At 62.7% G+C, this 107,297-nt stretch carries 129 protein-coding genes and 2 tRNA genes (2 of these 131 cut by a window edge); 44 read left to right on the forward strand and 87 right to left on the reverse strand.

Translation table 11 applies throughout. The features are described from left to right. The 5 genes from yidC to D6201_RS07860 form a co-directional block, all read right to left on the reverse strand. Window positions 1-115, reverse strand: partial view of a membrane protein insertase YidC gene (yidC, locus tag D6201_RS07840; RefSeq protein WP_120048286.1) — the 5' end (the start) only. It extends 1,658 nt beyond the left edge of the window; the window shows 115 of its 1,773 coding nt (coding positions 1-115); its start codon is at window positions 113-115; the stop codon falls past the left edge of the window. Window positions 116-163: 48 nt separating this feature from the next. Next, a complete protein-coding gene (yidD, locus tag D6201_RS07845) occupies window positions 164-373 on the reverse strand; it encodes a membrane protein insertion efficiency factor YidD (RefSeq protein ID WP_120048287.1) in 210 nt (69 codons plus the stop codon). After that, window positions 370-741, reverse strand: a complete 372-nt coding sequence (rnpA, locus tag D6201_RS07850; protein ID WP_120048288.1) for a ribonuclease P protein component — start codon at window positions 739-741, stop codon at window positions 370-372. Before rnpA ends, yidD begins: the two co-directional genes overlap by 4 nt. A gap of 328 nt (window positions 742-1,069) precedes the next feature. Next, complete coding sequence (gene rpmH, locus D6201_RS07855) at window positions 1,070-1,204, reverse strand: 50S ribosomal protein L34 (protein ID WP_120048289.1); 135 nt, start codon at window positions 1,202-1,204, stop codon at window positions 1,070-1,072. Window positions 1,205-1,275: 71 nt separating this feature from the next. Next, window positions 1,276-2,004: an alpha/beta hydrolase gene (locus D6201_RS07860; protein ID WP_193725692.1), complete on the reverse strand. Its 729-nt coding sequence runs from the start codon at window positions 2,002-2,004 to the stop codon at window positions 1,276-1,278. Window positions 2,005-2,129: 125 nt separating this feature from the next. Here D6201_RS07860 and D6201_RS07865 point away from each other — a divergent pair, with 125 nt between their 5' ends. After that, the gene (locus D6201_RS07865; protein WP_120048290.1) at window positions 2,130-3,626 is read left to right on the forward strand and encodes a YifB family Mg chelatase-like AAA ATPase; all 1,497 of its coding nucleotides are present in this window, start codon (window positions 2,130-2,132) and stop codon (window positions 3,624-3,626) included. A 322-nt stretch (window positions 3,627-3,948) separates the two neighbouring features. Further along, a complete protein-coding gene (locus D6201_RS12935; RefSeq protein ID WP_165853519.1) occupies window positions 3,949-4,125 on the forward strand; it encodes a hypothetical protein in 177 nt (58 codons plus the stop codon). Window positions 4,126-4,158: 33 nt separating this feature from the next. Here the strand turns inward: D6201_RS12935 and D6201_RS07875 are convergent, their stop codons facing one another. Together D6201_RS07875 and D6201_RS07880 are read right to left on the reverse strand one after the other, a co-directional pair. Then, the gene (locus D6201_RS07875; RefSeq protein ID WP_120048292.1) at window positions 4,159-4,464 is read right to left on the reverse strand and encodes a hypothetical protein; all 306 of its coding nucleotides are present in this window, start codon (window positions 4,462-4,464) and stop codon (window positions 4,159-4,161) included. Next, complete coding sequence (locus D6201_RS07880) at window positions 4,461-4,925, reverse strand: winged helix-turn-helix transcriptional regulator (RefSeq protein ID WP_422664695.1); 465 nt, start codon at window positions 4,923-4,925, stop codon at window positions 4,461-4,463. Before D6201_RS07880 ends, D6201_RS07875 begins: the two co-directional genes overlap by 4 nt. A gap of 163 nt (window positions 4,926-5,088) precedes the next feature. Here D6201_RS07880 and D6201_RS07885 point away from each other — a divergent pair, with 163 nt between their 5' ends. Then, window positions 5,089-5,391, forward strand: a complete 303-nt coding sequence (locus tag D6201_RS07885) for a DUF8200 family protein (protein ID WP_120048294.1) — start codon at window positions 5,089-5,091, stop codon at window positions 5,389-5,391. Between the two features lie 75 nt (window positions 5,392-5,466). Here D6201_RS07885 and D6201_RS07890 read toward each other — a convergent pair whose 3' ends face one another. The 3 genes from D6201_RS07890 to galE form a co-directional block, all read right to left on the reverse strand. Beyond that, window positions 5,467-6,090 carry an HAD family hydrolase gene (locus D6201_RS07890; protein ID WP_120048295.1) on the reverse strand — a complete coding sequence of 208 codons (624 nt, stop codon included), beginning with the start codon at window positions 6,088-6,090 and terminating at the stop codon, window positions 5,467-5,469. 73 nt (window positions 6,091-6,163) lie between these two features. After that, a complete protein-coding gene (gene ykgO / locus D6201_RS07895; protein ID WP_007165381.1) occupies window positions 6,164-6,289 on the reverse strand; it encodes a type B 50S ribosomal protein L36 in 126 nt (41 codons plus the stop codon). Window positions 6,290-6,377: 88 nt separating this feature from the next. Further along, a complete protein-coding gene (galE, locus tag D6201_RS07900) occupies window positions 6,378-7,385 on the reverse strand; it encodes a UDP-glucose 4-epimerase GalE (protein WP_120048296.1) in 1,008 nt (335 codons plus the stop codon). Between the two features lie 82 nt (window positions 7,386-7,467). On the opposite strand from galE, the gene D6201_RS07905 reads away from it, so the two are divergent. Beyond that, on the forward strand, window positions 7,468-8,073 hold the full coding sequence (locus D6201_RS07905) for a DUF4136 domain-containing protein (RefSeq protein WP_120048297.1): 606 nt from the start codon (window positions 7,468-7,470) through the stop codon (window positions 8,071-8,073). Further along, window positions 8,070-9,215, forward strand: a complete 1,146-nt coding sequence (locus D6201_RS07910; RefSeq protein ID WP_120048298.1) for a M14 family metallopeptidase — start codon at window positions 8,070-8,072, stop codon at window positions 9,213-9,215. The genes D6201_RS07905 and D6201_RS07910 overlap by 4 nt, the downstream gene beginning before the upstream one ends. A gap of 7 nt (window positions 9,216-9,222) precedes the next feature. On the opposite strand, the gene D6201_RS07915 is transcribed toward D6201_RS07910, so the two are convergent. Together D6201_RS07915 and D6201_RS07920 are read right to left on the reverse strand one after the other, a co-directional pair. Then, on the reverse strand, window positions 9,223-9,921 hold the full coding sequence (locus D6201_RS07915; RefSeq protein ID WP_120048299.1) for a glycoside hydrolase family 25 protein: 699 nt from the start codon (window positions 9,919-9,921) through the stop codon (window positions 9,223-9,225). Window positions 9,922-9,955: 34 nt separating this feature from the next. Next, window positions 9,956-10,447 carry a UPF0262 family protein gene (locus tag D6201_RS07920; protein ID WP_120048300.1) on the reverse strand — a complete coding sequence of 164 codons (492 nt, stop codon included), beginning with the start codon at window positions 10,445-10,447 and terminating at the stop codon, window positions 9,956-9,958. A gap of 150 nt (window positions 10,448-10,597) precedes the next feature. Here D6201_RS07920 and D6201_RS07925 point away from each other — a divergent pair, with 150 nt between their 5' ends. The 3 genes from D6201_RS07925 (at window position 10,598) to D6201_RS07935 (ending at window position 13,600) form a co-directional block, all read left to right on the forward strand. Further along, window positions 10,598-12,115, forward strand: a complete 1,518-nt coding sequence (locus tag D6201_RS07925) for a replicative DNA helicase (protein ID WP_120049290.1) — start codon at window positions 10,598-10,600, stop codon at window positions 12,113-12,115. Between the two features lie 137 nt (window positions 12,116-12,252). Beyond that, the gene (locus D6201_RS07930; protein WP_120048301.1) at window positions 12,253-12,972 is read left to right on the forward strand and encodes a hypothetical protein; all 720 of its coding nucleotides are present in this window, start codon (window positions 12,253-12,255) and stop codon (window positions 12,970-12,972) included. Window positions 12,973-13,141: 169 nt separating this feature from the next. Next, window positions 13,142-13,600 carry a hypothetical protein gene (locus tag D6201_RS07935; protein WP_133303973.1) on the forward strand — a complete coding sequence of 153 codons (459 nt, stop codon included), beginning with the start codon at window positions 13,142-13,144 and terminating at the stop codon, window positions 13,598-13,600. 47 nt (window positions 13,601-13,647) lie between these two features. Here the strand turns inward: D6201_RS07935 and D6201_RS07940 are convergent, their stop codons facing one another. Continuing rightward, a complete protein-coding gene (locus D6201_RS07940; protein WP_120048303.1) occupies window positions 13,648-14,838 on the reverse strand; it encodes a phospholipase D-like domain-containing protein in 1,191 nt (396 codons plus the stop codon). Window positions 14,839-14,940: 102 nt separating this feature from the next. On the opposite strand from D6201_RS07940, the gene rpoZ reads away from it, so the two are divergent. Further along, window positions 14,941-15,285, forward strand: coding sequence for a DNA-directed RNA polymerase subunit omega (gene rpoZ / locus D6201_RS07945; protein WP_120048304.1), 345 nt, complete (start codon window positions 14,941-14,943; stop codon window positions 15,283-15,285). A 56-nt stretch (window positions 15,286-15,341) separates the two neighbouring features. Here the strand turns inward: rpoZ and D6201_RS07950 are convergent, their stop codons facing one another. Then, window positions 15,342-16,139 (reverse strand): sterol desaturase family protein, encoded by a 798-nt coding sequence (locus D6201_RS07950; RefSeq protein WP_120048305.1) that lies wholly within the window; start codon window positions 16,137-16,139, stop codon window positions 15,342-15,344. A gap of 106 nt (window positions 16,140-16,245) precedes the next feature. Between D6201_RS07950 and D6201_RS07955 the strand changes: the two genes are divergently transcribed. Beyond that, complete coding sequence (locus D6201_RS07955; protein WP_120048306.1) at window positions 16,246-17,313, forward strand: DUF3667 domain-containing protein; 1,068 nt, start codon at window positions 16,246-16,248, stop codon at window positions 17,311-17,313. Here D6201_RS07955 and D6201_RS07960 read toward each other — a convergent pair. From D6201_RS07960 to ftsH, 3 genes are all read right to left on the reverse strand, one after another. Next, on the reverse strand, window positions 17,310-17,543 hold the full coding sequence (locus D6201_RS07960; RefSeq protein WP_120048307.1) for a DUF3072 domain-containing protein: 234 nt from the start codon (window positions 17,541-17,543) through the stop codon (window positions 17,310-17,312). The two genes, D6201_RS07955 and D6201_RS07960, sit on opposite strands and share 4 nt — an antisense overlap. A gap of 61 nt (window positions 17,544-17,604) precedes the next feature. Then, a complete protein-coding gene (locus D6201_RS07965; protein ID WP_242447481.1) occupies window positions 17,605-17,886 on the reverse strand; it encodes a hypothetical protein in 282 nt (93 codons plus the stop codon). Window positions 17,887-18,006: 120 nt separating this feature from the next. Further along, window positions 18,007-19,956: an ATP-dependent zinc metalloprotease FtsH gene (gene ftsH / locus D6201_RS07970; RefSeq protein ID WP_120048308.1), complete on the reverse strand. Its 1,950-nt coding sequence runs from the start codon at window positions 19,954-19,956 to the stop codon at window positions 18,007-18,009. A 337-nt stretch (window positions 19,957-20,293) separates the two neighbouring features. Here ftsH and D6201_RS07975 point away from each other — a divergent pair, with 337 nt between their 5' ends. From D6201_RS07975 to D6201_RS07995, 5 genes are read left to right on the forward strand one after another with little or no spacing between them, the layout of a single operon-like run. Next, complete coding sequence (locus D6201_RS07975; protein WP_133303974.1) at window positions 20,294-20,476, forward strand: hypothetical protein; 183 nt, start codon at window positions 20,294-20,296, stop codon at window positions 20,474-20,476. Continuing rightward, window positions 20,473-21,060: a hypothetical protein gene (locus D6201_RS07980; protein ID WP_120048310.1), complete on the forward strand. Its 588-nt coding sequence runs from the start codon at window positions 20,473-20,475 to the stop codon at window positions 21,058-21,060. Before D6201_RS07975 ends, D6201_RS07980 begins: the two co-directional genes overlap by 4 nt. Next, complete coding sequence (locus D6201_RS07985; RefSeq protein WP_120048311.1) at window positions 21,057-21,488, forward strand: hypothetical protein; 432 nt, start codon at window positions 21,057-21,059, stop codon at window positions 21,486-21,488. Before D6201_RS07980 ends, D6201_RS07985 begins: the two co-directional genes overlap by 4 nt. Beyond that, window positions 21,485-21,697, forward strand: a complete 213-nt coding sequence (locus D6201_RS07990; RefSeq protein WP_120049292.1) for a helix-turn-helix transcriptional regulator — start codon at window positions 21,485-21,487, stop codon at window positions 21,695-21,697. The genes D6201_RS07985 and D6201_RS07990 overlap by 4 nt, the downstream gene beginning before the upstream one ends. A gap of 19 nt (window positions 21,698-21,716) precedes the next feature. Then, window positions 21,717-22,634 (forward strand): alpha/beta fold hydrolase, encoded by a 918-nt coding sequence (locus D6201_RS07995; protein WP_120048312.1) that lies wholly within the window; start codon window positions 21,717-21,719, stop codon window positions 22,632-22,634. Here D6201_RS07995 and D6201_RS08000 read toward each other — a convergent pair. Beyond that, entirely contained in the window at window positions 22,631-23,623 is a 993-nt protein-coding gene (locus tag D6201_RS08000; RefSeq protein ID WP_120048313.1) for a hypothetical protein, read from the reverse strand. The genes D6201_RS07995 and D6201_RS08000 overlap by 4 nt on opposite strands. Window positions 23,624-23,735: 112 nt before the next feature. On the opposite strand from D6201_RS08000, the gene D6201_RS08005 reads away from it, so the two are divergent. After that, entirely contained in the window at window positions 23,736-24,539 is an 804-nt protein-coding gene (locus D6201_RS08005) for a class I mannose-6-phosphate isomerase (RefSeq protein ID WP_120049293.1), read from the forward strand. 4 nt (window positions 24,540-24,543) lie between these two features. On the opposite strand, the gene gdhA is transcribed toward D6201_RS08005, so the two are convergent. The 3 genes from gdhA to D6201_RS08020 form a co-directional block, all read right to left on the reverse strand. Beyond that, on the reverse strand, window positions 24,544-25,896 hold the full coding sequence (gene gdhA / locus D6201_RS08010) for an NADP-specific glutamate dehydrogenase (protein WP_242447482.1): 1,353 nt from the start codon (window positions 25,894-25,896) through the stop codon (window positions 24,544-24,546). A 65-nt stretch (window positions 25,897-25,961) separates the two neighbouring features. After that, on the reverse strand, window positions 25,962-26,831 hold the full coding sequence (gene mmsB, locus D6201_RS08015) for a 3-hydroxyisobutyrate dehydrogenase (protein ID WP_120048314.1): 870 nt from the start codon (window positions 26,829-26,831) through the stop codon (window positions 25,962-25,964). A gap of 40 nt (window positions 26,832-26,871) precedes the next feature. Further along, window positions 26,872-27,870 (reverse strand): helix-turn-helix transcriptional regulator, encoded by a 999-nt coding sequence (locus D6201_RS08020; protein ID WP_120048315.1) that lies wholly within the window; start codon window positions 27,868-27,870, stop codon window positions 26,872-26,874. A 66-nt stretch (window positions 27,871-27,936) separates the two neighbouring features. On the opposite strand from D6201_RS08020, the gene cysD reads away from it, so the two are divergent. The 3 genes from cysD to D6201_RS08035 are packed head-to-tail and all read left to right on the forward strand — an operon-like array spanning window position 27,937 to window position 31,504. Continuing rightward, window positions 27,937-28,851 (forward strand): sulfate adenylyltransferase subunit CysD, encoded by a 915-nt coding sequence (cysD, locus tag D6201_RS08025; protein WP_120048316.1) that lies wholly within the window; start codon window positions 27,937-27,939, stop codon window positions 28,849-28,851. Then, complete coding sequence (gene cysN / locus D6201_RS08030; RefSeq protein ID WP_120048317.1) at window positions 28,851-30,767, forward strand: sulfate adenylyltransferase subunit CysN; 1,917 nt, start codon at window positions 28,851-28,853, stop codon at window positions 30,765-30,767. The genes cysD and cysN overlap by 1 nt, the downstream gene beginning before the upstream one ends. Before the next feature lie 5 nt (window positions 30,768-30,772). Further along, window positions 30,773-31,504: a 3'(2'),5'-bisphosphate nucleotidase CysQ gene (locus D6201_RS08035; protein ID WP_120049295.1), complete on the forward strand. Its 732-nt coding sequence runs from the start codon at window positions 30,773-30,775 to the stop codon at window positions 31,502-31,504. Window positions 31,505-31,508: 4 nt separating this feature from the next. On the opposite strand, the gene D6201_RS08040 is transcribed toward D6201_RS08035, so the two are convergent. The 3 genes from D6201_RS08040 to imm45 form a co-directional block, all read right to left on the reverse strand. After that, window positions 31,509-32,513, reverse strand: a complete 1,005-nt coding sequence (locus D6201_RS08040) for a LacI family DNA-binding transcriptional regulator (protein ID WP_120048318.1) — start codon at window positions 32,511-32,513, stop codon at window positions 31,509-31,511. 255 nt (window positions 32,514-32,768) lie between these two features. Beyond that, the gene (locus D6201_RS08045; RefSeq protein ID WP_120048319.1) at window positions 32,769-33,179 is read right to left on the reverse strand and encodes a hypothetical protein; all 411 of its coding nucleotides are present in this window, start codon (window positions 33,177-33,179) and stop codon (window positions 32,769-32,771) included. 92 nt (window positions 33,180-33,271) lie between these two features. Next, entirely contained in the window at window positions 33,272-33,676 is a 405-nt protein-coding gene (gene imm45, locus D6201_RS08050; RefSeq protein WP_120048320.1) for an Imm45 family immunity protein, read from the reverse strand. A 752-nt stretch (window positions 33,677-34,428) separates the two neighbouring features. Here imm45 and D6201_RS08055 point away from each other — a divergent pair. Then, window positions 34,429-35,097: a recombinase family protein gene (locus D6201_RS08055; RefSeq protein WP_120048321.1), complete on the forward strand. Its 669-nt coding sequence runs from the start codon at window positions 34,429-34,431 to the stop codon at window positions 35,095-35,097. Between the two features lie 37 nt (window positions 35,098-35,134). Here the strand turns inward: D6201_RS08055 and D6201_RS08060 are convergent, their stop codons facing one another. The 5 genes from D6201_RS08060 to D6201_RS08080 form a co-directional block, all read right to left on the reverse strand. Next, window positions 35,135-38,272 carry a type I restriction endonuclease subunit R gene (locus tag D6201_RS08060; RefSeq protein WP_120048322.1) on the reverse strand — a complete coding sequence of 1,046 codons (3,138 nt, stop codon included), beginning with the start codon at window positions 38,270-38,272 and terminating at the stop codon, window positions 35,135-35,137. Further along, window positions 38,272-39,276, reverse strand: a complete 1,005-nt coding sequence (locus tag D6201_RS08065) for a DUF4268 domain-containing protein (protein ID WP_120048323.1) — start codon at window positions 39,274-39,276, stop codon at window positions 38,272-38,274. Before D6201_RS08065 ends, D6201_RS08060 begins: the two co-directional genes overlap by 1 nt. Further along, window positions 39,273-40,484: a restriction endonuclease subunit S gene (locus D6201_RS08070; protein ID WP_120048324.1), complete on the reverse strand. Its 1,212-nt coding sequence runs from the start codon at window positions 40,482-40,484 to the stop codon at window positions 39,273-39,275. The genes D6201_RS08065 and D6201_RS08070 overlap by 4 nt, the downstream gene beginning before the upstream one ends. Next, a complete protein-coding gene (locus D6201_RS08075) occupies window positions 40,481-42,040 on the reverse strand; it encodes a type I restriction-modification system subunit M (RefSeq protein WP_120049296.1) in 1,560 nt (519 codons plus the stop codon). The genes D6201_RS08070 and D6201_RS08075 overlap by 4 nt, the downstream gene beginning before the upstream one ends. Before the next feature lie 478 nt (window positions 42,041-42,518). Further along, complete coding sequence (locus D6201_RS08080; protein WP_120048325.1) at window positions 42,519-42,938, reverse strand: hypothetical protein; 420 nt, start codon at window positions 42,936-42,938, stop codon at window positions 42,519-42,521. Window positions 42,939-43,007: 69 nt separating this feature from the next. Here D6201_RS08080 and D6201_RS13170 point away from each other — a divergent pair, with 69 nt between their 5' ends. Next, window positions 43,008-43,253 carry a helix-turn-helix domain-containing protein gene (locus tag D6201_RS13170; protein WP_120048326.1) on the forward strand — a complete coding sequence of 82 codons (246 nt, stop codon included), beginning with the start codon at window positions 43,008-43,010 and terminating at the stop codon, window positions 43,251-43,253. Here the strand turns inward: D6201_RS13170 and D6201_RS08090 are convergent. After that, window positions 43,239-44,678 (reverse strand): DUF6538 domain-containing protein, encoded by a 1,440-nt coding sequence (locus D6201_RS08090; RefSeq protein WP_120048327.1) that lies wholly within the window; start codon window positions 44,676-44,678, stop codon window positions 43,239-43,241. The two genes, D6201_RS13170 and D6201_RS08090, sit on opposite strands and share 15 nt — an antisense overlap. Window positions 44,679-44,768: 90 nt before the next feature. Next, a tRNA-Leu gene (locus D6201_RS08095) sits at window positions 44,769-44,855 on the reverse strand. Between the two features lie 225 nt (window positions 44,856-45,080). Between D6201_RS08095 and D6201_RS08100 the strand changes: the two genes are divergently transcribed. The 3 genes from D6201_RS08100 to D6201_RS08110 all read left to right on the forward strand — a co-directional run bounded on the left by D6201_RS08100 (window position 45,081) and on the right by D6201_RS08110 (window position 47,065). Continuing rightward, window positions 45,081-46,040 (forward strand): complex I NDUFA9 subunit family protein, encoded by a 960-nt coding sequence (locus D6201_RS08100; RefSeq protein WP_120048328.1) that lies wholly within the window; start codon window positions 45,081-45,083, stop codon window positions 46,038-46,040. Between the two features lie 133 nt (window positions 46,041-46,173). After that, window positions 46,174-46,827: a fructose-6-phosphate aldolase gene (fsa, locus tag D6201_RS08105; protein WP_120048329.1), complete on the forward strand. Its 654-nt coding sequence runs from the start codon at window positions 46,174-46,176 to the stop codon at window positions 46,825-46,827. Window positions 46,828-46,882: 55 nt separating this feature from the next. Further along, window positions 46,883-47,065 carry a hypothetical protein gene (locus D6201_RS08110; RefSeq protein ID WP_120048330.1) on the forward strand — a complete coding sequence of 61 codons (183 nt, stop codon included), beginning with the start codon at window positions 46,883-46,885 and terminating at the stop codon, window positions 47,063-47,065. Here the strand turns inward: D6201_RS08110 and D6201_RS08115 are convergent. The 5 genes from D6201_RS08115 to D6201_RS08135 all read right to left on the reverse strand — a co-directional run bounded on the left by D6201_RS08115 (window position 47,062) and on the right by D6201_RS08135 (window position 52,451). Next, the gene (locus D6201_RS08115; protein WP_120049297.1) at window positions 47,062-48,678 is read right to left on the reverse strand and encodes an AMP-binding protein; all 1,617 of its coding nucleotides are present in this window, start codon (window positions 48,676-48,678) and stop codon (window positions 47,062-47,064) included. The two genes, D6201_RS08110 and D6201_RS08115, sit on opposite strands and share 4 nt — an antisense overlap. A gap of 78 nt (window positions 48,679-48,756) precedes the next feature. Next, window positions 48,757-50,328 carry a L,D-transpeptidase family protein gene (locus D6201_RS08120; protein WP_120048331.1) on the reverse strand — a complete coding sequence of 524 codons (1,572 nt, stop codon included), beginning with the start codon at window positions 50,326-50,328 and terminating at the stop codon, window positions 48,757-48,759. Window positions 50,329-50,331: 3 nt separating this feature from the next. Continuing rightward, the gene (locus tag D6201_RS08125; protein ID WP_120048332.1) at window positions 50,332-50,601 is read right to left on the reverse strand and encodes a hypothetical protein; all 270 of its coding nucleotides are present in this window, start codon (window positions 50,599-50,601) and stop codon (window positions 50,332-50,334) included. Between the two features lie 207 nt (window positions 50,602-50,808). Next, window positions 50,809-51,252, reverse strand: coding sequence for a DUF4168 domain-containing protein (locus D6201_RS08130; protein WP_120048333.1), 444 nt, complete (start codon window positions 51,250-51,252; stop codon window positions 50,809-50,811). A 221-nt stretch (window positions 51,253-51,473) separates the two neighbouring features. Then, entirely contained in the window at window positions 51,474-52,451 is a 978-nt protein-coding gene (locus D6201_RS08135) for a dienelactone hydrolase family protein (protein ID WP_242447483.1), read from the reverse strand. Between the two features lie 146 nt (window positions 52,452-52,597). Here D6201_RS08135 and D6201_RS08140 point away from each other — a divergent pair, with 146 nt between their 5' ends. Next, complete coding sequence (locus D6201_RS08140; RefSeq protein ID WP_133303975.1) at window positions 52,598-53,212, forward strand: TonB family protein; 615 nt, start codon at window positions 52,598-52,600, stop codon at window positions 53,210-53,212. 58 nt (window positions 53,213-53,270) lie between these two features. Here the strand turns inward: D6201_RS08140 and D6201_RS08145 are convergent, their stop codons facing one another. Genes D6201_RS08145 through D6201_RS08155 form a run of 3 tightly spaced genes read right to left on the reverse strand, consistent with a single transcriptional unit; the run spans window position 53,271 to window position 56,766 of the window. After that, a complete protein-coding gene (locus D6201_RS08145) occupies window positions 53,271-54,290 on the reverse strand; it encodes an NAD(P)H-dependent flavin oxidoreductase (protein WP_120048335.1) in 1,020 nt (339 codons plus the stop codon). 11 nt (window positions 54,291-54,301) lie between these two features. After that, window positions 54,302-55,489 carry a formate-dependent phosphoribosylglycinamide formyltransferase gene (gene purT / locus D6201_RS08150; protein ID WP_120048336.1) on the reverse strand — a complete coding sequence of 396 codons (1,188 nt, stop codon included), beginning with the start codon at window positions 55,487-55,489 and terminating at the stop codon, window positions 54,302-54,304. Then, window positions 55,486-56,766 (reverse strand): aspartate kinase, encoded by a 1,281-nt coding sequence (locus tag D6201_RS08155; RefSeq protein ID WP_120048337.1) that lies wholly within the window; start codon window positions 56,764-56,766, stop codon window positions 55,486-55,488. The genes purT and D6201_RS08155 overlap by 4 nt, the downstream gene beginning before the upstream one ends. Window positions 56,767-56,819: 53 nt before the next feature. On the opposite strand from D6201_RS08155, the gene ubiG reads away from it, so the two are divergent. Beyond that, on the forward strand, window positions 56,820-57,581 hold the full coding sequence (gene ubiG, locus D6201_RS08160; protein WP_120048338.1) for a bifunctional 2-polyprenyl-6-hydroxyphenol methylase/3-demethylubiquinol 3-O-methyltransferase UbiG: 762 nt from the start codon (window positions 56,820-56,822) through the stop codon (window positions 57,579-57,581). Here ubiG and D6201_RS08165 read toward each other — a convergent pair. The 9 genes from D6201_RS08165 to D6201_RS08205 all read right to left on the reverse strand — a co-directional run bounded on the left by D6201_RS08165 (window position 57,550) and on the right by D6201_RS08205 (window position 62,479). Further along, complete coding sequence (locus tag D6201_RS08165) at window positions 57,550-58,584, reverse strand: glycerophosphodiester phosphodiesterase (RefSeq protein ID WP_120048339.1); 1,035 nt, start codon at window positions 58,582-58,584, stop codon at window positions 57,550-57,552. The two genes, ubiG and D6201_RS08165, sit on opposite strands and share 32 nt — an antisense overlap. A 53-nt stretch (window positions 58,585-58,637) precedes the next feature. Beyond that, a complete protein-coding gene (locus D6201_RS08170) occupies window positions 58,638-58,991 on the reverse strand; it encodes an arsenate reductase (protein WP_120048340.1) in 354 nt (117 codons plus the stop codon). Between the two features lie 350 nt (window positions 58,992-59,341). Next, complete coding sequence (locus D6201_RS08175) at window positions 59,342-59,677, reverse strand: hypothetical protein (protein WP_120048341.1); 336 nt, start codon at window positions 59,675-59,677, stop codon at window positions 59,342-59,344. A gap of 93 nt (window positions 59,678-59,770) precedes the next feature. Then, entirely contained in the window at window positions 59,771-60,235 is a 465-nt protein-coding gene (ruvC, locus tag D6201_RS08180) for a crossover junction endodeoxyribonuclease RuvC (RefSeq protein WP_120048342.1), read from the reverse strand. Window positions 60,236-60,359: 124 nt separating this feature from the next. Further along, complete coding sequence (locus D6201_RS08185) at window positions 60,360-61,106, reverse strand: YebC/PmpR family DNA-binding transcriptional regulator (protein WP_120048343.1); 747 nt, start codon at window positions 61,104-61,106, stop codon at window positions 60,360-60,362. Window positions 61,107-61,166: 60 nt separating this feature from the next. Continuing rightward, window positions 61,167-61,514 carry a heavy metal-binding domain-containing protein gene (locus tag D6201_RS08190; RefSeq protein ID WP_120048344.1) on the reverse strand — a complete coding sequence of 116 codons (348 nt, stop codon included), beginning with the start codon at window positions 61,512-61,514 and terminating at the stop codon, window positions 61,167-61,169. An 11-nt stretch (window positions 61,515-61,525) separates the two neighbouring features. After that, the gene (locus D6201_RS08195; protein ID WP_133303976.1) at window positions 61,526-61,738 is read right to left on the reverse strand and encodes a hypothetical protein; all 213 of its coding nucleotides are present in this window, start codon (window positions 61,736-61,738) and stop codon (window positions 61,526-61,528) included. A gap of 67 nt (window positions 61,739-61,805) precedes the next feature. Further along, window positions 61,806-62,066 (reverse strand): DUF2312 domain-containing protein, encoded by a 261-nt coding sequence (locus tag D6201_RS08200; protein WP_120049299.1) that lies wholly within the window; start codon window positions 62,064-62,066, stop codon window positions 61,806-61,808. 95 nt (window positions 62,067-62,161) lie between these two features. Continuing rightward, entirely contained in the window at window positions 62,162-62,479 is a 318-nt protein-coding gene (locus D6201_RS08205; RefSeq protein WP_120048346.1) for a DUF1244 domain-containing protein, read from the reverse strand. A 48-nt stretch (window positions 62,480-62,527) separates the two neighbouring features. Here D6201_RS08205 and pyk point away from each other — a divergent pair, with 48 nt between their 5' ends. Further along, window positions 62,528-63,994 (forward strand): pyruvate kinase, encoded by a 1,467-nt coding sequence (gene pyk / locus D6201_RS08210; protein ID WP_120048347.1) that lies wholly within the window; start codon window positions 62,528-62,530, stop codon window positions 63,992-63,994. Between the two features lie 6 nt (window positions 63,995-64,000). Here pyk and D6201_RS08215 read toward each other — a convergent pair whose 3' ends face one another. Both D6201_RS08215 and D6201_RS08220 read right to left on the reverse strand, forming a co-directional pair. Then, entirely contained in the window at window positions 64,001-64,492 is a 492-nt protein-coding gene (locus D6201_RS08215) for a hypothetical protein (protein ID WP_120048348.1), read from the reverse strand. 61 nt (window positions 64,493-64,553) lie between these two features. Next, window positions 64,554-64,628 (reverse strand) — tRNA-Gly (locus tag D6201_RS08220). A 188-nt stretch (window positions 64,629-64,816) separates the two neighbouring features. Between D6201_RS08220 and D6201_RS08225 the strand changes: the two genes are divergently transcribed. Both D6201_RS08225 and D6201_RS08230 read left to right on the forward strand, forming a co-directional pair. Further along, window positions 64,817-65,755, forward strand: a complete 939-nt coding sequence (locus D6201_RS08225; protein WP_120048349.1) for a tetratricopeptide repeat protein — start codon at window positions 64,817-64,819, stop codon at window positions 65,753-65,755. Continuing rightward, window positions 65,752-66,366 (forward strand): LON peptidase substrate-binding domain-containing protein, encoded by a 615-nt coding sequence (locus tag D6201_RS08230; RefSeq protein ID WP_120048350.1) that lies wholly within the window; start codon window positions 65,752-65,754, stop codon window positions 66,364-66,366. The genes D6201_RS08225 and D6201_RS08230 overlap by 4 nt, the downstream gene beginning before the upstream one ends. Window positions 66,367-66,627: 261 nt before the next feature. On the opposite strand, the gene D6201_RS08235 is transcribed toward D6201_RS08230, so the two are convergent. The 4 genes from D6201_RS08235 to argB form a co-directional block, all read right to left on the reverse strand. Then, window positions 66,628-67,251, reverse strand: a complete 624-nt coding sequence (locus D6201_RS08235) for a MarC family protein (RefSeq protein ID WP_120048351.1) — start codon at window positions 67,249-67,251, stop codon at window positions 66,628-66,630. A 3-nt stretch (window positions 67,252-67,254) separates the two neighbouring features. Then, on the reverse strand, window positions 67,255-68,025 hold the full coding sequence (locus tag D6201_RS08240) for a hypothetical protein (RefSeq protein ID WP_120048352.1): 771 nt from the start codon (window positions 68,023-68,025) through the stop codon (window positions 67,255-67,257). A 59-nt stretch (window positions 68,026-68,084) separates the two neighbouring features. Further along, window positions 68,085-68,330, reverse strand: a complete 246-nt coding sequence (locus D6201_RS08245) for a YggT family protein (RefSeq protein ID WP_120049300.1) — start codon at window positions 68,328-68,330, stop codon at window positions 68,085-68,087. A gap of 82 nt (window positions 68,331-68,412) precedes the next feature. Further along, window positions 68,413-69,312, reverse strand: a complete 900-nt coding sequence (gene argB / locus D6201_RS08250) for an acetylglutamate kinase (RefSeq protein WP_120048353.1) — start codon at window positions 69,310-69,312, stop codon at window positions 68,413-68,415. 157 nt (window positions 69,313-69,469) lie between these two features. Between argB and D6201_RS12940 the strand changes: the two genes are divergently transcribed. Genes D6201_RS12940 through D6201_RS08260 form a run of 3 tightly spaced genes read left to right on the forward strand, consistent with a single transcriptional unit; the run spans window position 69,470 to window position 70,967 of the window. Continuing rightward, window positions 69,470-69,625 carry a hypothetical protein gene (locus D6201_RS12940; protein ID WP_165853520.1) on the forward strand — a complete coding sequence of 52 codons (156 nt, stop codon included), beginning with the start codon at window positions 69,470-69,472 and terminating at the stop codon, window positions 69,623-69,625. A 47-nt stretch (window positions 69,626-69,672) separates the two neighbouring features. Beyond that, the gene (gene ppk2 / locus D6201_RS08255; protein WP_120048354.1) at window positions 69,673-70,446 is read left to right on the forward strand and encodes a polyphosphate kinase 2; all 774 of its coding nucleotides are present in this window, start codon (window positions 69,673-69,675) and stop codon (window positions 70,444-70,446) included. Continuing rightward, window positions 70,443-70,967, forward strand: coding sequence for a thermonuclease family protein (locus D6201_RS08260; RefSeq protein ID WP_165853521.1), 525 nt, complete (start codon window positions 70,443-70,445; stop codon window positions 70,965-70,967). The genes ppk2 and D6201_RS08260 overlap by 4 nt, the downstream gene beginning before the upstream one ends. On the opposite strand, the gene D6201_RS08265 is transcribed toward D6201_RS08260, so the two are convergent. From D6201_RS08265 to D6201_RS08275, 3 genes are read right to left on the reverse strand one after another with little or no spacing between them, the layout of a single operon-like run. After that, window positions 70,964-71,596, reverse strand: a complete 633-nt coding sequence (locus D6201_RS08265) for a DUF6969 family protein (RefSeq protein ID WP_133303977.1) — start codon at window positions 71,594-71,596, stop codon at window positions 70,964-70,966. The genes D6201_RS08260 and D6201_RS08265 overlap by 4 nt on opposite strands. Next, window positions 71,568-71,789: a hypothetical protein gene (locus D6201_RS08270; RefSeq protein ID WP_120048357.1), complete on the reverse strand. Its 222-nt coding sequence runs from the start codon at window positions 71,787-71,789 to the stop codon at window positions 71,568-71,570. Before D6201_RS08270 ends, D6201_RS08265 begins: the two co-directional genes overlap by 29 nt. Window positions 71,790-71,847: 58 nt before the next feature. Further along, window positions 71,848-72,087 carry a hypothetical protein gene (locus tag D6201_RS08275; protein ID WP_120048358.1) on the reverse strand — a complete coding sequence of 80 codons (240 nt, stop codon included), beginning with the start codon at window positions 72,085-72,087 and terminating at the stop codon, window positions 71,848-71,850. A gap of 120 nt (window positions 72,088-72,207) precedes the next feature. Here D6201_RS08275 and D6201_RS08280 point away from each other — a divergent pair, with 120 nt between their 5' ends. Both D6201_RS08280 and D6201_RS08285 read left to right on the forward strand, forming a co-directional pair. After that, window positions 72,208-72,651, forward strand: a complete 444-nt coding sequence (locus tag D6201_RS08280) for a DUF4870 family protein (RefSeq protein WP_120048359.1) — start codon at window positions 72,208-72,210, stop codon at window positions 72,649-72,651. A gap of 339 nt (window positions 72,652-72,990) precedes the next feature. After that, entirely contained in the window at window positions 72,991-73,701 is a 711-nt protein-coding gene (locus tag D6201_RS08285) for a hypothetical protein (protein ID WP_120049301.1), read from the forward strand. Between the two features lie 251 nt (window positions 73,702-73,952). Here D6201_RS08285 and D6201_RS12945 read toward each other — a convergent pair whose 3' ends face one another. From D6201_RS12945 to D6201_RS08300, 4 genes are all read right to left on the reverse strand, one after another. Next, the gene (locus tag D6201_RS12945) at window positions 73,953-74,096 is read right to left on the reverse strand and encodes a hypothetical protein (RefSeq protein ID WP_165853522.1); all 144 of its coding nucleotides are present in this window, start codon (window positions 74,094-74,096) and stop codon (window positions 73,953-73,955) included. A 393-nt stretch (window positions 74,097-74,489) separates the two neighbouring features. Continuing rightward, on the reverse strand, window positions 74,490-74,663 hold the full coding sequence (locus D6201_RS12950) for a hypothetical protein (RefSeq protein ID WP_165853523.1): 174 nt from the start codon (window positions 74,661-74,663) through the stop codon (window positions 74,490-74,492). Next, the gene (locus D6201_RS08295) at window positions 74,656-75,495 is read right to left on the reverse strand and encodes a MerR family transcriptional regulator (protein ID WP_120048361.1); all 840 of its coding nucleotides are present in this window, start codon (window positions 75,493-75,495) and stop codon (window positions 74,656-74,658) included. Before D6201_RS08295 ends, D6201_RS12950 begins: the two co-directional genes overlap by 8 nt. A gap of 51 nt (window positions 75,496-75,546) precedes the next feature. Further along, window positions 75,547-76,611: a ribonucleotide-diphosphate reductase subunit beta gene (locus D6201_RS08300; protein WP_120048362.1), complete on the reverse strand. Its 1,065-nt coding sequence runs from the start codon at window positions 76,609-76,611 to the stop codon at window positions 75,547-75,549. 272 nt (window positions 76,612-76,883) lie between these two features. On the opposite strand from D6201_RS08300, the gene D6201_RS08305 reads away from it, so the two are divergent. After that, the gene (locus tag D6201_RS08305) at window positions 76,884-77,102 is read left to right on the forward strand and encodes a hypothetical protein (protein ID WP_133303978.1); all 219 of its coding nucleotides are present in this window, start codon (window positions 76,884-76,886) and stop codon (window positions 77,100-77,102) included. Beyond that, window positions 77,092-77,358: a hypothetical protein gene (locus D6201_RS08310; protein ID WP_120048364.1), complete on the forward strand. Its 267-nt coding sequence runs from the start codon at window positions 77,092-77,094 to the stop codon at window positions 77,356-77,358. Before D6201_RS08305 ends, D6201_RS08310 begins: the two co-directional genes overlap by 11 nt. On the opposite strand, the gene D6201_RS08315 is transcribed toward D6201_RS08310, so the two are convergent. The 8 genes from D6201_RS08315 to D6201_RS08350 all read right to left on the reverse strand — a co-directional run bounded on the left by D6201_RS08315 (window position 77,335) and on the right by D6201_RS08350 (window position 81,514). Next, window positions 77,335-77,658: a hypothetical protein gene (locus D6201_RS08315; protein WP_120048365.1), complete on the reverse strand. Its 324-nt coding sequence runs from the start codon at window positions 77,656-77,658 to the stop codon at window positions 77,335-77,337. The two genes, D6201_RS08310 and D6201_RS08315, sit on opposite strands and share 24 nt — an antisense overlap. Window positions 77,659-77,695: 37 nt before the next feature. Then, window positions 77,696-78,001 (reverse strand): hypothetical protein, encoded by a 306-nt coding sequence (locus D6201_RS08320; protein ID WP_120048366.1) that lies wholly within the window; start codon window positions 77,999-78,001, stop codon window positions 77,696-77,698. A 274-nt stretch (window positions 78,002-78,275) separates the two neighbouring features. Beyond that, complete coding sequence (locus D6201_RS08325) at window positions 78,276-78,566, reverse strand: hypothetical protein (protein ID WP_120048367.1); 291 nt, start codon at window positions 78,564-78,566, stop codon at window positions 78,276-78,278. Then, window positions 78,556-78,774, reverse strand: coding sequence for a hypothetical protein (locus tag D6201_RS08330; RefSeq protein ID WP_120048368.1), 219 nt, complete (start codon window positions 78,772-78,774; stop codon window positions 78,556-78,558). The genes D6201_RS08325 and D6201_RS08330 overlap by 11 nt, the downstream gene beginning before the upstream one ends. Continuing rightward, complete coding sequence (locus D6201_RS08335) at window positions 78,771-78,953, reverse strand: hypothetical protein (protein WP_120048369.1); 183 nt, start codon at window positions 78,951-78,953, stop codon at window positions 78,771-78,773. Before D6201_RS08335 ends, D6201_RS08330 begins: the two co-directional genes overlap by 4 nt. An 8-nt stretch (window positions 78,954-78,961) precedes the next feature. Beyond that, the gene (locus D6201_RS08340) at window positions 78,962-79,237 is read right to left on the reverse strand and encodes a DUF2442 domain-containing protein (RefSeq protein ID WP_242447484.1); all 276 of its coding nucleotides are present in this window, start codon (window positions 79,235-79,237) and stop codon (window positions 78,962-78,964) included. Continuing rightward, window positions 79,218-79,463, reverse strand: a complete 246-nt coding sequence (locus D6201_RS08345) for a DUF4160 domain-containing protein (RefSeq protein ID WP_120048371.1) — start codon at window positions 79,461-79,463, stop codon at window positions 79,218-79,220. The genes D6201_RS08340 and D6201_RS08345 overlap by 20 nt, the downstream gene beginning before the upstream one ends. Before the next feature lie 26 nt (window positions 79,464-79,489). Next, on the reverse strand, window positions 79,490-81,514 hold the full coding sequence (locus tag D6201_RS08350; RefSeq protein ID WP_120048372.1) for a ribonucleoside-diphosphate reductase subunit alpha: 2,025 nt from the start codon (window positions 81,512-81,514) through the stop codon (window positions 79,490-79,492). Between the two features lie 586 nt (window positions 81,515-82,100). Between D6201_RS08350 and D6201_RS08355 the strand changes: the two genes are divergently transcribed. Beyond that, window positions 82,101-82,322, forward strand: a complete 222-nt coding sequence (locus D6201_RS08355; RefSeq protein ID WP_120048373.1) for a hypothetical protein — start codon at window positions 82,101-82,103, stop codon at window positions 82,320-82,322. On the opposite strand, the gene D6201_RS08360 is transcribed toward D6201_RS08355, so the two are convergent. Genes D6201_RS08360 through D6201_RS08370 form a run of 3 tightly spaced genes read right to left on the reverse strand, consistent with a single transcriptional unit; the run spans window position 82,319 to window position 85,179 of the window. Continuing rightward, window positions 82,319-82,624 carry a hypothetical protein gene (locus D6201_RS08360; protein WP_120048374.1) on the reverse strand — a complete coding sequence of 102 codons (306 nt, stop codon included), beginning with the start codon at window positions 82,622-82,624 and terminating at the stop codon, window positions 82,319-82,321. The two genes, D6201_RS08355 and D6201_RS08360, sit on opposite strands and share 4 nt — an antisense overlap. Window positions 82,625-82,657: 33 nt before the next feature. Next, window positions 82,658-84,244, reverse strand: a complete 1,587-nt coding sequence (gene nadB, locus D6201_RS08365) for an L-aspartate oxidase (protein ID WP_120048375.1) — start codon at window positions 84,242-84,244, stop codon at window positions 82,658-82,660. Window positions 84,245-84,246: 2 nt separating this feature from the next. Next, window positions 84,247-85,179, reverse strand: coding sequence for an ABC transporter ATP-binding protein (locus D6201_RS08370; protein ID WP_120048376.1), 933 nt, complete (start codon window positions 85,177-85,179; stop codon window positions 84,247-84,249). Window positions 85,180-85,235: 56 nt separating this feature from the next. Here D6201_RS08370 and D6201_RS08375 point away from each other — a divergent pair, with 56 nt between their 5' ends. From D6201_RS08375 to D6201_RS08385, 3 genes are read left to right on the forward strand one after another with little or no spacing between them, the layout of a single operon-like run. Further along, window positions 85,236-85,523, forward strand: a complete 288-nt coding sequence (locus tag D6201_RS08375; RefSeq protein ID WP_120048377.1) for a zinc-finger domain-containing protein — start codon at window positions 85,236-85,238, stop codon at window positions 85,521-85,523. Between the two features lie 57 nt (window positions 85,524-85,580). Then, complete coding sequence (locus D6201_RS08380) at window positions 85,581-85,982, forward strand: hypothetical protein (protein ID WP_120048378.1); 402 nt, start codon at window positions 85,581-85,583, stop codon at window positions 85,980-85,982. Window positions 85,983-85,988: 6 nt separating this feature from the next. Further along, window positions 85,989-86,543, forward strand: a complete 555-nt coding sequence (locus D6201_RS08385; RefSeq protein WP_120048379.1) for a DUF924 family protein — start codon at window positions 85,989-85,991, stop codon at window positions 86,541-86,543. On the opposite strand, the gene D6201_RS08390 is transcribed toward D6201_RS08385, so the two are convergent. From D6201_RS08390 to D6201_RS08425, 8 genes are all read right to left on the reverse strand, one after another. Further along, the gene (locus tag D6201_RS08390; RefSeq protein WP_242447485.1) at window positions 86,533-87,066 is read right to left on the reverse strand and encodes an endonuclease III domain-containing protein; all 534 of its coding nucleotides are present in this window, start codon (window positions 87,064-87,066) and stop codon (window positions 86,533-86,535) included. The genes D6201_RS08385 and D6201_RS08390 overlap by 11 nt on opposite strands. Window positions 87,067-87,185: 119 nt before the next feature. Continuing rightward, a complete protein-coding gene (locus D6201_RS08395) occupies window positions 87,186-88,343 on the reverse strand; it encodes an alkene reductase (protein WP_242447486.1) in 1,158 nt (385 codons plus the stop codon). 64 nt (window positions 88,344-88,407) lie between these two features. Further along, entirely contained in the window at window positions 88,408-89,007 is a 600-nt protein-coding gene (locus D6201_RS08400; RefSeq protein WP_242447487.1) for an endonuclease III domain-containing protein, read from the reverse strand. Window positions 89,008-89,123: 116 nt separating this feature from the next. Further along, on the reverse strand, window positions 89,124-89,348 hold the full coding sequence (locus D6201_RS08405; RefSeq protein ID WP_199798183.1) for a hypothetical protein: 225 nt from the start codon (window positions 89,346-89,348) through the stop codon (window positions 89,124-89,126). Window positions 89,349-89,362: 14 nt separating this feature from the next. Beyond that, window positions 89,363-90,925 carry a glutamine-hydrolyzing GMP synthase gene (guaA, locus tag D6201_RS08410; RefSeq protein WP_120049304.1) on the reverse strand — a complete coding sequence of 521 codons (1,563 nt, stop codon included), beginning with the start codon at window positions 90,923-90,925 and terminating at the stop codon, window positions 89,363-89,365. A gap of 570 nt (window positions 90,926-91,495) precedes the next feature. Continuing rightward, window positions 91,496-93,112 carry a tetratricopeptide repeat protein gene (locus D6201_RS08415; protein WP_120048382.1) on the reverse strand — a complete coding sequence of 539 codons (1,617 nt, stop codon included), beginning with the start codon at window positions 93,110-93,112 and terminating at the stop codon, window positions 91,496-91,498. A gap of 76 nt (window positions 93,113-93,188) precedes the next feature. After that, on the reverse strand, window positions 93,189-93,854 hold the full coding sequence (locus D6201_RS08420; RefSeq protein WP_165853524.1) for a PEP-CTERM sorting domain-containing protein: 666 nt from the start codon (window positions 93,852-93,854) through the stop codon (window positions 93,189-93,191). 221 nt (window positions 93,855-94,075) lie between these two features. After that, complete coding sequence (locus D6201_RS08425) at window positions 94,076-94,882, reverse strand: bacteriorhodopsin-like (RefSeq protein WP_120048384.1); 807 nt, start codon at window positions 94,880-94,882, stop codon at window positions 94,076-94,078. A gap of 295 nt (window positions 94,883-95,177) precedes the next feature. On the opposite strand from D6201_RS08425, the gene gyrB reads away from it, so the two are divergent. From gyrB to D6201_RS08440, 3 genes are read left to right on the forward strand one after another with little or no spacing between them, the layout of a single operon-like run. Then, on the forward strand, window positions 95,178-97,724 hold the full coding sequence (gyrB, locus tag D6201_RS08430; RefSeq protein ID WP_193725694.1) for a DNA topoisomerase (ATP-hydrolyzing) subunit B: 2,547 nt from the start codon (window positions 95,178-95,180) through the stop codon (window positions 97,722-97,724). Between the two features lie 12 nt (window positions 97,725-97,736). Beyond that, a complete protein-coding gene (locus D6201_RS08435) occupies window positions 97,737-98,816 on the forward strand; it encodes an AI-2E family transporter (protein WP_120048385.1) in 1,080 nt (359 codons plus the stop codon). Then, complete coding sequence (locus tag D6201_RS08440; protein ID WP_120048386.1) at window positions 98,816-99,532, forward strand: M50 family metallopeptidase; 717 nt, start codon at window positions 98,816-98,818, stop codon at window positions 99,530-99,532. Before D6201_RS08435 ends, D6201_RS08440 begins: the two co-directional genes overlap by 1 nt. Before the next feature lie 3 nt (window positions 99,533-99,535). Here D6201_RS08440 and D6201_RS08445 read toward each other — a convergent pair whose 3' ends face one another. Genes D6201_RS08445 through D6201_RS08475 form a run of 7 tightly spaced genes read right to left on the reverse strand, consistent with a single transcriptional unit; the run spans window position 99,536 to window position 105,965 of the window. Next, on the reverse strand, window positions 99,536-100,969 hold the full coding sequence (locus D6201_RS08445; protein ID WP_242447489.1) for an MFS transporter: 1,434 nt from the start codon (window positions 100,967-100,969) through the stop codon (window positions 99,536-99,538). Beyond that, the gene (locus D6201_RS08450; protein WP_120048387.1) at window positions 100,969-101,766 is read right to left on the reverse strand and encodes a DUF1295 domain-containing protein; all 798 of its coding nucleotides are present in this window, start codon (window positions 101,764-101,766) and stop codon (window positions 100,969-100,971) included. The genes D6201_RS08445 and D6201_RS08450 overlap by 1 nt, the downstream gene beginning before the upstream one ends. Next, a complete protein-coding gene (locus D6201_RS08455; protein WP_120048388.1) occupies window positions 101,759-102,376 on the reverse strand; it encodes a 1-acyl-sn-glycerol-3-phosphate acyltransferase in 618 nt (205 codons plus the stop codon). Before D6201_RS08455 ends, D6201_RS08450 begins: the two co-directional genes overlap by 8 nt. A gap of 22 nt (window positions 102,377-102,398) precedes the next feature. Continuing rightward, complete coding sequence (locus tag D6201_RS08460) at window positions 102,399-102,701, reverse strand: DUF3088 family protein (RefSeq protein ID WP_120048389.1); 303 nt, start codon at window positions 102,699-102,701, stop codon at window positions 102,399-102,401. Then, window positions 102,701-104,302: a carboxyl transferase domain-containing protein gene (locus D6201_RS08465; protein WP_120048390.1), complete on the reverse strand. Its 1,602-nt coding sequence runs from the start codon at window positions 104,300-104,302 to the stop codon at window positions 102,701-102,703. Before D6201_RS08465 ends, D6201_RS08460 begins: the two co-directional genes overlap by 1 nt. Next, the gene (locus D6201_RS08470) at window positions 104,299-104,739 is read right to left on the reverse strand and encodes a hypothetical protein (protein ID WP_120048391.1); all 441 of its coding nucleotides are present in this window, start codon (window positions 104,737-104,739) and stop codon (window positions 104,299-104,301) included. Before D6201_RS08470 ends, D6201_RS08465 begins: the two co-directional genes overlap by 4 nt. 59 nt (window positions 104,740-104,798) lie before the next feature. Beyond that, the gene (locus tag D6201_RS08475) at window positions 104,799-105,965 is read right to left on the reverse strand and encodes an isovaleryl-CoA dehydrogenase (RefSeq protein ID WP_120048392.1); all 1,167 of its coding nucleotides are present in this window, start codon (window positions 105,963-105,965) and stop codon (window positions 104,799-104,801) included. A 147-nt stretch (window positions 105,966-106,112) separates the two neighbouring features. Here D6201_RS08475 and D6201_RS08480 point away from each other — a divergent pair, with 147 nt between their 5' ends. Beyond that, window positions 106,113-107,297 carry the 5' portion of a sensor histidine kinase gene (locus D6201_RS08480; protein ID WP_133303979.1) on the forward strand. The gene runs 333 nt beyond the window's last position, so the window shows 1,185 of its 1,518 coding nt (coding positions 1-1,185); its start codon is at window positions 106,113-106,115; the stop codon falls past the right edge of the window.

The following is a 107,297-nucleotide window of genomic DNA, read 5'->3' on the forward strand; positions in this document are numbered from 1 at the left end:
TGTTGGTCGGCGCCTCTTCCGGCTCCGGGAAATAGGTCCGCATGGCAAAATCCCAGCCGAACAGCAGGATCGCGCTCAGCACGACGGCGAGGATGAGGTTACGCTGATTGTCCAAGGTATCGAGGTCCGTCGAGAATTATGTCACGGGGCAGGCAGTGGCTCCTCATGGAACCGGATCGTGGCCATGTCCCCCCCAGGGATTGCAGCGCAATATACGCTTCGTCGCCAGCCATCCACCCCTTATCGCGCCATGCCGTTCGAGCGCCTCGATGGCGTATGCGCTGCAAGAAGGCTGGAAGCGGCAGGTGGGCGGCAGGATGCGGCTCGGGCCGAGCTGCCAGCCGCGCGCGATCAGGATAAACAACCGCTTCATCGCCGACTGCCCTTTCGCGGCCTGCGCGGGCGATTGCCCTTGCCCTGCGTTGCGCGATCGAGCGCGATTCGCAGATCCTCACCCATTTGCGCGAAGTCTCGCTCGACGCCGCCCTCGCGCCCGATAAGCACGTGATCGTGATCAGGCAGGCCGTGGTCGGTGAGCGCCCCGCGCAGCAATTCGCGAAAACGCCGCTTCATCCGGTTGCGCACCACGGCATTGCCGATCTTCTTGGTGACCGTGATCCCGTAGCGCACGCCCTCGCCCCCATTGGGCCGTGCCAGCAGCACGAAGCCCGGCCGCGCGACGCGAAGCCCGCGATTCGCCGCAAGGAAATCGGCGCGTTTGGTGAGGACCGTGGGGGTCATGGAAACGAGATAGGGAGGATGGCGAATGTGACCGAGTCTTTTGTTTGCGTCCGCGCATCCGCGCGGACGTCCTCGGTGCTATTCCCTCCGCTCCGCTGCGGGGCACCTGCGGTCGGCCGTTCGGCCTCTGTCGTGCGCTGAACGCGCTCGATCCTTGCGCAACATCACGAAAGCTCTGCGGAGCTCCGAGCAGAGCGAGGCAAGGGCAAACGCCCGCCCGCAGCGGGCGCAGCTTGCTGCGCGTCTAGCGAGGACGATCCGACGGAGGTCGGATCGAAAAACAAAGAATCACCAGGATGATCGCGCGGATGCGCGATCTTAAAGCAAATTACGCGCAAAGGTTCTTGCGACCGCGACGGCGGCGATTGCGCAGGACCTTGCGGCCACCCGGGGTTGCCTTGCGGGCGAAGAAGCCGTGGCGGCGGGCACGCACGAGATTGCTCGGCTGGAAAGTGCGCTTCATGGTTCGATACCTTGCAAATCAGAAATAAAACGGGCCGCCGATTGCTCGGGCGGCCTCATGTGGGGCAGCGCTTACTGCGGCAGGGGCGGCAAGTCAAGATAGGTGAGGCGCGGCGCGGTCGCGCTGGACGCCGTTGGCTCGACACCGATCCATCCGGCCATCTCCGCGCCGCTCAGCCAGCGCGCGTTCTCGAACGGGACCGAATTGGTCATGGCGTAGAATGCAGCGGCCTCGCTCTCCTCCATGCCCATTTCGGCATAATAGTCCAGATAACGGCGATGCTCGGGCGCGCTGGCGGGATAGTCCTGTGCGCCGCGTCCGTAATCGTCCAGCCAGCCATGCACGGCAAATTCGCTGCCTTCGTGGATTTCCCGTTCCGCCCCGGCTAGAAAAAGCTCCACCGCACCCGAGCGTATGGAGCCGCCTTCGGGCGCTCTCGTCGCAATATAGTTCTCGCGGATCATGCGGCCCACGCGCAGATTGGCGATATCGTCATGCGTGCCCGGCGCTTCGACAAATTCGACGACTTCGATGGCGGGATATTCGGCGAGCAGTGCGGCGAATTGTCGGGGCGAGCGGCTGTCGGTGATATCGACCAGCGCAACGGTGTTCTCGTCGAGCACGCGGAACGGGCCGAATGCATCGATCGCCCGTGTTTCGGCTGCTTCATGCTCGGGCGAGACATGGCGCGAAGCGGATGTCGTGACCTCGACCCACTCCTCCACCACCACATGATCCTGCGCGCAAGTGGGTGCGGCGATCAGCAGTGGCAAGAACGAGAGGACACAGCGCGGAAGCATCGCCAGATGCATGGCAGCCGCGCCCTACCCAATTGCGAAGGCAGAAGGTTGCGACCGGGTTAACGCAAAGCCGCTCGACAAGCACGGCAGGCGCGCTATCACCCCTGACTTGCAAGGGGGTTCGCTTGGTTTCTCTGGTCTCGACCGTCGCCTATCTCGGGCTGGAAGCGCGCGCCGTGGAAGTGCAGTGCCAGCTGGCGGCAGGCATGCCGCGCTTCTCTGTCGTCGGCCTGCCGGACAAGGCGGTGGGCGAAAGCCGGGAGCGGGTGCAATCGGCGCTCTCCGCAATGGGCCTGTCGCTTCCGCCTAAGCGCATCACCATCAATCTCTCCCCGGCGGACCTTCCCAAGGAAGGCTCCCACTACGATCTGCCGATCGCGCTGGCGCTGCTCGCGGCGATGGGCGTGGTCGATGCCGAGGCGATGAGCGAATGGGTCGCAGTCGGCGAGCTGGCGCTCGATGGGCGGGTGGTGGCATCGCCTGGCGTTCTGCTCGCCGCCTTGCATGCGAGCGAGACCGACAAGGGCCTGATCTGTCCCGCGGCGCAGGGGCCGGAGGCGCGCTGGGCGAGCGATGTGCGCGTTCTCGCCGCGCCCGATCTCACCAGCCTGCTCAATCATTTGAAAGGCAGCCAGCGCCTGCCCGATCCCGAGCCGGGCGAAGTCGAGCAAGCTTCGCGCGGGCCGGATCTCAAGCAGGTGAAGGGGCAGGAGACCGCCAAGCGCGCGCTCGAGATCGCGGCCGCGGGCGGGCACAATCTGCTGATGAACGGGCCGCCCGGCGCGGGCAAATCCATGCTCGCGGCCTGCCTGCCGGGCATCCTGCCACCACTTTCCCCGGCAGAGGCGCTGGAAGTGAGCATGGTCGCTTCGGTTGCAGGTACGCTCGAAGGCGGACGGATCAGCCGCGCACGGCCTTTCCGCAATCCGCATCATTCGGCCAGCATGGCGGCCTTGACGGGGGGCGGATTGCGCGTGCGACCGGGCGAAGTCAGCTTGGCGCATCTCGGCGTGCTGTTCCTCGACGAATTGCCCGAATTCCAGCGCAGCGTGCTCGATTCGCTGCGCCAGCCGCTGGAGACAGGCAAGGTCGATGTCGCCAGAGCCAATGCGCATGTCGCCTATCCGGCGCGGGTGCAGCTGATCGCCGCGATGAACCCGTGCCGCTGCGGCCATCTTGGCGATCCGGCGCTCGCCTGTTCGCGCGCCCCGAAATGCGCGGTCGACTATCAAAGCAAGGTTTCCGGCCCGATGCTCGACCGGATCGACCTGCATGTCGAGGTCGACCCCGTCAGCGCCGCCGATCTCGCTCTGCCCCCGCCGGCGGAAGGCAGCGCCGAAGTCGCCGCGCGCGTGGCCGAAGCCCGCGCCCGCCAGACGCGACGCGGTGTGCGCAGCAATGCCGAACTGGATGGCGACGCGCTGGAGGAACACGCCGGCCCCGACGAAGCGGGCCGCGCGCTGCTGATGCAGGCTGCCGAGGCGATGCGCCTCTCCGCGCGAGGATATGTGAGGATGCTGCGGGTCGCGCGGACGATCGCTGACTTGGCAGGCGCCGAGCAGGTCGGGCGCGTGCACGTGGCGGAGGCGCTGAGCTACCGACGGCAACCGCCGCGGGCTTGATACGCTGCGCAATTTTGACAAAGCTGCATGATCAGGGCACGATTGTGGCACGCTGTTAGGAGAGAGTAACGTGCGCAATTCGATAAATGCCCTTGCCTCGCTTTCAATTTGCACCGGCCTTTTCCTCACCGCCCCCGCGGCGGCGCAAGATTTGGTGGAGCCGGCGCAATCGGCTCAGCCACTGAATGCTGATGCTTGGCAGCGGGCCGTGTCGCGTGAACTTCCCGCGATACAGCGGTTCCGTGGGTTGCCGGAACTGCGCTTCGGTTTCCTTGTAGACACAGCCGGAAACGTTCGAACCTGCCTCGCATTGCCGACCGAAGTGGATACGCGAGCGCGCGGGCAGGCGCTTTGCGGAGCACTCATCGAGCATGCGCGGTTCCAGCCGGCTCTCGACGACGAGGGCAATGCGGTCGAAAGCGTCTTCGTTGCGAATTTCGCGGCCACGGCGCCGGTCACTGCGACCTCGGCAGATCTGGCGGGCGTCCCAATTCTTTAAAGGCGCGATGGCGTCGGAGCCGCCTTCCCGGCATCACACCCCATAAGGCGTATTCTTCACCAGCTTGCGATTGTAGTCCGGTGCGCCGTCGTCCCACCAGACCGGACCGCGTTCGCCTAGTGCGATTTTCGCCGCACGCACCTTCGCGCGCGCTGCTTTTTCCGCCGCCTTGTCCTCCGCTTGCAAGGCATCGCGCACGGCGCGGCGGGCGTTCATCAGGTCGTTTACCAGCGCCTGGCGCTTCTCTTCCGAAAGGTCAGGATTGCTCGCGCGCCAAAGGCGGCCGCGCACGATGATGTAGCGGCCGTCGGGCGTACGTTCCGGCCCCTCGTCGCTCAACAGCAATCCGTCTTCGCGCCCGCGCCCACCTCTTTCCAGGCTAGATCGTGCCAGCCCAGTTCGCGCCCGTCATGCGATCGCATGGCGATGGGGGCGATGGGCTTGCCGTCCTTGGCGTCGACCAGGGTCAGGTGCGGATTGGTAAGGGTGCCGTAGCGTTCGCCCCACTGGCGCAGCGCCAGCATGGCGGGCAGCAGATCTTCGCCCTTGGCGGTGAGGCGATATTCGACCTTGCGCCGGTCCGCCTCGCAAGGCGTGCGCGCCATCACCCCATGCTCGACCAGCTTGGCGAGCCGGTTGGAGAGGATATTGCGGGCAATGCCGAGCTCGCTGGAAAATTCCTCGAAATGGACGAGGCCGTTGAACGCGGCGCGCAGGATGAGAAACGACCAGCGTTCGCCCATCACTTCCAGCGCGTGCGGCAGACCGCATTCGGTCAACTCGCGCAGCGGTTCTCTCATGCCCATCGATGTATCCTCTGCCCCTTTCCCTCCTACAGACAATTGACCGATTGCCAAAAAATTTCCCCAAATAAGGGTTGCGGAACAAAACTCATCTGGATAGGTAGCGAGCCGCAACTGGTTGTCAAATGCAACCTATAATGCTGCCAGTAGGAGCCTGCCAATGTCCCGCCTTCCCCTCGCTGCCGCCCTGATCGCCGCTTCCGCTGCTATGGCATCGCCGCTCTCGGCCACGCAGAGCGCGCCTTATTTCACGGCGCAGCTCGCCGCTCCGACGAGCGAGGAGCGCGCCATTGCCGGCGGTGTGGTGTTCCGCTGCGAAGAAACGCGCTGCGCCGCGCCGCGCAGTGGGGACCGTTCGCTGCGCGTTTGCAGCGAACTGCGCCGCGAAGTAGGCGCGATTGCGAGCTTCACCGCTAATGGCCGCGCGCTCAGTGCCGCGCAGCTTGCGCGCTGCAACGGCTGAACCGCTTACCCCGTCGCCTCTCTCCATCGGGCGACACAAATTGCCCCGGTCTCGCTTCGGCGGGCCGGGGCTTTTTTATCGGGAAAGCAGTTCGTGTGCGGCCAGATCGCGTTCGAGCGAGGCCGCATTGGTGAAGTGATGCCCAATCCAGCCCCGTGCCTCAGCCGCTGCGACATTCTCGGCTTTGTCGTCGATGAAATACAGGCCTTGCGGCGCATGGCCGAAGCGGCGCTCGGCAAGGGCGTAGATCTCGGGGTCGGGCTTGGTCATGTTCTCGCGGCCGGACACCACGATATCCTCGAACAGGTCGAAAATCGGCTGGGTCGGGCGGAACTGGCTCCAGAATTCGTCGCCGAAATTCGTCAGCCCGAATAGCGGCACGCCGCGCGCGTGAATCTCCCGGGCCAGTTCATGCGTGCGGGGCACCGGACCGGGTATCGTCTCCATGAAGCGATGTTCGTAAGCGCGGATCGGCCCTTCCCACTCGGGAAACTCGGCCACCCGCTCCTCAACCATCTCCCCGATCGGACGGCCCTCGTCATGCTGATGATGCCATTGCTCGGTCACGACATGGTTCAGAAACCAGTCGAGATCGGCCTCGTCCTCGATCAGTTTCGCAAACAGGCAACGCAAATCCCAGCGCACCAGCACGCGGCCCACGTCGAAGACGACGGCGGTTGGCGTACGGGCCTCAGACACGCAAAAAGCCCCCGTGGTGGCGGGGGCTTTGCAAGAAACATGCGCCGCGCATCACACGCAGCACGGCAAGAATTTAACCTTGCCTCGCCTTGAAGCGGCGATTGGTCTTGTTGATCACATAAGTGCGACCGCGGCGGCGAATCACGCGGCAATCGCGGTGGCGGTTCTTCAACGACTTGAGGCTGTTGCGGATCTTCATGACAATTTCCCGAAAAGATAACGGCACCGGAGATGGTCTCCGATGCCGGAAATTCAAGGCGCGCCGATAGGTCGGGAGCGGTGCGAAGTCAACTATCCTCGCGTATTTCGGACAATCGCCGCTCCCACGCAAGCGCGTGTCGCACGATAATGTCGAGATCGGCATGCTGCGGCTTCCATGGCAGGGTTTCGCGGATGCGCGAGGGGTCGGAGATAAGCGCATCGGGGTCGCCCGCCCGGCGCGGCGACATGACCCGCTCGATCGGCCGGTTCGTCACCCGGTCCACGGCGTCGAGCACTTCGAGCACCGAGAAACCCCGGCCATAGCCGCAATTCATTGTCATCGAGCGTTCCGGCTCGGCCATCAGCGCTTCCAGCGCAAGCACATGCGCCGCTGCCAGATCGCTCACATGGATGTAATCACGCACACCCGTCCCGTCCGGCGTGTCGTAGTCAGTGCCGAATATGGATACGCTATTCCGCTTGCCGAGCGCAGCTTCCACCGCGACCTTTATCAGATGCGTCGCGCCCGCTGTCGATTGCCCGCTGCGCGCCTCCGGATCGGCTCCCGCGACGTTGAAATAGCGCAGGGCGCAGTAATTCATGTCATGCGCCGCCGCCGTGTCGGCCAGCATCTGCTCGGTCATCAGCTTGGACCAGCCATAGGGATTGATCGGTGCCTTGGGCATGCCCTCGCGCACTGGCGAGGTTTCGGGAATGCCGTAAGTCGCCGCCGTGCTGGAAAAGATGAAATGCCGAATGCCTGCCGCCACCGCCGCCGCGATCAGCGCACGGCTTTTCACCGTGTTGTTGTGATAATAATCGAGCGGGCGCTCCACGCTTTCGGGCACCACGATGGAGCCTGCGAAATGCATGATCGCGCCGATGCCTTGGTCCGCGAAGATTCGCGCCAGCAATTCCCCATCGGCGATATCGCCTTCATAAAGCGGCACGCCCTCGGGCACGGCGAAACGAAAGCCGGTGGAAAGATTATCGATCACCGCGACCGGCCATCCGCGATCCCGCAGGGCGAGGACGGCGTGGCTGCCGATATATCCGGCACCGCCGGTGACGAGGATGGATGGCTTCGATTCCATGCGTCGCCGATAACAGCAGAGAGTTAGCGACCCGCTAAGCATCGCGCGCGGCACCGCATCGCCGCTCGCGCGTTATGACGGCATGAGAAAAACCGCCATCACGCTCGCCCTCGCTTCCGCGCTGCTCGCCGGATGCGCCACGCCCGCTTATGTCTCGCCGGTCGAAGTGACGCGCTTCGTCGGCGCTACGCCGACCGCGCTCGGCCAGGGAACGATCTCGGTAGAACCCGCGCCGGGGCTGGATGGCAATACCATCGTATTCGGTGCCTATGCCGATGCCGTGCGCGCACAATTGCAGGAAGAAGGCTACACCGTGGTCGCCGCCAATGGCGCGCAGGTGGCGCAGATCGATATCGAAGCCTTCGTGGCGCAGGGAGAGGACCGGCGCGGCGGCGTGGGTGTCGGCGGCGGCGCATCGACGGGTTCCTATGGTTCGGGCGTCGGCGTGGGTGTCGGCGTCGACCTGACGCGGCTCCTCTCCGGACCCTCTCCCGAACGGATCGAGCGGCAGCTTTCGGTCGCGATCAAGCCGCAGGCGGGCGGCGCGAATTTGTGGGAAGGCCGCGCCAGCATGACGGCGACCAGCAATAGCGACTATGCCGAGGAGGCCGCAGCAGCGAGCCGACTGGCCGATGGGCTGTTTACAGGCTTTCCCGGCGTCTCCGGCGAGACTATCGCCGTCGAATGAGCACATCCGACATTGTCATCGACGCCGCCTTCGACAGCGGCAATATCGAAATCGTCTCCGTGGACGGAGCGACCGCCCATCTGCGCATCCCGCGCGATCGCAACAGCGAATTCGCGCAGTGGTTTCACTTCCGCGTCTCGGGCGTAGCGGGGCGGGAGATTGTCCTTACCATCGATAATCTGAAGGAAAGCGCCTATCCGCAAGGGTGGCCCGGCTATCGCGCCTGCGTTTCCGAAGATCGCGACTATTGGGGCCGTGCCGACAGCAGCTACGACGAAAGCGCAGGCAGTGGCACGCTGACCATCCGCTACACGCCCGCGTCCGACATCGCCTGGTTCGCCTATTTCGCGCCCTATTCGCTGGAACGGCATCACGACCTCGTGTCCGAAGCTGCGGCAGCCGAGGGCGTCGATTATCGGCGTCTTGGCGAAACGCTGGACGGTCGGCCGGTGGATTGCCTCGAAATGGGCGATGGCGACAAACAGGTCTGGCTCTACGCCCGCCAGCATCCGGGTGAGAGCATGGCCGAATGGTGGATGGAGGGCGCGCTCGAAGTGCTCACCGATCCCGCCGATGTCGTCGGCCGCGCACTGCGCAAGCATTGCCGCCTGCACGTCGTTCCGAATTGCAATCCCGACGGTTCCTTCCGCGGCCATTTGCGCTGCAATGCCGATGGCGTGAACCTTAACCGTGAATGGGCGCAGCCCAGCGCAGAGAAATCACCCGAAGTGCTCGCCATCCGCAATGCGATGGACGAAAGCGGCGTGGATTTCGCGATGGACGTGCACGGCGACGAAGCCATCGGCGCGGTGTTTTTGGCAGGCTTCGAAGGCATTCCCGGCTGGAGCGACGCGCAGGGCGAGCGGATGTATCGCTACCAGCGTATTCTCGACCGCCGCTGCCTCGATTTCCAGACCGCCAAGGGTTATCCCAAATCGCCGCCGGGCAGGGCCAATCTCGCAATCAGCACTAACCAGGTGGCCGAGCGGTACGGCGCAACGGCGATGACGCTGGAAATGCCGTTCAAGGACAATGATGACTGGCCCGACGCGGCGCAGGGCTGGAGCCCGGAGCGATGCAAGCTGCTGGCGCGCGAATGCTTGGCCGCGCTGGTCGAATGGCTGGAGACGGAAGAGGGCTGAGCGCGCCCTAGGGCTGCACAACCACCCACCGCATCGTCTCGCCATTGGCCGGATTGCGCACATTCGTATTCGCGGTCCACAAGGTCCACGGCCTGCCCGCATAGTCGGGCTGCACCCAGCCGCTTTCGAGCCAGAGATTGCGCTCGATCCGTGACGCGATCGCGTAGCGCTCCTGAAATTCCGGCGCGATTTTCAGAACGACGGGCTGCCCGGCATGGCCTTCGACCTGGTTGATGAAAGTCGTCAGCTCACTTTCCACGCCCGCTTCCATCACCGGATCGCCGCACTCGCTCGCGAGCTTGGAAAGCGCGATGGCTGGCGGCAGTAGCTCCGGGTCGCGCGGCACGATGGTCACGAAATTGGCTGCCTGCTTTTCCGCCGGGACGCACGGATCGTAGGCGTGGACCGCGCCGTGCGGGATGCCCGTGTCCGCCAGCGCGGCGAGATTGCGGCCGAATTGCGCATCGCGTCCATCTTCGCCCGCGCTGGCCTCGAGATAGACGAAATCCGTGCGCGCCGTGCGCAAGGCGGAGATGTCGACGACACCCTCGGCCTCTCCGGTCAGCACCCCTTGCGTCGGATATTCCCCGCGCGGCGGCAGCCAGTTCTGCGTGCGCCACCAGATGAACGCACCGACGCCCACCAGCGCCAGCAACAACAGCACTTCGATCCAGAAGCGCAGAACGCTCTTTTTTGCCTTGCCCATCGAGCCGACCCTGCTCGCCTATCCTGTCAGAAGATCACGCCTTGATATGCAGCACGCAGATCAAGGTAAACAGCCGCCGCGCGGTTTCGAAATCCACATCCACCTTGCCGTCCAGCGTCTCGCAGAGCTGGCGCGTGCCGCGATCGTGAATGGCGCGGCGTGCCATGTCCACCGTCTCGATCTCCTGCGCGGAGGCGCGGCGTAGCGCCTTGTAGTAGCTGTCGCAGATGGCGAAATATTCTCGCACTACCCGGCGCAGCCGAGACAGGCCGAGGCCGATGGTTCCCGCATCCGCGCCCGCTCGGTCCGTCAGGCCGAGAGCCAGCATCCCATCGACGATGCCCAGATGCACGCGCCACGGCCCCGCATGGCCCTTCTCGGCGGCGCGCAGTGGGCGAAAGCTATTGTCCTCGACCAGGTCGCGCAGGGCGACTTCGCGCTCCTTCTCGATCTCGTCATTGCGCGCGATGACGCTCGCTTCATCGAGCGTGATCGCCTCGATCCGGTCGTCCGCATCCTGTCCCATTGCCCGCCTCTCCTGCCGCTCGGCCCGCGATTTTGCAATTGCGAAGAGAGGCGGCTCGCAACTCGTCCCCGCTTTCCACAGGAGGGGAGATAAAAATGTCGCATGTCGAAGCTTGTCGCCGCCCGCCGCACGCCGCATGAAGGCGGCCTGATGGCCGAAGATCTCCTTATCCGCTCCGACAGTGCGACCGAAACGAAAGCCGACAAAGGCCGCGCCCTGCCTACCAATCTGGAGGCGGAGGCCGCCTTTCTGGGCGCCGTGCTGATCGACAATCGGGTGCTCGAAGAACTGCCGATCGAACTTGCGCCCAAGCATTTCTACGCCCCGATCCACCAGCGCATTTTCGAGCGTATCCTTGTCGGCGTGGATCGGCAGATGGTCGTGACCCCGGTGACGCTGAAGCCCTTCTTCGAAGCCGACGAAGGCCTCTCCGAATTGGGCGGCACCGCCTATCTCGCGCGGCTGACAGCCGACGGGCAGGGCCTCCTCGCCCCGCGCGAACTGGCGCAGCAAATTTACGATCTGGCACTGCTGCGAGAATTGGTGAGCGTGGGCCGCGAACTGGTCGAAAGCGCGCTCGACACCTCGGAAGAGGTCGAACCGATGCGCCAGATCGAAGGCGCGGAAGCACGGCTGTTCCAGGTCGCCGAAGGGGCGACGAGCGAGAACACCGGCACCCATTTCCGCCAGGCATCTCACGAAGCGATCCGCATGGTCGAGGCGGCGATGAATTCGGGCGGCGGACTGTCTGGCAAGACCTCGGGCCTCGAGGGTATCGACCGAAAGACGAGCGGCCTGCACAATTCGGATCTGATCATCCTCGCCGGGCGGCCGGGCATGGGCAAGAGCTCGCTCGCCATGAATATCGCTTTCAATTGCGCCGAGGAATATCTCAACTTCCAGCGCGATGGCGGCCCGCATTCCTACGGCGCGCCGGCCGCCTTCTTCAGCCTGGAAATGAGCGCGGACCAGCTGGCGACGCGTATCCTTGCCGAACAGGCCGAAGTGTCTTCCGAAGCGCTGCGTTCGGGTAAATTGAACCGTGACGAGTTCCAGAAACTGTCCTTCGCGGCGCAAAAGCTGGCGGACCTGCCGCTCTATATCGACGACACGCCCGCGCTCACCATTTCCGGCCTTCGCACCCGCGCCCGGCGGCTGAAGCGGCGTCACGATATCGGACTGATCGTCGTCGACTATTTGCAGCTGCTGCAAGGATCGGGCCGCGCGAACGACAATCGCGTGAACGAGATTTCGGAGATTTCGCGCGGGCTGAAGACGCTCGCGAAGGAGCTGCAGGTGCCGGTGATCGCGCTTTCCCAGCTCAGCCGCGCGGTCGAGCAACGCGAGGACAAGCGGCCCATGCTATCCGATCTGCGCGAATCGGGCTCGATCGAGCAGGATGCGGACATGGTGTGGTTCATCTTTCGCGCCGAATATTACCACGAGGCGCTGCGCCCCGACATGCCGACCGAGACCAGCTCCGAAGGCGACAAGGAGAAATATCGCGTCTGGGAAGATCGCTTCCTGGAACTGAAAAACCGCGCCACGCTGATCGTCGCCAAGCAACGCCACGGCTCCACCGGCAACGTCCCGCTCCACTTCCAGAGCGAGTTCACCAAATTCACCTCGCCGAATATGAAGGACTATTCGGATTACGGGTTCGAGTGAGGCGTGCGTATTTGGTGTCGGCAGCTTGCGACCCTAATTGCGGAATTTCAAGAACGCCGAGATCATCATCGAAAGCGGGCCAGGGATCAGCATTACCTAATGCATAAACGCTCGATCGAAGAGGGAATAGGCAAAACGTGTTCAGACTTTTGCTCAATCGCATCAAGGCCGTGTTTCGCGATGGCGTACAGATATGGTTATTGGCACCTATCATTCCCGCCTTAGTCGTGTTGCCGGAATTTGCTCAGCATGTTGCAGAAATACAAATCGGAATGTTCGAGAGTCGCGAGGCTGGACGGGCCTTGGCGGAAGATTCGACGCGCTGGGCATTCGGATATGCCAAGCTGACTGGACTACTTCTTGCGCTACTAGCCACTATCCGGTTTTGGGGGGCCGCCAGGAATGACAGCCAGTGGTGGAACCTGGGCTCTGTCGCTTGGAAAAATCTTATAATTGCGGTCGTTTTAATTGCGCTGACGAGCCTGCCCGGCACTTTGTTGGAAGATAGGATCGGCGAGGAAAGGGCCGGATGGATCGATATGGCATTGGCGTTGGCAACGCTGCCACTACTTGTTCTTCTGGTCCGTGGCTTGTCCGGCGACCACGACACGAGTTTGCAGGGCGTGTTCCGTCATGATTGGTTCGCCGCTGTTCGGGTGCTGGCCTTCGCAGCGATGGTTTGGATACCGCTCCAGTATCTACATGGGAAAAACCATGACTGGGCATTCGGCGCGCCGGATGCGCTTGTTTGGCTGCTGATGATATTCGACAGCATCGTCGTGGGGCTTATCGCGACGCTCGCTGGAACCGCGATCCACCACGGTTCCCTTCCATTGCGAGCGCAACCTGTATCCTGAAGGGAGGCGTCGCCAGTGGCGGCTTAGGCGGGAGTCTGACCAAAACCGGCCATTCGGCTTCCCACCCAAGGGGCGACTTCAAGCGCGCAGCCGTCAGCCCCCGCAGCCGATTGGGTAAAGGTCGGAATCTACTTTCCTACACACGCCGTCTTACACCAGCGTGGCGCGCATGAAGCATCGTCCACACTCCCGCTGGCCCGCTTACGCACGCGTGCCACCTTTCCTTCCCGTGCCGCTTCGCGCGCGGCGGGATGGGTGGACGCCCGCGCGGCAGGCGCGCTTCATCGGGATGCTGGCGCAGACGGGATGCGTGGCCGCTGCCGCTCGCGATGTCGGGATGAGCCGGGTGGCGGCCTATCGGTTGCGACGGGCAGCGTCCGAAGGCAGCAGCTTCGCCCGCGCGTGGAACACGGTGCTGGCTGCACGCGATGGGCGTGAGACGCTTAAATGGAAGGTTACACCCGACGAGATGGGCGAATGGGCAATGCTTGGCCCGTTTCATATCACCATGCGGCGCGGGCGCTTTGTCCGAGCACGGCGAAAACCTAACAATACCGCGCTTCTGCGTTGGCTCGCCCAGCTCGATCGCAGCAGCGCGACCGACACGCTGGAGCCGCTGGAGTGGTGATGCGGCGGGTCCACATTTTTGCCGATCCGTGTAACACTCTCGCCGCGTCAGAACCCCAGATTGAGCCGCCGCGAGACGGTGTAGTCGACCACGTTCACGAGGAACCAGCAGGCGCGCCACTTGGCGCGGTTCCACAGCGTCGCCTGCTTCGCATGCTCTTGCCTCGTGATCGGGCAGCAGACTTCGCGGTGATCCTGGATGAAGCCGCGCATTCGCTCGGCAAGCGCGGCATCCTCCACCTGCAACACGATCTCGAGGTTGAGATAGAGGCTGCGCATATCGAAATTGGCGCTGCCCATATAGACGGTGTCATCCAGCACCAGCAGCTTGGTGTGCATCTTGCACGGCATGAATTCGTAGATCTTCGCGCCCGCATCGAGCAGGAAGCGGTAGAGCGAGCGGCTCGCACCGATGGTTGCGCCATTATCGCTCTTGCCCGCCATGATGAGATGCGTTTCGCCCTTCTCGGCAATGCGGGCGATGCGTTGGCGCAGCTTCTTGTTGGGCGAGAAATAGGCCATCATCATGTCCAGCTTCTCGCCCTCCTTCATGTCCTCGACGATGGCCTTTGCCCAGCTAGAAAGGCCCTTGGTCGGGCCGCCGATCAGCAGCCGGACGGGGCCGTCGCCGCTATCCCAGTCCCGCACGCGGCGCGTGATGTCGCGGAACTGTGCGTCCGCATCGCCCGCCCATTCCCTCAGTTCGGCAAACCATTCGGCCAGCTTGCCGACGGTCTCGCCTTCCCAGCGAAAGCCGAGATCGTTCCAGCCATTGTCGGATGGCGGCGCGAAATAGTCGTCCTCGACATTGAACCCGCCCATCATCGCCACGCGGTCATCGGCGATGACGATCTTCTGGTGATTGCGGATGAGCGCGCGGCGGGACCATTTGGCCAGGAAGATGCAGAAGGTGCCGCCAGCTGCCTTGAGGTCGGCCATGAACTCGTCGTCCACCGTCGCGCCGAAGCCGTCGACGATCAGCGTGACGTCGACGCCGCGCTTCGCCGCGCGCACCAGCGCATCGCGCACCTGTTCGCCGATGCTGTCAGGCGCGAAGACGTAATAAGCGACCTTGAGAGTGCGCTCCGCCTCGTCGATCAGTTCGATAAGGGCATCGCGCCGGTCCTTGCCGGCGGGAAAGAAGGTGAAGCTGTGGCCCTGTGCTTCGGCGGTGAATGGGGCGGGGTCGGCCCAATCGGGAAGGGCGTCGGGATCGCAACTGGTGTAATGCTCCGCCATCGGGCAGTCCTAGCACGTCCGGCGGCGCGGAAAACCTTGACGTGCGCGGCGTACACGACTATCAGCGGCGCTTTCCGACACCACCAGAATATCGGAGTGCCCATGGCGCGCGTTACCGTCGAAGATTGCGTCGACAAAGTCCCCAACCGTTTCGACCTTGTCCTGCTGGCCGCCCAGCGCGCGCGGGAGATTTCCGGCGGTGCCGAGATCACGCTCGATCGCGACCGGGACAAGAACCCCGTCGTCGCCCTGCGAGAGATTGCGGAAACTTCGGTCAAGCCGAAGCACTTGGCAGAATCGCTGGTGCAGTCGCTGCAGACCATCCTTCCGGATGAAGAGGACGAAGCGGACGAAGTCGGTTCGCTGAGCCAGTCGGCCGAAGCCATGCGCCTGTCGGCCGCCGCGCCAACGCGCTCGACCTCGATCGGGGCCGACTACGAAGGCTAAGCACGAGCATTCACCGCTTCGAAGGGCCGCGCCGAAAGGTGCGGCCCTTCGCGTTTCTAGCGCTTGCGAAAAGGCAGCAGCAGGCTGAAGCCAAGGCTCGCTGTCCGATCGTCCTGCCATTCGACGAGGCCGATGGTGATGCCGCTCTGCCCATCCTGCGACTCGGCGCGATAGGTGCCGAACAGCTTGTCCCAGCCGGACAGCACGGTGCCGTAATTGCTGTTCGTCTCCCGCTCGCGCGACGAGTGGTGGATGCGGTGCATGTCCGGTGTAACGATCAGCTTGCGCGCCACCCGGTCAAGCCCCGCGGGCAGCGAGAGGTTGGCGTGCGTCCACAGGGTGAAGAGCGCAAAGCCGACCTCGAACACAAAGACCGCCTGCATCGGCGCGCCGAGCGCCAGCACGATACCGCATTTCCAGACCATCGAGGCAAGGATCTCAATCGGGTGGAACCGCGCCGCCGTCGTCACATCGAAATCGCGATCGGTGTGGTGAACACGGTGCAGCCGCCAGAGCAGCGGCACGCGATGCGTCGCCCAGTGCTGGAGATACAGCGCGAGATCGAGCACGAGCAGCGTCACGCTGAAGGCGAGCCAGCCGGGAACGCTCAAGACATTGGACAGGCCCCAGCCTTCTTGCGCTGCAAATACCGCGGTGCCGACCATCGCAATGGGCAGAAGGAAACGGACGGCCAGCGTGTCGATGGCAAATAGCGCAAGGTTGGTCGTCCAGCGGGTGAGCGGCGACTGCGTCCTTCGGCGGAATGGTAGCAATAGCTCCAATCCGGCAATCATCAGGAAGCCGCCTGCCATGAAGGCGAGACCCGCCAGCGCCATATCCGTGCTCGTTTGCATGGGATGCAATTTGGAGACGCGGCGAGACTGGCACAAGGCAGACCCTCAATTGCCACATCTCGCTTGGCGCCTATACTGCGCGTGAAGGAAAGGGGACACGGCGCGGATGAGCGACTTATTCGACGGCATCGGCACGGCGAGTGAAGGCGGCCTGTTCGCCCGCGCGCTGGAACCCGATTCGGGGGCAAAGCGACCACATCCCGACCAACCCGATGCGTGTAGAAATTGCGGGACGGAACTGACCGGCGCTTACTGCCAAGCCTGCGGACAAAGAGGTCATCTGCACCGTACGATCGGCGCATTCGTGCACGAATTGCTGCATGGCGCGTTGCATTTCGAAGGGAAGTTCTGGCGCACGCTTCCGATGCTCGTTTTCAGGCCGGGCAAGCTGACGCGGCGCTATATCGACGGGGAACGGGCGCGCTTCGTTTCGCCAATGGCGCTCTTCCTCTTCACCGTCTTTCTGATGTTCGCGATCTTCCAGATGCTCGGCATAACGGCGCCGGCCGATCTGGACCGATCAGGTGTCGATACGGCCCGGACAGCGGCTGTAGAGGCATTGGCCGAAGCTCGCACGGAGCGCGACGCTCTTGCGCAAGAAGGGTCGTCGGAAGCAGCAGAAAATCTCGACGATCGCATCGACAAGCTCAATGACGCTATCCGTCAGATCGACGAAGGTGAGAATTATGCCTTCACAGGGAAAGGCGGCAACACGTTCAGCCAGCAGATCAACCTGACCGGTATCGATTTCATCGATCGCGGTATCGTCAAGAAGTGGCGCACCAACCCCAGCCTCATGCTCTACAAGCTGCAGGCGAACGGGTACAAATTCAGCTGGTTGCTGATACCGATCTCGATACCGTTCGTCTGGCTTCTCTTCGCCTGGAAACGGCGCTTCAAAGCTTACGATCACGCGATTTTCGTTACCTATTCGATCAGCTTCGTCACGCTTATGTTCATCGTCACATCGGCGCTCGTGATCATTGGACCGGTTGGAGCCGTGATCGCGGGCTTCCTACCCTTGGTCGTGCCGGTCCACCTCTATAAACAGCTTCGCCACGCATATGGATTGTCGCGCTTTTCGGCATTCTGGCGATTGATGGTGCTGAGCGTCTTTATCTGGATCGTCGTGATCCTGTTCCTGCAGGTCCTGCTGATGCTGGGAGCGTTTTAACCGCCGCGACCAGTCTTGTCCTGCAATGCGTCGATACGCTTGGACGCCTCCGCCTTCGTCAACGACGTGTCATAGGCATCGGGTTGGCCGGCCTCTTCGCTCAGCGTCTTGAGGTAGCTCGCCTGCGCGCCGGTCATGCGCTCATCGCCAGTGGTCCAGTTTTCGGGATCCTTTTCGGCATTGGAGACCGGATCGGACTTGGGGGTGTCACTCGGCTTCGGGGCTGTCATGGTTCAAACTCCTTTGCCCGATCAACGGCAGAGTTCTTGCTATGTTCCCATCCGATGAGCGTCATTCCTCGCGAGAGAGATCGTCGCCAGTGATCGGCGCGGGGCCGGGCTCTTCGTTATCGCCCGCTTCCAGCCTTTCGCTCAATTCGCCCGCGCCTTCACTGATCTCGCGCGTCGCATCGATCGCACCTTCCTCGATTTCTTCACCGATCACTTCAGCATTGGCGGCGGTGTCGCGAACCGCGCCTTCGGCGGCAGCTTCGGCGCGCTCTTCGGTCTCTTGCGAGCAGGCCGCGAGAGCAAGCAAAGCGGCGGCGGAAAGGACGGTGTTGCGAATCGACATGTGAACACTCCTGATGGCGGTCGCGACTACAACGCGCCACCCGCCCGGCGGTGCCCGCAAACGGAAGGGGCGGCGCATCGCTGCGCCGCCCCCACGTAGATCGAAGCTGTTCAAGCGCGGCTATGCGCCCTGCGGTGCCTCGTTGTCGCCGCCGAAGCGCCGCCCCGCTTTGGGCACGGCAGAACCATGCGACGGTGCCACCGGGATCGGTCCGCTTGGCGCATCGGGCCGGTCGAGCTTGCCGTCCTTCATAAGCTGGTTGATCTCTTCACCAGTCAGCGTCTCGTATTCCAGCATCGCCTGGGCCAGCAGGTGCAGCTTGTCCTCCTGGTCGGTCAGGATGTCGTTGGCGCGCTTCAGCCCTTCTTCGACCAACCGCTTGATTTCGGCATCGATGAGCTTGTTGGTATCGGCGCCCGACATCGTGCGCTGCGTTGCACCCATGCCGAGATAACCCTCCTGGCTCTGCTCGTACATCAGCGGACCAAGCTTGTCGGACATGCCCCACTTGGTGACCATGTTCTTGGCAAGGTCGGTGGCGTACTGGATGTCGCCCGACGCACCGCTCGACACCTTGTCATGGCCGAAGATGATTTCCTCCGCCACGCGGCCACCCATCGCCACGGCAAGGTTCGCGTGCATTTTGTCGCGGTGGTATGAGTAGTTGTCGCGCTCGGGCAGACGCATCACCATGCCCAGCGCGCGGCCGCGTGGGATGATGGTGGCCTTGTGAATCGGGTCGGACGCCGGCTCGTTCAGCGAGACCAGCGCATGGCCCGCCTCGTGATAGGCGGTCATCTTCTTCTCGTCCTCGGTCATCACCATGGACTTGCGCTCGGTGCCCATCATCACCTTGTCCTTGGCGTCCTCGAATTCCTGCATGGCGACGAGGCGCTTATTGCGACGCGCGGCGAGCAGGGCTGCCTCGTTGACGAGGTTCGCAAGATCCGCACCGGAGAAGCCGGGCGTGCCGCGCGCGATGGTGCGCGGATTCACGTCGGGCGCCAGCGGCACCTTCTTCATGTGCACGGCAAGGATCTTCTCGCGGCCGTCGATATCGGGGATCGGCACCACGACCTGGCGGTCGAAACGGCCTGGGCGCAGCAATGCGGGATCGAGCACGTCGGGGCGGTTGGTCGCGGCGATGATGATGATGCCTTCATTGGCCTCGAAACCGTCCATTTCGACCAGCAGCTGGTTCAGCGTCTGCTCGCGTTCGTCATTGGAATTTCCGATGCCATTGCCGCGATGGCGACCCACGGCGTCGATTTCGTCGATGAAAACGATACAGGGCGCGTTCTTCTTGGCCTGTTCGAACATGTCGCGCACGCGGCTCGCGCCGACGCCGACGAACATCTCGACGAAGTCGGAGCCCGAAATGGTGAAGAAGGGCACGCGGGCTTCGCCGGCGATGGCGCGGGCGAGCAGCGTCTTACCGGTTCCGGGCGAGCCGACCAGCAGCGCGCCCTTGGGAATCTGGCCACCGAGCTTGGAGAAGCGTTGCGGATCCTTCAGGAACTCGACGATTTCCTGCAATTCCTCGCGCGCTTCATCGATACCGGCCACGTCCTCGAACGTGACGCGGCCCTGCTTTTCGGTAAGCAGCTTGGCCTTGGACTTGCCGAAGCCCATCGCACCGCCTGCGCCGCCGCCCTTCTGAACCTGGCGCAGCGCGAAGAAGGCGATGCCGAGGATGAGGAGGAAAGGCAGCGTCTGGATCAGGATCATCAGCAGAACATTGCCGCCCTCGGCCGGTTCGCCCGTGTAGTCGACGCCCGCTGCGTCCAGCTGTTCGAACAGGCGATCGTCGCCCTCGACGCGCTGGACGGAGAAGCGCTCTCCATTGCCGAGCGTGCCCGTTATGACGTCTGGAGAGATCGCCGCCTGTTCCACCGCGCCCGATTCGACGCGCTCCTTGAAGTCGGAATAGGCGATGGTCGTACCCGGCGCTTCGCGGCTGCCGCCGAACATCGAAACGGCCAGCAGCAGAGCGAGGAAGATGCCGCCCCAGACAAACAGGCTCTTCATCCAGGGATTTGGCTGTTCTTCGGGCTCGCGATTGTCACTCATGTGGAAGGGTGTCCTTTCACCAAGCAATGTAGGCGCGAGGCGGTGAATGGCAAGATAACGGCGATACCCCTTTTGGTGCGGGATGCGGATTGGGGGGTGTGACAAGTGTGACAGTGTTCAAGAGAGGAAAAACGGAGCCGCCATTCGTGGGCGAGAAGTGGCGAAAATCCGGGGCTGTCGATCTTTCCAGTCATCGCGAAAGCTCTGCCGATCCCAAGGCTCTGTAGGACAGCGGAAAGCGCGGTGGCGTCAAGCTCCCCAATCACATTGACAAGGTCGCTTGACACACGCGCGAATCCTGTCTAGGTTCCTTTACATCACTTCAAGGGAGCTTGACATGAGCGATATTCAAAAAGCGCTTCTCTGGGCCTCGGCAATGATCGTCCTGGCACTGGCCGTTGCTGCCGGTCTCGTGAGCGAGAGCACAGCCACGCCGTTCTTCTACACCATCCCCGCGCTCGCCGTGGCGACATCGTCGCGCACGCGCTCCTGCGGGATTTTCGCACGGAGGAAGACATGACCGTCACCACGCAAAGTAAGGCGAAGCCCGGTCTGTGGATCGGCCTCTTCTTCGCTAATGCCGCCGTCATCACGGTGCTGCATATCACCGATGCGATCAACGCTCCGACCTTCTGGATCGTCTTCGCGCTCAACTTCGTGCTGCTGATCCCGATCGTCAAATCGGGCAAACAATTGCAGGAACAAAAGGGCGCGATGACGCAAGCGATGCGCGATTACAATCGCCGCTTTCTAATCTGCAGCGCCATCTACTCGGTGCTGATGCTGGGAAGCGCTGGCATCGCGAACCGCATTGCAGACGGCTCTGCGCTTATGTGGGGTCTTGCACTCCTGCCCATGCTCCCGGCGTTCGGCATGATCTGGACGATGATGCGCTACCTGCGCGAAGAGACAGACGAATATCAGCGGTACAAGGCCGTTCGTGCCTCGATGGTCGGGCTCGGTTTCGTGCTGGTGCTCGGAACAGGCTGGGGCTTTCTCGAGACATTCGGTCTCGTCCCGCACATCTGGGCATGGTGGGTATTTCCAGCCTGGGCCATCGGCCTCGCCTTCGGCATGATCGGCGCCGGTAAAGGAGAAGCATGATGACCGCCCTCAGCAAACGCGCGACTGCCGCAACGCGTCGTTATTTCTGGCGCATAGCCGCCGCGATGGCCCTCTATCTCGGCTCGCTCTACGCCTGCGAAATTCTGATCGAGGATAACGGCCTCGCCGGGCCGGCTGCCTGTGCCCTCGCCGCCCTGCCCGGCCTCGCCTTCGCCGCCGTGCCGTGGATCTTTACCCGGCTGATCGTGGAGGAGACGGACGAGTTTTTCCGCATGCTCTATGTCCGCCAGCTGCTCGTGGCGAGCGGCCTGACGCTGACCGCAGCGGCCGTTTGGGGCTTCCTCGAAACCTACCTTCCGGTGCCGCATATCGCCGCCTTTTGGTGGCCGACGCTGTGGTGCTTTGGCTTGGGCGTGGGTGCAGTCTACAACAAGGTGACGATGGGCGTGGCGGGAGAGTGCAGGTGAACAATCGCCTCCGCGTGCTTCGCGCAGAGCGGCAATGGAGCCAGCAGGACCTTGCGGACCGTCTGGAAGTCAGCCGCCAGAGCGTGAACGCCATCGAAACGGGCAAGTACGATCCCTCGCTCCCGCTCGCTTTCAAGATCGCCGACGTGTTCGAACTGGCGATCGAGGAGATTTTTCTTCGCGACGTGGCCGAACAGGCCGCCGAGTAGACCCTACAGGATATCCGACATGATATGCACTTATCGAACGGCGCGCTTCGCCGTGCTCTCCACGCTCGCCCTGCTTCTGGGCCTCGCAATCCTTCTCACACCGCGATCCGCCAGCGCGCAGGAGGCTTTCGAACCGGCGCGCTTCTCGGTCGAGGTGACGGGCGAAGGACCGGATGCGATCTTCATCCCGGGCCTCTCGACCAGCCGCGAGGTCTGGCGCGACGCGGTGGCGGACCTCGAAGGCTACCGCGTGCATCTGGTGCAGGTGCGCGGCTTCGGAGAGGATGCGGGTATGAACGCCCAGGGAGAAGTGCTCGTGCCGCTGGTTGCGGAGCTTGCCCGCTACATCGAGGCCGAACAGATGGAAGCGCCCGCCATTATCGGCCACTCGGTCGGCGGGCTCACCGCGATGACGCTGGCGGCAAAGCACCCTGACCTGCCGGGTCGGGTGATGATCGTCGATGCCTTGCCCTGGATCGCGCATATCTTCGTGCCGCCGGGCACCGAGCCTCAGATGGACGCCATGCTCGCGCGCGGCGAGATGATGCGAAGGATGATGGCAGGCGGCTGGACGGGCCAACGCGGCCCCGGCGCGCCGGAACAGATGCTCCGCACGCAGATCGCCGACCCGGCCAGCATGCCGCGCCTGCTCGAGATTACCGACGGCGTCGATACGCGGGTGAGCGGTCAGCTTATTTACGACGCACTGACAGCGGATATGCGCGAAAACATCGCCTCAATCACCGCGCCCGTCACCGTAATGGTGCCGGTGCGACCCGATTTCCTGCCCGCTGCAACCGTCGAACGCTTCTACCGCGCACAATATGCAGCGTTGCCGGACGCAGACTTCGTCACCATCGCGCATGCGGGCCACTTCGTGATGCTCGACCAGCCCGACGAATTTCGTGATGCGCTGGCGGTGTTTCTGGCCGACTAGAAAAGCGTCTGGCGGATCGGCACTTGCAGCCCGGCCTGCTCGGCAATCATGCCGATCCACTGCGCGACCTGTTCGCATTCCTGATCGAACGCGGCGGAGGGTTTGGCGTTCTCCGCCGCTTGGCCGAATTTGCCACCGAGTTTGGCATGTTTTGCAAAGATCGGTCCGTCAACGACCCTCCCAATCGCATTCGTTTCGTGTTCGAGACCGGCGAGATCGAGAAGGGCTTCCAGCGTTTTTGCCCGCTCGACATCGAAGCGATCACCGTCCAGCGTTCGAAAACGCTCTCCCTCGCGGCTGCCCGCCAGCCCGGCGAACATTCGTTGCGAAAGGAACCAGGCGAGGCCCGCGGCCTGCAGGTCCGTCATCGCGAATTGCTCGCGCGCATCCATGCCGAGGTCCATTCCAGCATAGGACATGACCTCGAGATAAAGCTGGCGCCCCCAGCGCCGCCCCATCAGCGCGCGCTTGTCGACCGAGCGCAGGAATGCGGGAAGGCGGTTCGTCATCAGCACCGCCTTTGCGTGCGGACATGCCGCGAGCAGCGCCGGGATCAGCATATTGGCGTGGTTCGTCGGCTTGACGAAGACCGCGTCCGCATCCGGCCACGGACGCGACAGCAGGTCGCAGACCGGCTTCACCAGAGCGCGGCCGGCCTCGCCCGTACCGGCAAGCTGCGTGAGGATGCGCGGCTCCGCCATGCCGACGCTTACGCTATCGATATTGAGTGCGCGCACCAGCAAGGTGGACCGGCAGAAGGCCGTGTGAAAGATGAAATGGAGTGCGCCCGTATCGACGGTCATCCCGCGCACGGCATCAAGCGCGAGCCACGCTTCGCCCTGCGCTTCCTCTGTCGTCAGGTCGCCCAGAAAGCCTGTCGCGCTCAACCTTTCGCGCGTGATGCGCAGGAATTGCATCCGCCCGCCTGGCAGGTCGAGCGCGTGGGGCAGCCAGTGCGGATCGGCGGCGATGATGGCGGCGTCGGTCATGCAGTGCGAAGCCCTAGCGGCTGATGCGCGGGGTGGAAATGCCGGTGCCTTTGTGCAAATCGCATTCGCCGAGCGGAATCGCGTTCTGCGATTGCCGGAAGAAGGGTGCGCAATGCTTCTGCCAATACGGGCGGTCGAGAAGGTCTGGGGCCGCGACACGATGCCAGCGCCTTTCGTGGCGCCCGAAGGAAAGCGGATCGGCGAAATCTGGTTCGAGCCGCCCGAGGCGTTGCCCGAGCTGCTTGTAAAATATCTCTTCACGAGCGGAAAACTGTCCGTTCAGTGCCATCCCGATGACGACCAGGCAGAGGCCGCCGGGCTGGGCCGTGCAGGCAAGGAAGAATGCTGGCTGGTGCTCGATGCCGAGCCGGGCGCGACCCTCGGCATCGGGTTCCGTGACAATGTGTCGGCCGAAGCGATGCGCGCCGCAGCCCTGGACGGGTCGATAGAGGACATGTTGGCGTGGCATGAGGTGCAGGCCGGGGACTTTTTCTACATTCCTGCCGGAACCGTCCACGCCATCGGGCCGGGCTGCGCAATCGTCGAAGTGCAGCAGAATTCCGACATCACCTATCGCCTCTACGATTATGGACGCGCGCGCGAACTTCACCTCGATGACGGCATAGCCGTAGCGCGCGGCGCGCCGCATCCGCCCGGGCATCGCAGCGCGATACCGGCAAGCGGACATGCGAGCCTTGTCGATGGGCCGCATTTCACGCTCGACCTGGTGGACGGCGTGGCCGACGACGCGCTGCTCTACGCCTATTCGCGCCCCTTGCTGGTGCTGCCCCTGTCGGGCGAAGTTCTAGTTGAGGGCGAAGTGGTGAAACCGGGCCAATGCGCGCTTAGCGCCGATCTCGCAGGCGCGACTTTCGCCCCCGAAGGCAAGGCACTGGTGACGGCGCCGGTCAGCTAGCGCCTCACATCACCCCGAAGGCCAGCATGGCGTCGGCGACCTTTTTAAACCCGGCGATATTCGCGCCTTTCACATAATCGACGTGGTCGTTCTCGGTGTCGCCGTGCTCCACGCATTTGTCGTGGATGTCTTCCATCAGATTGGCGAGCATGTCTTCCAGCTTTTCGCGTTGCCAGCTGATGCGCTCCGAATTCTGGCTCATCTCCAGGCCCGACACCGCGACGCCGCCCGCATTGGCGGCCTTGCCCGGCGCCAGCGTCACCTTGGCCTCGCGCAGCACCTCGACCGCCTCCGCCGTGGTCGGCATGTTCGCACCCTCGACCACCGCCAGCACGTCGTTCTCGACCAGCTGCTTTGCCTCGTCCTTGCCGATCTCGTTCTGCGTCGCGCAGGGCATGGCGATATCGGCATCGACGCCCCACGGCTCGCCGTCCTCATGAAACTCGACGCCTGAGTATTCCTCCGCATATTCGCTGATGCGCCCGCGCTTTTGGATCTTGAGCGTCTTGATCCAGTCGAGCTTTTCCTCGTCGATGCCGTCGGGATCGTGAACGAAACCGTCGCTGTCCGACAGGGTGAGCACTTTCGCGCCGAGATCGATCAGCTTTTCCGCCGCGTGCAGGGCGACATTGCCCGCGCCAGAAATGATAACGCTCTTGCCCTCGATCCCCTCATTCTTGCGCTTCAGCACATGCTCGAGAAAATGCACCGCGCCGTAGCCGGTCGCCTCCACCCGCATGGGGGAGCCGCCATATTCATTCGCCTTGCCCGTCAGCACGCCTTCCCAGCGATTGGTGAGCCGCTTGTACTGGCCGAAGAGATATCCGATTTCCCGGCTGCCGACGCCGATATCGCCGGCGGGGACATCAACATTCGGGCCGATATGGCGGTAAAGCTCCGTCATGAAGCTCTGGCAGAAGCGCATCACTTCGCGGTCGGACTTGCCGTGCGGGTTGAAATTCGATCCGCCCTTCCCCCCGCCAAGCGGCAGACCGGTAAGCGAGTTCTTGAACGTCTGCTCGAAAGCGAGAAACTTGAGCACGCTTTCGGTCACGCTGGGATGAAAGCGCAGGCCGCCCTTGTACGGGCCGATCGCATTGTTGTTCTGCACGCGCCAGCCGCGCTCGACGCGGATATTGTGATCGTCATCCTCCCAGCACACGCGGAAGGAAATGATCTGGTCGGGCTCGGCAATCCGGCGCAGGATTTCGGCCTCGTGATATTCGCGCTTGTCCTGGATCCAGCTGAAAATGTCCTGCGACACCTCCCGCACCGCCTGCACGAATTCGTCCTGACCGGGATTGCGCTTCTCGACCCCTTCCATGAAGGTATCGAAGTCGGGACACTTTGCGGACATTTGCGGCTTCCTTCGCCTTGTTGCGGGTCAAGACAAAGGCGGCTGACGGGCCGAAAGGTTCCGGGTCAGTATTCGGTAATGATGGCAGAGAAGTCGCGCGATCCGCTGCCCGCCGCATCGAACGCCTCGTAAAGTTCCTTGGCCTTGGTGCCGATGCGGGTGTCGACGCCTGCCGTCTCCGCCGCCTCCATCGCCAGCTTCAGGTCCTTCAGCATTAGCGCCGTGGCGAAGCCTCCCCTGTAGTCATTGTCCGCCGGTGATTTTGGTCCGACGCCCGGCACGGGGCAGTAGGATGTCATGGACCAGCACTGGCCGGAACTGACGCTGGAAATGTCGTAGAATGTTTGCGGATCGAGGCCGAGCTTTTCGGCCATGGCGAAGGCCTCGGCGGTCCCGATCATCTGCACGGCGAGCAGCATGTTGTTGCAGATCTTGGCCGCCTGGCCATTGCCCGCATCGCCTGCGTGAATCACCGCCTTGCCCATCGCGCTCAGCACCGGCTCGGACGCTTTGAACCCCTCCTTGGTGCCGCCAACCATGAAGGTGAGAGTGCCGCCCTCCGCCGCCGCAATGCCGCCGGACACCGGCGCATCGACCATCGCATAGCCCTTTGCAGCCGCTGCTTCCGACACTTCGCGCGCGGTGGCGACGTCGATGGTCGAGCAATCGATAAGCACCGCGCCTTCGGGTGCATGGCCGATCACGCTGCCGGTATAAACCGATTTCACGATGCCGCCATTGGGCAACATGGAGACGACCGCATCGACGCCGTCGCAGGCTTCGCTTGCATCGGTGAATGTCGTGCACCCCTTCGCTTCGGCTGCGGTGAGCGCATCGGCGGACAGGTCGAATGCGTGCACTGCGTGCCCCGCTTTCACAAGGTTCGCGGCCATTCCGCCGCCCATATTGCCAAGGCCGATAAATGCGATCTTCATGTCTCTCTCCTTGCCGCCCCGCCTCTCATTTCAAGCGAAACTATGCAAGCGCCAGCACGCCGGTGAGCACGTGGCGGACGAGGTCGACCTGCCCGCGCGCACCTGTCTTCGCGTAGATCTTCTTGCTGTAGTTTCGCGCTGTCTCGATGGTCAGGCCGTGCTCCTCTGCCGCTTCGGCAATGGACAGGCCCTGCGCCATCGACCAGGCGAGCCGCGCTTCGCTGGGCGTCAGGTCGAAAAGGTCCACCAGCTGCTCGGCGCGCGTTTCGCTGGAGGAGCGGTCGCCGCGAATATAGACCACCGCTACCGCATCCGTGCCGCCCGCGAGCGCTTCCAGCCGCAGCGGCGCGACGAGGATGTCGATCCACGGATCGTGGCTCAGATTGATCGCCCGGGGCCGCGCGCGCGGATCGGTGGCGAAGGATCGGACGAGAGCGGTCAGCTGGCGGTCGACCGCTGGGTCGCTCGGCGTCAGTCTGTCGTAGTGGCCGCGCCGGAGCGTCGATGACTGGCTCAGCATCCGTCCCGCCTGCGGATCGTGATCGACAATGCGGCTCTTCGCATCGAGGCTGATCCAGCCGAAATTGATGCGCGCAAAGGCCTCGGCGCTCACTTCCGAACGCGCGCGCTCGCGCTCCATTGTCTCAAGCACGCGCAGCGCGACTTTGAAATGCGGGGCGAGCGCGCTGAGCAGGCTGGCGATGTCGGCACCGAAAGAGTTATCAGCCGTCAGGATGATGGTCGCCTGCAGGCCATCGCCGGTCGCGACGCGCATGGCCCGTAAGCTCGACGCTCCGATCTCCAATTCGTCGCCGGAATAAACCCGCCCCTCGCGAAGGTCTTCGGTGATCGCAGGTGGCGCACGGCCCGAACCAAACTGCACAGCCTCGCCCTCGCCACTGCGGATCAGCATGGTCGCACCACTCGCGCCTGCAACCTGTCGCAACCGCGCGAGAAAGGTCTGCCACATCGGTTGCTCGAACACGCCATCGTGCAGCGGCACGAGCAATTCCGTTTCGCCAAGATTGGGAACGCGCATGCAGGCTCCTAACACCTCCCATATGGGAGGTCCATACGATGTCGGTGCACCCTATCTGCCTGCGCCATGACAGCTCCGCTCACCCATCTTCAACGCCTCGAAGCCGAGGCTATCCACATCATGCGCGAAGTCGTCGCCGAGGCGGAAAAGCCGGTGATGATGTATTCGATCGGCAAGGATTCCGCGGTGATGCTGCATCTGGCGAAGAAGGCGTTCTATCCGTCGCCCCCGCCCTTCCCCCTGCTGCATGTTGATACGACCTGGAAGTTCAAGGCAATGTACGAGCTGCGCGAACGCAGCGCGGAGGAAGCGGGGATAGAGCTTATCGTCCATCGCAATCCCGAAGCCGAGGAGCGCGGCATCAATCCCTTCGATCACGGCCCGCTGCATACCGATATGTGGAAGACCGAAGGGCTGAAGCAGGCGCTGAGCCAGCACGGCTTCGACGCGGCCTTCGGCGGCGCGCGCCGCGACGAGGAAAAGAGCCGCGCGAAAGAGCGTATTTTCTCCTTCCGCACGGCCAGCCATGGTTGGGATCCGAAGAACCAGCGGCCCGAGCTGTGGAATCTCTACAATGCGAAGAAGCGCAAGGGCGAAAGCATTCGCGTCTTCCCGATCTCCAACTGGACCGAGCTCGATGTGTGGCAATACATCCAGCTCGAGAATATCGAGATCGTGCCGCTCTACTTCAGCGCGCCGCGCCCGACCTTCGGATATGAAGGCGGCCTGTTCATGGCCGACGATATCGAGCGGCTCGAGCGGGTGATGGGCCATCGCCCCGAAATCACCGAGCGGTCTGTGCGCTTCCGCACGCTAGGCTGCTTCCCGCTGACCGGCGCGGTGGAGAGCACAGCCTCGACCCTCTCCGAAGTCATCCAGGAAACGCTGCTCACCACCACCAGCGAACGACAGGGCCGCGTGATCGACAAGGATGCGGGTGGTGCCGGAATGGAGAAGAAGAAGCAGGAGGGCTATTTCTGATGGCCACGCAGGACACCTCCTACGAAACCGATGCCCTCATCGCCGAGGATATCGACGCTTATCTCGACACGCACCAGCACAAGACGATGCTGCGCTTCATCACCTGCGGCAGCGTGGATGACGGCAAGTCGACGCTGATCGGGAGGCTGCTTTACGACAGCAAGATGATCTTCGAGGACCAGCTCGACGCGCTCAGCGCGGACAGCAAGACGGTCGGCACAAAGGGCCAGGAGATCGACTTCGCTCTGCTGGTGGATGGTCTTGCGGCGGAACGCGAGCAGGGCATCACCATCGATGTCGCCTACCGCTTCTTCAACACCGAAAAGCGCAAGTTCATCGTCGCCGATTGCCCGGGACACGAGCAGTATACGCGCAACATGGTGACCGGCGCGAGCACGGCGGATCTCGCCGTCATCCTCGTCGACGCGCGCAAGGGCGTGCTCGTCCAAACGCGGCGGCACAGCTATCTGTGCCACCAGCTCGGCATCCGCAACATCGTGCTGGCGGTGAACAAGATGGACCTTGTCGATTACGATCGGCAGGTCTTCGACGATATCGTCGCCGACTACACGGCATTCGCGCGCGAGATCGGCATTCAACACTTCACCGCCCTCCCGATCAGCGGCTTCAAGGGCGACAATATCACGACCGCCCCTTCCGAAAATACGCCTTGGTATGACGGGCCGAGCCTGGTCGACCATCTCGAAAGCGTCGAGGTGCTGTCCGAAGTCGCGGCGGAAAAACCGTTCCGCATGCCGGTGCAATGGGTCAATCGCCCCGATCTCGATTTTCGCGGCTTTTCCGGCCTCATCGCCAATGGCAAAATTGCGCCGGGCGATCCCGTGCGCGCGCTGCCCTCCGGAAAGACGAGCACGGTAAAGAGCATCGTCACCTATGATGGCGAGCTGGATGAAGCCATTGCGGGGCAGTCGGTCACCATCACGCTTGCCGACGAAATCGACTGTTCGCGCGGCGATGTGCTGTGCGTCGCGGACGACCCGCCGGAAACCGCCGACCAGTTCGAGGCGACGCTGGTGTGGATGGCGGACGAGGATCTCAGCGTCGGGCGCGCCTATTGGCTCAAGCTCGGCACACAGACCGTGTCGGCCACCGTGCAGCAGCCAAAATACCGCGTCGACGTCAATACGATGGACCACTTGGCGGCCAAATCGCTCGGCTTGAACGATATCGGCGTGGCCGAAGTCTATTCGGACAAGCCGCTGGTGTTCGAGCCTTACGAAAAAAGCCGTTCGCTCGGCGGGTTCATCCTGATCGACAAGATCACCAACGCCACCGTCGCCGCGGGCATGCTCAACTTCTCGCTGCGCCGCAGCCAGAACGTGCATTGGCAGGCGACCGACATCACCCGCCAGCATCATGCGGACATGAAGAACCAGACACCGCGCGTGCTGTGGTTCACCGGGCTGTCGGGCAGCGGCAAGTCGACCATTGCCAATGAAGTGGAGAAAAAGCTGGCGCTGATGAACCGCCACACCTTCCTCCTCGACGGCGACAATGTCCGCCACGGGCTGAACAAGGATCTCGGCTTTACCGAGGCCGACCGGATCGAGAATATCCGGCGTATCGGCGAAGTCGCCAGACTGATGACCGATGCCGGGCTGATCGTGCTGACCGCTTTCATCAGCCCGTTCCGCGCGGAAAGGCAGATGGTGCGGGACATGCTGACCGATCACGAATTCGTCGAGATCTTCGTCGACACGCCATTGGAAGTCGCAGAAAGGCGCGACGTGAAGGGCCTTTACAAGAAGGCGCGGTCGGGCAAGCTCAAGAACTTTACCGGGATCGACAGCCCTTACGAAGCGCCGCAGAAGCCTGAAATCACCGTGAACACGGTCGAGATGACGCCCGAACAGGCGGCCAGCTATATCATCGACCAGATCCTCCCGCTGAAATGAGCACCATGACAGACGCACAACTTGCCGCCCATCTGGCCGAGCATGCGGGCCGTATCCTGATCGCCGTGCGAGAGGCCGGGGTGTTCGAGGGCAAGGCGCTCGGCAAGGCGGGCGACCGCACCGCCAACGCTTTCCTCATGGAAGCCCTGCGCGCGCAGCGGCCGGACGATGCCATCCTCTGCGAAGAGGAAAAGGACAGCGATTATCGCATCGGCGAAGAGCGCGTGTGGATCGTCGATCCGGTCGATGGAACGCACGAATATGGCGAGGCGCGCAGCGATTGGGCGGTGCATGTCGCCCTCAGCATCGACGGTCGCCCGGAAATCGGCGCGGTTGCCCTTCCCAGCCTCGGCGAAGTGCTGCGGAGCGACGAGCCACGCGATCTGCCCGGCGCGCCGGAGACGCTGCGCATGGTCGTCAGCCGAACCCGTCCCGCCGCCGAAGCGGTCGCGGTGGCGGAAGTACTGGGCGCCGATCTGGTCCCGATGGGAAGCGCCGGGGCGAAGGCCATGGCGATCATCCGCGGCGAAGCCGACATCTATCTGCATTCGGGCGGCCAGTTCGAATGGGACAGCTGCGCCCCCGCCGCGGTCGCCGCTGCGCATGGCCTGCATATCAGCCGCATCGACGGCAACCCGCTCGTCTATAATCAGACGGACACATACATGCCGGACCTGCTGATTTGCCGGAAGGAGCATGCGCAGGCCGTGTTCGAGGCGCTGGCGGCACGCGGATAACGCGCTAGCCGGTAGAGCCGCGCTCCAGGAAAGTCGGCATCAGGCCCTCGCTCGCTCCGCGCTCCTCGCCGGACGGTTTTGCCTGTTCGAGCACGCGCTCGATCGCCAGTTGCGCCATCCGCTCGATCGGCCAGCGCAGCGTGCTGATCTGCGGAAAGACATGCCGCGATGTCGGCGAATCGTCGAAGCCTAAAAGCGCCACCTGCTGCGGGATGGCGATGCCCGCCCCGCGGATCTCGTGCTGCAGCCCTGCGGCCATTTCGTCATTGCAGCAGAAGAGCGTGATGCGCTCGAATTCGCGCGATGCGAGCTCCCTGCCGGCATTGCGTCCGCTTTCGAATGTGTATTCGCCGGTAAAATCGAATTCCGGATCGAGCAACAAGCCGGATGCTTCCAGTGCTTCGAGAAAACCCGTGACGCGCTCATGAGCCGACCGGAAGCCTTCCGGACCACGCACCAGCCCCCAATGCGTGTGCCCGCGCTCGATGAGCGTGCTTACGGCGGAGCGGACAGCTTCCCGATCCCGCGTCCACACCACATTGGGCGACGCCGCAAGGCGCGCGGAACCGACGCGAACGCAGGCGACCCCTGCGCGCTCGCAAACATCGGCAAGCTCCTGCATTTCCGAAATCGGCGGCAGGAACACGACCGCCGACGGGCGATGGCGCGCTATGAAGCTCTGCACATACAAAGCCAGATCGGGCGAAGCGCGATCGACATGATCGACCGCCATCGCAAAATCGGTGTCGCGCAAGCTGGCGAGCATTCCACGCTGAAAATTCATCACTGTCTGCGGGTTCGGGTTGTCATGGATCAGAGCGATGAGCAGATTGCGCCCCAGCGCGAGGCCGCGCGCCGCGCTGCTTGGAATGAAGCCAAGCTCGTCGATCACCGCCTCGATCGTCTCGCGCGTGCTCTGCTTGACCGAGGGTTCCTTGTTCAGCACGCGGCTGACCGTCTTCTTCGAAAAGCCCGATCGCCTGGCAATATCGTTTATGCTGTAGCCCAAGTCCCAAACCCGCCTGCTGCGCGCAAAATCGTGTTCCCTATCACGCGCGCGAATGCAAGCGGTCAGCTCGACCGGTCATCGAACGCCTTTTCGGAAGATGGTGCCCCATTGTTGGTGAAGATGGGAATACGGATGAGTGGGAAATCTCCCTGCCGCGGCCCTAGCTGGCTATTTGATTTGGAGGCTCAATAGTGAAGGTATTGGTTGTCGCGCCGCTTACGCACCTTGCGGGCCATGTAGACAACAGAAGCAGAATTAGTTGGCCGTTTCGGCACAAGCGATGTCAGCGATCTCCGACATTATGGAAGGCCGCGCGAACGGTTCGTAATTATGACGTCGGTAATAACCCGTATAGTAGTCGCTTCCTATCTGCCTACCATTTTCGTCGTGCAGGCGGATTGCTCCGCGCATGAAGGTTTGCTCGTCGCACAGAATATGCCAGCGCATCGTCGTTCGATGCGACCCGCTCTCGTCGACTACCGCGTGCTCAGTCCGAGTCCAGATCTCTTTCGCTCCTATCGGATTTGTCGAATTCCAGCCATCATATCCATGAGGGCTGATAATAACGAAGTGCCGATCCCCGTCCTCATCTTCGTATATCAACTCTAATTCGGGTTCAGGAGCCACAAAGGCGAGTAGCGCAATCAGACCAAGCCTAAAGTACATCAAAAACTCTTTTTCTTTTTTTAATTTGCGAGGCTGTCGATACCGGCCGCCCTAAATCCATCACGCGCATCGCCTTTAGAGCGAATTTGAATCTATACTGTCTTTTTAGTCGAGATCTGAGGCGGCGCTTCAGCTGGAGGTGCTGTTTCCAAAACAAAAACGTCTTCGACGCTACAGTCGGAATAGACCCACTCATTCCAGTTTTCCCTTAACCAAGCAACATTCACATACCCAATACTACCTTCCTTGCCAATTTCTGATCTCTTTGGAAGTGAGACAGCATTTAAGCCAGCCTTATATCCAGATATTACGATTAAGCTCATCCCCAAATCAGCATCATAATTTTCACAAACCATAAAATCGACAAATTCTTCATAGGGCAAACTCGCCTTCAGACGGATTACAGCGCCCCGATGTAGAGTAGAATGATCGGATAGATCGGTAAGTCTTTTCCATGCATGATTATACATTGCATTATGCACTGATCTATCGATCATACTATCCAGTTCTTAAATTGTGGCCGCCAGAACGGTCTGCGGGCTGTGTTTGCACGCCATCGATATTGTACTCACCTTGGTGAATACCGTCGCTGTTGGTTTTCTCAAATCGACCATCAAGTTGATGGTTAGTGATGGTTTCTAGCGGTTTTCAGTGAGAAACCTATACCACGAAAAGGTGCCGGAAAACAGCCACTTCTGAGACATTTTGGGACGTCCTGAGAAGGGTAGATGGTGCCCAGAAGAGGACTCGAACTGGAGCACCTGAAAACCGCAGAAAACCAAGGGTTTTGAAACGTCTGTTGTAACACTTGGCATATCCAACTGTAACAGTTTTGACAAGCGTGCCCCCAAAATGGCCCCCACTTGGAAGGTGCTTAGGTTCGAGTCCGAAAAAGGGACTCGAATTACACTCCACTCTGCGTCTTGAAACAATGAGACGCCAAGGCAGCGTTGAAGGGGGATAATAGGTTGCGCGACCTGTAGGCGTTCGGAAAAAGCCGAGCAGTCCAAAATGCCGCGTTACTTGCGCACTCCACGAGCTGAAATTTGGGCGCTCCCATAAGCTGGCACCTCTGATCCAACACTGGTGGACTTCCCCCATACCCCCTCCGACATGCGGTGGCAGCAGGTGCAAAGGAGGTAGCGCGGATCATCCCGGCTTTCCCGACAATGCCGGTGTATAAACCGGATTGCGCTTTGCGGTGTTCACATATAAACGGTGGTTTACTTGTGAACAAAAGGTTATCCACATGACAATTCGCACACCGGCAATCGCATACTTCCGCGTTTCCACAGATCGACAGGGCCGCAGCGGTTTAGGTCTGGAGGCGCAGCGGGAAGCCGTGGCGCGCTATGCTGCTGAAACCCGGCTGGAATTGGTCGGCGAGTTCGTTGAGGTCGAGACAGGAAAAGGTTCGAATGCGCTAAGCAAACGGCCCCAGCTTCTCGCTGCCCTTACCCAGGCAAAGAACCGAAAGGCCAAACTGGTTTTGGCAAAGCTCGACCGGCTCGCCCGCAACGTTCATTTTATCTCGGGCCTGATGGAAACTGGCGTGGATTTCGCGGTTGCTGATATGCCCAATGCAGATCGCTTCCAACTGCACCTTTATGCCGCTCTGGCGGAGAAGGAGGCCGAGGTTATCTCCCACCGGACCAAGGCTGCCCTTGCCGCTGCAAAGGCTCGCGGAACAGTTTTGGGGCGCAACGGCAAGGTGCTGGCGAAGCGTAACAAGGCGGAAGCCGAAGCGCGTCTAAAGCCAATCGCGGGCCAGCTTCTGGCAAAGAAGGAGGCAGGCAAGAGCATTCGTCAAATAGCAGCGGAGCTAAACAAAGAAGGAGTAGCATCGCCCGCTGGCGGCAAATGGCATCCAGCCAGCCTTCATCGAGCACTGAGCAGGCTTGAAACGATGAAGGGCTAGTAACCTCTACGGCACGAAATTCTAATATGCTCGGACGCTATGCGAAGCGATCCTGCACGAACTCCCAGACCGCGTTCACCTTGGCGTTCCAAAGCGCCTCTGGGTAAGGCTCCTCAGGTAATTGATTGAGCTGCACCCTGAGTTCGGTCCAGACAGTTCCTCGCGTTTCTTGACCGCGCTGCCAATCGACGGCCTCGACTAGCGTAGTGAGCCGCTCCAAAAGCTTTTTGGCGACCGCTTTCACCTCGGTCTCTTGTGCCCTCGTCAGCCTTGGTTCGGGATTGGTTAGCAGGTCGAAGATCGCCAGCTCCGTCTGACTGAGTCCAGCTCTTGCGGCGCGCTCTTCCTCCTCATCGAGTCTGTGCACAAAATCTTTCAGCTCTGCAAAGAACCGCTCCGCATCAATCGACGCTGCATTGTAGGCAGCAACCAGCTCCTCCAGCTTCTCGATCATCGGTTTGCGAGCAGGGTTCTCCCTCACCATCTTCTTGGCTTTGGCCTCGGCTTGCTCGCGCAGTCTTTCAGCGGCAACTTTTGGGCTCTCTTGGAAAAGATCGCTCAGCTTCTCGAAGTCGATGTCGGAGAGGTCCACGCGCCCTTCGCGGCTGTCGCCTTCGATGATCGGCGAGACTATAGCGACGCCTTCGATCCGCTCGTCGAGCAGCGTCGCTATCCGTGCGGCGATGGCCGAAATATCGACCGGGCCAAGTTTGGCACGAACGGCATCGGCCAGCGTATGGAGGACCGCCACCCGCCGCAGGAATGGCGCAGCACGCTCATCGGGAAGCACGGCCTTGTAGGCCTTCGACACAGCGGCAGACAGCCGCAAGAACTCGCGCCGCCTCTCGTCGGGGGCTACGAGCACTTCGACTGCCGCCGTGATCTGCCGGAGGCGCTCCATCCCCTGGACATCCAGAATAGCTGGCAAGTCGAGATCGAGAGAGGAGGTGAAGCTCTCGGCCTCTTCCAGCATGGTCGATAGCGCTCCGATCAGTGCCTGCTTGTCCTTGATCGGCGTCTCACCGACGCCAGCGCCGCCCGCATATACGGCAAGAGCCTTCTGAAGGTTGTTGAACACGCCAATGTAGTCGACGATCACGCCCGATGTCTTGTCCTCAGCCCTACGGTTGGCGCGGGCGATAGTCTGCATCAAAGTGTGGTTCTTCATCGGCTTGTCGAGATACACCGTGCCGATGCTGGGCACGTCGAACCCGGTAATCCACATCGCGCAGACGAACACCATTCGCAGCGGATCGTCGGCATCCTTGAACTTACGTTCTAGGTCTTCCTTCTGCATCCGCTCACGATGCGGGAGAATATCGAGCCCTCTCTTCCGCAGGTCGTCGACTTCGTTCTGCCCCTGGCTAACCACCACGGCCATATCCAGCTCGCGTAGGTGCATCAGGCGCTCCGCAATTTCCGCGCCCTCCGCTTCATGCGCCGTCTTGAGGTGCTTCTCAGCTTCGGCGATCAGGCGCTCGATTGCCGCCTTCACTCGGTCGTGCATGGCGACCGCAGCGGCCTTGTCTATGGCGACGAACATGGCCTTCCCGCGATAGCCGCGCGAAGCGAAGTGTCGCGCCACGTCCTCGGCTACCTTGTCCTGTCGGTCGGGATTGGTGATGAGCGTGTATTGGCGCCCGAAATCGCGGCCCAGTTTTCGCTCCTGCTCCTCGTCGAGCATTACTTCGTCTAGCAACTCATCGAGATCGCTTTGCAGGGCGTCCCGATCCATCTGAAGCTCCGGCTTGCGGGCTTCGTAGTAGAGCGGCACCGTCGCACCATCCCGCACCGACTGGGCGAAATCATACACCGAGACGTAATCGCCGAACACTTCGCGGGTGCGGCTGTCCTCGCCCTTGATAAGCGGCGTGCCTGTGAAGCCGATGAAGGCCGCATTGGGCAACGCCGCTCGCATGTTGGCGGCAAGCTGATCGTACTGGCTGCGATGTGCCTCGTCGGTCATTACGATGATGTCGGAGCGGTCCGACAAGACCGGCATCGGTTCGCGGTCCTCGGTGGAGAACTTCTGGATCAGGGTGAAAACGTAGCGTTCGTTGCCTTCCAGCAAATCGCGAAGATGCGCTCGGCTTCCGGCCTGCGCTTCCCGGATGTCTTTCGTCAGCGCCCCAGCCGAAGCGAACTGCCCGGCGATCTGATCGTCCAGCTCTGTGCGATCCGTGACGATCACGAAAGTATAGTTGCCAGCAATCCGCCGAAGCACCTTCTCGGCAAACATCACCATCGACAGGCTCTTGCCCGAGCCCTGTGTGTGCCAGAATACGCCCAGCTTGCGCTGATCATCGGCCAGCCTGCCGACCGCTTCGATCGCGCGGTTGACGCCCAGCACCTGATGATACCTGCCAACGATCTTTCGCAGGCCGTCGCGCGCCTCGTCGAACAACACGAAGTTCTCGATCAGATCGAGGAAACGGGCGGGCTCGCATGTCGCATGAAGCAGAGTGTTGAGGCTGGGATCGTCGGGCTCGCCCTCTTCCAGCTTCTGCCAGGGCGAGAAGAAGCGATAGGGCGCATGGCTGGCCCCGATGAGGTTATCGATACCGTTGGAGAGGATCACGAAGCCATTGGCGTCGAACACGCGCGGTATCGCATCCTTGTAGTCACGCAGATTGGCCTCGTATCCGTCCTGCACCGGCTTCGTCGGAGCTTTCCATTCGGCGAAGAGAAGCGGAATGCCGTTGACGAAGCCGATAGTGTCCGGGCGGCGCTTGTGATGCAGCCCCTCAATCCAGACCTGGTTGGCGGCGAGAAAATCATTGGCAGCTGGATTCCGCCAATCGATCACGCGGACGGTGACATCCTCGAACTTCCCGTCATCGCGCCTGACTTCGACGGTCACACCATCGACTATCTGCGCCAGGACTTCGCGATTGGCAGCCACAGGATTGAGTGCCGAGCGATCCCGGAAGAGTTTGTCCTCAGCCAGCTTGAGCGCTTCTTCCGGCAGGCCGGGATTGAGCTTTGCCATGGCGGCGCGAAACCAGGCGGGCAGGTACGTCTGGCGAAAGCTGATGCGACCCGTCGGATTGTCCGGTCCCGGCTGTTCATGAAGTAGATTGATGCGTTCCCAGCCGAGCTGCTCCATTAGGTCCAAAGCGGGCTGCTCCACCGTCTTGTCCTCACTGGCGACAAAGCTGGAAAGCGACGGCGCCATCAGTCGATCTCGGAGCTTTCATCGCCATCGACGTCGACATCGATGGTGGCGCCTGCGTCAGTGAATTGCAGGGCATAGGGCCGGAAGACTTCTCGGAAACGCTCAAGGGTCGAGACCACCCAGGCTTGCTGTTCCGGCCAGTCCTCTTCGTCGGCAGGGTTGGTCTTCTCCCGATAGAGCGCGATGCGGCTTTGCTTCTTGCCTTCGAGCCGTTGCCATGAAAGGCCTGGAATTGCCTCGTCGATTGCCGCCCGATGCGCCTCCAGCTCGTCGTACCAGACCTTTCCCGGTGGGCCGCGAAAGGCGAACTCGACCGAGAGGTGCTGCTTGCCCTTGTTGACGGTCGAGGAGAGCCAGGTGTCGGAACGCCCCAGAGAATAATCCGCCCAGTGCTGGGGATGGGCTTTCTGCGGGCGCACCTTGCTTTTGCGATCGATCAGCTTCGCGCGAACACCCTTCCAGAAGCGCTGCTGTTGTTGCTTGAGGTCGGACAGGCCGGATTCGGTCTTCTGCTTGACCTCTTTCGTCCATTCATTGGGCTCGGCCACCACATTGAACATGGGTGCGGGCGGCGATCCATCGATTTGCCACAGCTCGATTTCAAGCCCGAAGATTTCGAGATTGTCGGTCGTCAGATCATTCAGCCAGTCCAGGGCCGCGCGATGTTCTTCTGCAAACTTCTCGGCGATCCAGACGATCGTGACGGCATCAAGCCCCGCTGCGTAGGTGAGGAGTTGGCCGAGGTGGCGGTGATCGGTGCGTTCAAGCTGGTTCTCGATCAGCACCCAGTGATCGTCTGTCGTGTCGGTGCGCTTGGCGAGTATGTCAGCCTTGAACGGACCGACGAACTTCTCGGTCGCCTCGACCTCCAGCTCCATGTCGAGCACTTCCTGGAGTAATTCCATGCCTTCTTCGGATGCGAGCCAAGGCGTGAAGTGCGTTGCCTCGTTCATCCACGCGCTGCGGACATCGACGCGCTTTACCTTGCCTAGTTTGGGGATCATGCTGCGTCCTCAAGTTCGCGCTCGGCAATCTCGACGGAGAGCTGGCCGGAGATTAGACGGGGGAGCAGGAGGTCGCGGGAGGCTGCAAGTTTCTCGTTCGCCACATGAAGGTTCACCAGCTCTTCGTCGACCGGTGAGAAGAAAGCGTCGGCCTGTCTCTGGGTCTCATCGTCAGCCACCGGCAGATAGATGGTTTTAAGGTGCTTCGCTCCGAGATGGGCGACGGTCGTGCCGCTGATGGTGTCTTCGAAAAACTTAATCTTCGGCTTCACCGCTTGGAGGAGCCAGCCGCTCGACCGGGCCAGCGTTGGCCTCAGCCGCGTCACTCGTTGATTGAGAGCTGCATCTCCGCCAACCCACACATTTGTGTGAAAGTTGCCGTCCATCCCAACCAGAATGTCTCCATTGCGGACGCAGTATCGATCGGCAAACTCCTCCGGCGTCCAAGTAGAGGTTCGCCCCTCTTGTACATCCCGGATACGCACGACACGAGCGCCGACCGGCTCGGTCGAGAATGCCTTTGACTTGAATGCGAAGCCGAACCCCACCTCAGCAGCATCGTAGAGGTTCACCCACTCCCAACCCTCAGGCAGCGGGCCATCGGGAGCACCGACGATGGGCACATCTTCATGGCCGGGGAAGCGGAAGCGGACGAACCACTCCTCGAACAGCCGCCGCGCCATCTCCTCCAGCGCCGCTATCCGCCGCCGGTTGACCTCGATCAGGTCGTCATAGGTTCCAAGGATCGCCGCGATGCGCTGCTGTGTTTCGAGGGGCGGGACAGGGATAAGAGCCTGTCGAAAAAGCGGATGATGCCCCTTGTAGTCCGATAGACTTACCCGCCCTAGCGCAGCGTAGAAAAAATAGCGCGTATCAATAATACCGGGCTTCCCAACCTTCGGGAAGATATTCTGGATACACGAGAACGGCGAAGTCATAAAACGCATTGCGCAAGTGTGGTTGGCAAATGTCACGACTGGCCTACCCTGCGTTGCCTGAACTCCAGGCTCCTCGTCGTGATAGCCAACGAAATCGGTTTGCCCCTGCGAAAGCACGGGCACGCGCCCTGACGCCTGCGAAGATTTTTTGTCGAACAGCTTCCCCGGCTTCAATTTTTCCGTCGCATCCTCGGTCGCGAGATACTTCCAACCGTGAGGGAGTTTCGGAGCCTCATCGGCTTCAAGATAGAACGGTTGAGTGAGGCTCATCTTGCAAGCACCTCAGCCGCGTTTTGAGCGATGGTCTCTTGCAACTGTGCCGCCTCCGCATTCAACGTCTCCAGCTCCTCCTGCAACCCCTCCAATCGCTCTTTAAAATCGACGTCGTCGATCTGCTCGCCAGCCGCCACGCCAACATAGCGGCCAGGATTGAAGCTCCAGTCTTGCGCTTCGATCTCCTTTCGGCTGACAACTTTGCAGAGGCCAGCCACATTGCGGAAGCCATCTTCGCCGAACGTTTCTGCCATCAGGTCCGCGCTGCCCTGCTGCATCTCGACCTCACCCCCGCGCCACAGCCGCACGATGTTGCTGATAAACTCGATCTGCTCTGGCGTGTATTCGCGGTGCGCCCGCGTCACCTGCCGGAAAATCTTGCGGGCATCGATGAAGAGCACCTGATCCGCGCGCTCGCCATCCGTCTTGCCTTTGTCGAGGAACCAGAGTGTTACTGGCAGCGTGACGGTAAGGAACATATTGGGCGAGGTCGTGATGATGACATCCACCATTCCGCTCTCGACCAGCTTGCGGCGCATCTCCTTTTCGGAATGTCCCGCATCGGCAGCCGAGTTCGCCATTACGAAGCCTCCGCGACCGGTTTCGTTCAGCGCGGCGGCAAACATCCCAATCCAGAGGTAGTTGGCGTTGTTGGTCCCCGGAATGCCCAGTGGAAAGCGCGGGCTGACCTTGCCCGCATCGTTTACCAGCCGGGAGCGATCGACCTCCGATTGGTTGAAGGGCGGATTGGCCATGACGAAATCGAACTGGCCCACCATTTTGTGCGGGTCTTCGTAATAGGCGTTGGCCACCTTGATGTCGCCGGAAACGCCATGAACCGCCAGATTGAGGCGGCACAGCTTCTGTGTGTCCTCCATCTTCTCAACGCCATAAAGGCCGATCTCGCGGCTGGGATTGTCCCCGTGCCGCTTCACGAACTCCGCCGAATGCACGAACATGCCGCCCGATCCGCAGGCGGGATCGAGTATTTTGCCATGATAGGGCTCAATCACCTCCACGATCAGCTTCACGATGGACGCCGGGGTAAAATACTCCCCACCCTTCTGCATATAGTTGGACGCAAACTCGCCCATGAAATACTCGAAGATGAGGCCGTAGGCGTCCCCGTCGATCTCCAGCGGCGCAAGCAGGCGCAGAAGCTCTCTCAGCACTCCGTTGGGCAGCGATCCGTAGCCCTGCGGCATCACACCGGCGAGATCGGGATTGTGCTCCGCAATCGCCTTCATCGCCTCGTTCAATGCCTCGGCGAGGTTCTCGTTTTCCGGTAAGCCGAGCAGGTAGGAGAAGCGGGCATGGTCGGGCAGAAATATCGCGCCCTTGCCCTGATAGTCGCCCGGCGTGGGCTTCATGCGGCCCGTGAACGTCTCCGCCAGCTCTGCATCGATGAGATCGAACTTCGCCTCCATCTGCCGCAGCGCAATGAGCGCCAGCACCGGCTGAGCGTATTGGTCAGGCCGAAGGGCTGTGTTCGTCCAGAGCTGGTTTGCCGTCGCAAACAGGCGACGCGACAGGTCTTGAAGATCGACTGCCAAGATTTCCCCCAATGGTGTGCCCGGGATCACCCCAGAGTTTGCCAATGCCTGCCAGCTTACCGATCGCTCGAAAAGCCCTGATCTGAGAGGAAATGCTGAATTGATACCGTCAAGAACAAGAACGCGGTTTTGATTGGCCGAGTGACAAGTTCCTCCCGCACAGGGTTACCCAGGGTATACCCGGGGCCTCCCCCGGTTTCAGACCGAGGAGAGATGCAAGGTCAATACGCCAAGCGAACCATCTGGCAGGACGAAGAATTATCCCCTCAGGGTGTATCTAGGGTTATCCCCGGGTGCCGAGGAATGGATGAAGGACAATATCAGCTAGCCTACTCCGTGAGGAAGTAAGGTACGCCCCAGTGAGTACCCGGGAGAATCCTAGGGATACCCTAAGGGGAACCGGGGGGATTTGGAAACAAAAGAAGAACATCAGAGGGCGGCTAGGTCACTTATCCGGCTAACACATCTGTCTCGTTCTCTAATCGGCTTCCACAAGCTCAATCATTAAGGTTTCTTCATATTGCTCTATATCAAGGGCGACAGCTTCTTCCGACAGAACTGATAAAGTCTGTTCGGAGATTGCTGAGCGTATGCCCCTGCCCAACAAATGCGCCTCCGCTAGCGGGGCCATCGCTTCGATATACTCTTGCCGCAGCACCCAACATTTCTCTTTGGCCACTTCCAAGGCAGATCGAGCATCCGTGACGGTCGCCCAGCGTCGTGCCTCAAACTCTAGACACTGTTTTAGAAGCGCGCTGGCGCTTCCAGCCCTCGCCTCATTTACGTTGAAACTCTCCGGCTCTCGAATTTCGCGCGTTTCGCCGAGAGCATCCTGAGCTGCGGCGGGCACTGCAAAAATGGCAGCAGCGACTGTCAGCAAAAAAGAGGACTGGATCACGAAGCACTCCTGGAGAGGTGGGTCGTAAATACCGTGGCCTAGCCGTGCATCGGGCGCAACTGAAAAGCGGTGCCGCGACAATCACCTCGCACCGATACGGACGGAAAACTTCGCAAACTGGGCGATGCGATACGCGCTGCGCGTTATGAGATCGGCATGTCGCAAGAAGCGCTCGCCGATGCATCGGGCATTGATCGGTCGCATATGGGAAAGATCGAGCGCGGAGAACGCAATGTGAGCGTCCTGAACGTCGCCCGGGTGGCGGACGCCCTAAACGTCTCAATCGCGTCTCTGATGGCCTCAGCGGGGCTCTGAGGAGCTGATCTCGAAACGCGGTAGCCTTTCAATTTCCTGCACCAGCCGCGAAACCGGAACTGACCCGTAAGTCTGGTTAGCATTGCCCGCCGAGTGGCCTAGGATTGCGAGCGTGGCGCGATGGTCCAGCCCGTGCTCCATCGCCAGCGTATTGAACAGATGCCGCCAGGCATGGTTCGGCTTTACACCTTCGATCCCAAGCGACCTAACCCATTCGGCGAGCTTCGAGCCCAACCTGTTCGATTGGCGATTGATCGCGCTATCGCTGCGTCGCTTTGAGGGATCGTAGAATATCGGCCCCTCCCCTTGGCCCTGGACGAAGTCCAAAAAGCCCTGCTCGATCAGGTCGCTGTGCAACGGCACCACTCGCGCCTCTTGTGTCTTGATTGTTCCCGCTTCGGGTGTGAGTCGCATCACCCACACACCGTCGACGTCCATGATGTCTTTCTTCCGAAGCTGGGTGATTTCGTTCACTCGCGCTCCCGAGTAGGCCATGAGCCAGGGGCACCACCGCTTGGCATTGCGCCACTGTTCCTGAGCGCGCCCCTCCTCTGCGATGAGGGTTGCCCGAAGGATGCGTAATGCCTCCTCATTGGTGAACTCTTTGGGGCGGAGCTTTGGCTTGTGAGGAGCTTTCACCTTCCCTACGCCCATCATCGGATTTCGGTCGATCAGCCCGTCGCCCTTTGCCCATGCCAGCAAAGTGCTTACCGCCGCGAGGTAGCTGCCATTGATGGTTTTTGCGGAAAGAGGGCGTCCGCGATACCTGACCTTGTCTCGCAAGTGATTACGCCACGCGATGATCTGCCGGTCTGTGAGCTGGTGCAAATTCGGACTGCCCACGAACTCAACAAGCTGTCTGATGTAGGGACGCCATTGCGCGATGGTCTTGGGGCTGCGTCCCTCGACTTTCGCGAAGCTCTCGAAAAGGTCCAAGATGCTTAGCTCGCGCGCTGCCCGGTCCTGCTCGATAAACTCGCGAGCTTCGCGCTTTTCCCGCAACCGTGACATCTCGGCTGCGTGCTCGGCCCGAAGGGCTAGGTTGGCCGCAAAAGCTGGGTCGTCGGCGGCGCGCCGCTGCTCCTCGAACTCCAACCGCTCGAAAAACTCAGCAGACTCGACCGAGACCCGCATCATCTCGCTGGCGATCTGCTCCGACTTCGCCGTCTGCTCGCTTGATGGCGTAGCCGCTACCTGCTCTCGCGCGGGCTCGAGCGATGATCGTGCATGATCGATAAGTGCGTTGGTTTTGGCAACGCTCTCAGGGATGAGTCGCTTGGCCTCTTCTCGATTCTTTACCCCCAGGGACCATCGCCATTCAGTCCTCGGCTTGCCGGATGCAGTAGGGAAAAGATGCCGGATATCATCGGGTACTCCCCGACGGAAATAGTAGGTGCCCTGATGAAGCTGAAGGTAGGTACACATGCCGTTCTCCCGTTACGTTTGTAACAGTCAGCCGTGAAAATCCACTTGTTTTTCAGGGTTTTCGATACTTCTCAATGAGTTGAGAAATGCTGGTGCCCAGAAGAGGACTCGAACCTCCACGCCCTTGCGAGCGCCGCCACCTGAAGACGGTGCGTCTACCAATTCCGCCATCTGGGCACCGGAGCGAGCCGGTCATCGAAGGCCGTCTCGCGGGTAGGGGCGCGCAGATAGGACGGGCGGCAGCTTTAGTCAACGCGCGCGTGACGCGTGAATGCGCTTTTCCGGGGCCGCTGCGTCCCTTGCCGGAACGTCGCCCGCCCATCGCGCGTAATCCAGGCATTGCCCGCGCCCGTCGCGCTGTGCCAAGGGCGACGCGACCGACCAATCCCAGGAAAATTCCAGATGCCGAAATCCTCTCCGCTCCAAGGCAAGCTCGTCACCCTGATCGGCGGCAGCGGCTTTATCGGCAGTCATGTCGCACAGGATTTGCTCGAGCGCGGTGCACGCGTGCGCATCGCCGCGCGCGAGCCGGAAAAGGCGTTCAAATTGAAGCCGCTCGCCAATCTGGGGCAGCTCCAATTCGTGCGTTGCAACGCCATGGACGAACGCAGCATCGCGCAATGTGTCGACGGATCGGACGCGGTCGTCTACCTGATTGGCACATTCGAGCGGAACCAGCAGCAATTGCAGGCGGACAGCGCCGGCCACGCTGCGAAATGCGCGGCCGAAACCGGGGCGACGGGCTTCGTCTATATCTCGGCCATCGGTGCCGATCCCGAAGCCGAGACCGGCTATTACCGCACCAAGGGCGATGGCGAGCGACAAGTGCTCGCCGCTTTTCCCGAAGCGACAATCATCCGCCCCAGCGTCGTGTTCGGCGAGGAATCCGGGCTCATTCCCATGTTCGCAGACATGGTGCGCTTCATGCCCGTGATGCCGGTCTTCGGCGCAGATTCGAAGTTCCAGGTGGTGTGGGTCGATGACGTTGCCGCGGGGGTGACAAGCGCGCTGGAAGGCCCCGCCAAGCACGGCGGGAAAGTCTTCGAGGCGGCGGGCCCCGAGCAGCTCACCATGATGGAGATCCACGAGATGATTGCCGATGCCCAGCAACGTCGTCGTTATTTCTTTCCAATGCCGGACCCCATCGCCGGCATCTTTGCCGCCGTACCGATGTCCCCGATCAATCCGGATCAGCTCGCCATGCTGAAAAGCGGCAGCACGGCCGGCAAGGGCGCGAAGCAGCTGGGCGCGCTTGGCGTGGAGCCCAAGCCGCTTTCGCTATTCCTCGATCGCTGGATGGTGCGCTACCGCAAGCAGGGCCGCTTCGGGGAAGCGCGGATGACGCCGCGGAGCGACGCCTGAAAAACGCGATTGCCGATGATTTCGGCGTGGAACGGATCGGCAGCGGAAATTCGCGCGCGCGGGGTGGCGCGGTGGCGCGCCGCGCGCTTATAGCAGGGCTCATCCAGCCGCACAGATTCGGGACCTCACCGCCATGAAATTCTTCGTCGACACCGCCGAAATCGCCGACATCAAGGAACTCGCTTCCACCGGCTTGCTGGATGGCGTGACCACCAATCCCAGCCTGATCGCCAAGTCGGGCCGGGACTTCATGGAAGTGACGAAGGAAATCTGCGACATCGTCGATGGTCCGGTCAGCGCCGAGGTCGTTGCGCTCGACCACGAGACGATGATGAAGGAAGCGGACAAGCTGCGCGCCATCGCCGATAATGTCTGCATCAAAGTGCCGCTGACGGTGGACGGGCTGAAGACCTGCAACGCGCTGACCGGCGACGGCACCATGGTCAATGTCACGCTCTGCTTTTCCGCCAACCAGGCGCTGCTGGCCGCGAAGGCCGGTGCCACATTCATCTCGCCCTTCGTCGGGCGGCATGACGATAACGGCACGAACGGCATGGATCTGATCCGGGACATTCGCCAGATCTACGACAATTACGCGTTCGAAACCGAGATTCTCGTCGCCAGCGTGCGCCATGTCGGCCATGTGCTGGAAAGCGCGCTGATCGGGGCGGACGTAATGACCGCGCCGCCTAAAGTGATCCATGGCCTGTTCAAGCACACGCTGACCGAGAAAGGCATCGAGGGTTTCCTCGCCGACTGGCAGAAGACCGGACAGTCCATTCTCTGACCGGGAGGTGATTGCGGGCGACCGTTTGCCCTCTGTCTGCTAGGCCGACTGCGTCATGCAGACCGTCCTGCAATTCTTCGTGCAAATCCTGATGGCGCTGTTCGGCGCGATCGGAACCGCGCTCGCCACCTTCGGCGTTGTCGGCGTGTTATGCGGTGGCGGCGTGCTGGGTGGCGGCTGGTGCTGGCGCGCGTGGAAGCGGCGCGCCCTGCGCAAGGCCGGCGGCGATCCGGACTAGCTCGTCGCCTTCTCCGCCACGTGATCCGCCACCCACTGGTCGCGCAGCTTAAATTTCTGGATCTTGCCCGAGCCCGTAAGCGGCCAACTTTCGACCTCTTCCCAATAGGCCGGGCATTTCGGCGCGCTGATTTGCGAGCGACAATGCGCGCGCAGCTCTTCCGGATCCATCGCGTGGCCCTCTTCCATGCGCACGAACGCGGCGACCGCTTCGCCGAGCACCTCATCCGGCACGCCGACCACGGCGCATTCGGCAACGCCTCCATGCTCCAGCAGGACATTCTCGATCTCGGCGGGGAAGAGGTTCTCGCCCGCGCGGATGATCATGTCCTTCACCCGGCCGGTGATGACAGTGTAGCCGCGATCGTTCATCATGCCGAGATCGCCTGTATGCAGCCACCCCTCTGCATCCACCGCTTCCGCCGTTGCTTCGGGATTGTCATTGTAGCCGAGCATTGTGGCGTAGCTGCGCGCGCGGATTTCGCCCACCGTATCGCAGGGCAGAATCTCATCGGTTGCAGGATCGAAAATCCCGACTTCGCAGCCCAGCGCAGGCTGGCCGATCGTGCCCGTCATATCTTCGAAGCTATCGGACGGTCGGCCACTCGTGATCAGCGGGCTGCTTTCAGTCTGGCCATAAGCGACCATGGCCTGCGCGCCGAGCACCTTTTCCACCGCGCGGGCGAGATCGGGCGCGACCATCGCGCCGCCCATGCCCAGCAGTTTGAGCGAGGACAGGTCGCGCGGCTTTGCCTTCTGCGCCGCCACCATCGCCACCGCCATGGTCGGCACGCAAATCGACCAGCTGACTTTTTCCCGTTCGATCAGGTCGAGCGCGGCATTTGGATCGAACACCAGCAGCGGGACATAGGTCGTCGCCGATTGCAGCGAACCGAGCACACCCATCGAGCATCCCATCGTGTGGAACAGCGGAGTGAGACCGAGCGTCGTCTGCTTTTCCGCCAGCTCCCCGATCTTCACGAACAGGCGGGCATTGTTGGTCAGATTGCGATGCGAGAGGACGACGCCCTTGGGGAAGCCGGTCGTGCCGGACGTGTACTGGATCTGCGCCGGATCGTTGGTGTCCACATCGGGCAGCGTGCCGGATGGATCGGTGAACATCGCGTCGGGATCGGTCATGTCGACGATTTCGCGCAGCGTCGGAAGATCCTTTGCGACTTCCTCCGCGATCTGATGCATCGGATTGCCGCGCACTTCCGGGATCAGGAACAGGCAGGCGCTGTTGGACTGGCGCAGCACGTAATCGAGCTCGCGCTTCTGATAAGCAGGATTGACCGTCACCAAAGTCAGGCCGGCAAGGGCGGCGGCATATTCGACCAGCACCCATTCGGGCAAGTTCGGCCCCCATACGGCAACACGTTCGCCGGGCTGGAAACGGGCCGCAAGTCCCTTCGCCATGCGCTCGGCATCGGCGAGCAATTCGGCATAGGTCCATCGGCGTCCGCTGGTCCCGTCGAGCTTGCCTTCGACCAGCGCATCGACATCGCCATTGCGCGCCGCCTGATCGCGCAGCAATTGGCCGATCGTGGTGTCCAGCACCTCTTCATCTGCATACCAGTCGCACAGGGCCTTATCGAGCCGCTTACTCGTCATCGCTCTCTCCATCAGATCCGCTCTCCGGCGGGATTCGTGACGAAGCTATAACGCGCTCAGGCCGAACGCGATACTACCCTACTGCCAGACATAAACCGGCGCGGTATCGCGATTATAGGTGTCGTCGTAATAGGCGATCCGGCCATCGGCCGTCGGCTCGGCCGTCATGTAGGTAATATAGACCGGCACCGGATCGGGGATCGTCACATGCTGCTCGGGCGCGTCGCCCTCGGCCTCCGGCATGGTGCCGAACAGCCATTCGCCCAGTGCGGCAGCGTCTTCCAACCGCACGCAGCCATTGCTGATGAAGCGATCGTCCCGGCGAAACAGCGCACGATTATCGGTGTCGTGGAGATAGATGCCCTGATCGTTGGGGAACATGTACTTCACGCTGCCCATGGCGTTGCCGCTACCCGGCAATTCACGAACGCGCAGCTCGGTCGCGCCATTGGCTGCGCCGCGCCAATCGACATTGCGCCAGTTCAGCTTCTCCGCATCCGCCGTCCAGTCGGACAGGACTTCATAGCCCATCGCATCGAGCGAATTGCCGCGCAGCACGGCCGGCGCGATGATCCGCTCGACCAAATCGACGGGCACATTCCAATAGGGATTGAGCGTGGCAACGCTGAGCAGCCCGGCCATCATCGGCGTCGGCGTATTCTGCGAACCGACGATGACCCTCATCCGTCCGATTTCCTTGCCGCCATCGTAATAGCTGAGCGTCTGCGACGCAGCGTTTACCAGTATGTGGCGCCTGTCTGGGCCGGGCAGCTCTGCCGCGCGGGCCATGTTGCGGCGAATGGCTGCGGGATCGGTGCGTCGCGCGGTGGAATTGAGCGCGGCGACGGTTTGCGGGCCCAGTGTGCCGTCGGCGGTCAGATTGCGCGATCGCTGAAACGCCGCCAGCGCATCGCGCAGATCTTCATCGAAGACATCGCCTTCGGAGAGGCTCAGCCGCTCGCGGAGTCGACGCACGCGCACGCCCTCGTCGCCGGTGCGCAGAAGCGGACCATTCACGATGACGATCTGGTTGTAATCGTCCGGCGAACTTTCGGCGAGAATGCGGCGAAGCGCCACGTAGAGCGGATGCATCCACCCCATTTCGGCCACGTAGGTGTCGAAATCTTCGGCAAGCGCGGCCCGGCGCAAAATGCCGCTCACGGTGCGCGCACCGGGCCGCACGGTATCGCTGTAATATGCGACTTCACCCGATTCCTGCCCAAGTGCCTGGACGTAGCGCGTAAAGGCGCGCGAAAGCGCGATCTCGGCTTCGGCCTGTTCCTTCGCGTCACCTGTGCGGGCGTCGTAAAGTTTCTCCGAAAGCTCTTCGGTGTCAAAAAGCCGCGGGTTCAATCCATCGAGCTGAACCGTCTCGAGATGCCTGATGAGGGCGGTGGCGGCGCCCGTGACTTCGCCATCGACCACCCAGAGCGGCCAGTAACCGCGACGCGAATAGAAACGATCGTATTCGCCATCGACTTCACGCCGCAATTCGCGAACGAATCTCGCGCGCTCGGGCGTGACCTCACGATCCTGTCGGGCGGAAGTCACCTCATCTGCGCTGCTGCGCGCATGAGTAACGTTGGCCGAACCGGCAAGGACGCATCCTGCCAGCAGGGCGAGCTGCAATGTCCGGCGCACCGTTTTCATGGTCTAGCCTCGCTCGCCGGTCGGTTCCGGCACGTATACGGGAGCCGGGGCGGGCGGACATGGCGGCGCGACCCATGCAGTGTAGTTGCCGTTCGCATCGTAATAGCCGTCGATCATGCCATCGCCATCGACATCCGCAGCGACGGTGCCGACCACGGCACCGGGGCCGACGGGTGCCGGTGCGACATACACGTCATCGTCGTCGCTATAACTGGCACAGGCCCCAAGGCCGATGGTTGCAAGCCCCAGCAGGGCGATGTGGACTGTTTTCATGGATCGGTCCCTTCATTTGCTTATCGCGCGGTACGCTGAATCGATGCGTAATCGACAACAGTACCGACTCGAGCAATGTGTCGTGCGGCTCGGCAGTTCCCACTATCGTCGTCCCGCCATGAATGGCGGATTGCAAAAAAGGCCCTGCCAGCAAAGGGCTGGCAGGGCCGATATTGCGCCCAAGGGGCAAGGCGCAGGCTGGCCGATCTACATGTCGGGCTCATCCTGCATTGCTTCGTCTGCCATATCGCCTTCGTTCAATGCGGATATGGCCATCTGGATACGCTGCGCGACAGCGGGGTCGGACTGAGCCGCGCGCCCGATGGCAGTGTAGGTCGCGGTGTCGAGCCCCGCATCGGCGACGATCGCTTCGGCTTGTGTCTGCCGTTCCTCGTCACTCAGAGCGCCATCTGCGTTGAGATCGCGCATTTGCAGCGCGGCGTTGGCGAAGGCGGCGATCTGCTCGTCGGTAAACTCCGCCGAGACCGCGGGAGGGGCCATGGACGGCGGAATGTCCCGTGGTTCCATGGGCTCCGTCTGCGCAGGCGGAATGGAATTGGGGGCCGGTGGCCCTTCCTGCATATCCTGCGCCGTCGCAGCTGTAGCGAGGAGCAGCGTCCCGGCAGTGGCCAGGGCGAAAATGCGTTTCATCTGGTAATCCTTCCAAGCGTTTAACACGCCCCCGATGGAAGGCTGCCCATATCGGCAGCGTCGCGACAAGCGGCTCTTGGACAAGGCGCGCGAGTCGCGCGGCGAAGAGGGATTTGTGTGGCGCAGCTGCGATGAGCGGAGATGTCCCGCTGAAAACCGACCCTCCGCCCGCCTACGCGAACGCTCGGATCACCGACACCCGACGTCCGGCAGGGCGCGAATCACAAATGGGTGTCGTAGAGCGCTTTCAGGGCCGACCACGCACGCTCGGCGGCATCTTCGGCGTAGGCAGGGCTGTCGAGCACCGTCCAACCATGATCGCCGGCATAGACGTCCACCGTCACGTCCGCCGCCGCAGCGGATCCGGCATTGGCGAGGGCGACCTTGGCGCCCGGATCGTCGGCATCGTCGTCCTGCGCAATGGCGATCAGCGCCCCGGCATCGTCCGCCATGTCATCCAGCAGGTTGGCCGGCGCGTTCGGAGCGTCGCCGACAAGTTGGCCGCCATGAAAACTGGCAGCGGCCTTGACCCGCCCCGGCACGGCCGCGGCGCTCATAATGGTCCAGCTGCCCGTCATGCAATAGCCCTGATTACCGATGCCGCGGGTGCTGTCGACCGCATCCTGCTGGTCGAGCCAGGAGACCACGTCGCGCGCCGTCGCCATGATCGCTTCGGGCGTGTTCCGCTCCCGCCAGGGGCGCACTGCGGCAAATCCATCCGCTTCCCGAAAGCTTTCGAAATCCGAAAACTGTTGCCCGCTAACCGAGCGGTAATAGGGGTTGGCGACGAAAACGGCATAGCCTTCGCCCGCCAGCCGCCGTCCCATTTGCACCTTTGCCGGCCTTAGCCCGGCGATGTCCGGCCAGAGGATCACCCCCGGATGCGCTCCGCTCGATGGGCGCAGGAATACGCCGTCCATCGTTCCGCCATCGGCGGCAAAGCTCACCGTGTCGCTGGCTATGCCAGTGTCCGTCGCATTGCCGCTCGCCATCGGAGCGCAGGCGGATGCGGCGCCCGCAACGCCGATGGCGCCGAACTCGCGACGGGTAAGGCCCGTGCGGCCCTGGAAGTGATCACGCTCGCACATCGTCGGCTCCTCTTTTCGTTCGTTCGGATGGTATGCTAGCACCGGACGGCGGCTTGGCAAGCCGATCGAACGATTGCGCAGCGCGCTCGCATTCATGCGGTCCTGCGACATTTTGGCCCTTCGCGGCGCGCATAAAGTTCGCGCTGTTCTACGAGCGGCTGTCAGCGCTCTGCCGAACGCCTTTCCAGCCCATGCGCCCTCGCCTATGTAAGAAGGGCTTCCGGTGTTCCGCAGACATGTGGGAGACGTGATCGACCTTGGACGAGCACGCCGATCAAATGGGACGCGTACGGCGCGACAGCATCTGTGGCCGATCATCTTTTGGCAAAGGAAGGATGATCAACATGAGCAACTTTACCGAATATTTCATACCATTTGCCGCGGCCGCAATGGCCACCACAATGCCTGCCTATGCGCAGGACGCACCGACGCAGGCCGACGGCGAAATCATCATCGAACCGAGCCAGGAGCGCGTCGTCTATGCTCAGCGCGTTTCCCGCCAGCTCGACCGCAATCTTGCCCGGCACAACGTACCACTGCGCACCGACGCCAGCGGCATCGTTCGCGTGCGCTTCACCGCCGATGGAAATGGGCGCGCGCATGATGTCGAAGTGATGGAGGATTCGGGCAGCCGCTTCCTCGAACGGGCGGCGATATGGGCCGTCTCGCGCTTGAGCGATATTGCGCCCACCTTCGCGCATGATCCGGCCGGACAGCGCATGCAGGCCAATATCGTTTTCGCCAATAGCTGGACTGAGGGCCGCCGGCTGACTCGCCAGCTCGAGGAGGAAGAGGCCGCACGCCTGGCTTCGCAAGCTGACGACGACGAACACGTGCTCGCCCTTAACATCGGGACTTCGGTCCGGCGATAAACCCCCAAGCCGGACGGAGCGCCGCGGTCGGCCGTGCTGCGGACGGTCGGCCGCGGCGTTATGCCGCCCGCCGCCCGCCCAGCGCCGCTTCGCTTTCCGCCATGAGTTTGGCGATGATCTCGGCGGCGGGCTCCTCTTCCTTGACCATGCCGACGCTCTGTCCCGCCATCAGCGATCCGTTCTCGACATCGCCATCCACCACCGCGCGGCGCAAGGCGCCTGCCCAGTAATGTTCGATCTGCAACTGCGCCTCGGCCATCGCGATCTCTTCGCGATCGAGCACGCCTGCGACTTCGCGCTGCTTGGCGGTAAATTCCTCCGTGCCCTTGTTCTTCAGCGCGCGCACGGGGATGACCGGGAGCCGCGCGTCGACCTGCACGCTGGCCACGGCATCACGGGCATTGGCGCGGAAGAACGCCTTCTTGAAATCGGGATGGGCTATACTTTCGGTGGCGCAGGCAAAGCGCGTGCCGAGTTGGACACCCGAAGCGCCCATCTCCAGATAGCCGGCCATCGCCTCGCCACGGCCGATGCCGCCCGCGACGAAGACGACATGCTCCTCGCTGAGAGCGGGCAGGAATTCCTGCGCAAGCACACTGGTGGACACCGGGCCGATATGGCCGCCCGCTTCCATGCCCTCGATCACCAGAGCATCCGCGCCGGAACGCAGAAGCTTCTTCGCCAAAGCCAAAGTCGGCGCGAAGACGATGACCTTGGCCCCGGCCGCCTTGATAGCCTCGACGCTACCCTTCGGCGGAATACCTCCGGCGAGCACGACATGGCCGACGTCATGCCCGGCACATACCGCGATCAGATCAGGAAGGTCGGGATGCATGGTGATAAGGTTTACCCCGAAGGGCTTGTCGGTCATCGCCTTGGTGGCAGCGATTTCGGCATCGAGCAGGTCGGGCGTCATCGCGCCGCAAGCAATCACGCCGAAGCCGCCACCATTGCTGATGGCCGAGACCAGATTACGCTCGGATACCCAGCTCATCGCGCCGCACATGATGGCGTATTCGGTGCCGAGAAATTCGCAGCCGCGCGCCATCAGCGCGCTCGTCTTTGGAAAGGCGTTCATGGCGGGAGCGGTTAGTCGCTGTCGCCGCGATATTCAATTCGCACGTTGCGCGCCGCCACGCTCGCCAGAGCGCGCGCGTCATCCGTGTCCTCGCCCATGGCGAGCGCCACGCCCATCCGGCGATAAGGTCGCGTAATCGGCTTGCCGAAAATGCGAAGATCAACATTTGGCGAGAGAGCGAGCGCCTTGGCCAAGCCGTCGAAGGCGAAGTCGTCGCTATCCCGGTCGGCCAAGATAACGGCGGAGGCCGCTGGAATGGATGGCTCATCGCCGAAGATCGGAAGGCCCATGACGGCGCGCGCGTGCAGATCGAATTCTGACAGGTTCTGGGAGATCAGCGTAACCATGCCTGTATCGTGCGGGCGCGGGCTGAGTTCCGAGAAGACTACCTCGTCGCCGCGCACGAAGAACTCTACACCATAAAGGCCCCAGCCTCGCCCCTCGCCCTCCAGCGCCATGACCACCTTTTCAGCCATCGCACGCGCCTGCTCGAGCGCCGCCTCGCTCATCGCGGCAGGCTGCCAGCTTTCCTGATAGTCGCCGCGCTCCTGCCGATGCGCGATGGGATCGCAGAAACTGATACCGTCGCGGTGGCGGATGGTAAGCAGCGTGATCTCGTAATCGAAGGCGATGAATTCCTCGACGATCACGCGCTGACGGTCGCCGCGCATGTTCGCCGTCGCGTGATCCCATGCGGCGCGCAGATTGCCCTCGCTCTCGACCTTGCTCTGCCCCTTGCCGGACGAAGACATCACCGGCTTGATGACGCAGGGCAGGCCTATATGCCCGGCTGCTGCCTCGACGTCCTCGAAACTCTCCGCATAGCTATAGCGCGAAGTGGTCAGGCCCAGCTCGCCCGCCGCCAGATCGCGAATGGCGTCGCGGTTCATCGTCATCATCGTGGCTCGCGCGGAGGGCACGACATTGAAACCGTCCGCTTCCAACTCAGCCAGCACTTCCGTCCGGATCGCCTCGATCTCCGGCACGATCAGGTCGGGTCGATGCTTCTGCGTGACCGCGCGCAGCGCCTCGCCATCGAGCATCGAGAACACTTCGCGGCCGTCCGCCAGCTGCATGGCAGGCGCATCGTCATAGGCATCGCAGGCGATGACTTTGGCGCCCAGCCGCTTGGCCGATATTACAAATTCGCGTCCCAACTCGCCGGAGCCAAGAAGAAGGATCGTCGCCGTATGGCTCAAGTCGCCGGCTCTTCGGCGTCGAGTCCATATGCGGTGTGCAGCACGCGCACGGCCAGTTCGGTCTCGTCCTCGTCGATCAAAACGCTGACCTTGATCTCCGACGTGCTGATCGCCTGCACGTTGATGCCGCGCTCGGCGAGCGCCTTGAACATGGTCGCGGCAACGCCCGCATGGCTCTTCATGCCCATGCCGACGACGCTGATCTTGGCGACCTTGCTGTCGGTGATGACCCGACCGAAGCCGAGCGCATCCTGCTTGTCCTCAAGCATCGCCTGCGCGCGCGCCAGCTCGTTCTGCGGCACGGTGAAGGTGACGTCGGTCTCGCCCTTGTCGCGGCCGACATTCTGGATGATCATGTCCACATTGATGCCAGCCTCGCCCAGTGGGGCGAAGATCTCTGCAACCGCGCCGGGCTTGTCGGGCACGCGGGTAAGCACCACGCGCGCCTCGTTCTTGTCATGGGCGATGCCGGTGACGGATTGGCGTTCCACTTTGCCTTCCTCCAGTAATTTGCCCATCTCCAGTTCGGAGACGATCATCGTGCCGGGCAGGGTATCGGCGGGCGGTGAGCCGTCCTCCACAAAAGACGACAGGACCTGTACGCGTACCTCGTTCTTCATCGCCAGGCTGACGGAGCGGGTCTGCAGCACTTTCGCGCCGACGCTGGCGAGCTCCAGCATTTCCTCGAAAGCGATATATTTGATCTTCCGGGCGCGCGCGACGATGCGCGGATCGGTGGTGTAGACGCCGTCCACATCGGTATAGATGTCGCAGCGATCCGCGCCGAGCGCCGCCGCCACAGCGACAGCCGACGTGTCCGATCCGCCGCGACCCATCGTCGTGATGCGGCTGTCTTCCGACACACCCTGGAAGCCCGGGATGATGGCGATTTCGCCTTCCTCCATGCTTTCCAGCAGACGATCGGCATAGATCTCGCCGACACGCGCATTGGAGTGGCTCGAGAAGGTCTTCACCGGCAACTGCCAACCGAGCCAGCTGCGCGCCTTGCTACCCATGCTTTGCAGTGTGAGCGCCAGGAGGCCCGCCGTTACCTGCTCCCCGCTTGCGACGACGACATCGTATTCGGCAGGATCGTAGAGCGGGTTCGCCTCGCGACAGAAGTTGACGAGCCTGTCGGTCTCCCCTGCCATCGCGCTTACCACTACTGCGACCTGGTTGCCGCCTGCAGCCTGCGCGCGCACGATGTTGGCGACGCGGCGGATGCGCTCCGTGCCGGCCACCGAGGTGCCGCCGAATTTCATCACGATGCGCGCCACTACCGCCCCTTGTCGCTCTGGTTGGATGCCCCGCGCGCTGTTAGGGACGCAGCATGAGCGATGCAACTGTCACAGGTGAAACCGGTTCGGCCACGATCCGCGAGGGTGAGGCCGCCCATTTCGGCAAGCTGGCGCGCGAGTGGTGGGATCCGAAGGGCTCCTCGGCCATGCTCCACCGTCTCAACCCGGTTCGGCTGCGCTTCGTCCGTGACGCCATCGACACGCATTGGGGCGGCGATGTGGAGAGCGTCAGGCCGCTGGCGGGCAAGACCGCGCTCGATGTCGGTTGCGGCGCAGGGCTGCTGACCGAGCCACTGGCGCGCATGGGCGCGGAGGTGACGGGCGTCGATGCCGCGCCCGAGAACACGCAGGTTGCCGCGCTTCACGCCGACGGTGCCGGGCTCGATATCCGCTACATGCCGGGAGAGCTCGGGTCGCTCGGGCTTGGCCATTTCGACCTCGTCACCTGCATGGAGGTGCTTGAGCACGTTGCCGATAAGCAGGTCTTTGCCGCGCAGCTTTCCGCCCACCTTGCGCAGGGCGGGTTGATGGTGCTTTCCACCCCCAACCGCACGCTGGCGAGCCGCGCGCTGCTGGTGGAGGGTGCGGAGTGGCTCGGCGCGATACCCAGGGGGACGCATCACTGGGACGACTTCGTCACGCCGGAGGAGCTGGAGGAGCTGCTCGAAGCGGCGGGGCTTGAGGTGACGAGCACGCGCGGCATCGCGTGGTCGCCCGTGCAAGGGCTGCATCTGTCGGACGACATGAGCCTGAACTTCATCGTCACCGCTCGGCATCGGCAGGGCGGCGCGTAGCGCAGGGCGGCATCGCCGCGCGGTCGCGCCATTCGACAGCCATTCCGGGTTGATCGGCGAAGACACCATTCACCCCCACAGCCTGTAGCATCAGTAGAAGCTGCTCGGCGCAGCCATGGTCCGATGGCGCTTCGCCGCGTTGCAGCGATGGCGGCAGGAAGGCGTTCTCCCGCCGCAGGGTCCACGCATGCACCAGCAGCCCGGCGGACTGCGCGCGCTCGACGAAGCCGGTCGACGTGCCCTGCTCGCTCAGCACCAGCGTGATCGGCGCTCCGATGCCGTCGGCATAGCGGGCGATCTCGGTCATGCCGTCGATGCCGAGCATCTCGGGCCAGGTCAGATCCTGCCGGTCGAACGGACCGCCCGCCACATTGACGAGCTGGACTAGCGGCAGATCGGTCATCTCGTTGAGCCGCACCAGCACGCCGATCTCGAAACTCTGGATGAAGACCGGCGCGTCCTCTCCGCGATAGCCTGCCTCGTGCAGCTGCTCGACCAGCGTGGCGGCCACATCGAAGCCAAGTTCCTCGAAGTAGGTCGGGTGCTTGAGCTCGGGGTAGAGGCCGATGGGCCGCCCGCTCTGCTCCTCAGACGCCTGCACAAGCTGGATCACCTCCGCCAGCGTCGGCACTTCGTAGAGGCCGTCATAGGCGGTGTTGGCGGGCCGGATCTCGGGCAGGCGCTCGCGGGCGCGCAGCGTGCGCAGCTCGGCGAGCGTGAAGTCCTCGGTGAACCAGCCGGTCACCTCCTCGCCATCGACCACCTTCGTGGTGCGGCGTTCGGCGAACTCCGGCCGGTCGGCGACATCGGTGGTGCCACCGATGGCGTTCTCGTGCCGCGCGACGAGCACGCCGTCCGCCGTCGGGACGAGGTCCGGCTCGATGTAGTCCGCACCCTGCGCGATGGCGAGGTCGTAGGCGGCGAGCGTGTGTTCGGGGCGCTCTCCAGAAGCGCCGCGATGGGCGATCACGATCATCTCGTCCTCCTGCGATTGCTGCGCCATGGCCGGAAGCGATGCTGCGCAGCAAAGCGTTGCAATCGCGAGCAAACCCGCTCTCAGCACAGCGCGTTCTCCCACTCGCTTTGCGTGAAGCCGACCAGCACGTGGCTGTCGCCCTCGCGCTCCATCACCGGGCGCTTGATGAGGCTGGTATGCTCCTCCATCAGCGCAAGCGCCTTTTCGCGATCGACGTCCTCCTTCTGCGCGTCCTCGAGCTTGCGCCACGTCGTCCCGCGCCGGTTGAGCAGCACTTCCCAGCCGCAGCGGTCGGCCCAGTGGGAGAGCGTATCGGGCTCCACCCCTTCCTTCTTGAAGTCGTGGAAGGTGTAACCCAGCCCCCGCCCATCCAGCCATTTGCGCGCCTTGCGCACGCTTTCGCAATTGGGGATGCCGTAGAGGTGGATGGTCATGCGAGAGCGTCCTTTGTTGGCTTAGGGGTGTGACAAGTGGAACAGTGTCCTGGAGCAAAATGCGCAAGCTGTAACCCTGGGCCGCAAAAGTGAGACTTTTGTGACTCAATGTGTGACCTTCCAGCGAAAAGTGTGACCTTTCGCCCGCCGGAGTGTGACCTTTCAGGCGGCCAGAACTGGCACCTTTTGGACCGGCAAGTGTCACCCATTTGCGCCGGGATTGTCACCCTGTTTGCCCATGCCTTCATGTCGCCCTGCTGGCACATGGCACGCTTGTAGGACAGAGCTCGCGCTCCTCCGATATAGGGGGTCAGCGGGCAGAGGCGACTGCCCGCTGTCCGCTGCCGATATCAGTCGAGATCGAAATCGACGATGCGCCCGTCGTCGCGGAACACGCACTCGAACTCGTCGCGGTCGCGATTGCGGTTGTCGATCCGTCCGCGCACGCGAACGACGTCGCGGCGTTCCTCCACATCGCGGATGGCGACGCGGCCATAGCGCGAGGCTTCGCGCCCGCAGGCCTGCACCGCCGCGCGTTCGAAACGCGAGAGATTGCGATCATAGCCATAGCTGTCGTCGCCGCCGAAAATGCCGCCCAGCAGGCCGCCCAGCGGATCGGTGCCGATGGCGGTGCAGCCCGAAAGCAGGGCACCGGTCAGGATGGCGGGGATGATTGTCTTGCGCATGCGTGTCTCCTCTTGAATGGACACGCCGAGCCCCGTGTCAGGTGATCCACCTACGCCTGCGGTAAAATCTTGTTCCGATTGCGGAAAACCCGCTCATCCGAGATTGGCGTCGGCAATGGCCACGGCAAGCGCATCGGCCGCATCGGCTCCGGCAAGATGCGCGCTTGGCAACAGCACTTTCAGCATGGCCTGGACCTGCGTCTTTTCCGCCCCGCCAGTGCCGACCACCGCCTTCTTTACCAGCCGCGCGGCATGCTCTCGCACCTCCAGCCCGGCAGCGCCGCACGCCGCGATCACCGCGCCTCTAGCCTGGGCAAGCTTGATGGTCGATTTCGGATTCTTGTTGGCGAAGATTTCCTCGCACGCCGCCCGGTCCGGGGCATGCTGGGCGATGACCGCGGCGATGGCGGCATAAAGGTGATCGAGCCGCGCCGCCATGGGCGCCTTGGCATCGGTCGGCACCTGCCCATTGGCGATGTGCGACATGCGATTGCCCTCCACGCGGATCACGCCCCAGCCGGTGCAGGAAAGCGAGGGATCGAGGCCGAGTATTATCATTATACTCCCCCGGCGGGGGAGGGGGACCATCCGCAGGATGGGGGCGGGGCACGGTCGACCGGTCGGAGGGTGCTACTCCACCACTGCGTGGTCCCCCTCCCCGTTTCGGGGAGGATCCGGATCATCACCCCTCCACCTTCTCCATCACCTCGTCGGAAATGTCATAATTGCCCCACACGGTCTGCACGTCGTCATCGTCGTCGAGTACGTCGATGAGCTTGAGCAGCGTGCTGGCATTCTTCTCGTCCATGTCGACGGTAAGGTTCGGCTTCCACGCGAGCTTCACCGTTTCGGCCTCGCCCAGCGCCTTTTCGAGGTCGCTGGCAACCTGATGCAGATCGTCCGCCGCGGTCCAGATCTCGTGGCCGTCATCGGTGGAAGTAATGTCCTCCGCCCCCGCTTCGAGCGCGGCCTCCAGAACCTTTTCCTCGTCTCCCGCGCTGGCGGGATAAAGGATGAAACCCAGCCGCTCGAAGCCGTGGACGACGCTGCCTTCGGTGCCGAGATTGCCGCCATGCTTGCTGAACGCGGTGCGCACGGCAGTCGCGGTGCGATTGCGATTGTCGGTCAGCGTCTCGACGATGATCGCGCTGCCGCCGGGGCCATAGCCTTCGTAGCGGACTTCTTCGTAATTCTCGTCATCCCCAGCGCTCGCCTTGTCGATGGCGCGCTGGATATTGTCTTTCGGCATGGACTGCGCCTTCGCCGTGTTGACCGCAAGACGCAGGCGCGGGTTCATATCGGGATCGGGCGTGCCCATCTTCGCCGCAACGGTGATCTCGCGGCTGAGCTTGGAAAACAGGTTGGACCGTTTCTTGTCCTGCGCACCCTTGCGATGCATGATGTTCTTGAATTTGGAATGGCCTGCCATGGGATCGCTCTATCGGTGGATCGGAATGGCCCCGCCGATAACGCAGGATTTGGCTCGCGGCTAGACCTTCACCGCCGTCCCGCTAGCCGACACCATCAGCATGGAACCCGTATCCCCGATCACCTCGTAATCGAGATCGATGCCGACCACGGCATTGCCGCCCAGCGCGGCCGCCTCCGCCTGCAATTCGGCGATGGCCTGCTCGCGCGCATCGCGCAGGATGCGTTCGTAACTGCCCGATCGACCGCCGACGATGTCGCGGATATTGGCGAAGAAGTCACGAAACAGGTTCGCACCGACGATCACTTCACCGGTGACGATGCCGAGATAGTCCTGGATCGGCTTGCCCTCGAGAGTGGGCGTGGTGGTGACGGTGACGCCGCGGGCGTCTTTCCATTCCTTGGGCATGGCGCGTTCTCCTATCTGCCTTTGCGGCCTTTTCCGAAGCTGCGAAAGAACCCGCCGATAAAGCCGAACATGGCCCCGATCTGCCAGGCGGGAACCTCCTTGCCGAACAGCATGTCGGAAAGGTTCGCGAAGACCTGCGGGAAGACGAGGCCTGCCAGCCAACCTGCTGCCGCGCCCATCACCATAAGAACGAGAGCGAGCAGGGCCGCGAGAAGCGGAACCATTAGTGCAGCGAAGAGAAAGCCAAGCGTTTTTTGCATGGTGTATTGCTAATCTACATCACCAGCGCGTTCAACCCATGCCGAGCGCGGCCTTGTACGTGTCGAGGATCATTTCCTGCTCGCTGCGGTCATTGGCGTCCATCTTCCTGAGGCGGATGATCTGGCGCATGATCTTGGTGTCGTAACCCACGGCCTTCGCTTCGGAATAGACATCGCGGATATCGTCGGCGATGCCCTTTTTCTCTTCCTCGAGGCGTTCGATACGTTCGATGAGGAGGCGCAGGCGGTCGTCGGTGGGTTGCGCTCCGCGCGCAGCTTCGCTGTCAGCCATTTTCATATTGCTCCGGTGATGATGCGAGAATCGGTTCGCCGCTGATTAGCCGCGCCGCCCGGGCGGGCAAAGTCGCTTTCCACAGGCCGGGAAAACTATCTGAGGTCCGGCGCATTCCGGGCGATGCTTGCCTGCATGCGTTCGACCTGTTCGGGCGATGCCTCGCTCTGCCGGGTGGCCTTCCATTCTTCCTGTCGCATGCCGTGGATCAGTTCGCGCGCCGCGGCCTTGTCGCCATCATATCCCGCATCGCGGATCCAGTCGGCCAAGCAGTTCCGGCAAAAGCCCGCCAGCCCCATCAGCTCGATGTTCTGCGCATCGTAGCGATGGCGAAGGTGCCGCACCAGCCGGCGGAATGCCGCGGCGGCCACCGCATCGGGAAGGTCGTCGAGAGTGTCGCGTTCGCTTTGCATACCAATGTGTCCTTGTCTTGCAGCACAGGCGCGGCATAAGCCCACCTCATGGCACATTCCAAACTCGAACCCCGGGGCCGCAAGGTCAAGATCCTCGCGACGACAGGCCCCTCCACCGCCGATCCCGACATGCTCCGACGGCTGTTCAAGGCAGGTGCCGACGCCTTTCGCGTCAATATGAGCCATGGCGAACATGCCGTTCACGCCAAGACCATCGCAAACATCCGCGCGCTGGAGCAGGAGTTCGGCCGCCCCATCGCCATCCTTGCCGATCTCCAGGGGCCGAAGCTGCGCGTGGGCGAGTTCAAGGATGGGCGCGCCACCGTGCCGCACGGTGCGCGCTTCACCTTCGATCGGTCGAGCGAGCCGGGCGATGCCACCCGCGTCGAACTGCCGCATCCCGAAATCTTCGACGTGGTCGAGGAAGGGCAGCGCCTGCTGGTAAACGACGGCAAGATGCGTTTCCGCGTCGTCTCGGCCAGCAAGGATGAAATCGCGTGCAAGGCCGAAGTCGGCGGCGTGATCTCGAACCGCAAGGGCGTGAACGTGCCCGATGCCGAAATCCCGATCCCCGCGCTGACCGAGAAGGACAAGCGCGATCTCGCCTTCGCGATGGAGCAGGGCGCGGACTGGATCGGCCTCAGCTTCGTGCAGCGGCCGGACGATCTTGCCGATGCGCGCAAGCTGATGGGCGGCAAGGGCGCGCTTTGCGCCAAGATCGAAAAGCCTTCAGCGGTGCGCCGCCTGCCCGAGATCATCGAGATGTCGGACGGCATCATGGTCGCGCGCGGCGATCTGGGCGTGGAGCTCAATCCCGAAGAGGTTCCGCCGCTGCAGAAGAAGATCGTCAACGCCACCCGACTGATGGGCAAGCCGGTGATCGTCGCCACGCAGATGCTCGAAAGCATGATCGAAAGCCCGGCGCCCACCCGCGCCGAAGTCTCCGATGTTGCCAATGCCGTCTATGACGGTGCCGACGCCGTCATGCTCAGCGCCGAGACAGCAGCGGGCGACTGGCCGGAAGAGGCGGTCATCATGATGGCCAGCATCGCCCGGCAGGTGGAAGCGGATGAGGACTACACCGCGCGCGTGCGCATGCTCGAGACGCCGCCCGACGCCACCACGGCCGACGCGCTGGCGCATGCCTGCATGACCATCGGCGATACGGTGAAGCTGAGCGCCATCACGGTCTTCACCTTCTCCGGCAGCAGCGCCCGGCGCGTGGCGCGCGAGCGGCCGGCCGTGCCGGTAATGGCGCTGACGCCCAGCATGGAAGTCGCGCGCCGCGTCGCGCTGTTATGGGGCGCGCACCCTGTCGCGACCAAGGATATCGGAAGCTTCGAGGAGATGGTGGCCAAGGGCAAGCGGATGGCGCTGCGTCACGGTTTCGGAGGATCGGGCAGCCGCCTTGCCGTGATGGCGGGCGTGCCCTTCGGTCAGTCCGGCGCCACCAATCTCGTCCACGTCGTCACCGTGCAGGGCGACGAGCTCGAACGGCACGAAAGCGAGAATTGAGCCGGGCTAGAGCCGTTCGCCATCCGGCAGGTCGGCAGACCAGCAATCCTCCAGCGATTCCAGCGTGCCCTCCACCCAATTGGCGAGCGGCGAGCCGACATTGGAGGTAAAGCGGATGTCGGAGGAGATGCGGCTGTCGTAATGGGCGCTGGCGGTCAGTTCGTACTGTACGCCGTCCATGGTGATGACATAGGAGCCGTCTGGCCGCACCGGAATGCCCGGTACATAAACGCGCGGCGGCGCGATCTGCGTCGCGGCGACAATCGCATTGCGGGCTTTCGGGCAGCGCACCGTGTCGGTCCATTCGATGGCCGTCGCGCCTTGCCCTTCCACCGCCTTGCGCATCCAGAAATGCGGGCGCGCATCGTCCGTCCGCAGCTCGCCCACCTGCACGCGCAGCGTGTCAGGTTCTTCCGCCGCGCGGCGCGAAAAGGTAAGAAACGGGCCGCCTTCCTGCGGGGCGGCAAGCATCGACAGGGTGGCGAAAAGCGTCAGCATGGACGCCTGTATAGAACGCATCGCGCGCGCTGGCGAGCCAGACGACCTATCGGAAGGAAAATGGAGCGGGCGAGGCGATTCGAACGCCCGACCCCAACCTTGGCAAGGTTGTGCTCTACCCCTGAGCTACGCCCGCTCACTGGCGCTCTTCCGACAGGCTCCTGCCGGATGGGGAGCGGCGCGATTAGCAGCGGTCTTGGCGGCTCGCAAGAGGAATCTCATGTCGGCGGACATGCTCCGCAATGCCCCTTCACAAACCGCATTAAAGCGCCACATTGCACTCCTGATCCAATCGCCACCAACAGGAGCACTACCTTGGCAAGCATGGGCCTCAATATCGACGAACAAAAAGCGGTCGACCGGTTCCGCAAGCAGGTGGTCGAGCCTAGCCAGACCAAGCTGGTGATCGTCGATTTCTGGGCCGAGTGGTGCGGGCCGTGCAAGGCGCTCACCCCGGTGCTGGAAAAGGTTGCCGCCGAATATGCGGACAAGGGCGTCGTGCTGGCGAAGATCGACGTCGATTCCGAAAAGTTCATCGCCAGCCAATTCCAGGTGCAATCCATCCCCACCGTCTATGCGATGTTCCAGGGGCAGCCGGTGGCCGACCTGACGCCCGCGCGCACCGAATCGCAATTGAAGGCCGCGCTCGACGAATTGCTCAAGCAGCTGCCGATCCAGCCCGGCGTGGATGGCGGCGCCGATGATCCGGCCGCGCAGATGGAAGCGCAGGTCGGCGAGGTCATCGCTATGGGCGAGCAGCTGCTGGCTAGCGGCGATAACGACAAGGCGGTCGAGCTTTTCCAGCAGATCAGCCAGAACGCCCCGCCTGCCATCGCTCACAAGCCCGAAGTGCAGTCCGGCCTGATCCGCGCGTTGATCGCTGCAGGCCGCGCCGACGAAGCGAAGGCCACGTATGACACGCTGCCGGACGATGTGAAAGCCGATCCGCTTGTGGCGCAGGCGCACAGCGCTCTCGAACTGGCGGGCAGTCAGGTGGATGCGGGCGAATTGCAGAGCCTGCGCGCCGCCGCGGCAGAGCGCCCCGCCGACACCGATGCGCAGCTGGCCTATGCCGAGGCAGCTTTCGCAGCGGGCGAGCGGGACGAGGCCGCCGACGTGCTGCTACGCTCCGTCAAGGGGCATGAGGGCGAGGAGGAGAGCCCTGCCAAGGCAAAGCTGCTGCAGATGTTCGAGGCGGTCGGCATGGAAGACCCGTGGGTGGCCGCGCAGCGCCGCAAGCTCAGCTTGATCCTGTTCGGATGAGCACCAAACGTCTCACCATATTCCCGCTGACGGGCGCGATCCTGTTTCCTGGCCTGCAGCTGCCGCTGCATATTTTCGAGCCGCGCTACCGCGCGATGGTTGGGGACGCGCTCGCCCGCGATCGCCGGATCGCCATGATCCAGCCGACCGAGCCGGTGGACGGCGCGCCGCTCTACCAGATCGGCTGCGTCGGCAAGATCGAGGATGTCGAGGCGAATGAGGACGGGCGCTACAACATCATCCTGCAGGGCGAGGCACGCTATCGCATCAAGCGCGAGCTGGAAGTCGCAACGCCCTTCCGCCAGGTCGAAGCCGAGCTGATCGCGGAGCCGGAAGAGGAGTATCTCTCCCTCGGCGAACGCGCCAGCTTCGAACACGAAGCGCGCAAATTCGCCGACAGCCAGGGCTATGCCATTGACTGGGATTCGGTCGCGCAGCTCGACGATTTGACATTGATCAACGGCGTCAGCCAGATCGCGCCATTCGACGCGGCGGCAAAGCAGGCACTCCTGGAAGCGCCGAACCTGCGCGAACGCTGCGACATCCTGGTCAGCCTGCTGGAATTCTTCGGCAAGGGCGACCCCGATGAAGGCACGGTGACGCTGCAGTAGTTTGGATAATCTGTCTCGTGCGAGCGCCTCCGCGCTCGCGTCCTCGGTGCTATTCCCTCCGCTTCGCTGCGGGGCACCTGCGGTCGGGCAGTTCGCCCTCTGTCGGGCGCTGGTCGCGCCCGATTTCAGCGCAAGGTCGCAGAAGCTCGGCGGAGCTCCGAGCGAAGCGAGGCAAGGGCGAACGCCCGCCCGCAGCGGGCGCAGCTCGCTGCGCATCTAGCGAGGACGATCCGACGGATGCCGGATCGCAACAAACAAACTCTAAATCCCGAAACTTCCCCGCAGCCCGTCGATCACATATTGCGCGGCGAGCGCGGCCAGCAGGACGCCGAGCAGACGGGTGATCACTGCTTCCACGCGGTCTCCCAGCAGGCGGATCAGCGGTCCGGCGGCGATCAGGGCGAGCATGGTCAGCACCAGCACTGCGACCAGCGCGCCAAGCACCACGAGAGATTCCTCCAGCCCCTCCGCCTCGTTCTGCAGCAGCATGATGGCGGCGATGGCGCCGGGGCCGGCCAACATGGGCATGGCCATGGGGAACACGGAGACGTCCTCCACCTCCGGACTGGCGGCGACCTTCTCGGCGCGTTCTTCGCGGCGCTGGGTGCGTTTCTCGAACACCATTTCCCAGGCGATCCAGAACAGCATCAGCCCACCCGCAATGCGGAAGGCGTCGAGCTCGATATGCAGCGCGCCCAGCAAATCCTGCCCGAACAGCGCGAAGACGAGCAGGATGACAAGCGCGATCACGCAGGCGCGGATCGCCATGATGCGCGCCTGCGCCGCGCTCGCCCCCTTGGTAAGCCCGGCATAGATCGGCGCGCAACCGGGCGGATCGATCACCACGAATAGAGTGATGAAGGCGGAGAGAAAGAGCTCGGTCACGGACTACCCCGCAAGCGGTGGAGCGGCGAAATTTACGGCATCCTGCCACTCGCCACCGCGATACCATTGGACATTTACGCTGCGCACGCCCTGGTCCGTATGGTACCAGGTCCAGGCGAGGGTCTTGTCGTCGGACATCGCAGTTTCCTGCCGCGCACCGTCGACAATTCGCAAAGGCGGCAGCGGGATAATTTCGCCGCGCCTTGGGCAATCGGCGATACGCCCCTGAACCGAGCGCAGCCCTTCGACCACGATCGCGTCATCGGGTGCTTCGCCCTCCGGGTCGCGAACGGGCTGCGGATTGTCCGGTGCGCCCAAATCGTAAGTGTATTTGTAGCTGCCATCGCGCTGCAGCGCCCAAGCGCTGACATAGCTGCCGACAAGCCCTTCCGTGTCCTCGAACCGGCCGAAGCTGATCGCCAGCGTACCGTCGCAGCTGCTCCACACCGTATTGGGCGCCCATTCTACAGCTTCAGACGGATCGTCCATTCCGCTGAGGAAAGATGTCACCGGCACGGGGCCATTGCGCCCATGCAGCACGGCACCAGGCGCGGCGTAGCGGCGAAAGGCCGTCCACTGGCCGTCTTCCTGCGCGGCTCGTGCGAAAGCGAAGTCGGCGGCGGCAACCTTGCCCGGATCGCCGATGCTGCCTGCCCGCTCCAGCACGCGCTCGGCCATGTTCGCCTGCCGCGCGCGCTGTTGCTGCTGCGGCGATGCGCAGGCCGAAAGCAGCGCGCCGAGCGCCACGGTTGCGATAAGGAATCTGCCAGTCATGACCGGCCCCTGCGTCAGCCGCGCGGCTTTGTCAAAAAGATGCAGGACCGCCCGCGCTGTCAGGCGACTTCGACCAATATCCTCATGATGATGTTGAGGCCGATGATCAGGACGATCGGCGAAAAATCGATTGCGCCAGTATTCGGCATGATCCGCCGGATGGGCCCGAGCACAGGTTCCAGCAGGGCGTTGATGGATCGGTAGATCTGCTCGAGAAATTCGTTCCGGTTCACCACGTTGAAGGCGAAGAGCAGCCCGATGATGAACTGGATGATCACCAGCATGATGATCACATTGGCGATCATCCCGATGATATCGATCAGTGCGTTCAAGGTCTTCTCCGTCCGTAATGTCCCGCGGGCAATCTAGGCATTGCAGCGTGCGTTCTCAAGCCGTGCTGACAAGTGTTCCCGCACCGCGACTGGTGAAGAATTCCAGCAGCATGGCGTGCGGCACGCGCCCGTCCAGCACAACCGCTGCCTCGCACCCGGCTTCCACTGCATCGACACAGGTCTGCAGCTTTGGAATCATGCCACCGCTGATCGTTCCGTCCGCGCGCAGGCGGGCGATATCCGCCGGGGTGAGATCGGACATAAGCTGGCCGTCCTTGCCCAGCACGCCTTCCACATCCGTCAGCAGGAACAGCCGCGCCGCGCCGAGCGCCGCCGCGAGCGCGCCCGCCATCGTGTCGGCATTGATATTGTAAGTCTGCCCCGCTCCGTCGCTGGCGATGGGCGCGACGATGGGGATCATGCCCGCCTGGCTCGCGGTTTCGAGGATGGTCGTGTCGACCACTTCCGGCTCCCCCACGAAACCGAGATCGACCATTTCCTCCACCTGGCTGTCGGGATTCTTGCGCGTGCGGCTGACCTTGGCTGCGCGCACCATGCGCCCGTCCTTGCCCGATAAGCCGATGGCCTTGCCGCCCGCCTGATCGATCCAGCCGACCAGTTCCTTGTTGATGCCGCCCGACAGAACCATTTCGGCGACTTCCGCAGTGGCCTTGTCGGTCACGCGCAGGCCGTCCACGAAGGTGCTTTCCACACCGAGCCGCTTCAACATCGCGCCGATCTGCGGTCCGCCACCATGAACGACGACCGGATTGATGCCGACCGCCTTCAGCAGCACGATATCCTCTGCGAAATCGCGCGCGGCCTCGGCATCGCCCATCGCATGGCCGCCATATTTCACCACGAAACTGCGCCCGGCATAGCGCTGGAAGTAAGGAAGGGCCTCGATCAGCGTTTCCGCCTTGGCGAGCATGGTTTCGTGCGTTTCGTCGGTCATCGCTGCGGGCGTTACCGCGTGGGCGCTTGCCGTGCCAGCGAGAATGCGCGCAGCTATGGCGCCTCCTGCTTTACGCTCCGGTAACCACATGCGTGGTAAATGAATGTTAATGCTGCGAAGTGTGATCTGTATTGCGGCAGGTATTGGGGGAAATCGAATGGCCGATCATAAGGATTTCGGCAAACAGCCGACCGACCGTCGCAAGGGCGAACGGCGGGTGAAGGAAGGCGATATCGACTTCGACGATCGCCGCGCGGGTGAGCGGCGCAGCGGTGACGATCGGCGCGGCAGCCCGCGCATCGTTGCCGATTAATCGCGCCCGCTGGTCAAGTCCGCGTGCATGCGGCATGACCGCGCGTCATGAAACGCAAGGATTATGACAGACTGATCGAGCCGCTCGAGCATGAGCTTGTGGCGATGGCGCGCTGGGCGCGGACGACGGGCGAGCGCATCTGCGTGCTGTTCGAAGGTCGCGATACGGCGGGCAAGGGTGGGACGATCAAGGCCATTTCCGGCCGTCTCAATCCGCGACAGTGCCGCGTGGTCGCGCTGCCCAAGCCGAGCGATGTCGAGCGCACGCAATGGTATTTCCAGCGCTATGTTCCGCACCTGCCAGCCGCAGGCGAAATCGTGCTGTTCGACCGCAGCTGGTACAACCGCGCCGGTGTCGAGCGAGTCATGGGATTTGCCGATCAGCCTCAGGTCGAGAAGTTCCTGCGCGAGGCGCCTGCATTCGAGCGGCTCTTGATCGATGACGGCATCCGCCTGTTCAAATACTGGCTCTCCGCCGATCAGGCGCATCAGGAAGAACGCTTTGCCGAGCGGCTGGAAGATCCGCTCAAGCGCTGGAAGCTCTCGCCCATCGACGTCGCCAGCCGCACCAGGTTTGCCGAATATTCCGCCGCGCGCGAAGCGATGTTCGAAGCGACGCATACCGACCATGCTCCCTGGACGGTGGTCGACTTCAACGATCAGAAGCACGGTCGCCTGACGCTGATCCGCAACCTGCTCGACCGCCTGCCGGACACCGATGTTCCGCCCGAACCGATCGCGTGGCCCGAACTGGATCACCCGCCGCTGGACGAGGAGTTCCGCCTCCTGCAACCCATCGCACCTTTCCCGCTGGAGGAGTGACGCTGGGCAGCATCCTGCATTTTCGCCGACCGAAGAGGTCGCGCGGTCGGGGTCGGCGGCGAGGATGGAACTGGCCTGCGATTGCAGCTGCCATTCTTCTCGCCATCTGGGCCGCGCAGCGCTTCGGTCTGGGCGACGGGACCTGGGACGAGGTCGCGCAATCCTTCCCGGTGTGCGCCGAGCAATGGCGCGATGCCGGTTGCGTGATCGACGGCGACACCATCGCCATCGGCGAGCGGCGCATCAGGCTTGTCGGCTATGACGCGCCCGAGCTCGACGGAGAGTGCGAGGCCGAACGCACTGCCGCCGCGCGCGCCCGTACGGAGCTGGCCGAATGGCTCAGCAGCCGACCGTTCGAACTGGATGGCGGCGCCGATCCCCCGCGTGACCGATACGGGCGCGAGTTGCGCAGCGTTCGCCGCGATGGCCGCGATGTGGCCGACCACATGATCGCCCGGGGACTTGCGCATCAGGACCGCTGGGGCTTCGCTTCCGATTGGGGCGAGCAATCCTGGTGCTAGAGCGCGAAGGGGCGCTGGGCGAGGATCTCGGCCTCGCGATCGCGCGGACCGGTTAGCGCCAGCGCCGCGTCGCGATCCGTCAGCAGCGCCTCGATATCCGCGCGGCACGCGAACAGGGCGAGCGTCAGCCAGCGGCCGACATGGTCGATCCCCTTTTCTTCTCCCGCCTGGCTCATATCGGCGAGGTCGAGCCGGTCGATCACCGCATGGGCCGGCTGGAGATACTCCTCCGTCACCCATTGATTGGTCGCGATCCAGTGAGTCGGCAGCCCGTCCGTATCGAAGCACAGCGCCGCGATGTGGACCACCTTCGCCGCGCCTTCCTTCGCCGGGCCGGCCAGCGGCTCCAAGCCGTCGAACGCGCCGAGCGGCAGGAACAGGTGGAAGTGCCCGTGCTCGCCTTCACTACGCTCCTCCGGAGGATGCGCGTGGTAGAACCAGCGCGCCTTCGTGTCGGGGTCGATCGCATCGCCTTCGGGATAGTGCTCCCATTGGCGGTACTCGGCAGGATCGGCGGGCAGGACGCGCTCGATCAGCGCCCTGCCCTCCTCTGCCATCGACGCGCTGAGGTCTACCAGCTCGGCGATGGCCGCGTCGCGGTTACTCGGCAGCGGCACAGCAGCCGGCATAGTCCCCGTCTTCGGCGGCAGCGCAGCAGCCGGTCTTGTCCTCGGCCGCGGCGCAGCATCCCGAGGCGTAGGCCGAGCACGAGCCGCTGGCGGCACAGCAGGCACGGCACGCACCGCAGGCGGCGAGCGCGGGTGCGGCGAGGGCGAGGCCGCCGGCGACCTTCAGGTATTTGGCGATGTTCTTGGCAGGCATGGGTACGTCTCCTCTAGCTAGGGTACCGCAGGGGCGTTCGCTCCGGCGGGGCAATCGGTTACTCCGCCGCCATGTCACCGCCTGCATCCTCGGCCATCTCGCCTTCCGGGACGGTGGTCATCTCGGTTTCGGGCAGGTCGACCGGGACCGCATCGGGATCCTGCTCGCGCACCTGCAGCTCCGTATCCTCGCCAGCGGCCTCCACGCCGGCTTCGTAGTCCGTGTCCTCCTGCGCGCCGGAGCATGCGGCAAGCGCGAGGGCCAGCACGGCGGGGGCGATCAGCTTGGTGGCTTTCATGGGTCTGTCTCCTTCGGGTCGATGCTCCATGAATGCGCGCAGCACCCGCAGCGTTCCGCCTTTGCCAAGCGCGGCGAACCGCGATAGCCTGCCCAAAGACCACAGACAGGGGCGCGCATCATGGCCGAGACGACACCACCACCACCGCAGGGCCAGGAGGCCAAGGGGGTCACGCTGATGCGCCCCGTCATCGTGGCGCTGCTCTACCTCCTCAATCTCGTGCTCGGCTTCTCAGCCATCGTCGGCCTCGTGCTCGCCTATGTCTGGCGGGCGGACGAGGACACGACCGCGTGGGAGCGCACGCACTACGTCTACCTCATCCGCACCTTCTGGATCGGGCTCATCGTCATGGTGGCCGCCGTCATCGTCCTGCTCTCTCTGGCGATCGGCATCGATGCGAGCTCGGACACGCGCGGAGCCGATGCCGGGATCACGATCGCCATGGTGCTGCTCGTCCTGTTCGCGCTCTTCATGCTGGCCTGGTATTGCATCCGCTGCATCCTCTCGCTGGTGAAGGCGGGGGAGCGGAGGCCCATGCCGAACCCGCGCACCTGGCTGTTCTGACCGGCGAGCGGCGACGGCAGGGTGACAGCGGGGGTGTGACAGGTGGCACAGTGTCCTGGAGCAAAAACCGCAAACCGTAACCCTGGCCGGGCCAAACCGTGACCTTGCGCGCAAAAGCGTGACCTTGCGGCGGGAAAGTGTGACCTTTCGCCGCGAATGCGTGACCTTTTCCCACCGCCAAGTGGAACCCGCCGAGACGGCAAAGTGTCACCTTGCGAAGGCCGATCTGTCACCCTCTCGCTATGATCTGCAATGCTCATGAGACAGGAACTGCCACGGCGCGCACGATGTAGGAAAGCCCACTCGCCAGCGGCGGCCCGGCATGGCAGGATGCGCGCCATGAGAAATCTTCCCGTCGCCATAGCCGCGCTCGCCCTTCCGCTGACATCCTGCACTACCACGCCCGAGCCCCTCACCCTGGTGCCCGAGCAGCAGGCCTTCTGGGATGCGCTCTCCAGCCATTGCGGCCCGAATGGTGAAGGTAGGGCCTATGCGGGCACGCTGGTGAGCGAGGATGCGCGCGATGCGGACTGGGCGGGCAAGGCAATGGTGGCGCACTGGGCGGAGTGCTCGAGCGAGCGGATCGCCATCGCCTTTCATGTCGAGGATGAACCCATACCGCCCTCAAGTAGCGAAGCGGTAGGGCGACAAGCATCCTGGAACAGAAGCCGCACCTGGCTGGTGAGCAAGGAATGGCAGACCGACGGCCATATCGGCGGCGAGACTTACGAACTGCGCCTCGACCACGATCACCGCCACGAGGATGGCGAGCGGGACGCGGTGACCGGCTATGGCGGCATCGCCACATCGAAAGGCACGGCGCGCGGGCAAGACTTCCCCGTGCATGCAGACGCGCTCGCCGTGTTCGCGCGCGAGGGGCTGGACGCCTCCACCACCAATGTCTGGCGCATGGAAGTCGACCCGGCGAGCGACCCGAACGCGCGCTTCGCCTACCAGCTGACGCGCGAGAACGACCCTACGCGGTTGTTCCGCGTGGAATTCGACGCCAGCACGCCCGTCGCACCGCCGCCGCCTGCGTGGGGTTGGTGACACCCCCTTCGTCGTCCCGGCAAAGAAGCCTGACCTCTCACCATTCGTCATTCCCGCGAAGGCGAGGAGTCGATGACGAGCGCAGCACAATACAGATAGGGTCGGTCGACCTATATCGAGAAGGCAGCTGGATCCCCGCCCGCGCGGGTATGACGCGGAGGGAGCGGCGGCAGCCCAAACGCCAGCGGCCGCCCTTTTGACAGGGCGGCCGCCGAATAGCGCCGTTTCAGGCGCGGTGTGTCAGAGCGGGCTTACTTCTTGTGTTCGCCCTGCTGGCCACTCTTATGGTCGCCCTTCTGATCACGGCCCTTGCCCTTTTCGTCAGCCTGCGGGGGCTTCTGGCCACCCTGCTGCTGCTGCTTGTCGGCACCGGGTTTCTTTTCGTTATTGTCCATGACAATTTCCTCGGGTTGCAGCGCGGAAAATACCGCCTGCACCCTATCAACGGACGAGCGAGGACAATGGCCCGGACTTTGCGATGAGTGGAGTGGGTTGGGGCTGATTATGCGCTGGGTGGAGTGGAAGCGTTTGCGCGCCACCTTTAACCGCTCTCGCAAGCGGAGCGCAGTTCAGACGGTGCTGTCTGGTTTTCGGAAGAAGCGGGTGGTTCATCCGTCAAACGCGCATCGGCTGTCCGATGCGGTCCGACATCACGGGAGGCTGTCGCCGCCCGCCAGAGGGGCCCGGTCCACAGAGGTGAAGATAACGCGCGGCGGGCGGGTGGAAAGCAAAATCGGCATGGTTTTCCCAAACGATTTGAGAGAACTGTCACTGTCTACCGCAATCATTCAATCGTTCTTTTGATAATGGCGAGTGAGCAGCACGGCGATCGGTGAAGTAGCTTTGGGGTTCACAAATCTCTTACTTTCTCGTGGACAGCGAAAGGCCCAAATAATGCTCGGCAGTGAGCGAATAAATGCCACACCTAAAATCGCAATGGAAATGATTGCCGGATCAGTCATTGGACTTTCGCGCCTTCATTTCCGCCAGACGTTTCATCAGCCTATCTGCGCGTTCGGGATTTGTCCTCAGTAATTCCGGAATTGCTCTCTTCGTTTGCTCAATTTTTATTTCGTGAAGATCGATATTCCAAACAGCACGAACTATCGTACCCATAGCCAAAAATATGCCGGTGTCTGCGTCGGGATGTCGCGAGAATTGCTCACCTGGCTCAGTTTGGCTCGAAATCTGCCAGCTACCATGCTGATCTTGCCACAAAAGCCACGATGGATTGGACCAGTCCAAACCTTCCATCGCGCTTTTGATTTCGCTGAACGCCTTGAGGCCCATAAATTGGTCCTCTTCGATTTTTCGCGCAAATTCGTAAATATCTTCCGCTAGATCAAATTCCGGTCGACCGGCTTCTAGGTCTTTTAATAGATCCTCCGGTTTATTTGCAAATAACTCCTTGTCGGTATCTGAGCTGACGTTCCAAAGTCGAACCTGTTTGCCTAACTCAAGATCGAGTAGGCTCTTCTTTGTTTCGACCGCAGCGAGGATACTATACGGCTGAAGATTGGTAGACAGACCAACCCTGACACCAGTCTGTATGATGTCGGAAATAGCTTTTAACGCCGCGATATTTAAGCCGATGGCCTGAAGCTTGCCGAAGATCGCCGCAATTGTTGCCTGGATCGGATGAAATTTTTTATGGCTGCCGCTTCCATGGCCGCCGCTCGAGGGAACCAAAATCTCATTCCGCAACCAAAAGGCGAGAGTGTGGGAGCTGACGCCACTTATCTCAGCTATTTGACCTCTCGAAAGGAGGAGACTTCTCGACCAGACGTGCGACATATCTTATGCTGATAAAAGCACATCGCACCTTTGTAAAGAACCATCGCGCTTTTACTCCGCCGCCACGCTCCCCGCGCCACCACTCTCCCCAAACATATCCGGACCCTCGTCCTCGGCCTCTTCCTCGTTCGCGGCCTTGGCGTTCTGGCGCTTGTCGAAGCTCGACCAGACGTCGTTCCAGTTGCCGGTCGTGGCGGCCTTGGAATATTCGGTGGCGCGGGTTTCGAAGAAGTTGGCGTGCTCCACGCCGTTCAGCAGCGGGGTGAGCCAGGGCAGGGGGTGGTCTTCGACCATGTAGATGCTCGGCAGGCCCAGCTGGCTCAGGCGCCAGTCGGCGATGTAGCGGATGTAGCGCTTGATTTCCTTCGCCGTCATGCCGGGCACGGGGCCCTGCTCGAAGGCGAGATCGATGAAGGCGTCTTCCAGCCGCACCGTCTTCTGGCACATGTCCATGATGTCTTCCTTCACCGACTTGGTCAGGCAGTCGCGCTCCTGACAGAAGGCGTGGAAGAGGCGGGTGATGCCTTCGCAATGCAGGCTCTCGTCGCGCACGGACCAGCTGACGATCTGCCCCATGCCCTTCATCTTGTTGAAGCGCGGGAAGTTCATCAGCATGGCGAAGCTGGCGAAGAGCTGCAGCCCCTCTGTAAAGCCCCCGAACATCGCCAGCGTGCGGGCGATATCCTCGTCATTGTCGACGCCGAATTCCTGCAGGTAATCGTGCTTGTCCTTCATCTCCTCATATTCGAGGAACATGCCGTATTCGCTTTCGGGCATGCCGATCGTGTCGAGCAAATGGGAATAGGCGGCGATGTGCACCGTCTCCATGTTGGAGAAGGCGGCGAGCATCATCTTGACCTCGGTCGGCTTGAACACGCGGCCGTATTTTTCGTGGTAGCAATCCTGCACCTCGACATCGGCCTGGGTGAAGAAGCGGAAGATCTGCGTGAGCAGGTTGCGCTCGTGATCGGTGAGGTTCTGCGCCCAGTCGCGGCAGTCCTCGCCCAGCGGCACTTCCTCCGGCATCCAGTGGACCTGCTGCTGGCGTTTCCAGAACTCGTAGGCCCACGGATATTCAAAGGGCTTGTAGGTCTTGCGGGCTTCAAGGAGGGACATGCGAATTCTCCGGCAGGCGTGAAATCAATATATGGTGGAGGACTAGTCGGTTTGGCGGGCTTCCAACAGCGACATCTTGTGTTTCCTCTGGCTCGTGCGAACAACCCATATAGAGAATCACGGGCGCGATTCGATAGCAAGCATGGACTTTGGGTCGGGGATAAGCGGTGGATTGCCGTGCGTGCTTTGGGGCAGGTGCGCGGACCCTCGCGGAACGTGCGGGCGGTGCGGGTCGTTGATTGGGCGACACCACGCCAGAAACGGAGCCGATCATGGCCGAATACGAACCCGACGACAGCCGCAAGGTCACGCACAGCAAGAAGCCCGACGCCAGCGGCCTTGTCGCCACCGGCGCGCGCGAGGACGAAGCGCGCAAGCGGGCCAAGGGCAAGCGCCCCGATCTCGAGGACAATCCCGATGCGGACCTTGTCGAACGTGCGATCGACGGCGGCACGCTGACGAGCGGCGGCAGGCTTTCTGATGACGGTTAAGCGCGGCGGCGAGCTTCCCTCGCGCGAGCAGCAGCGGAACCGCCCCGCCGCCGCGCCGACGCCGATGGACCAGATGCAGCAGGAAGGCGTGCGCTCGCCAGAGGACGAGGCGCAGGACCATGCGGATTATGGCGGCGGCAAAGGCAAGGCACCCGGCAAAGGCCATGCGCCCGACAAGGGCGAAGCGCCCGATACCGGTGATGCCGCGACGGGCCGCGGCTATGGCGGGCGGTCAGATTCCGAAGGCGCTGAGTAACGTCACGCTCAGCAGGAACACGAAGATCGCGCCCCCTACGAAGAGCAGCGCCTCTTCCCATCCGAATGGTGCGTCCTCTTCGCGCTTGAGCGTCGGATCGGGAAACATCCGCTCAAGAATTATGTCGACCAAGAGCTTGCCCCACATGCCGACGAGAAATGCGTGTAAAAGCTCAAGCTGGAAATACAGGTGGGCGATCGCGAAACCCACAACGCCGCCAGTCCCTATCGCAAGGATATTCTGAAACCATCGCCGCCTGATCAGCGGGCGGTCTTCCAAGGCGGTATGGCTTTGTGGCACGCGGCGATCATGCCAACCCCGGCTCACGCTTGCAAATTCAGCCTTCGCTTCTGTTCACCCGGCGGGAGATTTCCAGCGCGATCAGGATCGGCGTCGCCCACAGCCAGGTCAGCAGCGCGGCCTCGCGCCAGCCGCCGCCATCGCTCGGCAAGTGGGGCGAGCAGGCATACACTTCGACCAGGTCCGAAGGCTGGCAGCTCGACGGCCAGTAGGCGACCGAATACAGATAGAAGCCCAGCACGAACCACCCGGCCTGCGCCACATACAGCACGAAGTAGCGCGAGACGCCGACATCACCGTGCCCGTGATGCGTCGGAAAGCGTTTGAGACCCTTGCTTGCCATGGGCGCTGCGTAGCCCGGAAATGGTTAGAAAAGCCTTACCTTTTGGACTTTCGGGGCGCTTCGCGGCGGTGCCGGAACCGGGAGCGGGGACGCGGGTTGATATCACACAGGGCAGGAAGCGCGGCCATCCCGCCGCCCCGCCCGCCGAGGTTTCTGCCGCTCCGCAAGGAACGGCAGCAATAGGAGCCCGGCCCTCGCCGAAGCCTCAAGGAGGCTGGCGAGGCCGGGCTTCACTTTTGTTGGCACGGCAAGTCGCAGCTTCGCGACCTTCGCCCTATCCGCGTTTGCGCGATTTCGATCCGAATGCGCTGCCCCCGCCCAGCACCGTCACGCCGAGGAAAAAGCCGAAATCGTACCAGCCGCCCGAATTGGGCACGGCGTAAACGGCGATGTCGGACGAAAAGAGCGAGCCGATCCAGGCGAACGGAAAGATAAATCCGTGCCATAGCCCCCACCAGAATCCGGGGGCGGAAGCGGCATCGGACACGCCCGCATCGATCTGGCTGGCGCAGGCGGAGAGCAACAGCACCAGTCCGAGGGCGCAGGCAAGGCGGCTAAACGGCATCCTGGGCAATCTCCTCATCATTGCTGGCGTGATCCTGCACGATATCGAGCGCATCGGCCATCGCAAGGATCAGCGCAAGGACGAGCAGCGCGGTCGCAACTTGCCGCAACCGCCTGCAGTTCGGCGTCTGCCCACGCTTCCTGCCCTGCGAATAGAGCGCGATGCCAACGACCAGCAGGGCGATGACAATTGCCGTGCTAGTGCTCACCCTTTCTGCAATATCAGGACGACGGTCGTCAGCATGAGCAAGGCCGCGCCCATCAGCATAAAGCGCGAGCCTGCATGCTTATCGCCCGATTTGATGAGCAGCGCCCCGCGCGTCACCGAAATCAGCGCGGCGATGGCAAGGATGGCGACGGCGACGACGCGGAAGGTTTCATTGTCCAAAGATCACCTCAGGCCGCGTCGGCCGCCCGAAATTCGTGCGATTTGTAGCCAAGCACTATGCTGAGAACGGAAATGTCCTCGTCGATTTCATCCCAATGAATACCGGTAGGCGAGAGCTCGAATTTCTCGAGCTGATCAGGCGGTGCATTGAAAAGACGCGGATACCAGATCAAAGGCACACCGATCTCACGTCCGTCCTTAAGCGTCGTCCAGAAATTGCCTTCGTCGAAACGCACGGCGACCGGCTCGGGGAAATCCATTTCGTCAAATTTCGAAGAATCCATGCCAGTGTCTTTCGATCTCGTCGCGCTTAGACATAACCTGCCCTGCAATGCGCTTCAACTCGAGACCATTGAAGCCGCGATTATAGGCCAGTGACACGAATGGGCGGAGCCAGAATTTCGCTTCCTTCCCGTCTTTGCGCACATGAATATGCGCCGGCTCTAGCGGCGTGCCTTCATGCGCATAAAAGAAGAACCGATAGCCGCGCCACTCAAACACCTTTGGCACGTCTCAGAACTCGTCGGCAACCTGCCCTACTGGCAAGCCAGGCACTCGTCGTAATCGGTGGTCGGCAGTTCGTACTTTGCCGGTTCGCCGGTATTGTCCGCTTCCACGCCGCCAGCAAAGCCCGCGCGCTGCACCGACTTCGAGCGCAGGTAATAGAGCGACTTGATGCCCTTCTCCCACGCCTGGAAGTGCAGCATCGCCAAGTCCCACTTGTCGACATCGGCGGGGATGAAGAGGTTGAGGCTCTGCGCCTGATCGATGAAGGGCGCGCGGTCTCCGGCGAATTCGAGCAGCCAGCGCTGATCGATTTCGAAGCTGGTCTTGAACGCGGCCTTTTCTTCCGGGGTCAGGAAATCGAGATGCTGGACCGACCCGTTCTTCTCGAGGATCGAATTCCAGACATTGGTCGAATTCTTGCTCTTCTTGTCGAGCAGCTTTTCGAGATACGGGTTCTTCACGACGAAGCTGCCCGACAGAGTCTTGTGGGTGTAGATATTGGCCGGGATCGGCTCGATACAGGCGCTGGTGCCGCCGCAGATGATGCTGATCGACGCGGTCGGCGCGATTGCCATCTTGCAACTGAAACGCTCCATTGCGCCCATTTCCTCGGCATCGGGGCACGGCCCGCGTTCCTTCGCAAGCATCATGCTCGCCTCGTTCGCCTTGGCATTGATGTGCTTGAACATCTTCAGGTTCCACACCTTCGCCATCGGGCTTTCGAAGCCGATATTCTTCGACTGCAGGAAGGAGTGGAAGCCCATGACGCCGAGGCCCACGCTGCGTTCGCGCGCGGCGGAATATTTGGCACGCGCCATTTCGGGCGGGGCGCGGTCGATATAGTCCTGCAGGACATTGTCGAGAAAGCGCATGACGTCCTCGATGAATTGCTTGTCGCCGTCCCACTCTTCCCATTTTTCGAGGTTGAGCGACGAAAGGCAGCACACCGCCGTGCGATCGTTGCCGAGATGGTCGACACCGGTCGGCAGGGTGATTTCGGAGCACAGGTTCGAGGTCGAGACCTTGAGGCCCAGCTCTCGGTGATGCTTGGGCATCATGCGGTTCACGGTGTCGGCGAACACGATATAGGGCTCGCCCGTCGCCAGGCGCGTTTCGACCAGCTTCTGGAACAGGCTGCGCGCATTGACTGTGCCGCGCACGCTGCCGTCCTTGGGCGATTTGAGCTCGAACTCCTCGCCTGCGCGCACCGCTTCCATGAATTCGTCGGTGATCAGCACGCCGTGATGCAGATTCAGCGCCTTGCGGTTGAAATCGCCGCTGGGCTTACGGATTTCGAGGAATTCCTCGATCTCCGGATGGTGGATGTCGATATAGCAGGCGGCCGAGCCACGGCGCAGGCTGCCCTGGCTGATCGCCAGCGTAAGCGAGTCCATCACACGCACGAAGGGAATGATGCCGCTCGTCTTGCCGTTGAGGCCCACCGGCTCCCCGATGCCGCGCACATTGCCCCAATAGGTGCCGATGCCGCCGCCCTTGCTGGCGAGCCAGACATTCTCGTTCCAAGTGCCGACAATACCGTCGAGGCTGTCGCTGACGGAGTTGAGGTAGCAGCTGATCGGCAGACCGCGCGTGGTGCCGCCATTCGAGAGGACGGGCGTTGCCGGCATGAACCACAGGCGCGAGATGTAGTCGTAAAGCCGCTGCGCGTGCTCGGCATCGTCGGCATAGGCATCGGCGACGCGAGCGAACAGATCCTGGTAGCTTTCGTTCGGCAGCAGATACCGGTCGGTCAGCGTTTCTTTGCCGAATTCGGTCAGCAGCGCATCGCGGCTTTCATCCGTCTTCACGTCGAAGCGGCGCGGCTGGATCGTCTTGGAATCGCTCTTGGCGGCTTCGGCGGAGCTGGCGGCGGCGGCCTTCGCGGCCTCAGCCAGCGCTTCGGCGGTTGCCTCGCCCACCAGATTGTCCGTGCCTTGGTCGGTCTTGTCCATGCTCACTGCCTTCTTTCCCGCCTTGGCGGTCTTTTCGGGGGTGTCGCTCGCGATATTCTCGTCCAGTCCCATCGCCGCGTCGTCTCCATTACGAAATTCCATTGGCCGCCTATCCCCGTCTGCCTTGGGGCGAGAGCTGCGGGTGTCGTGCCGCGGCCATCGCCTATGTTCTTTTTGTGTTCGACTCGGTCAGGCCATGCCAACCTAGTCATTCCGACATGTATTCTCGACCCGTTGGAGCGAAAAACTTCTCCCCGACTGTCCACGGGTCGTGCCCGGTTTCATCCACATTCCCTGGCGACTCGTCACCCGTTCGCGCCGGAGCGCGCAATGGCTCAAAATCTAGGTCTTGTGGGTGCCCCCGGTATTTCGACCACAACCCATAGTGAATCAGCCGCGACTCGCGCGCAAGAGGGTTAAGCGCGATTTACCGTTCCCGATTACCCGGCAGCAGGGGTGTCTCAGCCACCCAACACGGTGCGACGCGTGGAAAGTCCATGGCTGGCGCGACGCGCAAGAGACAAAACACAACTGCGGAAAAAAACCTGCGCGCTTTGCGGATCGCGAATCAAAAGAATCGGTGCGTGAAATTTGCTTGCGTATTTGCATGTCGGGGCAAGTCCGGCTTGGCCCAGCAAAGGCGCTGAGCTAAAGCTGGAAAGGGCAGACCAAAGTCGGGGGTGGAGACATGATCGCATTCTTCAAGGCCATACCGTTCGGCGTTTTCCTGACCGTGCTGGTGGCGCTGTTCATGGGATCGGGCGGCGCGACGGGCGGCATGCTGAACATCTTCCCGGTCGATGTGTACCAGCCCGATTTCGGGCTCGACTTCCGCTTCTACTGGAGCTGGGTGCTGTTCCTGGGCGGGACGTTCCTCGCCTTCATCTTCATCATCATGATGGGGGATTAATCGGCGCGCCGCGCAATGCCGATGAGCGAGGCGGGGGCAAGCCCGTCCTCGTCGCCGCAGGTCATACGGATCGGCTGGAAGGCCGAGATGCCGACGCCGATCGGATAGCCGATGCGCGCGAATTCGCAGCTGCCCCAATCGACCGCGCGCTCCTTCCAAATATCTCGCGTGGGAAGCATGCTCTTACGCTGCGCGTCGGACACGCGCTGCGACGGCGCGTACAGCGAGGCCTGCCCGCTAGGCGCCGCTCCCGGTACGGGCAGCGCATAGGCCCGCTCCGGCGACTGAGTGATCGCGATCATCCCGCCAGCTACCGATATGTCGGCAGCGCCTTCCTAAGGCACCAGCACCGTGTCACGCACTTCGTCATCCGTCTCGGGATAGTCGAGCGTGTAGTGCAGCCCCCGGCTTTCGTGGCGGCGCAGGGCGCTGGTCACGATCAGCTCGGCGCACTGGTGCAGATTGCGCAGCTCAATGAGGTCCGTGGTGACACGGAAATTGCCATAATAATCGGCGATCTCGCTCGCCAGCAGGTCGATCCGGTTGCCGGCCCGCTGCAGCCGCTTCGTGGTCCGCACGATGCCGACATAATTCCACATCATCCGCCGGATCTCGGTCCAGTTCTGCTTGATGACGACTTCCTCGTCGGAATCGGTCACTCGGCTTTCGTCCCATTCGCGGATGGCGGGCGGGGCATCGAACCCGTCCCAATGGGCAAGGATATCCTGCGCCGCCGCTTCCCCGAAAACGAAGCATTCGAGCAGTGAGTTGGAGGCGAGGCGGTTCGCGCCGTGCAGCCCGCTTTCCGTGCATTCGCCCGCGGCATAGAGGCCGGGCAGGTCGGTGCGCCCGTCGAGATCGATCACCACGCCGCCGCATGTGTAATGCTGCGCGGGCACGACCGGGATCGGCCCCGTCGTCATGTCGATGCCGAGGCCGAGCAGCTTTTCGTGAATGGTCGGGAAATGCTCACGCACGAATTCGGGCAGTTGGTGGCTGATATCGAGATGCACGTAATCCAAGCCGTAGCGCTTGATCTGGTCGTCGATGGCTCTCGCGACCACATCTCGCGGGGCGAGCTCCATCCGCTCGGCATCGTAATCCGCCATGAAGCGGTGACCCGTTTCAGGGTGGAGAAGCCTGCCACCCTCGCCGCGCACCGCCTCTGTGATGAGGAAATTCTTGACCTCCAGATTGTAGAGGCAGGTCGGGTGGAACTGCATCATCTCCATGTTGGAGACGCGCGCGCCCGCACGCCACGCCATCGCAATGCCATCGCCCGTTGCGCCCCGCGGCGCGGTGCTGAACTGGTAGACGCGCCCCGCGCCGCCCGCCGCCATGATCGTCGCCTTGGCGGTATAGGCTTCGACCTTGCCGGTCGCGACATCGAGCGCATAGGCGCCCCACACGCGGCCACTGCCCGAATATTTGCGCTCGTGCCGCCCGGTGATGAGATCGACGCAGGTGCGATCGGGCAGTAGGGTGATGTTCGGATTTTCCTCCGCCGCTTTCAGCAGCGCGGCCTGCACTGCCCAGCCGGTCGCATCGTCGACATGGACGATGCGCCGATGCGAATGCCCGCCCTCGCGGGTGAGGTGAAGGTCGCCGCTTTCCCGGTTGAAGGGCACGCCGAGCTCGCACAGCCGGTCGATCGCCTGCGGAGCGCGTTCGATCACGAATTCCACCGTCTCGCGGTCGTTCAGCCCCGCGCCCGCCACCATCGTGTCACGCACATGATCCTCGAACGTGTCGCCCGCATCGAGCACGGCGGCGATCCCGCCCTGCGCCCAAGCCGTGGATCCGCTGCGCAGCGTACCTTTGGCGAGGACGAGCACTTTGCACGTTTCGGCCAGCGTAAGCGCCGCAGTCAGCCCCGCCGCGCCCGAGCCGATGATGAGAACGTCGTGTTCGTGCTGCGCCATGCCTAACCTGCCCCCGTCAGCTGCACGAAAACATCCTCCAGATCGGCTTCGCGCGTGGTTACGTCTTCTATGCCATAGCCGTGGCTCTGCACTATGCCGAGCACATCTCCGGCGGAGGTCCTGTCGCGGTTGTAGGTGATTTCGAGCGTGCGCTCATCCAGCACCTCGGCTTTTATGAAATTGGCTTCCATCACCGGCCCGCCCAGATCCTTGTCGACGCTGACGCGCACGATCTTCTCGCGCGCCATGTCGACCAGTTCGCGCGTTGTCTTGTTGGCAATCAGTTCGCCGTGATTGATGATCGCGATGCGCTCGCACAGTTCCTCGGCTTCTTCGAGATAATGGGTGGTGAGGACCACGGTCACGCCCTGCGCATTGAGCTCGCCGACCAATTCCCACAGCTGGCGACGCAGTTCGACATCGACGCCCGCCGTCGGCTCGTCCAGCACGAGGATCGGCGGTGAATGGACCATCGCCTTGGCGATCAGCAGCCGACGCTTCATCCCGCCCGAAAGTGTGCGGGCATAGGCGTTGCGCTTGTCCTCCAGCCGCACGGCGCGCAGCAATTCCTCGGACCGGCGCAGCGCCTTGGCGACGCCATACATGCCGCCCTGGTTTTCCAGCACTTCGAACGGGGTGAAGAACGGATCGAAGACGATTTCCTGCGGGACGATGCCGATATTGAGCTTCGCATTGCGATGATCGGTGTCGATATCGTGACCCCAGATTTTCACCGTGCCGCCGCTTTTGTTGACCAGCCCCGCCATGATGTTGATCAGCGTGGACTTGCCTGCGCCATTGGGGCCGAGCAGGCCGAAGACCTGCCCCTGCGGCACGTCGAAACTCACGCCTTTCAGCGCCAGTTTCGGCGGCGCATCGCCCGCGCCTGCATATTCCTTGCGAAGATCGCGGATCTCGATTGCGGTGTCGGCCATTGCGAGGTCGCCTTAGGGTCTTTTCCGCCCGCGCGTAAAGCGATAGGGCACCGCATATGGATCACGTACCCGAAACCACAATCGTCGACACCCCTCGCGTCTGGTGCGACGGCGCCGGAGACATTCGCGGCGGCGAGAATTACAAGCCCGCCAGCCTCGGCCATCCGCGCGTGTGGATGCAGATCGACGAGAAGGGCTATGTCGATTGCGGCTATTGCGACAGGCGCTTCATTCTCGAAGGCGGCCCGGCCGATGACGGCAATGTCCCCGATGCCCGCGATCCAGGCGCGAAGCCGCTGCCGCATGGGCATGGCCCTGAGGAGGCGGACGTCGCCGGAACCTGAATGCGTAAGCCATCGTTCATGGGGTGTGTGCCATCCTGCAGGAATTGGAGAGACGCCATGAAGACACTCATCGCAACCGCCACAGCCGCCTGCGCCATCGCGCTCGCGCTTCCCGCAGCCGCGCAGGACTATTCGGACGAGGCTGAAGAAGCCTTTGCCGAACTCGTCGAAGGGCGCACCGCAGGCGAACCGCAAAGCTGCATCAGCACCTTCAATTCGAACCGCCTCAACGTGGTCGAGAATGTCGGCATCACCTATCGCCGTGGCAACACGCTCTGGGTGGCCCGCGCCCGCGATCCCGAACGGCTCGACGTCTGGGACATCCCGGTGATCGAACGCTACGGCTCGCGCCTCTGCCGCCACGATGTGCGCACCACGATCGATCGCAGTTCCGGCTTCTTCTCCGGCGTGCTGTTCCTCGAAGATTTCGTTCCCTGGACCGAAACCGAGGAAGGCTGATCCGGCATGGCCCTGGCGCCAAGGCGCTGGGCCGCCGAACTGCTGCATTTCTGGTTTCACCGCCTGACCCCGCACGATTGGTGGGGCGGCTGCGACATGGTCGACCGCGAACTTGAAAAGCGCTTTCGGCGAGAGCTGGAGGCGCTTTCGGATATGCGGGCGGAAGACTTCTGCGACCGCCCGCGTGGCGCGCTCGCCGCCGTGCTGCTGTTCGATCAGGTGCCGCGCAATATCTTCCGTGGCAGCCCACGCGCCTTTGCCTTCGATCCGCTGGCGCAGGACATCGCCAACATGGCGCTCGATCGTGGTTTTGCAGAGGCCCTACCGCGGCGTGAAGCGCCCTTTCTCGCCATGCCGCTGATGCATAGCGAGCATATTGCCGACCAGCAGCGCGCGCTCCACATGTTTCGCCAGCTGGACGGCGGGGCGAGTTTCGCTTTCGCGCGCAGCCATCACCGCATGATCGCCCGCTTCGGCCGCTTCCCGCATCGCAACGCGATGCTCGGTCGCAAAAGCACGCCCGCCGAAGAGCGCGCCGTCGCGGCGGGCTTCAGCTGGTAGCCCGCGTGGCGGCGTAGAATTCGCACAGATCGCTGACCGGACACGCATCGCATTTGGGCGCGCGGGATCGGCAGACGCGCTTGCCGAACTGGATGAGCCAGAAGTGCCCGTCGCGCATGGCCCACTCGGGGGAGCGGTCCTCCAGCTGCTGCGCCGTCTTGTCCGCCGTTTTCGCCTCGGTCAGGCCAATACGATTGCACACGCGATGGACATGTGTGTCGACCGCGATCACGTCTTTGCCGAAGGTGAAGCTCATCACGATGTCGGCGCATTTGCGACCGATGCCGGGCAGGCTCAGCAGGCCCTCGCGAGTGTCCGGCACCACGCCGCCATGTTCCGCCAGTAAAGTCTCGCAAAAGCGGCGGATATTGCGCGTCTTCATGTTGTAGAGCCCGCAAGGCTTTATCGCCCCCGCGATCGCCTCGTCGCTCAGCTCGAGCATCGCCTCAGGCGTCCTGGCAAGCGCGAACAGTGCCTTGCTCGCCTTTGCCGTGTTGCGATCGAGCGATTGGGCAGAAAGCATGCAGGAAATGCAGGAGCGGAAAGCGCTGGGCTGCCCTTTCGGCCCTTTCGCCCCGCGTGTTCTTCCGGGCATCGCCTCGGCGAGGCGACGATAGACCTCCTCGACTGCAGCGTCCGAGATCACGCCGGCAGCTTGTCCTCGACCTTTTCCAGCGTCGGATAGTCGGTGTAACCTTCCGCGCCGCCACCATAGAATGTGTCCTCGTCCGGCTCGTTATACGGGCCATCCGCCGCGATCCGCTCGGGCAGGTCGGGATTGGCGAGGAACAGGCGGCCGAAAGTGACGGCATCCGCATCGCCGCGCTCGATCCATCGGGCGGCCTCCGCCGGATCGAAATTGCCATTGGCGATGAAGGGGCCGTCGAACGCTTCGCGCATATCGCGCACGATCTTCTCGCCTTCTTCCCGGTCGCCGCCACCGGTGTGCGAATTGGGCCTGATCACGTGGAGATAGGCAAGACCGCGACCCGCGAGCTTGCGCGCGGCCGCGGGATAGGTTTCGCCAGGATGTGCGTCGCTCGTGCCGCCGGGGCCGCCCTGCGGCGACAGGCGCACGCCGACTCGATCCGCGGGCAATTCCTCGCAGACCGCGGCGACCACCTCGTCCATAAGCCGCAAGCGGTTTTCGACGCTGCCGCCATATTGATCGTCACGATCGTTCGTTCCGGACCGGATGAACTGGTCGATCAGGTAATTGTTCGCGCAATGCACCTCCACGCCATCGAAACCGGCCTGGGCGGCGCAGCGGGCGGCGTGGCGGTAATCCTCGATCAGGCCGGGGATTTCCTCGGTGCGCAGGGCGCGGGCCTGCTGAAACGGAACCTTCGGGCCATCCTCGTGCCGGTCCCCCACGAAAGCCTCGCCGTCCGGGGTCCACGCGCTGGCGGAAACGGGCTGGCCGCCATCCGGCTGGAATACCGGATGCGAAATCGCGCCGACATGCCAGAGCTGGCAGAAAATCCGTCCGCCGGCATTATGCACCGCATCGGTGACCGGCTTCCAGCTTTCGACCTGCGCGTCGGTAAAAATTCCCGGCGTCCAGGTATAGCCCTGCCCCTGCTGGCTGATCTGCGTCGCCTCGCTCACGATCAGTCCGCCGCCCGCGCGCTGGCTGTAATACAGCGCATGAAGTCCTGTCTGCGTCGCGCTTTTCGCTTCGGAGCGGCTGCGCGTGAGCGGCGCCATGAAAATGCGGTTGGGCGCGGTAAATGCACCGATCTCGGCGGGCTTGAACAGCGGGGCGAGCGAACGGTCGGCGGGCATTATGGGCGATGTCATTCGGGAATGTCTCCGATAAGGGGTTTCCGGTCGAACGGCCCGCCACACGCGCCGGTTCCGGCGCTCAGATCGAAGGGATCAACGCAGTCCCGGTGTCGCACCATTCAAGGATCGGGCAGGCCTCGCAATGCGGCTTGGCCGGGCGGCAATGCACCTGGCCAAGTCGCTTTACCAGCAGGTGATGCTCGTCGATATCGGCGGCTGACCATTCCGGCGGCAGAAGCGGCATGAGCGCATCGTACGCGCGCTGCGTATCCGCCTTGGGCGGGACGAGACCGATGCGCTGCACCACGCGGCGATGATGCCCGTCGATCACCAGGGCGCGGCGCTGGAAGACGCTGGTATTCATCACCCCGGCCGCAATCTTGCGACCCACGCCCGGAAGATCCTCGAGCCAGGCCATTGCGTCGTCGTCGGGCACGTTGGAAAGGTGCCGCAGATCCACGCCGCCGCGAGCGTCGATTATGGCTTGCAGACACGCCTTCAATCGCTCGGCGGCGACGGAAGGAAAGGTTTGCGTGCGCAGCAGTTCTTCGAGTTCGGAAAGCTCCGCCTGCGCCACGCTTTCCCAAGACCCGTAGCGCGCTTTCAGAGCATCGGTCGATGCGTTGGAGATCGCCGTTCTGGTCTGCGCCCCGATCACGCCCTGCACCAGCGTCCACACCGGATCGCGGCGCTTGTCGTCGGGCCGCTCTATCCGTCCGAAAGCCCGGATCAGCGCCGCGTGAATATGCGACAGGATTTCCGTGCGCGGATCGGGACCGAGGGGAAGCTGGCCCGTCAGCTTTTCGTCCGATAATGCCGTTCGAACAACGCTTCCCGCTCCGCCTTCTTCATCCCTGCGCTCTCCTCCACGAACCGATCGCGGTCCTCGCGCGTGGCGAACACCCACACGCACACGCTGTCGGTCCCATGGTAAATCGCCTTCAGCTCGTCGTCGATCGTGGTGAGTTCGTCCGGCATGGTGACGGGCACGCAGACGGCGAAGGGAGATGGACCGATCATGTCCACCCCTCCGCCTATTCCCACTCGATCGTGCCGGGCGGCTTGCTGGTGTAGTCGTAGACCACGCGATTGATGCCCTTCACCTCGTTGATGATGCGAGTGGCGACGCGGCTCAGGAAACTGGCGTCGAAGGGATAGACATCGGCGGTCATGCCATCGGTGCTGGTCACGGCGCGCAGGCCGCACACGCTGTCGTACGTGCGCCCATCGCCCATCACGCCGACGGTCTTGACCGGCAACAGCACGGCGAAGGCCTGCCAGATCGCATCGTAGAGGCCCGCATTGCGGATTTCCTCCAGATAGATCGCGTCGGCCTTGCGCAGGATGTCGCAGCGTTCCTTGGTGACTTCGCCGGGGATGCGGATGGCAAGGCCCGGGCCGGGGAACGGGTGACGACCGACGAACACTTCGGGCAGGCCGAGCTCGCGGCCCAATTCGCGCACCTCGTCCTTGAACAGTTCGCGCAAGGGCTCGACCAGCTGCATGTTCATGCGTTCGGGCAGGCCGCCGACATTGTGGTGGCTCTTGATCGTGACGCTCGGCCCGCCGGTGAAACTGACGCTTTCGATAACGTCGGGATAGAGCGTGCCTTGCGCCAGGAAATCCGCACCGCCGATCTCCCCTGCCTCGTCCTCGAAGACATCGATGAAGGTCTTGCCGATGAATTTGCGCTTCTTCTCGGGGTCGGTCTCGCCCGCCAGGCCGGACATGAACATCTCTTCGGCGTCCACATGGACGAGCGGGATGTTGTAATGCTCTTTGAAGAGCGAAACGACCTGCTCTGCTTCGCCCATCCGCATCAGTCCGTGATCGACGAACACGCAGGTCAGCTGCTCGCCGATCGCTTCGTGGATCAGAACGGCGGCAACCGCGCTGTCGACCCCGCCCGAAAGCCCGCAGATTACTTTGCCATCGCCCACCTGTTCGCGGATTTCGGCGATCTTGGTCTTGCGGAATTCGGCCATCGTCCAGTCGCCTGCAAGCCCGCAGACGTGGCGCACGAAATTGGCGATCAGCCGCGCGCCGTCGGGCGTGTGGACGACTTCGGGGTGGAACTGGATACCGTAGAAGCGCCTGTCCTCGTTGCAGGTGACGGCAAAGGGCGCGCCCTCGCTGGTGGCGACGGGGGTGAAGCCGTCGGCAAGCTCGGTCACCTTGTCGCCATGACTCATCCAGACCTGGTGCCGCTCGCCGACCTTCCACATGCCGTCGAACAGCGTGCAGTCGCTTTCGATATCGACGAAGGCGCGGCCAAATTCGCCCATATCGTGGCTCAGCACATTGCCGCCGAGCTGCTTGGTCATCACCTGCTGGCCGTAACAGATGCCGAGGATCGGGACGCCCGCGTCGTAAAAGCTTTCGGGCGCGAGCGGCGGATCCTCGTCATTCACGCTGGCCGGGCCGCCGGACAAGATGATGCCCCTGGGACTCATGCGCTCGAACACCTCTGCCGCCTGGCTGAACGGCGCGATCTCCGAATAGACGCCGGCCTCACGAACGCGGCGGGCGATAAGCTGGGTGACCTGGCTGCCGAAATCGACGATCAGGATGGAATCGGGAAGGTGGTCTGGCTGCATGAACGCGCTCTGCCGAATGGGCACGGGGCTGTCCAGCATGGGCCGCGAAACGGTTCCCGAGGCCATGTTGCAAAGCGCGCAACACTTGTCGATTATTTCACACTTGTGAAATATACCTCTGTCCCACACATGGGCGATCACAGCGGTCGGAAGTCTTCCGGCCACGCCATCTTCGACATCAAAAAGGATTCTCATCATGCGCAATGCTGCCATGCATCTGTTCGCCTCGCTCGCCGCCGTCACCATCAGCTCCACGCTGTTCTTCGGCGTGATCTGAGCGCTCGAGGCACTCGACAAAAAGACGGCCGCTCCAGCAATGGGGCGGCCTTTTTCGTGTCCGCCAGGAGTGTTGCATTGTGTGCAACATATGTCGCTTATTTCGCATTTGCGCAATTAAATTAGCGGGATTATCTGCGCTCCCAACGGCGCATCGAGGTAAGCGATGCGTCTGTCCCAAACCCCGCGGCCCGCAGCTCCCCTCCCCTTCCCGCTGCCGGCCATGCGACAATGGCCGTCACCGATCCACCTGTCCCCGGATCGCTGGCGGCCATTCTTGCATCTGCAGCCTTTTCAGATTCGGGCGAGCAGCCGGTCCATCGCTTCGCGCTGTTCCGGGCCGGCGAAATCGCGCAGTTCCGCAACGATCCGCCGCGCCTCGCCATTGCGACCGTTGGCGACCAGCGCATTGGCATAATGCCAGCGGATCTGGAGATTGCCGGGCTGCCCGTCGATCGCCGCGGATAGATGGCGCAGGGCCGCTTCACGCTGGCCGTTCTCCAGCAGGATCCAGCCGAGCGTATCGCGCACCCGCGGATCGCGTGGCGCCAGCTCGTGCGCCAGGCGCGCGCGGCGCAGCGCCTCGCTCTTGTCCCCTGCGCCCAAGGCGGCATGGGCGGCGTTGTTAAGGATGACGGCATCGCTGCCTCCGCCCGCGTCGACAAGCGCTGCGTAACGCCGTTCGGCAAGTTCGGCATCGCCATCCGCAAAGGCGCGCTGTGCATCGCGCACGGCTTGCGCAAACCCTTCGGGTCGCTGGCGATTGAGCCGGGCCGAGAAGCGATCTTCCTCGTCCAGCCGTGCCGCAAGGCTGGATGCCAGTGCGAGAATTTGCGGCGTCGCCGTCGCACTGTCCGCCAGCGGAGCGGCGATGTCCCACGCAGCGCGCGGCTCGCCTTCCTCTGCCAGAGCGCGCGCCAGCACGGTGCTCGCGTGCATATGTCCCGGCTGCTGCGCCAGGAAGCGTTCCAGATGGGCGCGCGCCTGTGCCGGGAAGCCCCGCAGATAGGCGATCTCACCCATCAGCAGACGGCCTTGCGGTATCTTGCCGATATCGCCTTCGGCGCGCTGGATCAGCGCGTTGGCCTCGTCGAGATCGCCTTCGAGAAAAGCGAGACGGGCACCGAGCAGCAGCGCCATCGGATGGCCCGGAGCGCGTGCCTCGATCTCGGCGAGATGCTCACGCGCCGCCGCCGCATTTCCAAGATCGCCCTCGACCGCTGCCAGCGCGAAAAGCGCGCCCAGATCGGCCGGGTTGTGCTGCCTTGCGGAGGCATAGATTTCGCGCGCGCCCTCATGGTCGCCACGCATTGCACGCAACTGGCCTGCCAGCATCAGCGCATCGATATTCTCGTCATCAGCGGCAAGCGCGCGCTCGGACAGGATTTTCGCATCGCCAAGCGCTCGCCGTGACAGGGCGATCGCGCCGCGCAAAGCGAGCAGGCGAGCATCCGTGGCATGTGTTTCGACCGCAACATCGGCGCGTTTTAGAGCTTCGGCGAGCCGTTCGAGTTCGCCAAGGGCGCGGATGGCGACCCATTCGGCCAAGGGATCGGAAGGGGATGCGTCGGCGCGCTCCAGCGCAAGCGCGAAATCGCCGCGCAGCAATGCTGCGTGCGCGCTCATCGCGGCTATGTCGGCAGGGGGCTGTGCACGGGCTTGCAGCTGGTCGATAACGCGCTGCGCACTCTCGCCATCGCCAAGCGCGAGCAGGGTGCGCGCATACAGCTCAGCCGCACGCGGATCGGGATTTTCGGAATTCGTGGCATTCGCCAGCGCCACACGTGCTGCGTGGTAATCGCGCTCCGCAAAGGCCGCTTCGCCTGTCGCCAGCGGATCGCCAGCGGAAATGCCGCACCCCGCAAGGGAAATCGCGAGCGCGGCTGCCAGAATCGAATTGCGAATGATCATGACCGGACCTGTAGAGGCGCGGTGTTAAAAGGCGGCTAAGCGGCGACGCAGGACTGTGCGCCGCCGCTTCCCCCTGTTAGGCCGCAGTCTTGCGACGGCGCAGCGAGTACGCACCGGCGAGGCCCAGGCCGAACAACAGCAGGCCCGCAGGTGCCGGCACCGGCGTTCCCGGACGTTCGGTCAGGATGAAGTTGATGTCCCAGTGCTTGAGTGCATTGAGATGCGGATCGAGGAAATTCAGCCAGCTCGAACCGCCGAAATCGCCTGTCTTGTCGTTCGCGCCGATGCCGAACTGAAACACCGTATCGCCCGCAAATGGATCATGCGCATTCAGCGTGTATGTCTTGCTGCCGATTGTGATCGTGCCGCTGGCATTCGTGAAATAGTCCTGCACGCTCGGATCGTACGGGCCGCCATTCCCCTTGTAATCGAAGCCGGTGCCATCGAGCGAATCGAGCAATCCCGAAAGCGAAAGATCGAGCGTGGCGACCTTGCCGAGGCTGTTGATCGCCGTCCCTGTAAAGGTGCCGGTACCCGCATCGGTGTCGACCGAGAAGGTCGTACCATCCTGAAAGGAATAGCGACGCTTGCAGCCGCTGCCGAGCGTGTTGGTCCAGAGCCCGTGCGAACAACCGCCGGAATACCAGGCGTCGGACACGTCGTATTCTAGAACGTCGGCCTGCGCCGGCGTGGCAAATGCGAGCGCGAAGCCGGCCCCCATCAATGCAAGTCTGGTCTTCATCGTCATTCCCCCGCTGAGTTCGAATCTGGGTGTGTCGTCAGCATCGGGGTGGGACAAAGCGCCGCGCGAAGCGATGGCGCAAATGCCGCCGTTTCAATTTGGGGCAGAAGGGGAGGTTCGCTTATTCATTGAAATCGACCGGCACAACGAAAGCCGCCGACCCCTCGGTGGAAGGATCGGCGACGTTTCTGGCCATCGATGCGTTGGCGGATTGGCAGAGGTTAGGTCGCTGGCGCAGTCCCTGCTTTCGCGCCCCAGCCGGGTTCGAATTCCGACTTCCGGGCAGCGATCACATAGATCAGAATGCCGACGCCGCATTTGGCGATAATATCGGCGATCGTATAACCGACCTGCAAAGCCGTCTCCACGCTGCCTCCACCGGCACCGACGAACGGCGCCATGTAAACGATCGGGTAGAAGCCCCATGATGCGAATGTCACGAGGCGCGCGTCCTTGATCAGCTTGCGCACTTCGACGGGCTGGCGCTCGATACTTTCACCCAGGCCCTTGAACAGCTCCCACACGATGTAGAGGAACGGAATGGTCGACAAGGCGCCCCAGATCGCGCGCTCCTGAATGGTGTCGGAAATCTCTCCGGGATATCCCAGGATGATCATGAGGGCAGCGGCGATGCCAAGCTTCCAGCTCTTGGAAACGGTTTCGCTGCGGCTCAGCTTCATGACGAGGACAAGCTCGATCAGCAGAAGCGGAACGGTCAAGAGCCAATCGACATAACGATACGCATCGTTGAAGGCGAGGCCGGTTACCGTCACCGTTCCGTCGATGACATCGTAAGCGGAGTCCCAACTCTCGAAAATGCGCCAATAGTGATATGCAGCAATCGCCGTGACAAGTCCCGATATCGTCAGTGCCGTTCGATATGCAGGTGCGACCTGCGATCGCGCAAACCACAAAAACAATGTCGTGGCTGCCATACACGCAAGCGTGAATGAAAACGCATTGTAAACAAAGAAATATTGGGATGCCGATAAAAGATCGACATTTTGCTCCGGGGCTGCTGGGGCCATTTTAGCTTCTCCTCTTCCACTTCTTAGAAGGTGGAGTGGGTGTGCTGCGCTTTTATTTGGCGTTCGTCAAAACAGACATAGTGCTGCATTATTCGCTACCGCAGCAATGTGCTGCACGTGCGAGACGAGCGCCGCTGTTTTGTTTTCGGCTTGGCCTTCGGAGCGAGCGCGGTTTCCAGGTTTGCGGCCGCGCTTTCGAGACTTGGCCCATCCGATACGCACGCACGTGGATAACAGGCCCGGATATTGCGCGCTCCGCTTGGGCTTTGGGCGCGCAAACCCTATATATTGCGGCATGGACGATACCCCCGAAACGAATGGCGAGACCGCCCCCGACAATGGCAAGCGGATGGGCGAATACAGTTCCGACAGTATCAAGGTGCTCAAGGGCCTCGATGCCGTACGCAAGCGGCCCGGCATGTATATCGGCGACACCGATGACGGTTCCGGCCTGCACCACATGGTGTTCGAAGTCAGCGACAACGCCATCGACGAGGCGCTGGCGGGCCATTGCGACCTGGTACTGATCGAATTGAACGCCGATGGCAGCGTCTCGGTGGAGGACAATGGCCGCGGCATTCCGGTGGACATCCACAAGGAAGAAGGCGTGTCCGCCGCCGAAGTCATCATGACCCAGCTGCACGCGGGCGGTAAGTTCGAAAACACCAGTGACGACAACGCCTACAAGGTCTCGGGCGGCCTCCACGGTGTGGGTGTCTCGGTGGTCAATGCGCTCAGCGAGTGGCTCGAACTGCGAGTCTGGCGCAATGGCAAGGAGCACTGGATGCGCTTCGAGCATGGCGATGCGGTGGAAAGCCTGCGCGTTATCGACGATGCGCCACCGGTTGGCTCCAATGGCGACGATGATGGCCTGAAAAAGGGCACGCGGGTCACATTCATGCCGTCCCACGACACATTCAAGAACGTGACCGAATTCGATTTCGAGAAGCTGGAGCACCGCTACCGCGAGCTCGCTTTCCTCAATTCCGGCGTGCGCATCCTGCTGCGCGATGTCCGGCATGAAGAGCCGGTGGAGCACGATCTGTTCTACGAAGGCGGCATCGCGGCTTTCGTCAAATGGCTCGACCGCAACAAGCAGCCGCTCGTGCCGGAGCCGATTTCCGTCAGCGCGGAAAAGGACGGCATCGGCATCGACGTCGCGCTTGAGTGGAACGATTCCTATTACGAAAACGTGCTTTGCTTCACGAACAACATTCCGCAGCGCGATGGCGGCACGCACCTGGCCGCCTTTCGGGCGGCGCTGACCCGAACGCTCAACAATTACGCCCAGAATTCGGGGCTGATGAAGAATGCCAAGGTCTCGCTATCGGGCGAAGACATGCGCGAAGGCCTGACCGCGATCGTCTCCGTGAAACTGCCCGATCCCAAGTTTGGCTCGCAGACGAAGGACAAGCTGGTCAGTTCCGAAGTACGCCAGCCGCTCGAAAGCCTGATGGGCGAGAAGATGACGGAGTGGCTCGAGGAAAATCCGAACGACGCCAAGGCGATCGTCCAGAAGATCATCGACGCCGCCGCCGCCCGCGAAGCGGCCCGCAAGGCGCGCGAGATGAGCCGCAAGGGCGCGATGAGCGTCGCATCGCTGCCGGGCAAGCTTTCCGACTGCCGCGAACGCGATCCGGCCAAGAGCGAAATCTTCCTGGTCGAGGGTGATTCCGCCGGCGGCTCGGCCAAGAGCGGGCGCGACAGCAAGTATCAGGCGATCCTCCCGCTGAAGGGCAAGATCCTGAATGTGGAGCGCGCCCGGTTCGACCGGATCATCAGCTCGAAGGAAGTCGGAACGCTGATCCAGGCGATGGGCACGGGCCTGCGCGACGAGTTCAACCTGGAAAAGCTGCGCTATCACAAGATCGTCATCATGACGGACGCCGACGTCGACGGCGCGCATATCCGCACGCTGCTGCTGACGTTCTTCCATCGCCAGATGCCCGAGATCATCAAGGCCGGGCATCTGTTCATCGCCCAGCCGCCGCTGTTCAAGGTCGCCAAGGGCAAGAGCGAGGTCTACCTGAAGGACCAGGGCGCGCTCGATCGCTATCTTGTCCAGAACGGCTTGCAGGATCGGGTGCTGGAAACGGCGGGCGGCGCGCGTTCGGGCGCGGACCTTGCCGATCTTGTCGAGCAGGCGCTGCTGCTGAAGAACACACTCGCCTTCGCGCCGCGCAAATACGATCCCGCCGTGATCGAAGCGATGGCAATGGCAGGCGCGCTGGAGCCGGGTCTGGCGACGGATGCGCGCAACGAGCGCCTCGCTCATGCCGCCCATCAGATGCAATTGAGCGATAGCGAAGCCGAATGGTCCGCGCGAGTGACCGAAGCGGGCGATGTCCGCTTCGATCGCGTCTGGCGCGGCGTTACCGATGTCCATCTGATCGAGGCCAAATTCCTCGATAGCGCTGAATCGCGCAAGCTGCACACCCGCGGTGTCGCGCAGGCTGAAACCTATTCTGCGCCGGCAAGGCTGGTGAAGTCTGGCAGCGGCGATGCCCAGCCGGTGGAGGACAATCCCGACGAAACCGATGCCGATGCGCCCGCTTTCGATCCGCAGACCGCGATCCTGCGCCCCACGCAGCTGCTCGATGCCGTGCTGACGGCGGGCCGCAAGGGGCTCTCGGTCAGCCGCTATAAGGGCCTTGGTGAAATGAATGCCGAGCAGCTGTGGGAGACCACGCTCGATCCCGAAAACCGGGAGCTGCTGCAGGTGAAGGTCGAAGATGCCGATGTGACCGACGAGATCTTCACCCGCCTGATGGGCGATATCGTCGAACCGCGCCGCGAATTCATTCAGGACAATGCCCTCAATGTCGCGAATCTGGACGTCTGAGGCACGCACCTGATGAGCACGAAGGAGGGCCGCGCGCAGCTCGAAAGCGGAGGGTATCTCGTTTTCCTCGCGCTGGTGACGATCGCCTTCATCGCGATCATCTGGCCCTTCGTCATGCCGATACTGTGGGCGACACTCGCGGCGATCATGTTCCAGCCGCTCTACCAGTGGTTTCACCGCCGCATGGGCGGCGAAAACCGTGCGGCCATTATGACGCTGCTGGTGATCACTGTCGCGATCATCATCCCGGCGCTGCTGATCGGCGGCGTAGTGGTAGAGCAGGCGACTTCGCTGATCGTCGCCTTTCGCGAAGGGCGGATCGATCTCGCCGGATGGTTCGATGCCGTGCACGATGCCTTGCCTGCGGCCGTGCAGGCCAATCTCGACCTGCAGGGCTTCGGCACGGCGGAGCTAGTGCAGGAGCGCGCGCGCGAACTGGCGTTGGAAAGCTCCGGCCTGATCGCGCGCGAGGCACTGGCCATCACCGAAAGCGCGCTGGGCTTCCTGCTGGCCTTCGGCGTCGGCCTTTACGTCGCCTATTTCCTGCTTCGCGACGGGCACGAGATCGGCGAACGGGTGAAAGCGCACTTGCCCGTCGCGGGCGGAATTGCCGAGCGACTGGCGGAACGGTTCCTTGCCATCACCCGCGCGACCATCAAGGGCTCCATCGTCGTCGGACTGGTGCAGGGTGCGCTGGGCGCGGCGACCTACTGGATCGCGGGCGTGCCCTCGGTCGTGCTGCTCGGCCTGCTGACCGCGCTCTTCTCCCTGCTCCCCGCCATCGGGCCGGCCATCGTCTGGCTGCCCATCGCCATCTATCTGCTGGCGACGGGCGATATCTGGCAAGGGGTGCTGGTCCTCTTCTCCGGCGTCGCGATCATCGGGATGGTCGATAATGTCCTTCGCCCGATATTGGTGGGCCGGGACACCGGCATTCCCGACTGGATGATCCTGATCTCCACGCTTGGCGGCATCGCCGCGCTGGGGCTGGCCGGGATCGTGATCGGCCCGATGCTGGCGGGGCTGTTCCTTGCCGGATGGTCCATCCTCAACGAAACGCGCGACACCCGTATCGAAGCGCCCGCCGCCTGATGCGCGTTCAGCCCGGAAGCCAGGAAGAAAAGGTCGGACGGCTGATTCTCGCCGCCGTGCTCGTGATGTTCCTGCCGACGATTCCGCTCGGCAATTACCTGATCTATCCCTTCGTCATCCTGTCGACCTGGTTCCACGAGATGGGACACGGCCTTACCGCGCTGGTATTGGGACAAGACTTCGAACTGCTGGTCATCAATTCCGACGGATCCGGCTACGCCCAGTCGCGCGCCGATATGGAAGCCTCGGGCCTGTCGATGGCGCTGATCGCTGCGGGAGGCCCATTGGGTCCGAGTGTCGTCGGATCGGTCCTGATTCTGGCGAGCGCGGTGCGCAAATATTGGCGACCCGCGCTTTACGGCTTGGCAGGCGCACTGGCGATTTCAACCGTGATCTGGGTGCGCAGCACCGTGGGCTGGATCGTCCTTCCGGCACTGGCCGCCGCTTTCGCGTGGGTTGCATGGCGCGGGCAGGACTGGCTGCGCCTCTTCGCCCTGCAATTCGTCGGCGTGCTCGCCGCACTCAGCATGTTTCGCGATTTCGACTACCTGTTCTCGGAAAGCGCGGTGATAGGCGGGCAGCCGATGCTCTCGGACACCGGCGCGATGGAGCAGGCGCTGGCCTTTCCCTACTGGCTGTGGGCCATTCTCATAATCGTCGTGTCGGGCGGGATGATCGGGGCGAGCCTGAAATACGCCCTCAATCGCGACGGCTGATCGTTAACTCGCGATTTCCTCTTCGCTGACGGTGAACCACACAGCCGCCGACGCAGCCAGCGCGAGCGCAGCGCACACCCATGCAGTCGCTGCGAAGCCGGAGACGAGCGCGCCGCTATCCGCCGCTCCGCCCGTCAGCACGAAGCCGAGAAGCGCGGTCGCGATCAGACCGGCGGTGCGCGAAATGGCATTGTTTATGCCAGAGGCAACGCCGGTGAAGCGCGCCTCCACCGCATTCATCACCGCCGTGGTGAGCGGGGCGACGCTGGTCGCCATGCCGATCGCCATCACGACGAGGCCGGGCAGAATGCCTGTCCAATACGTCATGTCCGCACTTGTCCGCCATGCCATCAATGCGAAGCCCGCCGCCACCAGCAGCGGCCCTGCCGTGAGCATTCGCCGCATGCCGAATTTGGTCGCCAGCCCGCCGATCCGGCGCGAAAGCGAGCCCATGATCAGCGGAAACGGCAACATCGCCGCGCCCGCCGCCGTCGCGCCGTATTCGAACGTGTTGATGAGCATGTAAGGCAGCAGCACCAGCAGCGCGCCGAGCGCCGCGTAGAGCAGCAGGGTCAGGAGCGAAATGCCGCTGAACGATGCGGAAGCGAAGACGCCGAGCGGCATCATCGCCTCCTCCCCGCGCCGATGCTCGATCCAGAGAAACGCTGCGAGCGCGGCCAGGCCGAGCGCCAGCGGGCCAATTGCCGAGAGCTGCGCGCCCGCATCGGGAAGCGCGATCAGGCCATAGACGGTCCCCGCAAGGCCGAGCGTCACCAGCGCCGCCCCTGCGGTGTCGAGCACGGGGCGATCCTTGGCATCCTCCCGGCTCTCCGCAATCGAACGCGCGCCGATTACCCAAGCACTCATTGCCAGCGGAAGAACGATGGCGAAGGCCCAGCGCCAGTCGAGCAGATCCACCACCACGCCGCCCGCCAGCGGAGCCGCGGCCCCCGCGATCGCGCCTGCCGCCGCCCATGTGCCGATGGCCTTGCCGCGCGCCTCGCCCGAAAAAGCATCGGCCAGGATGGCGAGGCTGTTGGGCGCCAGCAGCGCGGCACCCACGCCCTGCACCACCCGCGCGGCGAGCAATAGCGACAGGCTTGGCGCGAGCGCGCACGCCACTGTCGCCGCGGCATAGAGGGCCAACCCCAGCATGAAGAGCCGTTTGCGGCCGTAGCGATCGCCCAGCGCACCACCGACCAGCACCAACGCGGAAAGCGGCAGGAGGTAGGCGTTGACGATCCATTGCATACCCGCCGCATCGGTACCGAAATCGGACTGCATCTGCGGCAGGGCGACATTGATGATCGCGCCCATGACGAAGGCGAGGCTGGACCCAAGCACCGTCGCGATCAGCGTGCCAGTCTGCGACGGGCACGTGCCGTTGCCCTCGCGCCCGGCGGTTTCGTCGCATGGCGGGGCATAGGCGATGGCCATCAGGCAGGCTCCTTCGGTGGCATCGGGATGAAGGCGGATGTGCGGCGCTTGTAGCGGGCGAAATCATCGCCGTATTTCTCGTCCATCGCATCCTCCGTCATCGCCGCGCCCGACCATTTGACCAGCGTGAAGGTCAGGAAGATCGGCCCCGGCAGAGTCCAGAGCGCGGCGGACAGGTCGACGCTCGCCGCCACCAGCCAGATACCCCACCATGCGCAGGCATCGCCGAAATAGTTCGGGTGCCTAGTGTATCGCCACAGCCCCTCGTTCATCACCTTGCCTTCATTGGAAGGATCGGCCTTGAAGCGCGCCAGCTGCCAGTCGCCGACCCATTCAAAAAATATGCCGAGGAGATAGAGCGCGATGCCAGGCAATGCCCATGCGGTTATCGGCGCATCAGACGCGGCGAGGATCCCGACCTGCGCCGGGCTGCTCACCAGCATGATCAGCGCGGCCTGCAATAGCCAGACTTTCCAGAGGGAAGTGAGCGCGAAGCTGAAGCGATCCTCGGGCGGTGGCAGCATGTTGCGATACCGCGCGTCCTCGCCATTGCGCCAGTAACGTCGCAGCAGGTGCACGCCGAGGCGCACGCCCCAGGCCGCCACCATCGCCAGCAGCAACGCCGCCGCGCTTCCCTGGTCCGTCAGCTGCATGAACGAAGCGAGCGCGAGGCCTGCCATCGCAAAGCCCCACACGCTGTCGACGAAGCTCGCTTTTCCGATTGCCGCAGAGATCACCCAGAGCCCGAGCACGGCGCAAACTAGCAGCGCGCCGTTGACGGTCAGCGCGTCAGTCACGCCGTCTCGGAATATCGGGCAATTCGTCCCGCGCCTGCCGGGCGAGCACTTCGAACCGTTCACAATCAGGCCGGTTTTTCCGATAGAACTCCGCCAACTTGGCAAGGTCGGCATGGAAATCGCCGGTCGGCATGATCGGTTCGCCCACGCCGCCCCGGCGCGTATCGTGGTTCACCCAGGCGGGCACGATCGGCACGCCAGCTCCGTGCGCGATGTGGTAGAACCCGCTGCGCCAGCGGCCGTCACTCGTCCGGCTGCCTTCGGGCGCGACGACCAGCGCCAGCGCGTCCGCAGCCTCGAACGCGCCGATCACCGCCTGGACATAGCCACCCTTGCGCGATCGATCGACCGGCATGCCGCCCATATCGTGCATGAACCGCGTCATCGGCCATTTGAACAGCGTGTGCTTGCCGATGAAGCTGGGCGTCACGCCAAGCTCTCGCACCGCTCCTGCAAAAAACACGAAGTCCCAGTTCGTCGTATGCGGCGCGCCGACAAACACGAATTTCGCGGCCGATGGCACGCTTCCCTCGAGCTTGTAGCCACGCATCCGGTACAGCCCGCGCAAAATGCGCCAGACGATGCGCGAGAGGAGGGTGGGTTTTGTCATAAAGGCCGGTGCTACCCCTGCCTCATGACGAACGGATTGGAAAGCCGTGCCTTTCATGCAGCGCCGCGAGCAGCGCGTCCTGCGTGTTCACGAAACCGCCTTCGGCAAAGGCAAGCGCCGGGCAATTCTGGTTCGCTTCGCCCAGCGCATCCACCACCTGTGTACGCGGCTTCGCCCAGGCCACACGGACGACATCGATTTTCGCGGCAAGCTCTGGAAACAGACCAAGCAGCCCGTCCACCTCGATACAGTCGCGGCAATAGAACGCCGTGCCCTCTTCATCGAAGTAGCTACGTTCGAGGATGAAAAGCGTGTCCGTTGCCATCACATCCGGAACACGCCGAAGCGCGGTGTTTCGGGGATCGGCGCTTCGAGACAGGCGGCAAGGCTGAGGCCAAGCACGTCGCGGGTCTGAACAGGGTCGATCACCCCGTCATCCCACAGCCGCGCGGTGGCGTAATAGGGATTGCCCTCGTCTTCGTATTTCTGGCGGATCGGGGCCTTGAATTCCTCGGCCTGTTCGTCGGTCCAGCTGTCGGCATCGCGGTGGACGGTGGCGAGCACGCTCGCGGCCTGTTCGCCGCCCATCACCGAGATACGCGCATTGGGCCAGGTGAACATGAAGCGCGGCGAATAGGCGCGGCCGCACATGCCGTAATTGCCCGCGCCGAAGCTGCCGCCAATGACCACGGTGATCTTGGGCACCTGCGCGGTGGCGACGGCAGTCACCAGCTTCGCGCCGTGCTTGGCGATGCCTTCCGCCTCATACTTCCCGCCGACCATGAAGCCGGAGATATTCTGCAGGAACAGCAGCGGGATGCCGCGCTGGCAGGCAAGCTCGATGAAATGCGCGCCCTTCTGCGCGCTTTCGGAAAACAGCACGCCATTATTGGCGAGGATCGCCACGGGCATGCCCCAGACATGCGCGAAGCCGCAGACCAGCGTGGAGCCGTACTCGCGCTTGAACTCGTGAAACTCGCTGCCGTCGACGACGCGGGCGATCACCTCATGCACGTCATATGGAGCGCGCACATCCTCGGGGATAATGGCGTAGAGGTCTTCTGCGTCGAATTTCGGCGCGCGCGGTTCGCGAATATCGAGCGTCGCACCATCGCTCGCTCCGAGACGCGAGACGATATCGCGCACGATGGTGAGCGCATGCTCGTCATTCTCGGCGAGGTGATCGACCACGCCCGATTTCTTCGCGTGCAGAGCACCCCCGCCCAAATCCTCGGCGCTGATTTCTTCGCCCGTCGCCGCCTTCACCAGCGGCGGTCCGGCAAGGAAGATCGTCCCCTGCTCGCGCACGATCACGCTTTCGTCGGACATGGCGGGCACATAGGCCCCGCCCGCCGTGCAGCTGCCCATCACGCAGGCGATCTGCGGAATACCCTTCGCAGACATGTTCGCCTGATTGTAGAAAATGCGCCCGAAATGGTCGCGGTCGGGAAACACCTCTGCCTGGAACGGCAGGTTCGCCCCGCCGCTATCGACGAGATAGATGCATGGCAGGTGGTTCGCTTCGGCAATCTCCTGCGCACGCAGATGCTTCTTCACCGTCATCGGATAGTAGGAACCGCCCTTCACGGTCGGATCGTTGCAGGCGATCATGACCTGCCGCCCGCTGACGCGCCCGATGCCCGCGATCATCGACGCGCCGCTGACGTCCCCGCCATACATGCCGTTCGCCGCCAGCTGCCCGATCTCGAGAAAAGGCGAACCCGGATCGAGAAGGCGCTCCACCCGCTCTCGCGGCAGCAGCTTGCCGCGCGCCACATGTCGCTCGCGATGCTTCTCCGAGCCGCCCAGCGCCGCTTCGGCGACTTTGGCGCGAAGCTCTTCGGAGAGCGCCTTGTTATGCGCAAAGCGCGCCTTCGCATCGGGCGCTTCGCGGTCGAGGGTGGAGGTGAGAACGGGTGCGGTCATATTTTTCGATCAACTCTTTCGTTTCCTGCCAAGATGCCCTGCTCGTGCAGAACTCGAAAGCAGCGCTCGTCGTCAATGCGGTCGGTCATGCCCGCAAGTTCATCGGGAGAAACTGCAGAACATGGTTCTGCAGGCGCTGTGATTTCGAGTCTGCAATATGCGCATTCGGAGACACCTGCTTCCCATTCTGTCTTTCCTGGGTCCAGTTCGATTTCCCGCCCCGGTAGAAACCAGATAGCGCGCACTAGGTAGCCGAGCGCGCAAAGAAGCACGCCCAGCCCGATACCCAGGTAAGCAATGAGCAATGCGACCTGAAATCCGACCGCTGTCTCGGCGGAACCGACAAAGAAAATCGCTATGATACCGACTATGATCAGGCCGCTCCCGATGCCGGTGACATGCGACCCGTCTGGCCTGCCAAGCGTATTGGCACTCATTGAAAATCCCCCTCGACCGCTCTGCGAGCGGTCCCCCTCCCCGTGCCGGGGAGGATTACTCACCCCGTCGCCCCGATCAGTTCGCGGCCGATCAGCATACGCCTGATCTCGTTCGTGCCGGCGCCGATATCGAGCAGCTTCGCATCGCGCAGGTAGCGCTCCACCGGCCAGTCGGTCGTATAGCCCGCGCCGCCGAGCGCCTGGATCGCCTCTCCCGCCACGCGGAAGGCGTTTTCCGATGACAGCAGGATCGTGCCCGCCGCGTCGAAGCGGGTCGTCTTGCCGTTGTCGCAAGCCTTGGCCACCGCATAGGTATAGGCGCGGGCCGATTGCAGGGCGACATACATGTCGGCGACCTTCGCCTGGATCAGCTGGAAATCGCCGATGCGCTTGCCGAACTGGGTGCGCTCCCGGACATAGGGGATGACGGTGTCGAGGCACGCCTGCATGATGCCGAGCTGCACGCCCGAAAGCACGACGCGCTCGTAATCGAGGCCGCTCATCAGCACTTGCACGCCGCGACCGACGTCGCCGAGCACATTCTCTTCCGGCACGTGGCAATCCTCGAACACCAGCTCGCTGGTGATGGAGCCCTTCATGCCCATCTTCTCGATCTTCTGGCCGGGCGAGAAGCCCTCCATGTCCTTTTCGATCAGGAAGGCGGTGATGCCCTTGCTGCCGCCCGCCGCATCGGTCTTGGCATAGACCACCAGCGTTTCGGCGGCGTGGCCATTGGTGATCCAGAATTTCGTGCCGTTGAGCAAATATCCGCCCTGCACCGCGTCGGCTTTCAGCTTCATGCTCACGACGTCCGACCCAGCCGCAGGCTCGCTCATGGCCAGCGAACCGACATGCTCGCCGCTAATGAGGCCAGGCAGGTATTTCGCCTTCTGCTCCGCATTGCCCCAGCGCGCGATCTGGTTGACGCAAAGATTGGAATGCGCGCCGTAGCTGAGGCCCACCGAAGCGCTCGCGCGGCTCACTTCCTCGATGGCGATGGTGTGTTCGAGATAGCCGAGGCCGGTGCCGCCATCCTCTTCGCTCACCGTCATGCCGTGCAGACCCAGCTTGCCCATTTCCGGCCACAGCTCGATCGGGAACCAGTCCTCCGCATCCACCTTCGCCGCCAGCGGAGCGATACGCTCATCGGCAAAGCGGGCGACGCTCTCGCGGATCATCTGGGCTTCGTCCGTCAGGCCGAAATCGAAATCTGGGGTGGCGCGCATTCTCGGAAAGCTCCTGTTCAGGCCGTGCGGCGGCAATAGCAACCGCACCGGTGAAGGCAAACCGGTTGCATCGGAAACTGCGATATCGCATCCGCTTTTCGCGCAGGGAAATTCCGGCTAGACGACCGGGCAAAGGGGTTGCATCGCTTGAATACGCAAGATCTGTCGCTCAAAGGCGCGCTGCCAGAGCCGTCGCCGCTCGAGATCGAGGAAAGCGAACGCCTCGCCATCGTGCGCAGCTTCCAGAGCGATGCGCTGGAAGACGATGCGGAATTGCAGGCCATCGTCGAATTTGCGGCAAAGCTTTGCGACGCGCCCGTCTCTCTCGTGACCCTCCTCGAAGCCGACCGGCAGCGTTTCCTCGCCCGCGAAGGTTTGGAGGAGCGGGAGACGCCGCGCGACATCGCTTTCTGCTCGCTGACATTGGGCCAGGGCGAGCTGCTGGAAATTCAGGATGCGACCGCCGATCCGCGCGTCGCGAACAATCCGCTCGTCACCGGTGAAAAGCATGTCCGTTACTACGCTGGACAACCGCTGCTTTCGAGCGAGGGCGCGTCGCTGGGCACGCTCTGCGTGCTCGACACCGAGGTTCGTGACCAGCCGCTAAGCGATTTGCAGCGCGAAGGGCTGGCGGTTCTGGCACAGGCTGCCATGCGGCGGCTCTCCGCCCGGCGCGAAAACCTGCAATCAAAACGCACCATTGCCGAGCGAGAAGATCGCCTGCGCCGGATGATCGATGGCGTGCCCGCCATCGCCTGGTCCGCCGATGCGGAAGGCAATTTCGATTATTTCAATTCTCGCTGGGAAGAAGCGACGGGCCAATCGCCACCCAAAGTTGCCGATGACTGGCGCCCGTTCGTGCATCCCGACGATGCCGAAGCAGCCCTCGCCGCATGGGGAGAGAGTTTCAGGAATGGCGAGGAATTCGAAGTCGAATATCGCCTCAAACAGGCCGACGGGTCTTGGATCTGGGTGCTGTCGATGGCGGTTCCGGTGGCCGAACGCGATGGCGACGCCGTGCGCTGGTTCGGCACGCTCACCGATATCGACGAGACGCGCAATGCTTTGAACGAGCGAGATCTGCTGGCGCGCGAATTGTCGCATCGGATCAAGAACATCTTCGCGGTGGTCACCGGTCTGATCGCGCTCAAATCGCGCCGTGCGCCGGAAAGTGCGGATTTTGCTGTCGAGCTGACCGACCTTTTGCGTGCGCTGGGCCGGGCGCATGAATTCGTGCAGCCCGACGCATTGGGCGCGCAGGAATGCCTGAAGCAGATGCTCGAAGCGCTCTTTACGCCGTACCAGAATGCCGACGGCGAAGCGCGCGTGCGG

Source organism: Aurantiacibacter aquimixticola (assembly GCF_003605475.1).
Lineage (GTDB): Bacteria > Pseudomonadota > Alphaproteobacteria > Sphingomonadales > Sphingomonadaceae > Alteraurantiacibacter > Alteraurantiacibacter aquimixticola_B.

Bases quoted from the DNA above. Each gene is read 5' to 3' on its own strand.
- yidD (WP_120048287.1), bottom strand. From the start codon at position 373: ATGAAGCGGTTGTTTATCCTGATCGCGCGCGGCTGGCAGCTCGGCCCG.
- rnpA (WP_120048288.1), bottom strand. From the start codon at position 741: ATGACCCCCACGGTCCTCACCAAACGCGCCGATTTCCTTGCGGCGAAT.
- rpmH (WP_120048289.1), bottom strand. From the start codon at position 1,204: ATGAAGCGCACTTTCCAGCCGAGCAATCTCGTGCGTGCCCGCCGCCAC.
- D6201_RS07860 (WP_193725692.1), bottom strand. From the start codon at position 2,004: ATGCTTCCGCGCTGTGTCCTCTCGTTCTTGCCACTGCTGATCGCCGCA.
- D6201_RS07880 (WP_422664695.1), bottom strand. From the start codon at position 4,925: ATGAGAGAACCGCTGCGCGAGTTGACCGAATGCGGTCTGCCGCACGCG.
- D6201_RS07885 (WP_120048294.1), top strand. From the start codon at position 5,089: ATGTCCCGCCTTCCCCTCGCTGCCGCCCTGATCGCCGCTTCCGCTGCT.
- ykgO (WP_007165381.1), bottom strand. From the start codon at position 6,289: ATGAAGATCCGCAACAGCCTCAAGTCGTTGAAGAACCGCCACCGCGAT.
- galE (WP_120048296.1), bottom strand. From the start codon at position 7,385: ATGGAATCGAAGCCATCCATCCTCGTCACCGGCGGTGCCGGATATATC.
- D6201_RS07905 (WP_120048297.1), top strand. From the start codon at position 7,468: ATGAGAAAAACCGCCATCACGCTCGCCCTCGCTTCCGCGCTGCTCGCC.
- D6201_RS07910 (WP_120048298.1), top strand. From the start codon at position 8,070: ATGAGCACATCCGACATTGTCATCGACGCCGCCTTCGACAGCGGCAAT.
- D6201_RS07915 (WP_120048299.1), bottom strand. From the start codon at position 9,921: ATGGGCAAGGCAAAAAAGAGCGTTCTGCGCTTCTGGATCGAAGTGCTG.
- D6201_RS07920 (WP_120048300.1), bottom strand. From the start codon at position 10,447: ATGGGACAGGATGCGGACGACCGGATCGAGGCGATCACGCTCGATGAA.
- D6201_RS07925 (WP_120049290.1), top strand. From the start codon at position 10,598: ATGGCCGAAGATCTCCTTATCCGCTCCGACAGTGCGACCGAAACGAAA.
- D6201_RS07935 (WP_133303973.1), top strand. From the start codon at position 13,142: ATGAAGCATCGTCCACACTCCCGCTGGCCCGCTTACGCACGCGTGCCA.
- D6201_RS07940 (WP_120048303.1), bottom strand. From the start codon at position 14,838: ATGGCGGAGCATTACACCAGTTGCGATCCCGACGCCCTTCCCGATTGG.
- rpoZ (WP_120048304.1), top strand. From the start codon at position 14,941: ATGGCGCGCGTTACCGTCGAAGATTGCGTCGACAAAGTCCCCAACCGT.
- D6201_RS07950 (WP_120048305.1), bottom strand. From the start codon at position 16,139: ATGCAAACGAGCACGGATATGGCGCTGGCGGGTCTCGCCTTCATGGCA.
- D6201_RS07955 (WP_120048306.1), top strand. From the start codon at position 16,246: ATGAGCGACTTATTCGACGGCATCGGCACGGCGAGTGAAGGCGGCCTG.
- D6201_RS07960 (WP_120048307.1), bottom strand. From the start codon at position 17,543: ATGACAGCCCCGAAGCCGAGTGACACCCCCAAGTCCGATCCGGTCTCC.
- D6201_RS07965 (WP_242447481.1), bottom strand. From the start codon at position 17,886: ATGTCGATTCGCAACACCGTCCTTTCCGCCGCCGCTTTGCTTGCTCTC.
- ftsH (WP_120048308.1), bottom strand. From the start codon at position 19,956: ATGAGTGACAATCGCGAGCCCGAAGAACAGCCAAATCCCTGGATGAAG.
- D6201_RS07975 (WP_133303974.1), top strand. From the start codon at position 20,294: ATGAGCGATATTCAAAAAGCGCTTCTCTGGGCCTCGGCAATGATCGTC.
- D6201_RS07980 (WP_120048310.1), top strand. From the start codon at position 20,473: ATGACCGTCACCACGCAAAGTAAGGCGAAGCCCGGTCTGTGGATCGGC.
- D6201_RS07985 (WP_120048311.1), top strand. From the start codon at position 21,057: ATGATGACCGCCCTCAGCAAACGCGCGACTGCCGCAACGCGTCGTTAT.
- D6201_RS07995 (WP_120048312.1), top strand. From the start codon at position 21,717: ATGATATGCACTTATCGAACGGCGCGCTTCGCCGTGCTCTCCACGCTC.
- D6201_RS08000 (WP_120048313.1), bottom strand. From the start codon at position 23,623: ATGACCGACGCCGCCATCATCGCCGCCGATCCGCACTGGCTGCCCCAC.
- D6201_RS08005 (WP_120049293.1), top strand. From the start codon at position 23,736: ATGCTTCTGCCAATACGGGCGGTCGAGAAGGTCTGGGGCCGCGACACG.
- gdhA (WP_242447482.1), bottom strand. From the start codon at position 25,896: ATGTCCGCAAAGTGTCCCGACTTCGATACCTTCATGGAAGGGGTCGAG.
- mmsB (WP_120048314.1), bottom strand. From the start codon at position 26,831: ATGAAGATCGCATTTATCGGCCTTGGCAATATGGGCGGCGGAATGGCC.
- D6201_RS08020 (WP_120048315.1), bottom strand. From the start codon at position 27,870: ATGCGCGTTCCCAATCTTGGCGAAACGGAATTGCTCGTGCCGCTGCAC.
- cysD (WP_120048316.1), top strand. From the start codon at position 27,937: ATGACAGCTCCGCTCACCCATCTTCAACGCCTCGAAGCCGAGGCTATC.
- cysN (WP_120048317.1), top strand. From the start codon at position 28,851: ATGGCCACGCAGGACACCTCCTACGAAACCGATGCCCTCATCGCCGAG.
- D6201_RS08035 (WP_120049295.1), top strand. From the start codon at position 30,773: ATGACAGACGCACAACTTGCCGCCCATCTGGCCGAGCATGCGGGCCGT.
- D6201_RS08045 (WP_120048319.1), bottom strand. From the start codon at position 33,179: ATGTACTTTAGGCTTGGTCTGATTGCGCTACTCGCCTTTGTGGCTCCT.
- imm45 (WP_120048320.1), bottom strand. From the start codon at position 33,676: ATGATCGATAGATCAGTGCATAATGCAATGTATAATCATGCATGGAAA.
- D6201_RS08055 (WP_120048321.1), top strand. From the start codon at position 34,429: ATGACAATTCGCACACCGGCAATCGCATACTTCCGCGTTTCCACAGAT.
- D6201_RS08060 (WP_120048322.1), bottom strand. From the start codon at position 38,272: ATGGCGCCGTCGCTTTCCAGCTTTGTCGCCAGTGAGGACAAGACGGTG.
- D6201_RS08065 (WP_120048323.1), bottom strand. From the start codon at position 39,276: ATGATCCCCAAACTAGGCAAGGTAAAGCGCGTCGATGTCCGCAGCGCG.
- D6201_RS08070 (WP_120048324.1), bottom strand. From the start codon at position 40,484: ATGAGCCTCACTCAACCGTTCTATCTTGAAGCCGATGAGGCTCCGAAA.
- D6201_RS08090 (WP_120048327.1), bottom strand. From the start codon at position 44,678: ATGTGTACCTACCTTCAGCTTCATCAGGGCACCTACTATTTCCGTCGG.
- D6201_RS08100 (WP_120048328.1), top strand. From the start codon at position 45,081: ATGCCGAAATCCTCTCCGCTCCAAGGCAAGCTCGTCACCCTGATCGGC.
- fsa (WP_120048329.1), top strand. From the start codon at position 46,174: ATGAAATTCTTCGTCGACACCGCCGAAATCGCCGACATCAAGGAACTC.
- D6201_RS08110 (WP_120048330.1), top strand. From the start codon at position 46,883: ATGCAGACCGTCCTGCAATTCTTCGTGCAAATCCTGATGGCGCTGTTC.
- D6201_RS08115 (WP_120049297.1), bottom strand. From the start codon at position 48,678: ATGACGAGTAAGCGGCTCGATAAGGCCCTGTGCGACTGGTATGCAGAT.
- D6201_RS08120 (WP_120048331.1), bottom strand. From the start codon at position 50,328: ATGAAAACGGTGCGCCGGACATTGCAGCTCGCCCTGCTGGCAGGATGC.
- D6201_RS08125 (WP_120048332.1), bottom strand. From the start codon at position 50,601: ATGAAAACAGTCCACATCGCCCTGCTGGGGCTTGCAACCATCGGCCTT.
- D6201_RS08130 (WP_120048333.1), bottom strand. From the start codon at position 51,252: ATGAAACGCATTTTCGCCCTGGCCACTGCCGGGACGCTGCTCCTCGCT.
- D6201_RS08135 (WP_242447483.1), bottom strand. From the start codon at position 52,451: ATGTCGCAGGACCGCATGAATGCGAGCGCGCTGCGCAATCGTTCGATC.
- D6201_RS08145 (WP_120048335.1), bottom strand. From the start codon at position 54,290: ATGAACGCCTTTCCAAAGACGAGCGCGCTGATGGCGCGCGGCTGCGAA.
- ubiG (WP_120048338.1), top strand. From the start codon at position 56,820: ATGAGCGATGCAACTGTCACAGGTGAAACCGGTTCGGCCACGATCCGC.
- D6201_RS08165 (WP_120048339.1), bottom strand. From the start codon at position 58,584: ATGGCGCAGCAATCGCAGGAGGACGAGATGATCGTGATCGCCCATCGC.
- D6201_RS08170 (WP_120048340.1), bottom strand. From the start codon at position 58,991: ATGACCATCCACCTCTACGGCATCCCCAATTGCGAAAGCGTGCGCAAG.
- D6201_RS08175 (WP_120048341.1), bottom strand. From the start codon at position 59,677: ATGCGCAAGACAATCATCCCCGCCATCCTGACCGGTGCCCTGCTTTCG.
- ruvC (WP_120048342.1), bottom strand. From the start codon at position 60,235: ATGATAATACTCGGCCTCGATCCCTCGCTTTCCTGCACCGGCTGGGGC.
- D6201_RS08185 (WP_120048343.1), bottom strand. From the start codon at position 61,106: ATGGCAGGCCATTCCAAATTCAAGAACATCATGCATCGCAAGGGTGCG.
- D6201_RS08190 (WP_120048344.1), bottom strand. From the start codon at position 61,514: ATGCCCAAGGAATGGAAAGACGCCCGCGGCGTCACCGTCACCACCACG.
- D6201_RS08195 (WP_133303976.1), bottom strand. From the start codon at position 61,738: ATGGTTCCGCTTCTCGCGGCCCTGCTCGCTCTCGTTCTTATGGTGATG.
- D6201_RS08200 (WP_120049299.1), bottom strand. From the start codon at position 62,066: ATGGCTGACAGCGAAGCTGCGCGCGGAGCGCAACCCACCGACGACCGC.
- D6201_RS08205 (WP_120048346.1), bottom strand. From the start codon at position 62,479: ATGCAAAGCGAACGCGACACTCTCGACGACCTTCCCGATGCGGTGGCC.
- pyk (WP_120048347.1), top strand. From the start codon at position 62,528: ATGGCACATTCCAAACTCGAACCCCGGGGCCGCAAGGTCAAGATCCTC.
- D6201_RS08215 (WP_120048348.1), bottom strand. From the start codon at position 64,492: ATGCTGACGCTTTTCGCCACCCTGTCGATGCTTGCCGCCCCGCAGGAA.
- D6201_RS08225 (WP_120048349.1), top strand. From the start codon at position 64,817: ATGGGCCTCAATATCGACGAACAAAAAGCGGTCGACCGGTTCCGCAAG.
- D6201_RS08230 (WP_120048350.1), top strand. From the start codon at position 65,752: ATGAGCACCAAACGTCTCACCATATTCCCGCTGACGGGCGCGATCCTG.
- D6201_RS08240 (WP_120048352.1), bottom strand. From the start codon at position 68,025: ATGACTGGCAGATTCCTTATCGCAACCGTGGCGCTCGGCGCGCTGCTT.
- D6201_RS08245 (WP_120049300.1), bottom strand. From the start codon at position 68,330: ATGATCGCCAATGTGATCATCATGCTGGTGATCATCCAGTTCATCATC.
- argB (WP_120048353.1), bottom strand. From the start codon at position 69,312: ATGACCGACGAAACGCACGAAACCATGCTCGCCAAGGCGGAAACGCTG.
- D6201_RS12940 (WP_165853520.1), top strand. From the start codon at position 69,470: ATGGCCGATCATAAGGATTTCGGCAAACAGCCGACCGACCGTCGCAAG.
- ppk2 (WP_120048354.1), top strand. From the start codon at position 69,673: ATGAAACGCAAGGATTATGACAGACTGATCGAGCCGCTCGAGCATGAG.
- D6201_RS08265 (WP_133303977.1), bottom strand. From the start codon at position 71,596: ATGCCGGCTGCTGTGCCGCTGCCGAGTAACCGCGACGCGGCCATCGCC.
- D6201_RS08270 (WP_120048357.1), bottom strand. From the start codon at position 71,789: ATGCCTGCCAAGAACATCGCCAAATACCTGAAGGTCGCCGGCGGCCTC.
- D6201_RS08275 (WP_120048358.1), bottom strand. From the start codon at position 72,087: ATGAAAGCCACCAAGCTGATCGCCCCCGCCGTGCTGGCCCTCGCGCTT.
- D6201_RS08280 (WP_120048359.1), top strand. From the start codon at position 72,208: ATGGCCGAGACGACACCACCACCACCGCAGGGCCAGGAGGCCAAGGGG.
- D6201_RS08285 (WP_120049301.1), top strand. From the start codon at position 72,991: ATGAGAAATCTTCCCGTCGCCATAGCCGCGCTCGCCCTTCCGCTGACA.
- D6201_RS12945 (WP_165853522.1), bottom strand. From the start codon at position 74,096: ATGGACAATAACGAAAAGAAACCCGGTGCCGACAAGCAGCAGCAGCAG.
- D6201_RS12950 (WP_165853523.1), bottom strand. From the start codon at position 74,663: ATGACTGATCCGGCAATCATTTCCATTGCGATTTTAGGTGTGGCATTT.
- D6201_RS08295 (WP_120048361.1), bottom strand. From the start codon at position 75,495: ATGTCGCACGTCTGGTCGAGAAGTCTCCTCCTTTCGAGAGGTCAAATA.
- D6201_RS08300 (WP_120048362.1), bottom strand. From the start codon at position 76,611: ATGTCCCTCCTTGAAGCCCGCAAGACCTACAAGCCCTTTGAATATCCG.
- D6201_RS08305 (WP_133303978.1), top strand. From the start codon at position 76,884: ATGGCCGAATACGAACCCGACGACAGCCGCAAGGTCACGCACAGCAAG.
- D6201_RS08310 (WP_120048364.1), top strand. From the start codon at position 77,092: ATGACGGTTAAGCGCGGCGGCGAGCTTCCCTCGCGCGAGCAGCAGCGG.
- D6201_RS08320 (WP_120048366.1), bottom strand. From the start codon at position 78,001: ATGGCAAGCAAGGGTCTCAAACGCTTTCCGACGCATCACGGGCACGGT.
- D6201_RS08325 (WP_120048367.1), bottom strand. From the start codon at position 78,566: ATGCCGTTTAGCCGCCTTGCCTGCGCCCTCGGACTGGTGCTGTTGCTC.
- D6201_RS08340 (WP_242447484.1), bottom strand. From the start codon at position 79,237: ATGGATTCTTCGAAATTTGACGAAATGGATTTCCCCGAGCCGGTCGCC.
- D6201_RS08350 (WP_120048372.1), bottom strand. From the start codon at position 81,514: ATGGAATTTCGTAATGGAGACGACGCGGCGATGGGACTGGACGAGAAT.
- D6201_RS08355 (WP_120048373.1), top strand. From the start codon at position 82,101: ATGATCGCATTCTTCAAGGCCATACCGTTCGGCGTTTTCCTGACCGTG.
- D6201_RS08360 (WP_120048374.1), bottom strand. From the start codon at position 82,624: ATGATCGCGATCACTCAGTCGCCGGAGCGGGCCTATGCGCTGCCCGTA.
- nadB (WP_120048375.1), bottom strand. From the start codon at position 84,244: ATGGCGCAGCACGAACACGACGTTCTCATCATCGGCTCGGGCGCGGCG.
- D6201_RS08370 (WP_120048376.1), bottom strand. From the start codon at position 85,179: ATGGCCGACACCGCAATCGAGATCCGCGATCTTCGCAAGGAATATGCA.
- D6201_RS08375 (WP_120048377.1), top strand. From the start codon at position 85,236: ATGGATCACGTACCCGAAACCACAATCGTCGACACCCCTCGCGTCTGG.
- D6201_RS08380 (WP_120048378.1), top strand. From the start codon at position 85,581: ATGAAGACACTCATCGCAACCGCCACAGCCGCCTGCGCCATCGCGCTC.
- D6201_RS08385 (WP_120048379.1), top strand. From the start codon at position 85,989: ATGGCCCTGGCGCCAAGGCGCTGGGCCGCCGAACTGCTGCATTTCTGG.
- D6201_RS08390 (WP_242447485.1), bottom strand. From the start codon at position 87,066: ATGCTTTCTGCCCAATCGCTCGATCGCAACACGGCAAAGGCGAGCAAG.
- D6201_RS08395 (WP_242447486.1), bottom strand. From the start codon at position 88,343: ATGACATCGCCCATAATGCCCGCCGACCGTTCGCTCGCCCCGCTGTTC.
- D6201_RS08405 (WP_199798183.1), bottom strand. From the start codon at position 89,348: ATGATCGGTCCATCTCCCTTCGCCGTCTGCGTGCCCGTCACCATGCCG.
- guaA (WP_120049304.1), bottom strand. From the start codon at position 90,925: ATGCAGCCAGACCACCTTCCCGATTCCATCCTGATCGTCGATTTCGGC.
- D6201_RS08415 (WP_120048382.1), bottom strand. From the start codon at position 93,112: ATGATCATTCGCAATTCGATTCTGGCAGCCGCGCTCGCGATTTCCCTT.
- D6201_RS08420 (WP_165853524.1), bottom strand. From the start codon at position 93,854: ATGAAGACCAGACTTGCATTGATGGGGGCCGGCTTCGCGCTCGCATTT.
- D6201_RS08425 (WP_120048384.1), bottom strand. From the start codon at position 94,882: ATGGCCCCAGCAGCCCCGGAGCAAAATGTCGATCTTTTATCGGCATCC.
- gyrB (WP_193725694.1), top strand. From the start codon at position 95,178: ATGGACGATACCCCCGAAACGAATGGCGAGACCGCCCCCGACAATGGC.
- D6201_RS08435 (WP_120048385.1), top strand. From the start codon at position 97,737: ATGAGCACGAAGGAGGGCCGCGCGCAGCTCGAAAGCGGAGGGTATCTC.
- D6201_RS08440 (WP_120048386.1), top strand. From the start codon at position 98,816: ATGCGCGTTCAGCCCGGAAGCCAGGAAGAAAAGGTCGGACGGCTGATT.
- D6201_RS08445 (WP_242447489.1), bottom strand. From the start codon at position 100,969: ATGGCCATCGCCTATGCCCCGCCATGCGACGAAACCGCCGGGCGCGAG.
- D6201_RS08455 (WP_120048388.1), bottom strand. From the start codon at position 102,376: ATGACAAAACCCACCCTCCTCTCGCGCATCGTCTGGCGCATTTTGCGC.
- D6201_RS08460 (WP_120048389.1), bottom strand. From the start codon at position 102,701: ATGGCAACGGACACGCTTTTCATCCTCGAACGTAGCTACTTCGATGAA.
- D6201_RS08465 (WP_120048390.1), bottom strand. From the start codon at position 104,302: ATGACCGCACCCGTTCTCACCTCCACCCTCGACCGCGAAGCGCCCGAT.
- D6201_RS08470 (WP_120048391.1), bottom strand. From the start codon at position 104,739: ATGAGTGCCAATACGCTTGGCAGGCCAGACGGGTCGCATGTCACCGGC.
- D6201_RS08475 (WP_120048392.1), bottom strand. From the start codon at position 105,965: ATGCGCGCCACCCCAGATTTCGATTTCGGCCTGACGGACGAAGCCCAG.